Raw genomic sequence first — 112,843 nt, 5'->3', positions numbered from 1 at the left:
CACGGCTCGATCGGCATCTCCAACGAGATGCCGTTCTCTCGCATGTTGGTCGACGCCGAGACCATGGCGTTGGCGGACGGCCCGACGGAGGTGCACAAGCAGGTACTGGCCCGGCAGGTGCTGCGCCACTACACACCGAGCACCACACTGTTCCCGGCCTACCACCTGCCTTCCCGTGAGGCGGCAGCACGTAGACACCTCGACGGCCTTCTCGAGCATGTCGTTGCCCAGTACTGAACGGAGCTGGGGGGCTGCGGGATGATGCCCGGGTGAGCAGCTCGACGACCGCGGACCGTCTGGTCGCAACGGCCACCCGGTTGTTCGCCGCACGCGGCGTGGAAGGTGTGAGCCTACGCGAGATCAACCGGGAAGCAGGAGCGACGAACGCAGCCGCCGTTCAGTACCACTTCCGCGGGCGCGACGGCTTGCTGCGAGCCATCCTGGACACTCACCTCGCCTCGGTCGAGGCGCGGCGGCACGTGATGCTGGACGGCTACGAGGCAGCAGGCGTTGACGATCTCCGTGCGCTGACGGCCGCACTCGTACGTCCGTATGCCGAGAAACTGACCCAACCGCCGCAGGGGTCGGCGTTCCTCCAGGTCTACGCCGAGCTCGTGAACGGGCCGAACCCGATGCTGGAGCCTGGCACGCTCGACGACCCGGGAAACAGTCTGTACCGGTGGCGGCGGGCCATCGAGCCGCTCCTGGAACCGATGGCCGTCCAGCTCCACCTGCGCTACACGGCCATCTGCCACACCCTGACCGAACTCGGCCGGCGCGCCCGCGCCGACCGCGGCGGCGACCACCGATTGTTCGTCAGCCATCTCGTGGACACCACTGCAGCGATACTGGCGTCAACGCCGTCGGACGAGACCCTCACACTCCTTCGCGACCACGAGCCGCGCGCGAGAAGGAGCGCGTCGCCCCCTTGAGTCCCCGCGGATGCGATCACGGTGCAAGCGCCGGCCCAGGCATCGGACTCGCGGAGGCGACCATAGGAACCTGCCGGCTCGGCGGAGGGGGTCGACCGGACCTGGCTCGGGTGGGACCCGCCGACGCGGTGAACCACACGGGCCGGCCTCCACCGCCCCTCCCGGCCGCGCCGGCGTGTCCGGGCGCATTGCGGCGGGGAGGCGCCTCGGAGGGCCGGGTCGCGGCCATCCCGAGGCGGACCGGTGCCGACGTCGGTCGGCGGAGGCTGGTCGCACGGGCCCGGCCGTTGTGGGCGTCGGGTCGGTGGGCCGGCCGTCCGTGTCACCCGGAGGTTCGCCAGGCTCGGGGTCGCCGAGCGGCGGACACGGTCAGAAAATGGCCGGCCACGTCACGGAGAATGCTTTGGCCTCCCCGTCGGACAGGTTGCGGTACCGATGGACGCCTCGTCCGTCGAAGTAGGCGACATCACCCGGGTTCAGCGTCACCACCTCACCCTCGTATTCGAGCTCGATCTCGCCTTCCAGGACGTAGACGACTTCCTCGGACTCGAATGCAGCAGCTTCCGACATTCCGCCGCCCGGCTCGTAGACGGTCAGTGCGGGCATGAACTTCGAATGCCCGCGAGCCGACATGACCCGCACCTCCATCTGTTCCGACGGCGAGGTCAGGCGCCGCTCCATGCCGGCGCGGACCACGGTCAGCCCCCTCTCCCCCGCCTGGTCGCCGGGGAGCAGGTCGGCCACACTGACGCCGAACGCCTCGACGAGCCGCATGAGCCGGGTCACGGTGATGTCGTTCTTGCCGTTCTCGACCTGTGAGAGAAAGGCGCTGGAAATGCCTGTCATCTCCGAGACCTGCGCGATCGACAGACCGCGCTGCTTTCGAAGCGCTCTCAGCTTGTCGTGCAAGGTCGTGTCGCTCGCACCCGGCACCGCCCGGGCCGAGAGGCCGGTTCCGTCGCCGTCTTCTGGTTGCACACTGCCGCCTTCACGGTTGCATCAACAAGACGCTGCGTCACCTGCGGCGTCCTGTCACGAGCCAGGTCCGCCGCCGCCCCGAGAGCCGGCGGCGGACCATCGTTCACGGAGTCGTCCACCGGCAAAGTCTGCCCGACGACCGACACATTGCGATCACACGCCGACGTCCACCGACCTGTCGACGCGCTCGAGGAAGTCGACCATGATCCGAACCGACTCGTCCGGCGACTCCAGCATGTTCGCGTGACCGACGCCCTCCATCACCGCGAGCTCGGCACCGGGAATGCGCTGCGAGATCTCACGGTTGCCGATACCGCTCGGGCCCGGGTCGAGCCCGCCCAGCAGGTCGACGTCACCACAGACGACCAGCGTCGGCGCGGTGATGCGGTCGAGGTCGGCGCTCAGGTCCATCGCGACGATCGCGTCGACGGCGGCGCGGAACACCGACAGCGAGCAGTTGCGCTCGAGCACCTCGCGGATGGTGGTGGCAGTGGCCGCGCCGTCCGGGGTGTCGAGGAACGCCGCGGAGAGCGCGCCTGCCGACATCGCGAGTGCGAGTGGCTCGCTGCCCATGCCGTAGGCCTCCGCGAGCGCCTTCTGGACCAGCAGGTTCGACGCGAACATCCGGTCGCAGCGCGCCGCGGTGCAGCTGAGGATGAGGCCGCGCAGCTTCTGGGGGTACTTGGCCGCGAGCTTCATCGCCACCATGCCGCCCATCGAGGTTCCGTGCACATGCACCGCATCGAACCCGAGGGCGTCGATGAGCGCGGCGCAGTCGTCGGCCCACACCTCCATGTCGTAGTGCTGCTCGGGACGATCCGAGCCGCCGTACCCACGCAGGTCGAAGTCGATGACCTGGAAATGCTCGGCCATCCTGCCCGACACCGGGGCGAAGTTCTCGTGCGCGAAACCGGATCCGCCGATCTGCAACAGCGGCGTACCGCTGCCAGTGATCTCGTACCAGATGTTGCAGTCGTTCACACGTGCGTGGGACATGTACTCACTACCTTCAGCGCGATTGTCGCGATTCGATCGGGTGGTCGGGTCGGGCGCCGCTCAGAAGCGGTACACCCGCTCCGCGTTGCCGCGCAGGACGAGCTGCTCGGTCTCGTCTCCGAACTTCAGGTCCGCGATTCCGGAAAGAGCATCCGCGAAATCAAGAATCGGGTAGTTCGTCGCGAACATCACCTTTGTGGCACCGTCTCCGCGGATGAAGTCCGTGACGTCACTGGACCACGAGCTCGGGTGATGCGTGTCGAGGGCGATGTAGACGTTGGGGTGCTTCCACGACACCGCGACCATCTCCCGCTCCCACGGGTAGCCGACGTGCAGGCCGATGATCGGCAGCTCCGGGAAGTCGACAGCGATACGGTCGATCGTGCTGGGGTGGCCCACGTTGTACAGATTGTTCTGGAATGCCTGCCCCACCTGGATTTGGATGGGAACGCCCAGCTCCTGGCACTTCGCGTAGAACGGGTAGTAGACGCGGTCGTCGGGGGCGAGCCGCCACCAGTGCGGGTAGCTGTGCGCGCCGACGAATCCGGGGGCCTTGCTGGCCTCCTCCAGACTGCGCAGGCCCCGCGAGATGTTGCTGGGGTTGACGCTCTGGACCGCGTACAGCCGACCCGGGTGCTTCAGCGCCATCTCCGCGGGAATCTCCCACGGAATGTCCCATTCGTTGCCCGCCTGCGCGGGAACGATGAGCTTGTCCACTCCGGCAGCGTCCATCGCCTGCACGAGGTCGTCGGCGGTCGAGGGCTTGTCCCAGATCCCGAGCCGCTGCAGGACGGACTTCTGGCCGGGGTGTTGGTAGGCGCCTTCCTTCGTGGTCGGGGTGAACGGAAGGCAGGTGAGGTCGATCGCGCCTGTAGTGCTCACTTCTGATGACACCTTTCTGCGTGGAATCGGCGAGCCGGTCGAGCGGGTCGGGTCCGGCGCTAGCCGGCTGCGCCGGCGGCTACGGCCCGGTGTGTGCGTAGTGACTGCTCGCTCAGGCGCCCAGCGGTGAGCTCGGCGCCGGCGATCTCGGCGGTGACGACGCCGTCGCAGAACACGAGAACGCGGTCGCACAGCGCGGCCAGGTCCTCGTGCTCCCCGCTGGCGATGACGATCGAGGTCCCGTCGACGGCAGCCGCCCGGATGTGCTCGAAGATCTGGGTCCGGGCCCCGATGTCGACGCCCTGGGTGGGCTCGTGCAGGAGCAGGACGTCCGGGTCGCTGCGGAACCATTTGGCCAGCAGCACCTTCTGCTGGTTACCGCCGCTGAGCGTGCCCATCCCCGCGTGCGGATCGCGCGGGCGGACATCGAACACGTCCAGCTGCTCACGAACGTCGCTGAGCTGGCGCCTCTTCTGCAGGAAGCCACCGGCGAAGTACTTCCGCAGCGTCGTCAACGTCAGGTTCTCGATCACGGTCGCGCCGGCGACCGCCCCGTCGACGGGACGGTTCGACGGGATCAGCGCCACCCCGGCACGGATGGCCGCACCGGGGGTCAATGTGCCGGGGGCGAACGCCTGTTCGTTGATCGTCAGTTCGCCTGCGGAACTGGGCGTTGCCCCGAACAGCAGGTACGGGATCTGCTCCCAGCCCGATCCGAGCAGGCCAGTCAGTCCGACGACCTCGCCGCGCCGAAGGTCCATCGAGAAGGGCGCCGTGACGTTCGACGTCAGCCCGCGCGCCCGCATCAGGACGTCGCCGGCCGACTCGGCCTTGTCGGGGTAGAGGTTGTCCAGACTGAACCCGACGATCAGCTCGATCAGCCGGTCCTCGGTCAGCTGTGCCGTGCTCGCGGTGTCGACCAGCGCGCCGTCTCGCAGGACCGTCACGCGATCGGTCAGCGAGAGGATCTCCGACAGACTGTGGGTCACCAGCAACACACCCGCGCCCTTGGCGGCGATCTCGCGGACCCGGGTGAGCAGCACCTCCGCCGCCTCCCGCGACAGGTGCGGCGTGGGCTCGTCGAGGACGAGGATCGCGTTCTCCACATGGTCGACCTGGTCGAGCGCCCTGGCGATCGCCAGCAGCGCTCGCTCGGCCTGGGAGAGGCTGCGGACCGGGGTGTCCGGCGAGACACTCATCCCGAAGCTCTCCAGCAGCGTGCGGACACGCGCCCGCTCTTGCGCCCACGAGACCCGCCACAGCGGACCCGTCTCGAACTGGCCCACCCGCATGTTCTCCAGCACCGTGGCCGATTCGATCAAACCGAGGTCCTGGTGCACGAATGCGATGCCGAGCTCGTGCGGGCGCCCGGGGTGCAGCGGCAGGTCCACGTCGTCACCGCGCACCTGCAGGCGCGCACCGTCATCCGGGTTGTGGAAGCCGGAGAGAATCTTGATGAAGGTGGACTTGCCCGACCCGTTCTGCCCGACGAGCCCGTGGATCTCGCCCCGCTTGATCGTCAGCGCGACGTCGGAGAGCACCCGACGGGGCCCGAAGGTCTTCGACCAGCCGGAGGCGACGAGCAGTTCGTCGGTCTGTCCACCGCTGTCACTCATCTCCGCCTCCTCCCGGTCGTGGGCCGGACCCGCTGATCACTGGGTGATCCCCCAGACCCGCCCGTACTCGGCGGCGAGGTCGACCGGACCGAAGAAGTTCGGCATCCTCGGGTCGTCGAAGTTCAGCTCGCCGACGTTGGCCTTGTCGAACAGGCGGATCGGCATCTGCGGGTCGTGCAGGATGGGGGAGCCCTTGGGCTGCCCCACGATCAGGCGCAGCGCCTGGTCGACGGTGGACCACCCGTGCCACTCGGTCGACGGGCCGACGTCGGCGACGAAGACGTCACCGCTCTCGATGAACTTCACGATCGACGGCGACGCAGTGATGCTGAGGATCTTCACCCTGTCGGTCGCGTTGGCGGCGTGCACCGCGGGGATCATGGCCGGGACGGCGCCGTCGGCCAGCGGAATCAGGTAGTTGATGGTGCGGTCGGCACTGATCCCGGACTGCACCACCGTGGGCAGGCGGGTGTCCCATTCGCCGACAGGGACATCGGAGGACTTCAGCGAGCACGTGGCCGGACAAAGACGCGCGAACTCGGCCTCGATCGCCGCGTGCAGCGGCGGCGACAGCGCCACCTCCGGCGCTCCGTAGTAGACGGCGTTCACCCGGCCGTTGGAGTCGGCGATGGCGTAGTCCGCAAGCAGCTTGCCCATCTCGGCGATCGCGAAGTTGTTCGCCGCGGACACCCCGGGAGTGGGGGGTTGCGAGGAGTCGTTGCTGGAGGTCTCGATGACCGGGATGCCGGCCCGGTTGGCGGCCTCGATGGACGCGCTCAGAATCTTGGGGTCGATCGACTGGATGAGCAGAGCGTCGACGCCCTTGGCGATGAGGGAGTCGGCACAGCGGACCCACTCCGACGGTCGCCCCTTGCCGTCGCAGTAGTCGATGCTGAGCCCCGACAGCTGCGCGGCCTCGCGGGCGCCCTCGAGCATGATCTGCGAGAACGGGTTCGACGCGGTGATCGCGACCCAGCCGAGCGTCTTACCGCGGGCAGCCGATGCGTCGAACGCAGGCGGGCCGGGCTGCGGCCAGGCCACCTGCTGCTGCGCCGTGGCGACCAGGCTCTTGGCCTCCTCGACACTGGCGCTGTCGACTGCCGCCCCCGGCGACGCCGAGTCTCCCGCCCCAGCACCTCCGCAGGCGGCCAGCAGCGTCATGGCACCCACCGCGGCCAGCGCGACGAGCCCTCCCCTGATCCCTCTGAATGGCATTGAATCGCGCATGTCAACGACCTTCCTTCGATGCTCGGTTGCATGGTGCGCCGTGCGACTGCTGACCCGTGAAGGTTCTTCGGGGATGTGCATGCCGAGGCCTGGCGGCTCGGCGGACTGAGAGTTCGGGCCTGCCGCTAGTCGCGCGACGACTTCGCGCCGGCGATGCGCGACAGCGTTACCGCCACGGCCAGAGACGCGCCGTAGAAGACCTGTGAGACCCAGTCGACGAGGCCCATCATCTGTAGCCCGGTGATACCGGTGATGAGGAAGTAGACGGCGATGAACGTGCCCCAAGGGTTGAACCTGCCCGGGGTGATGGTGGTGGCGCCCAGGAAGACTGCCGCGAACGCCGGCAGCAGATAGTCCTGAGCGACGGTGGGCGAGGAGGACCCGAGCTGGCCCGCGAGGAAGACGCCTGCGATCGCACTCAGCGACGAGCACGCGATGAGCGCACCAGCCCGGATTGCATTCACTCGGATGCCGGAGAGCCGAGCGACCGAGCGGTTCTCACCGACGAAGAACATGTACGTGCCGAGGGGTGTGCGGCTGAAAACGTAGGCCAGTAGCAGGACGATCGCCAGCCCGTAGAAGAAGACGAGCGGGAGGCCCACGACCTGGGTGCGCATTGCCGCCGACAACGAGCCGGAGGTCCCGACCACGGTTGCCGGGGTGACGGCGTACCCCACGCCGACCAGCATGAACCCGATCCCCAGGGTGACCACCAGAGACTCGACGCCGACCGCCACGATGAGCAGGGCGTTGATGACGCCGATCGCGACACCGGACACGAGCGCGGTGACCACCGCCGCCCACAACGGCCACCCGGCTTCCGCGGTCAGGAAATGGGTGAGGATGAGGGAGAGGCCGAGAACTCCCGCCACCGACAGGTCGTACTCCCCCACCGCGAGCGGCAGCAGCAGGGCGAGTGCGAGCACCGCCAGGACGGCCTGCGAACCAAAGATCGTGCTGAAGTTCGCGCCGGTCAGGAAGGAGTCGGGCCGCAGCACCCCGAAGACGATGATGACGAGTGCCCACACTCCCACGAGGGCGTACTTCTGGGCGTGTCGCATCACTGACGGCTTGGCGGCCGACGTGGTCGCCGACCGTGCCGTGGCTAGCTCTGTGGTCACCGGAGTATCCACCTTCGTCTCTGGCTGGGCCCAGCGAAGCGCTGGGTCAGTGATGTGGGGATGACGAGCCCGACGATGCTCCGGTGCTCGAGAAGAGCCCGGGGTGCACGACCGCGCGTCCAGGGAGGACACATCGCTGGGCGCCGCGGTCCGGAATTCGCTAAACCGAAGAAATCTTCCGTATAGCGATGTGCGTCACCGTAAAGGGGCACCCAGACGCCTGTCAAGGGGCTGCCACCACGCTCGTGTAAACGGTGCGTGAACGGGGCCCAGGCCGCCGCGCCCTCCGCCACTACCATCGAAAAAGCCTGGTCAGGGCGTTAGAGCTGCCCTGCCCGCCGACGTGTCGCGGACGCCTCGGCTGCTGGGCGGCACGAGACACCCGCGACGGAACGCCCACTGATCAGACGCTCGACAGCCGCTTCGCGAACTACGCAAACCGCTCGCTCGGACACGTCCTGGCCCCGCGGAGTCCTGAGCGGGCTGGTGGTTCGCTTCCACGGCCCCGTGGTCCCCACGACATCACGGCAGAGCGCCGAAAGGCGGCCGCCACCTCGACCGACCTCAGGTGGCGATCACGGCACCGGGGTCGCACTCCGCCCTCGCCTCGGAAACGGGACCGGTAGCGGCATGGCCACGCGACAGTCCGCCGGCATCGATCCGAGCCGCCTCATGCCGGGTCGTCGTCGCTCCTCGAGAGTTGCCGAGATCGCCCGAGAAGTCGCAACTGGAGCTGCAGGACCAAGCGCTGCGTCGGATCGTTGAGGTCGATGTTCGTGAGTTCAGCGAGCTGCGCGAGTCGATAGCGCAACGTGTTCGGATGGATGTGCAGAAGTTCGGCCGCTTTCCGGGTTTCGCCCCAGTTCTCGAGGGACGCGGCGAGCGTCTTGACATATTCGGTCCGCCCCGTCGTGTCCGATTCCACGAGCTGATCGAGGGCGCCACCGTACTGTTCGAGGGGTGCGCTCAACAGCGGAAGGCACTCGTCGAGCGCGGCATGGGACCAGACCTCGCGCAGAGATGCGACACGTCGGCCGGTGCGGTGATCGGCAAGTGTGGCGCCCGCCCGTAGTGAATCCCGAGCCGACTTCCAGGCGGATGTCAAGGTCGAGCAGTGAGTCCCGATCCCGGCAACGATATGGCGCCCGCCGTCACCGAGCTCGGTGAGCACCCGGCTCGCGAAGTGGCTCGGGTGGGTGTCGTCGCAGGGCCCGTCCTGGGCCGGGCACCCGGTGAGAAGTACAGCGAGTGATCGGTCGCGCGGTACGGAGAACGCCCGGGTGCTGCCGGACCGGGCCACCGTCTCCACCGCCGTCCGGAGCGCGGTCCGGCCGTCGACCCCGGGTTCCGGCACTGGTGGGGCGGTGAAGGTCAGGACATGGAGCTGCGACTGGAGAGGAAGACCGGCGATCGTGGCGAAAGTGATGGCCGCGCTGGCGGGTGCGTTCTCGCGCAGCACCGCGAGCAGGCTCTGGTTCCGCGCTTCCAGCAGGTCGTCGCGGGTGCGTCGAATCTGCCGCAGGAGTGGCCCCAGCTGTGCTGCTGCTGCCCTGAGCGTCTCATTGTCCGTGCGTGTGAAGGGGCGAGCGTCGCGTGCCAGCCAAATGCTCCCGAGAAGTTCGCCGTCGCATCTCACGCCCGCAACGAGCCTGGGTCCGAGTCCGATCTCGGGAACCGCATCGACATGCAGAACCCCATGGCCGCCGGCAAGTTGTGCCAGCACACCTTGGGCATTGAAAGCCTCTTGGTAGGCCTCCGGTAGACGCCGCTGCAGGATCGCCACACGGCGGGCATCATCGAGTTCCTCCATTGCCCGGGAGTACGCGAGTATCTCGAAACTGTCGTCCTCGATGATGATGCTGCCCCGCATCGCGGCGCCCAGCTCGTCGGCCGCGGCGGTGATGGCGCCGAGGGTCGCTCTGTGATCGTCTGGAGCGGCTCGTCCGGCAGCGCTGAAGATGCCGTCGAGAGAACCACACACATCGGACCACGTGACGTGCTCATGAACAACGATCATCGCCGCGTGGAGCGGCCGTCGTTGCTCGTTCGACGCGGTCAGGCTGTGGCGGGCAGGGTCCTTCACGAGGACCCCGGTGATGTTGGCATCGGCGCAGTACCGCTGCAGTTCCATGATTGCGTCTTCGCTCGTCACCGGTTCCTGCACGACCAGTACTGCCCGGTCAGCCTGCTGGGGCCGACCGTGTGCGCAGACGCCGCTCACGTCGGAGTCGAGCAGCGCGGTGCCGGTGACGAAGTCGACCCGGGAACCGAGCCCTCGCACGATCTCCGCCAGCTTCACCAGGCCCTCCTGTTCGTAGCGGCTGAGGTGTCCTGCTGCGAAACCCGCGCCTACTGCCGCGCGGACCGCGACCGAGGTCCGAGGTGGGTGGCGATGGTGGGAGGTCAACATCCTTACGGCCGCGTAGGCGCTGTGCAAGCCCCGCCGGGTGCGACGGGCCCGACCGGCGCGCCCCTGGACGAGGTCGGCGCCGCCGCCGTGTCGGGCGTGCGCCTCTCGTTCGCCGTCCCGGACTCGCCTCCGCACTCGCGAACCGGTGGGGTCAGCGGGTTGCGCGGTGCAGGAACTGCCCGCGGCCGGCACGACCGACATAGCGCCCGTGCTGGGCGACGAGCTCACCTCGGGAGTACACGGCGTCGAAACTGCCGGGCAACGACCAGCCCTCATACGGTGTGTAGTCGACGGCCTGGTTCTGGGTCGCAGCCGTGATCGTCGTGCTGCCGCGCGGATCGAGCAAGACCAGGTCTGCGTCCGCGCCCGGTGCGATGTGTCCCTTGCGGGGGTAGAGCCCGAACTGCTGCGCCGGAATCGTCGAGGTCAGTGCGACGAACTTCTCCAGCGTGATGCGACCCTGCGCCACACCCTTCCCGTACACGACAGACATACGGTGCTCGACGCCCGGCCCGCCGTTCGGAATGGACCGGAAGTCGGCCCCCGCCAGCCGTTCCTTGTCCGCGAAGCAGAAGGGACAGTGGTCGGAGCTCACCACACTCAACGTCCCGGCGCTGAGGCCGGACCACAGAGCATCACGGTGCTCCTTGGTCCGCAGCGGCGGCGTCAGGACGACCTTGGCCGACTCGAAGCCCGGCTGGTCGTAGAGCTCGCGGTCGAGTGTCAGGTAGTGGGTGCACGTCTCGGCCGCGACAGGCCAGTCCTTGCCCTGAGCGTTGGCCACGGCCTCGACCGCACCGGCCGTGGACAGGTGAACGAAGTACAGGGGCGCGTCTGCCATTCGCCCGATCCGGATGGCGCGTTCGACAGCTTCCACCTCAGTGGCCGGGGGGCGCGCGATCTCATGGGTTCCCGGGCCCGTCTTGCCGGCCGCGACGAGGTCGGCCGCGATGCGGTCGATCACGTCGCCGTTCTCGGCATGCACACAGACCTGGCTACCGACGCCACTCGCTGCGCGGAGCACGTCGTAGAGCTGCCCGTCGTGCAGCATCAGCGTTCCGCGGTAGGCCATGAAGACCTTGAAGCTGCTCACCCCGGCTTGCGCGATCTCGTCGAACTCCTGGGTCGCACCGTCATAGAGGTCGGTGATGCACATGTGCATCCCGTAGTCGATGACCGCTTTTCCCTTCGCCTTGGCGAGGTGAGTGTCCAGCGCGTCGGTGAGGCGGACACCGGTCGGCTGCATGGCGAAGTCGACGATCGTCGTCGTCCCGCCACACGCCGCGGCGATCGTTCCGGATTCGAAGTCGTCCGCCGTCGTCGTGCCCATCAGAGGTGAGTCGAGATGTGTGTGGACGTCTACGCCACCGGGCAGCACATACTTCCCCGTGCATTCCACCAGCTCGATCGACTCGGTGTTGAGTTGCGGGAACGAGCCGACCGCGACGACGGTTCCGTTCTCGACCAGAATATCCGCATCGAACTGTCCGCTACTGGTGACGATGCGGCCACCTGTGAAACACGTGAATGACATGGCTCGCTCCTCTTTCCTGCCGAGTTCGTGCTGGTGTGAAGGTCAGTCCAGTGCGCCCTCGGGGAGCGGAATCGGTTCACCACGGCCGGTCCGCTCGACGAGGATGTTGTAGTGCTCGGGGCGGCGATGGGCGGCGAAGTCGAAGACGCTCTCGCGGAACGGCCGCGCCATGTCGAGATCGATCTGTGCCACGACCACCTCGTCGCCGTCGGTCATGGCCTTGGCGACGATCTCTCCGGTGGGTGCGACGATCGCGGACCCGCCGATCATGTAGACGCCGTCCTCGAAGCCCGACTTGGCCGCGGCTGCGACCCACACGGAGTTCTGGTAGGCGCCCGCCTGCAGCGACAGCAGATGGGTGGCCATCTTGGCGTGCGGTTCCTCTTGCCAACCGGGGACGTCCATCGGGGTGTTGTATCCGAGGACGACCAGGTCGGCGCCCTGCAGGCTCAACGCCCGGTACACCTCGGGCCAGCGCCGGTCATTGCACAGAGCCATACCGATGTTGAGTCCGTCGGTCGGAAACACTCCGAACCCGAGGTCGCCGACCTCGAAGTACTTCTTCTCGAGGTGCTGGCTGCGCAGAGCGGCACGGTTGTCGTCGTGGCCGGGCAGGTGGATCTTCCGATACTTGCCGGTGATCGCTCCGCCCTTGTCCACCGTGACGCTCGAGTTGTAGCGGTGGCCGGTGGGGGTCAGCTCGGCATAGCCCAGATAGAAGCCGACCCCCAGGTCGTGGCCGGCGGTGAACAGCGGAGCGACTTCGTCGTTCGGCATGGACGTCTCGTAGTGGGCATCCATGTCGCTGTTGTCGTCGACCCAGTATCGCGGGAAAAATGTCGTCAAGGTCAGCTCTGGGAACACGACGAAATCTGCGCCCTGCGCGGCGGCGTCACGCAGAAGGCGAGTCAGTCGTTCGACGACCTCCGCCTTTGATTCGGAAGGCTGGATTCCGCCTACCTGTGCAACGGCCAGGCCGAACTTTCCGTTGTCATCTGCATGGTTGTCGACCATGACGGCGGGCTCCCTATCGATCGCTGCGCAGATTTCAAATGTCCGCGCAGGAGCCTAACCAGTCCGAGGTCCCCGTTGTTGTGGCTCTCGCACAGACTGTCCGGAACACTGTTGTGCCACCGTCCAATGGAGCGCGGCGCGCCTCCACGTCATCTGCGGCGACGCCTGGACGGGTCGCCGGGCGGACCGAGACCGTCAGGTCCGGGCGACTCGGCCGCCTGCCGCGCGGGGCGATCGGGTTCGGGACGCGATGGCAGGTGCGCGACCGCCGACCGGCCCCGCTCCGGCGGGCGGGTGCGCCCGACGGTTCGCACGGACAGGCGGCGGTCGCCGACGTGTGCGGGCCCGCCGCGCTGCGCCGGCGTCGGGCGCGTCGACGATGCCGGCCCGGCCGGGCGTGCTGCGCGGGTTTGGCCGATGTACCAACGGAGCAGATCGGGCGTCGCGGGTTTCGCCAATGACGCCCACGAATGTGACGGGCAATACTTCCGAGACGCCCGAGGGCGGCCACCGCCTGCCGGGCGGGGCAGGGGCCTCATCCATCAGACGCCTGAGGACGTCGATCCGTGCCCCCTGCTCGGCACTGCCCCCGGCATCGGCTCGGCGGACCAGACCGTGGTCCACCGGTTGGCCACCGTGGGGTGGTCGCGCGGCTGTCACCGCCGAGCGCGTCAGGCCGCTTCGGTGCGGCTGTCCATTGCGGATCGCATCGATGGTGCGATCCGCCGTTCCTCAACGAGGAGGTCCGAGCTGTGCCGAAGGAGAACACCGGCGATGTCGTCGCCCGGGGACTGGGCGTGAACGACGAAGAAGAGCGCGATCCGGCCCCGCCGACATCACGTACCGAGGTCGGTTCGGCCCGGTCCGGGTCGTTGCGGGGACTCTCGCGCACAACCTGGAAGGTCACCCTGCTGTCGCTCGGTGGATGGGCGCTGGTCAACGCCGACAGCAGCTTGTTCAACCTCAACTATCCCCTGATTGCACGTGATCTCGGGATCACCGACAAACAGATCGGTGTGATCTACGCGCTGATCTACGCCGTCGGCGCCGCGTCGACATTCCTCGCCGGCCCGATCATGGATCGTGTCGGGCGCAAGCCTGTCTTCCAGGCGTGTCTGTTCGCCGCGGTCCTCGGCAGCGTGTTGACCGCCGGGGCCCCCGGAGTACTCGTTCTCGTCGTGGCCCGCGGTCTCACCCAGGCCGGCGCGAGCACCGAGTGGATGGCCGGACAGGTGATGGTGGCCGAAGAGGCGCCCGCCGCCGTGCGCGGGCGCCTCATCGGCATCGCCCAGGTCGGCTATCCCCTCGGCTTCTTCCTCGGCTCGCTGCTGTCGTGGGCGATCGTTCCGCTGCTGGGCTGGCGGTGGCTGTTCGTGTTCGGCATCCTGCCGGTGGTCGTCATGATCTGGGCGCGCCGGGCGGTGAACGAGTCGCACCGGTTCCGGGCCAGCCGAGCCCAGGAGCCTGGCGTCCACAGCGGTCACCTCCGCCAGATCTTCGCCGCAGACCTGCGCCGCTCCTCGATCCTGGTATCGATCTGGCACGTCGTCTACGCATTCGGCTTCGCCGGCATCGCGAGCTATCTCCCCACCGTGTACGGGGCCTACGGGATCAGCCTGGACCACACCTACCTGTCCTCGGCCATCGCGACGGCTGTCGCAGGCGTCGGCTACCTGCTGTCCTCGGCCGTGGGTGAACGGATCGGCAGGCGCGAGGCCTCGATGCTCTGGCTGACGCTGGGTGCGGGCGCCGGCCTGTACATGGCCTTCGCCGGGACGACCCTGGTCTCGCTCACCGTCGGGTACTCGCTCATCTACTTCTTCCTCGCCGGTCACATCACCGCGGCGGTCGGTTACGCAGCGGAGGTCTTTCCGACCCGGGTACGAGGTACGGGTGCCAACCTGGTCGCGGGGATGGAATGGATCGGCTTCTTCTGCGCGGCACTGTTCGGCCCGTACCTGTTCGACGCCATCGGGGTGCCCACCACGCTGTTGATCTGGCTCACGATCTGCCCGCTCGTGGCTGTTGGTTGTGCGGCCGGGATGCGGCGGATCCGGCCCGGGACCGTCCTCGAGGACATTGCCCGCTAGCGCCGGGGCTGTCCCGCGGCTTCGTGCGTCCGCACCAACGGTGCGGTTCGCGATGTGACCTCACGACGAAGACGGGGGTCCTCGCCGCGACGAGGATCGGCCTGGACCTGCCCTCACGAGGCTGTCCGTCGGGTCCGGTGCACCACAGGGTGTTACCCGGACCCGACGGACGGTCGGGCGACCGCGTCACCACACCACGGACCCAGCCCACGAAGGAGAACGGCACCCACGATGTCCGCTTCGACACTCACCGCACCCGCCGGCCTCGAGAGCGTCCAGATGCAGCTTCCGGGCATCGACGGTCCGGTCACCGTGCACCGCTCGGGTTCCGTCGACGACACCCCGGTCGTGTTCCTCCACGGCGCCGCACCCGGCGCCAGCGGGCTGTCGAACTGGCGCCTCGCGCTGACCGAACTCGGGAGCGACCATTTCTGCCTGGCGCCGGACTTCGTCGGGTTCGCCGACAGCTGGCACCCCGCCGAGCCGCCGCGCGACATGCGGCTGTGGAACCGGCTGCGCGTCGATCAGACGCTGGCCGTCCTCGACCAGCTCCGGATCGAGCGTGCTCACGTGGTCGGGAGCTCGATGGGGGCCTCCGTCGCCCTGCAGCTGCTGGTCGAGGCGCCGGAGCGCTTCGACAGAGCAGTCCTGCTCGCCACGGCGGGCACCCCCCTGCCCATCACGGCGGAGCTCGAGCGGGTCATGTCGTTCTACGTGGATCCGAGTCCGTCGGCGTTGGCGCGGCTGTACAGCTGGTTCGTCCACGACCCCGCCGCGATGCCGGTGGACCTGCAGGCGCTCGCGGAGCGGAACTACGTCGTCGCGTCCCGGCCGGACGTGCGGCGCTCTTTCGAGGCCCAGTTCGCCTCGGGACCACCCGTGGGCGTCCCCGAGGCCGCCCTCCGCCGAATCACCCAGCCCACACTCGTGGTGCACGGGTTGCAGGACTCGGTGGTGCCGGTGGAGGCGGCCTACTACCTCGCCCGGCACATTCCTGACGTCCGGATTCACGTCTTCGGCCGTTGCGGGCACTGGATACCTTCGGAGTACCCGGAACAGACCCACCACCTGATTCGCACGTTCCTCGCGGGAAGCCTGTGACCTGCAGGTTCTCGGTCGCGGGCGAAACGCGGCGATCACGCGACAAGCCTCAGGTTCGCCTGGTCCGGGCGCGCACCCGGGGCCGCCCCCACCGAGGGTGTCGTCAGCGCGATCGTCTCGCGCTGACGACACGTCGGTGGACGGGCAGCTCAGGTCCGGGCGTACACCGCCGCGGTCCCGATCGGCAGCCCCGCCTCGAACAGTGAGACACCGAACGTCGTGTTCAGCGCAGCCGCCGCCTGCGAGGTCAGCGTCGCCCGCACACCGGTGACGACGAGCCACCCCTTCGAACCGGAGATCGCCGCCGAGGACGTGTCGAGCTTCAGCAGCGGAATCCGGGTCGAGGTGCCGGCGACGCGAGCCGTCAGCACCCCGGACCTCGTGTCGATCGTGAAGTCCTTCACCACGACCGACTTCATCCCGGCCGCGATCTTCAACCCGCCGCTGTGGGTGATCGTCCCGGCGGCGGTCCTCGGGTCGACCGAGCCACCGGTGATCGGGAACCGGAACGTCGGGGCCTTGCCGCCGGCGCCGTACACCGCCCTGACGGTGACCTTGTTCTCGGCGAGCACCGCCGCCGTCGCCTTGTCGACGGTCAGCGACGTCGACCCGCCCTTCACCTTCACCTTCGCGGGCGAGTGCGGATGCCAGTCGTGGCTCTGGTGGCCCGCCGGCGCGGGCGTGCCCGCGTTCGCCGGTGCGGCGAGCGCGACGCCGCCGACCGCAAGGGCGAGCAGCAGCAGGGGAAGCCGGAACAGACGGATGAACCGCATCGGGTGTTCCTTCCGGTCGTGGGCCACCGATGCGGCCCTGCATCCGAGCCTGGACCCGGTCACCGAACTCGGCGAGTCGATCTCCACGCCGCTGAGCAGGACGTATGCGATCAGTCACGGCGGGTCCTCCGCGGCGACCTGCGACGCCCGGCGATGATCGCTACTGCCTCGACCCGTGACCCGTGCACACTGTGCGCGTGACCGACGCAGAGCCCTCCGCCGTCGCGGAGGCGGGGGCACCCGGGCCCGTCGAACCGCCACCGTCCGCACCGCGGCCGGCCGTCGGGAACCCCGACCATCCGGCAGCGCACGGCGGCGGCCTCGCCGGCCTCGCGCTCGGGGCGCTGGGGATCGTCTTCGGCGACATCGGCACCAGCCCGCTGTATGCGATGCAGACGGTCTTCTCGATCGACGACGGCGCCGTCAAACCGACGCCGTCGGACGTCTACGGCATCGTGTCGCTGATCTTCTGGTCGGTGACGATCGTCGTGACGATCAAGTACGTGTCGTTCATCCTGCGTGCCGACAACGACGGCGAGGGCGGGATCATGGCGCTCGCCGCGCTGGTGCGCGAGGTGACGAAGGCCAATCCGCGGCGGGCGGCCCTGGCGTTGCTGCTCGGGGTGCTGGGGGCGTCGCTGTTCTACGGCGACTCGTTGATCACCCCCGCCATCTCGGTGCTGTCGGCCGTCGAGGGCCTCGAGGTCGCCGAACCGGGGCTCGCGGACCTGGTGCTGCCCATCGGGATCGGCATCCTGGCGCTGCTGTTCCTGGCGCAGCGTTTCGGCACGCACCGCGTCGGACGGCTGTTCGGGCCGGTCATGGTGCTGTGGTTCGTCACGCTGGCGGTACTGGGTGTCCCGCACATCATCACGCACCCGGCGGTGCTCGCGGGCCTCTCCCCGACCTACATCGTCTCGTTCGTCGTCGACCACCCGTTCACGGCGTTCATCGCGATGGGCGCGGTCGTCCTGTCGATCACCGGTGCCGAGGCGCTGTACGCCGACATGGGGCACTTCGGGAAGCGGCCGATCCGGGTCTCGTGGTTCGCCGTGGTGTGGCCGGCGTTGATCCTCAACTACCTGGGCCAGGCGGCGCTGATCCTCGACGACCCGAAGGCCGTCGACAACCCGTTCTACCTGCTCGCCCCGGACTGGGCGCGCTGGCCGCTGGTCGTCCTGGCCACGTTCGCGACGGTCATCGCCTCGCAGGCCGTCATCTCGGGCGCGTTCTCGGTGTCGCGGCAGGCCGTGCGGCTGGGCTATCTGCCGACGCTCACCGTCAAGCACACCTCGACGCAGGAGAGCGGCCAGATCTACGTGCCCGCGGTGAACTGGCTGCTGTTCGCCGGGGTGCTGGTACTGATGGTGACGTTCGAGTCGTCGGACCGGCTCGCCACCGCCTACGGCCTCGCGGTCACCGGCACCCTGATGCTGACGACGACGCTGTTCCTCATGTACGCCGCGACGCGCTGGCACTGGCCGATGTGGCAGCTCGTGCTCACCGGCGTCGTGTTCGGCGGGCTGGAGCTGCTGTACTTCGCCGCCAACGTCACCAAGATCCCGCACGGCGGCTGGCTGCCGCTGCTGATCGCGGCGGTGGTCGTCACCGTCATGACGACGTGGCAGCGCGGCCGCCAGATCGTCACCGGCAGACGGATCGAGCTCGAGGGCCCGCTGCCCGACTTCGTCCAGGAGCTGCACGACAGCGGCGTCGCCCGCGTCCCCGGTATCGCCGTGTTCCCGCACCCCACCAACCAGACGGCACCGCTCGCGTTGCGCGCCAACGTCGAGTTCAACAGGGTGCTGCACGAGCGCGTGGTGATCGTGTCGGTGCAGTCGCTGAACGTGCCGTACGTACCGCTGGCGGACCGGCTCACCGTCGACGACCTGGGCGACACCGGGGATGGCATCGTGCACGTCACCGCGCGCTTCGGGTTCCAGGACGCGCCTGACATCCCGCAGCTGCTGCGGGACTGCCGTTCGCTGGCCGCGGAGCTCGACTTCGACTCCGACACGGCGTCGTACTTCCTGTCCCGCCTGACGATCGAGCGCGGCGGGTCCGGGGAGATGGCGTCGTGGCGGACGCGATTGTTCATCGGGTTGTCGCACAACGCGGCGACACCCGCGGCGTTCTTCAGGCTGCCGCTGGAGCGGACCGTGGTGATGGGCTCGCGGATCGAGATCTAGCGGGCCCCGCACGGGCCCGGGTCACGGCGGGGGCAACGTCACGCCGAAACCGGCGACCGCGAGCCGGAGCAGCACCTGGCCCGGCGCGAGGAGGTCCGCGATCTTCGCCGCGGCGAGGACCTCCAGCTCGGCGAGCCGGGCGGCGTGGTCGGCGGGGCCCGCCATGCGTGCCTTCTGCAGCTCGATCGCGTTGTGCCACACCTTCTGCCGGGACTCGCGCAGGAACCGTCGCGACGCCCGGCGGTTCAGCGGGGTCAGCGCGCGGTCGAGCAGCCGCCGCGCCGAGCGGGCGGCCAGCTCGCCGTCCTCGGCCGCCACCCGCGCGGAGAGGATGCCGTCGATGCGCTCGTGGTCGCGGCGGCGCAGGTCGAGCAGCGCGGTGTCGGCGAACCCCGCGTCGGGGATCACGGCGAGCAGCGCCTGCGGCAGGTCGTAGTTGACGTGCGCGTTCACACCCAGCAGCACGTGCAGCAGCGAGGGCAGCGACTCCGGTGCCCCGAACGCCAGCCGCCACGGCCGCGGCGGCGACCCGCCGGCGAGGTCGGCGTCGAGTGCGGCGAGGTAGAACCCCGCGAACGCGACGTCCCACTCGTCCACCCACGCCGGGTCCTCGAACACGCCGTGGTCGACGGCGTCGCCCACCGCGAGCGTCGTGCGCCGGTAGGTGCCGAGGAAGTCCCGCTGCGCGGCCCGGGTCGGCGGCATCGCGTCGAGCCGGTCCTGCATCGTCGCGGCGACGGCCTCGATCGCGCTGCTCACCCGGGCATGGTCCTCCGAGGTGGTCCCGGGAGCCAGGCCTCAGCGGTGATCGGCGACGACCGCGTCGGCACCCCACGGCGTCACGGCGACGTCGCGGGCGTGGAAGCGCTCGGGCAGGTCGTCGACGATGTCCCAGGTGGCCGAGAGCCGTCCGAAGCCGACGAACACGGCGATCTGCATGCCCAGCTCGACGATCTCCGGCTCGGTGAAGTACTGCCGCAGGTCGTCGAAGACGGCCTCGTCGGCGGCGAGGTGGTCGGTGGCGAACAGGTCGGCGTAGCGCAGTGCCGCCTTCTCGGCGTCGGTCAGGTCCGGCGCCTCCTGCGGCTTCTCCAGCGAGCACACGAGGCCCTCGGTGACGCCGTCCGCCGCGCCGGTCGCGGTGCGCAGCGCCATGCAGCTGCGGCACTGGTTGTGGAACGCGATACGCAGCCGCGTCAGCTCGACGAGCCGCGGCGAGAGCGTCGACGTGGCGGCCATGGCGCTGCGGAAGGTCAGGAACGCCTGCGCGACGTCGGGGCGCTGGGCGAGGACCCGGAGCAGGCCGAGTCCTTGGGGGTCGTCGAGCGCGGGGCCGAGGGTCGACCTCAATGTGGGGTCGAACTCCTGGGGCGCGACGGCATGCAGGCGGGCCACGGCACTTCTCCTCGCTGAGCGGCGACGGCGGGCGGTCGTGATCGGCGATGGTCGCCATGGCGAACTATCGCCATTCACGGGGGCGTCGTCAAGGTTCTAACTACGGGAACGCCGGGGGTTCTCCCCACCCCGCCCGGGGGTCGGCACGGTCGAGACCGGGCTGCGGACTCGGCACGATTCTCCTCATGCGGGAGCCCCCCGCCCCCATGAAGGAGACTCCCGATGGCCCCCTACGGCAACGGCCCCGCCCAGTACGGTCAGCAGCCCGGCTACGGCTACCCGCCTCCGCCGCCCCGCCCGCCGATGCCCGGCGCCCGCAGCTACGGCGAGGCTCCCGGCTACTACCCGCCGCAGGGTTACGCGCCGCCCCAGGCCCCGTCCCGCGGCGGTGACACCCGGATCTCCCGGCCGCGTTCCGGCGGGTCGGGCAGGTCGATCGCGACGATCGTCGTCGTCGTGCTGGCCGTGCTCGTCGTCGGTGGCGGCGCCGCGTACTGGGCCCTCGGCGGCTCGCTGCCGTTCGGCTCGGGCGCGGCCGAGCCCGCCGCGGTGTCGACGGACGCGCCCGTCGCCGGTGGGGGCGCCGACACCGGTTCCGACGACACCGTCGTCGCCGGTGGCGCCGGCAGCATCGCGCCGGCCTGCCCGTTCACGGCCGCGCAGATCAGCTCGCTCGTCGGCCAGCAGATGAAGGACGACGGCAGCTGCCTGTTCGGCGACGGCAAGGGCGTCGCCCAGCTGAGCATCACGACGTCGAGCGCCTCGACCGGCGAGATCATGCTCGACACCCTGCGCGAGCAGGCGAGCGGCCAGTACGACGAGGTGTCGGACCTGGCCGGCGGCAAGGGGTACGTCGCCACCAAGGAGCTCGGTGGCGAGGCCGTCGCCGTGACCGGTCAGGGCGGCTACACGATCACGATGAGCAGCTTCGAGCGGTTCTCGAAGGCCGGCTACGGCCCGGTGCTGAACACGATCGCCGCCGCCCTGCCTGCCTGATCCGCACTCCCGACGACCATGCGCCGGGCGGTCCCCCGACCGCCCGGCGCCTTCTCGTCGCAGCCAGCCGTCCGGCGGCACCCGCCACCCCGACGGCGGCCCCTGACCGGGTCGCGACGCGGCGTCCGGGGCCGTGAGTGGCCATAGTCGCGGTAGCGCCCATTGCCACTGACAGGGAGGACCCGCGATGCCGGACACCGTCGAGGCCGTCGTGCTCACCGAGGCGCGGACGTTCGAGACCCGGACGTTCCCCCGGCCCCCGGTCGGCCCCGACGACGGGCTGCTGCGCGTCGAGCTCGCCGGCATCTGCCACACCGACGTCGACATCGTCACCGGCGGCTACCCGACCCCGTTGCCGCTGATCATGGGCCACGAGATCGTCGGCCGGATCGAGGAGGTCGGGGCCCGCGCGGCCCAGAGGTGGGGCGTGGCGGCCGGGGACCGGGTCGTCGTCGAACCGATGGTCGCGTGCGGCGCCTGTCCCTACTGCACGGCCGGGGACAGCCGGTTCTGCGACAACGCCGACGGCTACGGCACCGTCACCTCCTCCGACGTCGCCCCGCACCTGTGGGGCGCCTACTCGCCGTTGATGCACCTCGCGCCCGGGTCCGTGGTGCACCGCGTCCCCGACGGGACGAGCGCCGAGGTGGGGATGCTGTGCACGGTCGCGATCGCCAACGCCGTGCAGTGGACGCTCGCCCGGGGCGGGGTCGGCCAGGGTCACGACGTGGTCGTGCAGGGCGTCGGGCCGATCGGGCTGTGCTGCGTCGCCGCCGCCCGGGCCGCGGGCGCCCGCACGGTGATCGCCACCGGCCTGCCCCGCGACGTCCTGGGCCGGGAGCTGGCGCCGGAGTTCGGCGCCGACGTCGTCGTCACCGCCGGGGAGCAGGACGTCGTCGCCGCGGTGCGGGACGCGACGGGCGGGCGGCTCGCGGACGTCGTCGTCGACACCACCGGCAGCCCCCAGGCGCTGCGCACCTCACTCGACCTCGTCCGCAAGACCGGGACCGTCGTCAGCGGCGGCGTCACCGGCAAGGACGTGCTGACGCCGCTGCCGATGGACGTCGTGACGCTCAAGGAGATCCGGCTGCAGGGGGTGTTCAGCTTCGACAGCTCGTCGGTCCGGCGGGCGATGACACTCGCCGCGACGGGCCGGTTCCCCTTCGAGAAGCTCGTGACGCACCGCTTCGACCTGCACGACGCGGAGGCCGCGATCGCGGCGGTGTCGAACCACGACCTGACCGACCGCCTGAAGGTCGTGCTCGTCCCCTGACCCCCTCAGCCACGCACAGGTCAGGGGCCGCGCAGCAGGTCGCCGAAGGTGCGGACCGGGACCTGGGCGTCGCCCGGCGGCGGGCTCGGGGACAGCGCCGGGACCAGGACGACGCTGCGACCGGGGAGCAGGGCGGCGCGCTGCTGCTGGCGGCGCACGAGGTCGGAGCCCGCGTCGGCGAACACCGGTACGTACCGCAGCCGCCCGCCCGCGCCGGTGACCACGAGGTCGTCGCCCGCCGCGTCGTCGCGCCGGACCCGCTCGACCCCACCCGCCTGCTGCGCCAGTAGCTGCGCGGCGCGCGCCTGGAACACCGCGGCGCGGAACGTCGCGACGAACCTGCCGCCGTCGCGCAGCAGCGCCGAACGCTGGGTGTCGGCGTAGGCGGCGAACTCGTGTTCGCTGGTCGTGAGGATCGTGTCGGCGACGGTCGCCTCCGCGGGGCCGAGCAGCCGGTCGCGGACGAGCCCGCCGATCGTCACGTGCGTCGGCACGACGATGCCGCCGACGACCTCGGACAGCACGCCGCGGGCCAGGTCGGCGAGCTTGCGTTCGAGCCGGAACCGCAGCTCGACGATCGAGGTCGGGTCGCCGTCGGGGTCGTCCTCGGACCCCGTCGGCGCCGCGGCGGCAGCCTTCGCGCCGGCCGCGGCCAGCTCGATGCTGACCCCACCCGCCGACACCTGCTGCACCCGGCCCAGGAGGGCGCGCACGTCGGCGGGCCGGACGACGAGCACCAGCAGCGCGAGCAGGACGATCACGAGCGCGGTCAGCAGCTGCGGGACGCTCACGACGCCGGTGAGGTACAGCACCAGCGCCGCCGTGAGCACGGCCAGCGCGACGGCGCGCCCGACGAGCAGCGGCGCCGGGCGGGACCGCGGCGGGGTACCGGGCGGGACGGTCGTCACGTCGCTGACGTCGCGCACCGCGCAGACACCGTTACCGCGCTGCCCGGCGCTGCTCCCCGGAGCGACGTCGCGGCTACTTCGCGGCGCTGCCCGCCTGCCACTGCGCCCAGGACAGCTCCCAGTCGCCGTAGGTGTCGCCCAGCGGCAGCGCGGGGCCGCCCGAGTTGGTGATCTCCACGACGTCGCCGATGCCGAAGTGGTCGAAGAACCACTGCGCGTTGGCGGGGCTGAGGTTGACGCAGCCGTGGGAGACGTTCGCCCCGCCCTGCGAGCCCACCGACCAGGGCGCCGAGTGCACGAACTCGCCGTCGTCGGAGATTCGCAGGTCGAGGTCGACCTTCTCCTTGTAGTAGCCGGGCTGGCCCGCGCAGACGCCGTAGGTGCAGGAGTCCATGGTGATGCTCGGCTGTTTGTCGGAGATGACGTGCGGGCCGGTGTGGGAGGGGAAGCCGGGCGAGCCGAGGCTGATCGGCATGGTGTCGACGAGCGCGCCGTCGTGGAAGATCTGCATCTGCTCGGTCTTGCCGTCGGCCTTGGCGACCCAGGAGTCGTGGACGTGGATCGTCTCGGTGCGGGAGGTCTGGCCGTAGGTGCCGTTGCCGAGATCGACGCCGAAGATGTCGGCCTTGAGGGTGATCGTGCTGCCGGCCCGCCAGTAGACCTCGGGCCGGTAGTGGACCTCGGTGTCGGACAGCCAGTACCAGCTGCCCTCCTGCGGCGGGTTCGAGGTGACGGTGAGTGCCTTCTCCGCGGTGGCGTGGTCCTTGACCGCGTGGTCGAAGCGCACGACGAGGGGCTGCCCGACACCGACGGTGGTCGCCGAGGGCGGCGGGACGAACGACGGGTACGCGGTCCGCGTGGGCGAGAGCGTGCTGACGGTCTTGTCGTCGTGGTGACGGCTGCCGTCGGGGCCGACGGTGTCGATGCCGAGGGTGTAGGTCGAGCCGTAGCCGAGGTCGCCGGTGGAGGTCCACTCGGTCCCGGTCTGCGCGAGGTCGCCGGTGACGGCCTTGCCGTTGGCCTTGTCGGTCATGGCGAGGGCCGCGATGGTGCCGCCGGTGACGGTGACGTGCAGCGGGTCGCCGGGGTTGACGGGGCCGGCGTCGGCGTTGGTGGCGAGGACCGGTGCGGCGGGCGCGGCCGGTCCCGCGGCGCCGCCGGTGATGCCGGACGAGAGCGCCTCGGCCTGGCGTGGCGACACGATGACCAATGCGGACAGCACGATGCACGCGAGCACCGCCACGCCCAGCGACAGCGTCAGCCCGGTCCGGACCCGGCCCGTCGGAGCTCTCACGACAGCCCTCACCCCACCCCTCCGGCCTCCGTCACGAAGACCCCCGAGGTACAGACTGCCACCGTGGAACGGGTGCCCGTCCGTGAGGCTGATCCCTTGCGGCACAACGAGAATGAACGACGTGAACCGCCGAAACCGGGTTCTCGTGACAACCTGGGGCGCGGCAGGACGAAGGGGAGAAGATCATGACGGTGTCAGCGCGGGTGGCTGCGTTCTGCGAACGGTTCGGCACGACGGTGCCGGTCCTGGAGGCCCCGATGGCGGGCGCGTGCCCACCGGCACTCGCGGCGGCCGTCGCGAACGCGGGCGGCATGGGCGCCAACGGCGTCGTGCTCGACGGGCCGGAGAAGATCGGCGACTGGGTCGCCCGGTTCCGCGCGGCGTCCGACGGCGCGGTGCAGCTCAACATCTGGCTGCCCGACGAGCCCGTCGACGCCCCGGACCGCGTCGCGGCAGCGGCGGCGTTCCTGCAGACGTACGGAACGCCGGGCGCCGACGCCGAGGGCCCCGACTTCGACGCGCAGTGCGAGGCGATGCTCCAGGCGGCGCCGACCGTCGTCTCCTCGATCATGGGCCTGTTCGCGCCCGGCTACGTCGCGCGGCTGCACGAGCGCGGCATCGCCTGGTTCGCGTGCGCGACCACCCTCGACGACGCCCTCGCCGCGCAGGAGGCGGGCGCCGACGCGGTCGTCGCGCAAGGCATGGAGGCGGGTGGGCACCGGGGCACGTTCGACCCGGCCGCGGCCGAGGCGACGACGGTCGGGCTCATGGCGCTGGTCCCCCGGTTCGCCGACGCCCTCGACGTGCCCGTGGTGGCAGCGGGCGGGATCGCGGACGGCCGGGGCGTCGCGGCGGCGCTGGCGCTGGGGGCGAGCGCGGTGCAGGTCGGGACGGCGCTGCTGCGCTCACCCGAGGCGGGGATCGACGCCGGGTGGGCGAAGACCCTCGACGGCCTCGCCCCGGAACGCACGACCCCGACGCGCGCCTACTCCGGGCGGCTGGGCCGGGCGGTCGCGACACCGTTCGTGCAGGCCTGGGCGGCCGACGACGGCCCCCGGCCCGCGCCCTACCCGCAGCAGCGCCGGCTGGTCGGCAGGTTCCGCCGGGGCGACGCGCCGGGCGTCGACAGGGTGAACATGTGGGCGGGCCAGTCGGCCGCCCTGGCCCGTGCGGAACCGGCCGGGGAGATCGTCACGCGCATGTGGGCGGACGCCCGCGCCCTCCTGTCCCTGTGAGCGGCAGTACCTGCGCGTGGCGGCGCACGGGTCAGGCGAGCAGCGCGTCCCCCTGCGCGACGGCCGCCGACAGCCCACGGTCGAAGCCGATCGAGAGCAGCAGCTCCATGTCGGCGTCGGCGGCGAACCACACCACGATCGTCACGCGGGTCCCGCCGGGCCGGTCGGCGACGGTGATGCGGGCGCTGGTCGGCGGCACGCCGGGGCTGTCGAGCCCGAACTCGACCCGGCGCGGCTCGTCGACGTGCCGCACGTCCCAGCTGCCCGAGCGCGGGCCGTCGGGGGTCTCGCAGTCGTAGGTGACGCGCCCGCCGGGCGTCAGGTCGTGCTCGTGCACGGTCGCGGTGACGCCCGGCGGGAACCACCAGCGTTCGAGCGTGCGCGGGTCGGCCCACAGCCGCCACACGCGTTCGGCGGGGGCGCCGAACTCGGCGGTGATCGTCAGCGTGCGCGCCACCGGGTCCTTCTCGACCGACACGACCGTCACGAGCCCTCCTCGTCCAGCAGCGCGCCCATCCGCTCGGCGCGCCCCACCCACTCCGATTCCAGCGCGTCGAGCACGGCACCGGCGCGCCGCAGCGCCTCGACGTCGCCGGACACGAGCTGTTCGCGCCCCTGCCTGCGCTTGGCGACCAGCCCCGCCTCGTGCAGGACGGCCACGTGTTTCTGCACGGCGGCGAAGCTCATCGGGTAGAGCCTGGCCAGCGCGGAGACGGAGTGTTCGCCCTGCAGGGTGCGGACGACGATGTCGCGGCGGGTGCCGTCGGACAGGGCGTGGAAGAGCCGGTCGACGGCTCGACGCTCCCCCATATCTACAACCATGTGGTAGTACGTTACGCCATGAAGCTCACCGTGATGCAGTTCGTGTCGCTCGACGGCGTCTGCCAGGGCCCCGGCGCCCCCGACGAGGACACCACCGACGGGTTCACCCGCGGCGGCTGGCTCGTCCCGTTCCTCGACGACCGGTTCCTCGAGATCGTCACCGCCTGGACCTGCGAGGCGCAGGCGTTCCTGTTCGGACGCCGCACCTACGAGGCGTTCGCCCGCGACTGGCCGAAGGCCACCGACGCCGACGACCCCGTCGCGAGCAGGCTCAACGGCCTGCCCAAGTACGTGGCGTCGACGACGCTGCGGCAGGCCCGCTGGGCGCCGTCGACGATCCTGTCCGGCGACGTCGCGGCCCAGGTCGCGGGGCTGAAGGCACAGCCGGGCGGGGAGCTGCAGGTGCACGGCAGCGCCCGGCTCGGCGCCTGGCTGCTCGCCGAGGGCCTGGTCGACGAGCTGCGGCTGACGGTCGCGCCGGTCGTCGTCGGCGAGGGAAGGCGGTTCTTCCGGCCCGGCGACGAGCCCGTCGCGCTGCGGGCGACCCACCAGGAGACGACACCCGGCGGGATCACCGTCCTCACCTACGAGCCGGCGGGCCCGGCGCGCTTCGGGAGTCACGAGGTGTCCTGACGCGGCACACGTCCCCGTGCACCCCACCGCATCGCGCCGCGTGGCCGCGCCCCGGGCGCTCGACGGCGGCGCGATCAGGTGCCGGCCCGCCCGAAGGCTCGCAGGAACAGCGCCTCCGCCAGGGCCATGTCCCGGATCTCGCGGGGATCGACGCTCTCGTTCGGGGCGTCGACCAGTGCCTGCGGCTCCTCCACGCCGATCCGCAGGATCTCCGCCCCGGGAAAGGTGACGGCGAAGGCGCTGCACGGCGGGGCGGAGGGCCCCTGAACCAGCTCCCGCGGTGCGCGGCCGTATGCCTCACGCATCGCGGCGATCATGGCCCGGCGGGCCGGACGGTCCGTTCCCTGCGTGCCCGGTTCGACCGGCGCCTCGATCTCGATCTCGACGTGCAGGTGCCACGGGGCTGCCCGGTCGAGGTGCGCCACGAGCGCCCGCTGCGCCTGGACGGGTGTGGCGCCCGGCGGGATGCGCAGGTGCAGCAGGGCGCGGGCCCTCGGCACGACGGCGGCGGCCGACCCCAGGACGGACGGGAGATCGATCCCGAGCACGGTGACGACGGGGCGGGCCCAGCCCGTCCCGGCCTCGGCGACCGACGACACCGGCGTGGGAACCGGGGCCGCCTCCGGCCCCATCACCCCGACGGCCTGCGACGCCGGCGCACCCGGCCGGGACCGCTGCGACCGGTGGGGGGCGCCGGCCGGCCCGTGGCCGTCCGGTGGACCCGGCCGGTCGGGGGTGGCGCGCTCGCCGGACAGCGCGGCCAGCATGGCGACGAGGGCGGCGAGGGCGTTGGGGGCGGCGCCACCGGGGGTGGCGGTGCCCGGCCGCGGCTGCGGTGCCTCGACGGTCAGCACGGCGTTCACCGTCTCGTCCGCGGCGACGACGACCGCGGGCCGCCCGACAGCGAGGTTGCCGGTGTCGCAGACCAGGATCGCGGCGGCCCGCAGCAGGTCGGCGTGGTCGGCGAGCACGGCCCGGAGGCCGCCGGTGCCCTGGTGCTCCGATCCCTCGACGATCAGGGCGAGGTTGACGGGCAGGTCGTCGCCCAGGGCGCGCAGCGCCGTGAGGTGCATGAGGACGTTGCCCTTGCAGTCGGCGGCGCCCCGGCCGTACCAGCGGCCGTCGACCTCCGTCAGCGTGAAGGGCAGCGTCCGCCACGCGGTGTCGTCCAGCGGCGGCCGGACGTCGTAGTGCGCGTGGAGCAGGACCGTCGGCGCCCGCGGGTCGGTGCAGGTTCGCGAGCCGACGACCGCGCCGCCGCCCTCCACGGTCGGGACCAGCCGGGCGTCGGCGAAACCCTCGCCACGGAACGCCTCGGCGACCCATTCCCCCGCGTGCACGCACTCCTCCACGGGCCACTGCCGGGCGTCCGCGACCGACCGGAACGCGACGAGCTGGCCCAGCTCGGCCCACACCCGCGGCATCGACGCCGCCACCCGCTGCCTGAGGTCCGTCATCGTCGGTCGACGATCGCCAGCTCGTGCCCGGCGGTGTTGTTGCGTCGCGCCCCGTCCGCGGTCACGGTCACGGTGTCCTCGATCCGGACACCGAACTCGCCGGGCAGGTAGATCCCCGGTTCGATCGCGACGCACATCCCGGCCATCAGCGGGTGCCGCTCGCTGCGGACCAGGTAGGGCGGCTCGCGCGTGGTCACCCCCACGCCGTGCCCGGTACCGTGGACGAACAGGTCGCCGAAGCCGGCCTCGGTGATCACGGCACGGGCGATCTCGTCGACGTCCCCGCACGGCACCCCGGGGCGCACCGCGGCGAACGCCTCCTGCTGCGCCTGCGCCACGATCGCGTGGACCTCGACGGCGTCTTCGGAGGGCTCTCCCACGCACACCGTCCGGGTGACGTCGGAGGCGTAGCCGTTGCACAGTCCACCGAAGTCGAGCACGACGACGTCGCCGGGCACGATCACCCGGTCTCCGGCGCGATGGCGGGCGTGCGCCCCGTTGGGCCCGGAGCCGACGCGCACCTCGGCCTCCTCGTGGCCGCACGCGACGAGCAGGTCGGCGAGCTCGGCGGCGACGGCGCGCTCGGTCCGGCCGCTGAACCGTCCGTGCCGGACCAGCTCGTAGGCACGGTCCGCGGCAGCGCCCGCCGCGGCGATCCGGTCGAGCTCGGCGGCGTCCTTCACCGCCCGCAGCATCGGCAGGCAGTCACCGAGCGCGACGTAGGAGGCGCCGGGAAGCTCCCGCTGCAGGCCGAGCAGGTGCGCCGCCCAGGCCGAGTCGGAGAGGCCGTAGCAGCCGCGGGGCGACAGCAGGGCCGCGGCGACGCCGTAGGGGTCGGTGCCGTCGCGCCAGTCGCAGAGCGTGAGGGTGGAGATTCCGGCGGCGGCCTCGGCGTCGGGGCGGTCGAGGCTCGGCACGAGCAGCACCGACGCGCCGTCCGGTGTCACCACGAGCAGGGTGAGCCGCCCCCCGGCGGCCGGCGGCCGGTACCCGGTGAGCCACGTCAGGTCGGGGCCTGGGGTGACGAGCAGCCCCGCGAGCCCCGCGGCGCGTGCCGCGGCGCCGGCGCGGTCGATCCGCCGCGCGTGGTCCTCACCGGCGAACGCGGCGCGACCGGCACCCGGAGCCTCACCCATGAGCCCTCCTCGTCGGTACCGCACGATACGCCGCAGGGGTTCTCCGGGACGCCGTCCGAAGGCGGCGAGCGTCACTCGTGACCTCGGGAGTGCCTCATGAGCAACCGGCCCGCCCACACCGAGAGCGTCAGGAACACCACCCCGGTCAGCGCCAGCTCGGGGGCGGCGGCCACGATCCCGATGACGAGGACGACGAGGCCGGTCAGCATGCCCAGCCACACCAGGCGTGGTGCGCCGGCGGTCCGGACCGACGGGAAGCGACCGGCGCGACGCACCGCAGCCGCCCGGCGCCGCACGCGGCGCACGAACTCGGGGTCCTGCGCGATCAGCTGCCGCTCGATGGCGTCCAGCCTGCGTCGGTCCTCACGGCTCAGCATCGCGCCGGCCTCCCCCTCGCTCAGGTGGCCCTCCGGACCGACACGACCTGGAGTCCGAGCGACTGCATGAGCGAGAGCACGTCCTGCACGCCGCCGTCGTCGGCGACGTCGCCGGAGATGATCGTCTCGGCGGGCACCTCGCGGACGTCCATCCCCGGGAACGCGGCCCGGGCCCGGTCCGAGAGCCGCCCGATGATCCGGAACTCGTAGTGACGTTCCGGCGGGTCGGCTGTCCCGGACTCCATCGATCGGCCTCCCTGCATCGCTGCTCGATCCGTCCCCAACCCTGGCGCGGCGGGTCTGCCGAGACGTCACCCACAGGAGGTGAACAGGGCTCGGAGCGGGACTCAGGACAGCAGGTCGAGCTCGCGGGCACGCAGGACCGCGTCGCGGCGGTTCCCCACGGCGAGCTTCGCGTAGATCGACCGGACGTGGGTCTTGACGGTGTTGACCGAGACCGTCAGCTCGTCGGCGATCTCGGCGGCGCTGAGCAGCGACGCGAGCAGCTCGAGCACGGCGACCTCGCGGTCGCTCAGCCCGGCCCGGTGACGCCCGTGGACGATCTCGCGCGCGGTCATGAGGCGTCCGTGCCACCGCGGGTCCGAGAGCCCGGCGCTCATGGTTTCGAGGAGGTCCCCGACCGGTCCGGAGGCGAGCGCGGGCGGACCGACGACGTCGAGCCGCGCGGCGCCCTCGAGCGCGGCCACGACTTCGGCCCGGCCCCGGTCGGGCTCGCCGCCGCGCAGCGCGCAGTCGGCGAGCAGCAGATGCGCCTCGACGGGCGTGTGTGCGAGGAGGGCGGGGGCGGCCTCGGCGACGACGGCCTCGGCCGCGGAGCGCGCCTCGTCGTGGAGTCCGGCGGCCCAGTGGGCCCTGGCGTCCATCAGGAGGACCTCGGCGACCTCACCGGTCCGGTCCCGGAGCCATTCGGTGGTCCCGGCCGCGCTCGCCACCCCCGCATGGGAGAGCTCGACCCGGTGCTCGGGGACCGCGAGGGCGGCGAGCACGACCGCGGGTGCCGAGAGCTCGAACAGGGCGGACCGGCACCGCGGCAGGCCGATCCCCGTCTCACCGAGGTCGCTGCGGGCGACGGTGTGCAGCACGCGCAGCGTCCGCTCGGGCTCACCGCTGGGCTCCTCGGCGAGGGCCGCGGCGGCCCGGTCGCGTGCCGCAGGCAGGTTCCCGGCGAGCAGGTCGGCGTACGCGATCGTCGCGATCGACGCGGCGAGCGAACCGATCGGTCGCCCCTGCATGACGGCGACGGCGACGGCCGAGTGGGCCGCGCCCGTCATGGCCCGGTAGCGCCCCGCGGCGAGCTCGACGACCCCCAGCAGGTTCCACGCCCACTCCTCGAACCAGCCGAAGCCGTGCTCCCGTGCGTCGAGGACCAGGAGCTCGAGGCCCGGCCTGGCGTCGCGGGGGTCCGTCGCGGGGTCGATGATCTCCACGGTGGCGCGGCACAGCTTGTCCAGCATCACCTGTTCGGCCGTTTCGATGACCGGCCGGCGCGGCGGGCCCGCCGTGGCGCGGCCGGTGAGGAGCAGCTCGACGGACCCCCGAAGCTGTGCCAGCGGTGGCTGCGGGACCGCGGGCCAGGCCCGGCCGGCCTGTTCCAGGGCCGCGAGGGCGGCGCGGTCCGTGCCCGCCCCGAGCTGGAACTCGAGGTAGGCCTCCAGCAGCAGCACCCACAGGGCATCGGGCCCGTCGGTCCCGCGCGCGGCGTCGAGCAGCCGGCGGAGGGCGGCGAACCCGCCGGTCGCGACCAGCCTGAGCCCGATGGCGGGCAGCATGCTGCGCAACAGGTCCGGGTCCTCGGTGCGTTCGGCGTGGCTCAGTGCGTGGACCGGGTCGCCCGCGGCGAGCCACCACCAGGCCGCCGTCACGTGCGAGCGTCGGTAGCGTCCGGGCAGGTGCCGTTCCAGCTCGGCGCCCAGGTAGGTCCGCAGGAGCGGTTGGATGCGGTAGGTCGTGGCGTCGAGTCGTTCGACGAGACCGGTGACCTCCACCAGCTCGGCCAGCGCCTGCTCGGCGTCGGGCCGTCCCGACAGCGCCAGCGCGAGCCCCGCCGGCAGCAGCTCGCACACCGACTCGAGCTGCAGCAGGTCGCGCGACCACAGCGGGAGACTCGCCATCACCTCGTCGGCCAGGTAGTCCGCCATCGAGTGCTCGCTGCCGGACAGCTGGTCGATGAAGCGCTCCCGGTCGTCGGTGGCCAGCAGGGCGACGGCGGCGAAGCGCAGTCCCGCGGCCCATCCACCGGTGCGCGATCGCAGTGTCGCGAGCTGGCGCGGCGTCAGCTCCAGGCCCGACAGCTGCATCAGCGTCGCCGTCTCGGCGAGGCTGAACCGCAGGTGCTCGGCCCGCAGCTCGTGAGTCCGGTCCTGCGTCCGCAGCCCCGGCACCAGCAGCGGGAGGTCCTGCCTGCTGGCGAGCACCAGCTGCAGTCCCCGCGCGCCGCTGCGGACGAGCCTGTGCAGCTCACGCAGCGCATCCGGGTCGGTCAGCTCGTGCACGTCGTCGAGCACCACGCGGACCGGCGGCCGGACCTCGTCGAGCGCAGCCAGCAGTTCGTCGACGACGTCGGCGCCGGGGCGGCCTGCGGCCACGCCGGTGGGACGGCGCAGGGGGCTGTCGGGGCGCAGCCCCGGCACCCCGGACAGCGCCGCGGTCAGCGCCGATCGGAAGCGGACCGCGTCGAAGGTCCGGTCGAGGGACACCCAGGCCACCCGAGGTGTGCGCATCGCCCGCACCCACTGGGTCAGCGCGACGGTCTTGCCGTAGCCGGGCGGCGCGACCACCGTCACCAGCTGCCCCGGCCCGGCACGGTCGAGCAGCTCGATCAGGTGTGGTCGCGGCGCCGCCGCCGCGGGCAGCTCCGGAAGGGCGATCAGGCTTCCCGGGATCTCCATCGCACCGCCCCCCACCGCACTCGGAGGATCGTCCAGCAGGTCCGGGTGGGCTTCATCCGCGGCGGGTGAGGCGCTGTTCCCGCACGCCGCGCGTGCGCACCGGGGACGACCGGCGCAGGAACCCCCGCTCGTGCGCGGCCAGCACCGCCCGCCGACGCGAGCAGGCCCCCAGCTTGTCGTAGATCGACCTGACGTGGCTCTTGACGGTGTTGACCGACACCGAGAGCTCCGCCGCGATCTCGTCGAGGTTGAGCAACGACGGCAGCAGCACGAGGACGTCCTGCTCACGGGCCGTGAGCGTCGCGGCGACGGGCCTGCGGCCACCACCGTTGCGGGGCACGGCCAGCACGCGGGCGGTGAACCTGGCCCGCACCCCCTCCCCCATCAGCTCGTCGACGAGCAGGGCGCGCACCGCCGACGGCATCGTGACGAACGGCCGCACCAGGTCCATGGTCGCTGCGCGGTCCAGCGCGTCGCGCACCGCCGACCGGGCGGCCGGGCGGTCGCCGCGGCGCAGTGCGAGATCGGCGAGCACCAGCCAGGCCTCGACGAGGGTGGCGGGCCGCGCCGACGGGACGCCGGGGTCGAGCACTGCCTCGGCGTAGCGGTGCGCGACCCGGTACGACCCCGCGGCGGCCTCCGCCCACGCCCGCATCAGCAGGCGCTCGCCGTGCGCGCCCACCAGCCCGTCGATCCTGCTCTCGGCCGTGGCCGCCGCACGCGTGTAGCCCAGCCGGACCGAGATGCGGTTCTCGATGAGCGCCGCCGCGGTGGCGAGCGCGGCCGGAATCTCCTGCCCCGCACCGTCGGAGCGGGCCCGCTGCAGTTGGAGCAGGCCCGCGGGCCCCTCCCCGGAGTCGTGGAGTGCCGCGCCGTGGGCGACGCCGAGCGCGAGGCGCAGCACCGGGTCGACCTCGCTTTCCCCGGCGGCCGACACGTCCTCGAGAAGGGTGAGGGCGGTGTCGGGGCGCCCCCGCTCCACCGCGGTCAGTGCGGCCACCGCCGTCGCGCCCCCGGCGAGACCGGAGGCGGGCCACCCGCCGTCGGCGACGGCGCGCAGCGTGTCGTCGGACCTCGCGGCGGCCTCGCGCAGGTCGCCGACCGCCCATGCGGCCCCGCTGAGCAGCAGGAGGCACTGGGCCTCCAGCAGCGGCAGGTGCCAGCGGCGGGCGGCGTCCAGCCCGATGCCCAGGTCCGAGCGGGCCTCGGCGAACGTGCCGGCGAGGCACTCGGCCGCGCCGCGCCCGGTGACCTCCAGGGCGGCGAGGAACGGGTCGTCGGCGAGCGGCTGCGGCACGGTCGGTACCGAACGGGTCACGCCCGCCAGCCGGGCGGTCGCGGTGAGGAGCACCGCGAGCTCGGAGCCGGCGGCGGGACGGCCTTCCCGGCGGGCCCGTGTGACGTCGGCGGCCACGGCCTCCCGGTCCCCGCGCACGAGGTTGTCCTGGGCCGAGAGCGCGGCCGTCCACGCCCGCGCCTCGGTCGTCGCCCCCGACAGCCTGAGGGCCTCGCGCAGTGCCACCCGGTCCCCGATCGCGACCAGCCGGGCGCCGCGGCGAGCGACCATCTCGGCGGCGAACACCGGATCGCCGGTCCGTCCGACGTGCCTCATCGCCTCCGCGGTCCGGCCCCGTCCGTCCCACCACAATGCCGCGCGGCGGTGGAGCGCGGCAGCCGGTCCGCCGGGCCGCCGTTGCAGGGCCGCTTCCAGGTGGGACCGCAGCAGCTCCTGCACGCGATAGCCGGCCCGGTCGGACGCGATGCTGATCAGACCGGTCTCGTGGGCCAGCTCGTCCAGGACGTCCGGGGCGTCCTCGCGGCCGCAGAGCTCGACGGCGAGCGCCGCCGGGACCGGGTCGGCGATGCTGACCCGGCGCAGCACCTCGCGACGATCCTCGCCGATGCCGGCGAGCACCTCCCCCACCAGGTAGTCGGCAACCGAGTGGTCGTCTCCGGAGAAGTCGGCCAGGAACCGGTCGGGGTCGCGGACCTGGCGCAGCGAGCATGCGGCCAGCCGGAGACCGGCGGCCCAGCCACCGGTGCGCTCGTGCAACGTCGCCACCTGGTGATCGGTCGGTCTGATGCCGGTCCGGCGCAGCAACTGCCGGGTCTCGCGCTCGGTGAAGCACAGCCGGTCGGTCCGCAGCTCGCAGAGCTCGCCCGCCAACCGCATCCGGGCCAGCGGCAGCGGCGGATCGATCCGGCTCACCAGCACCAGCTGGACCGACGGTCCGTGATCGCGCACGAGCAGCCGCAGGTGCTCGGCGATCTGTCGGCCACGCAGGTGGTGGGCGTCGTCGAGGACCAGCCTGATCGGCCCGGGCAGGGCGGCGAGCTCGGCGAGCACGTACGCCGGCAGACCGGGTCCGGCCGCGGGCAGGTACGGCCCCGACATGCGGCTCAGCCCCGCCGCTGCAACGGCGTGGGAGGCCCGGAGCCCGGCGAGCACCACCGCCCAGAACGCCGCCGGGTCGTCGTGCGCCGCGGTCAACGACACCCAGGCGAACGGGGTCGGACCGCATCGCCTGACCCAGTCGGCCACCGCGACGGTCTTGCCGAAACCGGGAGGCGCGCAGACCAGGGTGAGAGCGCCGCCCGCCCCGCTGTCGAGCTCGGCACGCAGGTCCGGCCTCGGCACGAGGTCGCGTGGCAGCGCCGGTGGAGACGTCGTGAACGGATACGCGTCGCGCACGGCTCACCCCCTCAGCAGCAGAGAATCGTCCCAAATCCATGTATCGCGCGGAACCGCCTCTTGGCCCCTCTCGGGTCATCCCCTTCGGGGGAGGCCCGGCCGGGTGGGCTGCGGATGATGTCGGGCACCGGTACGGGCCGGGCAGGCGCAGCAGGAGGTGTGATGACACCGAGGATGTACGAGTTCCGGGTGGACGGACGGGTGTCCGAGCCGTCGCTGGACGTGTTCGGCGAGCTCGATGTCGAGGAGGTGCCGCCGGGGCTGATCCTGCGGGGTGAGGTCATCGACGAGTCGCACCTGCACGCGATCATGGCGTTGTTCCGCACCCTCGGTCTGCAGCTGGTCTGGGCGGAGCCGCTCGACCGCCTGGAGGCCGCGGGCAGCCGTCCGGTGTGGCCGCGACCGGGTCCGTGACCTGCAGCCGCGGCCGACGGCGCTGGACGGGATCGGGCGCGCCGCCCGGCCGGCCCCCGGGCCGGCCGGGTCACGCCTCGACCACGTCGTCGCTCTTGGCCCTGCGCCTGCGGCGCCACCGGGCGCTCGCACCGGCGCTGCCCCCGTTGTGGTCGGGATCGGGGTCCGGTTCGGGATCGGGGGCCTGCTGACTGAGCAAGGCGTCCGCCCACTGCGCCCGCGGGTCGATGTCGACCAGCAGCGCCTTGGCCAGCAGCGTCAGCGGGATGGCCAGCACCGCGCCCAGCGGGCCGAGCAGCCACGCCCAGAACACCAGGGACAGGAACGTGACGGTGACCGAGAGACCGACCGCGTCGCCCACGAACCGTGGCTGGATCAGGGACTGGACCACGAAGTTGAGCACGCAGTACACCCCGATGACGATCAGCATCAGTGTCGGTCCACCGGTGAGCAGCGCCAGCAGCGCGGGTGGGACCACCCCGATGAGGAAACCGACGTTCGGGATGTAGTTGGTGACGAACGCCAGCACACCCCAGGTGACCGCCAGCGGCACACCCAACGCCAACAGCGCGATGGTGTCCAACGCGGCGACGATCAGGCCGAACACCGTCGAGACCAGCAGGTACTGCCGGGTGTTGCGGGCGAACCCGAGCAGCGCCCCGGCCACCTCGGGCCGGTCGGCCGCGATCCGGCCGACGCGTTTGCCGACGGTGACCGTCTCGACGCTCAGGAACAGCAGCAGTGTGAGCAGGAAGATCAGGTTGCTCGCCAGCCCGGCGACGTCGGCGAGAACCGTCCCGACGACCTGCACCAGCTTGCCGAGGTCCAGCGACTGCGCCACCTGACGCAGCTCCTCGGGGCCGACGCCGAACCGGGTGAGGACCGAGGACAACGATGCCACGAGCTCGCGGCTCTGGGCGGCGTACTGCGGCAGCGTCGTGGCCAGCTGCGCGACGGACACGATGACGCAGAGCGCGATGGACAGGACCGCGGCGTAGACGGCCGCGGCGAGCGCCAGTGTGGCCGCCCACCCCGGCCAGCCGCGGCCCCGCAGCCGGCTGTGCACCGGCGCGAGCGCGATGACCAGGACCAGCGCCAGGAACACCGGCCCGATGAACCATGCCATCGAGCGAACGCCGGCGGCGGCGACGACCGTCGCCGCCATCCCCAGCAGCACCACCAACCCACGGGGCAGCGACAGCTGAGGGCCCGACGGCCGTCCGTTGCGGTCGGCCGCGTGGCTCGGTGGTGAGTCTGAGGTGGTCACAGGGAAACGCTGACACCGGCCCCGGCCGTGCACGTCACCCGGACGGGGTGAGCGCCTGCTCAGCGCCGTGGTGGGTGCCCGGCCAGGACGCGGAACAGCCCCGCCACGGCCTCGGCGGGCCCGGCCGGGCCCAGCGCTGCGGGCGCCGCCGTCGCGGTCGTGGGCAGCCGGACCCGCAGTGCGCGCGGGAGTGCCCGGAACCGCAGCGGCACGGGGAGGCGCAGCGCCTCGCCGTCGACGCCGACCTCCAGCAGCTCCTCGTCGGAGTCGACCACCAGCTCCTCGGTGCTCCACTGCCGGTAGCCGTGGAACCGGTGCAGCATCCCGGACGCGCCGGCGGCCAGCATCCGGGTGGCGTCGAGCGCCGAGTCGACGCTCACCGTCACCACCCCCAGGGCGCCCCCGTCGAGCCGGGGCCGCGTGCCGGCCCCCGTGAGGCCCTGCATGCGGTAGGCCCCGTTGGAGACCAGCATGACGTCGACCGGCGCGGCCTGTTCACCGTCGGCGCCGCGGAAGCGCATGCCGACGCGCTGCCGTCCGGACCCCAGCAGGTCCGGCGCCAGGTGTGCCGCCGTCGCGACCTTGGCCTCGCGGTACCCCGCCGACTGCACGATCGAGGCGTAGACGCCCAGCGACGCGTTGTTGACGAACAGCCGGTCGCCGAGCATCGCGACGTCGACGCGGCGTTCCACAGCGGGCCCGAACGCCGCGAGCGCAGCCGGGACGTCGTCGCGGTCGAGCCCGAGGTCGAGCGCGAAGTGGTTGCGGGTCCCGGCCGGTACGACCACGAATGGCACGTCGTGACGACGGGCCACGTCCGCGACCAGCGCCTGCGACCCGTCGCCGCCGGCCATCCCGATGACGTCCGCGCCGTCGGCCAGCGCCCGCTCGGCGAGGTCGCGCACGTCCGAGCCGGGCGACATGACGATCGCCCTGACCCCGCAGGTCGTGGCGTGTCGCTCGAGGTCGCACCGCGCGGCCTTGCCGTCCCCGGAGCGGGGGTTGATGATCAGGACGCCGCATCTGGCGGCCGCGACTCGGTGCAGGTCGCCCGGCACCTCGGCGAGGTCGTTGCCGACCGCCACCTTGGTCGCGGCGAGCGCCAGCAGCACCAGGACGGCGAGCACGGCCGTGCGCAGCGGCGCCCCGAGGCCGAACAGCAGCACGATGCCGGCGACGGCGGCGAGCGTGAGCACGGTCGCGACGACGCGGACGACGCCGCGATGGACCAGCGCCGCCCAGCCGACGGCCACGGCGACGCCGATGAGCACGACGGTCGCGACCAGCCGCAGCGGGTCGCTGAGCAGCCCGGCGACCGCGACGACGATCGCCGCGGCCACCGCGAGCAGCGCGGCCGCCGCGGCGAGCCGCCGGGTCACCGACGGCGGTGCCGACCGGCCGGGCACCGTGACCGGGCCCTGCGGAACGTCTGTCGTCACGGTGATCAGCCGTTGCGCAGACGGGCGGTGAGGGCGTAGATGATCGCCACGTCGACCGCGATGATCAGGATCGACCACAGGGGGTAGTGCGGCAGGAACAGGAAGTTCGCCACCAGGCTCAGCACGGCGACCCCGATCCCGACCATCGCACCCCAGGCGACCCCCTGCACGACCGCGATGCCGACGACGATGAGGACCGCGCCGAGGATCAGGTGGGTCCATCCCCACGCCGTCAGGTCGAACTCGAAGGTGTACTGCGGTGTGGTGAGGTAGACCTGGTCGCGCAGGACGGCAGCCACGCCGCTGAGCGCGTGGTACACCCCGCAGACGATCATCATGAGGCCGGCGAACAGCACGAGGCCCTTCTGTGCGGAGCTCTCGGTCTGCCTTGCTGCGTACGTGTCGTCGGTCCGGGTGGTCATCGTGGTTCCTCCTCGACTCGCGTGCCGCGACGATGGCCGGGTTCGGCACCGCCCGGGCCACCCCCAGGGGGTGATACGTAGGCGTCGGCGAGGTCCGGGTCGTAGACGACGACGGTGCCGGTGAGCAGGTCCTGCAGTGATCGGCGACGCCTGCCCAGGACGGCCCAGAGCAGCCCCAGCGGGAACACCACGCACAGCACGGCCCGTAGGCCGGCCCGCAGCCAGCCCAGGTGCGCGCCGGTCACCGGCCGAATCCGGAGCCCGAGCAGCGCGGCGCCGCAGCTGCGTCCGGACGTCGACCAGGCCACGGTGAGGTACGCGGTGGCGAGCAGCCCGCCGACGACCAGCGACTGCGGCCAGGTGGGGCTGGGCCAGCGGAACCCGGGCGGTGAGGCGAGGAACCGCACGCCGGCGACGACGACCAGCGTGAGGCCCATCAGCACCACGACGACGACCAGGTCGGCGACCGCCGCCAGGGTGCGGGTCACGATCCCGGCGGTCGCCGTCGTCGGGACGTCGGACCCGTCACCGCCGCTCACGGAGAACCCGGGGGCCGGGCGGCTCCTCCGCGGTGCAGGAGCCGGTCGACCGCCCCGGACACGGCGCCGTCGGCGGCCATCGCCTCGGAGCGGACGGCGCGTACGGTGTCGGAGGTCAGTGCACCGGTGGAGGTCCGGATGATCTCCGGTAGGTCCAGCTCGTCGAGGACGCCGCGGGCGATGCCGACCAGGTCGAGCCGGGCGATCACCGCGTCCAGGTCGATCCTGGCCGCGACCCCGTCGACGTCCAGCTCGGCCAGCACCGGTTCGATGTCGACGCGCCGCACCACCGCGTCGAGGTCGACCCGCTGGACCGCGCGGTCGAGATCGACGCCGGCGACCACCCGGTCGAGGTCCACCCGCCCCACCAGCGCGTCGAGATCGAGGCGGCGCACCACGGCGTCCAGGTCGACCCGGGCCACGACGGCGTCGACATCGAGGCCCGCGGCGAGCGCGTCGATCTCCACGTGCTCGCGGACCAGCGCGGTCAGGTCGATCGTCTGCACCAGTGCGTCGACGACCCTGCCGACGACCTCACGCACCAGCTCGTTCCACCGGCGTGCCAGCAGGACCCGTTCCCGCCTGCCGCGGCGCACCAGCGCGGTGGTGCTCCGGGGAGCGACGAGGGTGAGGACCGAGACCCCGCCGCGCAGCAGGACCGACGTCGCCCTGCGCGCGGGCCGACCCGCCCGCCACACCAGCCTGGCCGCACCACCGCCGGCTCCGAGCAGCAGCCTCTCGGTCGTCGGGTCCACGGTCGCCTCCCTCGTCGGGTCGAGCCCCCAGGCTGCCCGTGCGGCGCCGGGCCGACCTCATCCCTGGCAGGTGAGGCGCACCGCGGACCGACCGCCGACGCTCGCCGCCGGACGATCGGTCACGGGCGCGGTCGACGAGGAGGAGACGAACATGACCGACGAGCGCACCCGCCTCCCGGCCCCCGCCCTGCTGCCGCGCCGGGAGCTCGGCACGGCACCGGCGCGACGCACGGTCCGCGTCCGGTGAAGCGGCCGCAGCCGGCGCGGCGCAGGGTCGCCGCCGTCGCACCCGGCCTCGCGGGCCTGCTCGGGTACCGCGCGCGCTGGCTCGGCCGCGACGTCACCGCGGGGCTGGTGCTGACCGCGCTGCTGGTACCGCAGGGAATGGCCTACGCCGAGCTGGCCGGCCTGCCCGCCATCACCGGCCTGTACACCTCGATCCTGTGCCTGGTCGGCTACGCGATCTTCGGCCCGTCGCGGGTCCTCGTGCTGGGCCCGGACTCCTCGCTCGGCCCGCTGATCGCGGCGACGATCCTGCCGCTGGCCGTCGCGGACGGGGACCCGGCGCGGGCGATCGCGCTGGCGTCGGCGCTGGCCCTGCTGACCGGGGCGGTCATGATCGTCGCGGGGGTCACCGGACTCGGCTTCGTCGCCGACCTCATCTCCCGGCCCGCGATGATCGGCTACCTCAACGGCCTCGCGCTCACCATCCTCGTCGGCCAGCTACCCAAGCTGTTCGGCTTCTCCGTGGACGCCGACGGGTTCCTCGCCGAGGTCGGCGGCTTCCTCTCCGGGGTGGCGGGCGGGGCCACGATCCCCGCTGCGCTCGCCGTGGGCGGCGCCGGGCTGGTGCTGATCCTCGTGCTGCAGCGGACCCTGCCGCGGGTGCCCGCCGTCCTGGTGGTGGTCGTGCTGTCGATCGGGGCGACGATCCTGCTGGGTCTCGCCGCGCGGGGGGTCGACGTCGTCGGCCCGCTCCCGCAGGGCTTCCCGCCGCTGAGCCTGCCCGACGTCCGCCTGTCCGACCTCGCGATCCTGGTCCCTGGCGCACTCGGCATCGCGGTCGTCGCGCTCACCGACACGATCTCGACGTCCTCGTCGTTCGCCGCCCGGGAGGGGCGCACCATCGACGGCGGCCGGGAGATGACGGCCATCGGCGCGTCCAACGTGGCCGCGGGCCTGTTCGGCGGGTTCCCGGTGAGCACGAGCGGCTCACGCACCGCGGTCGCCGCCCAGGCCGGGGCCCGGACCCAGCTGACCGGGCTCGTCGGCGCCGCGGCGATCACGCTGATCCTGCTGTTCGCCCCCGGGCTGCTGCGCGACCTCCCGCAGCCGACGCTGGCCGCGGTCGTGATCGCCGCGTCGCTGTCGCTCACCGACCTGCCCGCCACGCGCAGGCTGTGGCGGGTGCGCCGCGCCGAGTTCGTGCTGTCGGCCACGGCGGCGCTGGGTGTGGTGGTGCTCGGGGTGCTGCCCGGGATGGCCGTGACGGTCGCGTTGTCCGCGGCGAACGTGTTCCGCCGGGCCTGGTGGCCCTACCGGGCGGTGCTCGGCCGGGTCCCCGGACTCGCGGGGTTCCACGACGTGAACACCCACCCCGACGCCGAGCAGCTGCCGGGATGTCTGCTCGTACGCTTCGACGCGCCCCTGTTCTTCGCCAATGCCCGGACGTTCCGGGAGTGGGTCGACGGGCTCGTCATCGCCGACCCCGGCGTGCGCTGGGTCGTGGTCGCGGCGGAGCCCGTCACCGACGTCGACACGACCGCGGTGGAAGTCCTGCGCGACCTGGCCGGGGCACTGCAGCGACACGACCGGCGGCTGGTGTTCGCCGAGCTCAAGGACCCGGTGCGGCGCACCGTCGAGCGAGCGGGCCTCACCGACGTGATCGACGCGGCGGACCTGTTCCCGACGATCGATACCGCCGTCGCCGCGTTCCGCGAGCGGACGGGTGCGCAGTGGCGGACGGCACGGCGCGGCGTCGACGGCTGAGCCGGGACCGGGCCGGGGCCGGGGCCGGTCCCGGCACCGGCGGAGCCGGCCCGGGACCGTCGTCCCGCAACCGGCTCCGCACCCGGCACCCCCCGGGGTTCACGCCCGGGTCGCGGTCTCCCTGCTCGCGTCCTCGGCCGGTTCCTCGAAGACGTCGCGGAGGGTGGCCTCCTGCTCCGCGGACAGGTTCGTCGACACCAGGTGCGCCCCGGTGCCGCGGAACTCGCCGAGCACCTTGTCGGGGACGACCTTCGCGGACATGACGAACAGCGCCGACGACCCCTCGGTGACCTCGTCGCGCACCTTCTTGATGAAGCCGTCGTCGATCCCGACGTCGGCCAGTGACCCGCTCAGCGCGCCCATGGCGGCACCGATCGCCATGCCCAGCAACGGGACGAAGAACAGCAGCCCGAACAGCAGCCCCCAGAAGCTGCCGCCGAGGGCCCCGGCGCCGGTCAGGCCGTGCAGCTGCTCGGTCTTCGGCTTGCGCTTGCCCTCCGGCCAGGTCACGACGGCCGCGTCCACGATCTGGATCAGCTCTTCCTTCTGCAGCCGCTTCAGGACGTCGAGCGCATCGCGGGCGCCGTCTGCCGTGTCGAACTTCCACACCGTCAATGTCGCCATGTCGGCTCCTGTCGTGTCGTCGGTACCCGAACGGTGCGACGTGCGGGCGGCGGTGGCATCACCCGTTCCGGACGACCGGTCCGCCCGATCGCCCGAGGCGGGTGAGCACAACGGGCCGCACCCGCACCACCCTGCGGTTCGCACCACCGGGGAGGGGCGACGATGGACGTCGAACGCACGAGAGCGCTGAACCGGCGGCTCCTCGTCGTCGCCGGGGTCCGCTCCGTCGTCACCGCGGCGCTGCTGCTGCTCGTGTACTACCGGGCCCCGCTCGACGGCAGGCTCGACGCGGAGGTCCTCGTCTGGCTCGGCATCGGACTCTGCGGCCTCGTCCTGGCCCTCACCTGGCAGGTGCGCATGATCATGGCCTCGGACACCCCGCGGCTGCGGGCGGCGGAGACGGTGGCGGTGGGGCTGCCGATCCTGCTGGTGCTCTACGCCTCGACCTACGCGGTGCTGTCGCAGGACGTCCCGGCGAGCTTCTCGCAGCCACTGGACCGCACGGGGGCGCTCTACTACACGATGACGGTGTTCACGACGGTCGGCTTCGGGGACATCGCCCCCACCAGTGCGCTCACCCGAATCCTCACGATGACCCAGATGGTCGTCGGCCTGCTGGCCGTCGGGGTCGTCGCGAAGCTGCTGCTCGGCGCGGTCGACGTCGCCGTGCGCCGCCGGTCCGGCACCGGCACCGACCGCTGACGCCCGGGCAGCTCCCCCGAGCAGCCGCTCCTCCACCCGCTCCAGCGTCACGACCATCACCATCACCAGGACCGGCACCAGCACCGGCAGCAGCACCGCGACCAGCAGCATCAGGCCCTCCGTCCACCACGATTCGTCCCCGACCGCGGGGACGCCCCCGCGGCCGTCACGCTGGCGGGGACCCCACGGGCACACCTCACCCCGACCGGGTGGTGCAGGCCGCGACCGTCGGCCGGAGTGTGGCGCTGGGCGCCGGGCCGGCGCGCCGGCACGACGACGTGCCCCTTGTCGGAGAGGGAGTCCCATGTCCGGTCGAGCTCCGTCGAAACCCACGACACTGCGCCACCCCGCCGAGGTCCCGTTCTACGTCGCCATGGTCGTCCTCAACGTGGTGATCGTGGTGGCGATCGTGCGCGTCGCGATCGTCGTGCCGTTCCTGCCCGACGCGCTGCAGAGCTCCGCGCTGGCCGACTCGGTCCGCGGCGCGGCCGTCGCACTGCTGCTGCTGGTTCCCGGCCTGATCGTCGTCCGCGAGCTGCAACGGGCCACCGTCCGCGGGACCACGGTGCAGCTGTCCGAGCGCCAGTTCCCCGAGCTGTTCGGGACGGCCGCGGACTTCGCGAGGACGCTCGGGCTGTCCCGTCGCCCCGACATCTACCTGGCCAACGGCAACGGCGCCCTCAACGCCTTCGCCGCCCAGGCCGCCGGCCACGACCTCGTCGTGGTGTCCAACGAGCTGTTCACCAACCTGCACGCGGACAACCGTGACGGCCTGCGGTTCATCCTCGGCCACGAGATGGGCCACATCCGACTGCACCACGTCGCCCTCTGGTACGAGCTCAGCCTCGCCTACTCCCAGCGCATCCCGCTGCTCGGCCCCACCATGTCGCGGCTGCGCGAGTACTCCTGCGACCTGCACGGCGCCCACCTGTCCCCGCACGGGGCCACCGGGCTCGTCCTGCTCGCGTCCGGCCGGCACACCGAGACCGACGTCGACGTGGACCAGCTGCTCGAGCAGGGCCGGGCGCTGCACGGGTTCTGGGTGGGTCTCGCCCAGCTCCCGCGCTCGCACCCCTTCACGGTCCGCAGGCTGGAGCGGCTCTGTCGCCTGGGACGGCTGCGGCGGCCCACCTCCTCGGAACCGCCGACCCTCTCCGCTGCCGCCCCGCCCGCGACGTCGCCGGCCACGCCGTGACCGCGGCAGCCCTGTTCAGCCCTTTCGGCGGCGCATCAGCCGCCGCGCGACCCTGCGCCCTGCACGCCGCCCACCGCGCCGTCCGATCCTGCGCTGACGTCCCAGCATCGTCCCTCTCCTGTCCTCGACGATCCTCGGCCCGACGCTCGTCAGACCGCGTCCTGGGACCGGGCGGCGAGCGCCTCGGCCTCCTGCGCGGCGACCAGACCGACCTCCACCAGGTCCAACGGACTCACGAACTCCGACGCCAGCCGCACGCCCCCGGCGTCGGCGAGCGCCTCCCGCAGCGGGATCGCCCACCGGTGCTCGATCAGCACCAGGGCCGCGGCGGACCCCTCCGGGATGTCCGCGACCACGTCCCAGGCTCCCTCGTCGGCGATGTCGTCCTCCTCGGTCATCACCTCGACCCCGATCTCGGCGCCCGCCTCGGCGCCGATGCCGGCACCGATCCCGACCAGGGCCCCGACCACCGCGCCGAACTCGATGCGCTCGGCGTCGTCGAGCTGGCTCTCCTTGAGCACCGACACCTCACCACCGACCGCCTTGTACACGCCCAGGAAGTCGATCACCCGGATCATGTCGTCGTCGCGGAGCCGCTCCAGCTCGCCGCGGAGGCGCCCCTGGAAGTTGGGGTGGTCGAAGCCGAGCACGAGCATCTGGACCGGACCGATCGTCATCGTCGTCCTCCTTCGTCGCGCGGGCCCACCGATCGCGGACCCACCGGCCGACTGTGCGACGCATCCGGTCCGGCCACCTCGCCCTCACGAGGTGATGCCGGACGTGGCCGCACGGCGGAGGGTCGCCGGTACCCGTCGTCCGGGAGGAGCAGCCACGATGCCCGTCGTCGACAGCCCTGACAGCCGCAGCGCGCCCGTCGCCCTGAGCCACGACGAACGCGCCGAGCTCGAACGGTTGCGCACCGAGCTCGCCACCCTGCGGTCCACACCACCGCCGGAGGCGCCCCCACGGGCCCGGATCCGCTGGCCGTCGATCGCCTCGGCGGTCCTGCTCGTCCTCGGCCTGCTGCTGGTCCCGGTGTCCGTGCTCTCGGTCTGGACGCACAACCAGCTCTCCGACACCGAACGTTTCGTGGCCACCGCCGGCCCGGTCCTCGACGATCCCGCCGTCCAGTCCGCGGTGGCCGACCGCGTCACGGCGGAGATCTTCGCGCAGGTCGACGTGCAGGCGCTCGCGACCCAGGCCGTCGACGCCCTGGCCGCCCAGGGCGTGCCGGCGCCCGTCGCCGATCGGCTGCGCGGGCTCACCGGCCCGCTGGCCGCGGGCACCCGCACCTTCGTCGACGACAAGGTGCACGAGCTCGTCGCCAGCCCCGCGTTCGTCGCCGCCGGTCAGCGGGCGCTCACGGTCTCCCACCAGCAGATCGCGGCCGCGCTCGCCGGCGAGTCGTCCGCGGTCGTCGTCCAGGGCGGCGACACCGTCCTCGACCTGTACCCCTTCATCGAAGCGGCGAAGCAGCAGCTGGTGGCCTCGGGGTTCGAGCTCGCGGCGCGGATCCCCGAGATCCATCCGACGATCGCGCTGTTCCCGGCGAGCACGCTCGTCCGGGCCCAGTCGCTCTACACGGTGCTCGACGTCGCAGCGACCTGGCTGCCATGGGTGACGCTCGCGCTGCTGGTCGGCGGCGTCCTGCTCGCGAAGCGGCGGCGCCGCGCGACGATGGTCGTCGGTCTCGCGGTGATGGCGACGATGCTCGTGCTGGCCGCCACCCTGCTCGCGGTCCGCGGGATCGTCGTGGGGGCGGCGGCCCCGCAGTCCGCCGCCGCGGCCGCGGCGACGTTCGACATCGTGGTGCGGTTCGTCCGGGCGGCCCTGCGGACGCTGTTCGTCGTCGGGCTCGTCATCGCCCTCGCGGCGTGGGTCACCGGCCCGGCCGCGACAGCCGTCCGGCTGCGCGGCGCGCTCGGGCGCGGCATCGGGAGCCTGCGCCGGGGCGGGCTCGCCCGCAGGCTGGCCACGGGGCCGGTCGGGCCGTGGGTGCACGAGCACCGCGTCGCACTCCGGACGGGGCTCGTCGTCCTCGCGGCACTCGTCGTGGTGCTGTGGGACCGGCCTTCGGGCTGGACGGTCCTCGTCGTCACCCTGTTGCTCCTGGTGCTGCTCGGGGTCGTCGAACTGCTCGACCAGCCCCGCTCCACCGACGCGACGCCCACCGCCGCCACCGCCGGTACCACCGTCGGTTCCGGCGACGGGGCGTCATCCGGCGTCGAGGGTGGGCCGAGCTGATGGGCCCCGGTGCGGGGCCCGCGGAGGCCGCGGCCCGGGCAGCGCTGGAGCTGCCACTGCCCCGGCGCTGGTCGCACACGCGCGGCGTCGCCGGGCGTGCCCGCACGCTCGCCGCCGGGTTGCCGCCCGGCGACGCGTGCGTCCTGGTCCCCGCCGCGTGGCTGCACGACATCGGGTACGGCCCCGCGATCGTCCGGACCGGCTTCCATCCTCTCGACGGCGCCCGCCACGTCCGCGCGCTCGGCTTCCCCGACCGGGTCGCACACCTGGTGGCCTTCCACTCTGCCGCCGCGGTCAAGGCCGACCTGCTCGGTCTCGCCGACCAGATGGCCGAGTTCCGCGACGAGCGCTCCCTCGTCCGCGACCTGCTCTGGTACGCCGACATGAGCACCGACCCGGGCGGCAGCCCGGTGTCACTGGACGACCGCATGGCCGAGGTCCGGCGGCGACGGGCGGACGACCCCGTCGCGATCGCCGCCCTCAATCTCGGCATGGGTGCCCGGCGGGCCGCCTGGCTGCATGCCGAGCGGTGGCTGCGCGACGAGCAGGAGCTGGGCGCGGAGCGGTGGCTGGGCACCGACCGGTGGCTGGGCGCCGCGCAGTAGCTCGGCGTCGCGCAGTGGCTGGGCGCCGGGACCGGGCATGAACTCACCTGCCGGGGATGAGGCGCCGACCGTGATGACGGCGCACGGTTCCGGCATGGACGATTCCGCATCGAGCAGGCCGGACTCGCAGGCGCACGGCCGGGCGCTACGCCGGCAGGTCCCACGGTCGGCACATGCGGTGCTGGACCTCGGCCCCGACCGGGCCGACCCCCTCGTCCGGCTGCACGCCGACGACGCCGACCGCGTGCGCGAGCTGCTGCCGCTGCGGTACTCGCGGATGGCGGCGAGCCCGTTCGCGTTCCTCCGCGGCTCCGCCGGGCCGATGGCCGCCGACCTGGCCCGCACCCCGTCCACGGGGCTGCGGGCGCAACTCTGCGGTGACGCCCACCTCGCCAACTTCGGCCTCTTCGCCTCCCCGGAACGCCGGCTGGTGTTCGACCTCAACGACTTCGACGAGACCGCTCCCGGACCGTGGGAGTGGGACGTCAAGCGGCTGGCGGCCAGCGTCGAGGTGGCGGCCAGGAACAACGACTTCCCGGGCCGCCGCCGCCGCGCCATCGTGCGGTCGACCGTCGCGCGGTACCGCGAGGCGATGCGCGAGTTCGCGCGGATGACGACCCTCGACGTCTGGTACGCCCACATCGACACCGCGGGCCTGGCAGCGGATCTGGACTCCAGGATCCGCCGGTCCGGCAAGCGGGAGGTCGACCGCTTCCTGTCGAAGGCCCGGCGGCGGGACAACCTCGGCGCGCTCGCCCGGTTCGCACACACCGACGACACCGGGACCCACATCGTGGGCGACCCTCCCCTCGTCGTACCCGTCGGCGACCTCGTCGACGACGACATCGGGATCGAGCAGCGGCTCACCGACCTGCTGGCCGACTACGCCGAGTCGCTCGCCCCCGACCGGCGGGTCCTGCTCGACGCCTACCGGCCCGTCGACTTCGCACGCAAGGTCGTGGGCATCGGCAGCGTCGGGACCCGGTGCTGGATGATCCTGCTCCTCGGCCGCGGCGACCCCACCGATCCGCTGTTCCTGCAGGTCAAGGAGGCCGGACCGGCGGTACTGGAGGAGCATGCCGGTTCGGCGCCGGTGGACCACCACGGCAGGCGCGTGGTCGAGGGGCAGCGTCTGATGCAGGCGGTCAGCGACGTCCTGCTCGGCTGGATGCAGGCCCGCGGCCTCGACGGGCGGGTACGCGACTACTACGTCCGTCAGCTGCGGGACATGAAGGGCTCCCTCGACCTCGACCGGGTCCGACCCGAAGGGCTGCTCGCCTACGCCGAGCTGTGCGCGTGGACGCTGGCCCGGGCGCACGCCCGCTCCGGCGACCGGATCGCGATCGCGGCGTACCTGGGCTCGGGCACCGCGTTCGACAACGCCGTCGCCGAGTTCGCGACGGCGTACGCCGACCAGACCGAGCGCGACCACAGCGCTCTCGTCCACGAGGTGAGCCTCGGCGGGCCCGGCGACAGCGACGTCCCGCGGGACCCGCTCGCACCCGTCGCGACGCGAGGCGGCGGGGCCCGGCGGGCACCGGCACGTCCGGCCCGGCGGTCGGCCGTCTGAGGCGACGTCGGCGTGCCGCCCGGACCTCGTCCGGGCGGCGTGACCGTGCGGCCGGGACCGGTGACGGTGGTGTCTCCGCCGGTCGGGCGCTGTCCCGCCGATCGGGTGCTGTCCCGCCGATCGGGTGCTGTCCCGCCGGTCGGGCTGCTCCGTCGGGCGGAGACAGCACCGTCGGTCGGGGCGTCCCCGTCGGTGGGCCCGGGTCGGAGGCGCGCCCACGGAGCCGGCCGGTCGGCGTCGCCGCCGGGCCGGCGTGGTCGCTACCCGGGTCCGGGACCGGCGCTCACCCGGCGGTGCGGCGGTAGGACGCGAGACCCCAGATGATCGTGACGTCGACCGCTATGACGATCACCGACCACACCGGGTAGTGCGGCACGAACATGAACTGCACGATCATGCTCAGCCCGGCGGTTCCGATCCCGGCGACCCGCGCCCATGTCAGGCCGCGCAGCGCCCCGTAGCCGGCGGCGATGGACAGGATCGCCGTGGCGAACAGCAGCCAGCCCCAGAGGGTGAGGTCGAACGCGAACAGGTACCCCGGCGTGCCCTCGTAGATTCTGTCGTGTGCCAGCGCCATGATCGCGGTGAAGATCTGGAACACACCGGTGATCACCAGCATCCCGCCGGAGTACAGGATGGGACCGTTCGCCCACCGCACCGCACCCGGCTCGGCCACCACGTCAGCACTCGCCGCCATCCCCATGCGGCACAAGGTAGGTGCCTGTCCCGGCGGCGGCATCGCCCGAACCGGGTGGTCGTCAGCCCAACGTCGTCTCCGCCGCACCCGACGGTTCCGGGTCGGTGAGCCGGCGCATGCGCAGCGAGTTGGCGAGCCCGAGTGCGGCGGCGAGCAGCGGGACGAGCAGCCCGATCTGCAGCGCGAACGGGCGGGACTCGGTGTTGATCCGGACGACCTCCTGGCGGATCGCCTCGGGCTGACCGGCGAGCAGCTCGGTGAGCTTGGTGTTGCTCATCAGCTCGGCGTCGTCCTGCAGGACCTGCGCGATCTGCTGCTTCTCGGCCGGGGGGAGGACGGTGCTGGCCTCGGTCTGCGACGTGAACGTCCCTGCCAGGGTGGCCAGCATGATCGCGCCCGCGAACGCGAGACCGAAGGACAGCCCGAACGACCCGGCCGCGGAGTTCACCCCGGCCGCCTCGCTGACCCGCTCCTCGGGGACCGGGGAGAGGGTGTAGTCGTTCAGCTGGGAGACGAGCAGTCCCAGCCCGGCGCCGGCGACGATGAGTGGCGCCACGAGGACCCACCCGCTCCCGGCCCGCGGCACCAGAGGGAGCAGGACGGCGATCCCCAGCACGATGAGGCCGAACCCGAGGGCGACCACGGTGCTCGGTCGGCGCCGTCCGCTGCGCCTGCCGGCCAGCAGCGCGAGCGCGAACATGCTCAGCGACAACGGCGCGATCGCCAGTCCGGCCTGCATGGCGTTGTACTCGAGAACCATCTGCAGGAAGATCGGCAGCACGATCATGGTGCCGCCCAGGGCTATCTGCTGCAGCATCTGCTGTGAGACGCCCACCCGGAAGTGCGCCGAGGAGAACAGCGCCGGGTCGAGCAGCGCGGGCTCGGCGCGCCGGGCCCGCCGGCGCAGCCAGAACGTCAGTCCCACGATCCCCGCGACGCCGATCGCCATGACGAGGCCGACCCGGTCGCCGCCCTCCTGCCAGACCAGGATCGCGAGCACCAGCCCGCCCATCCCGGCGACCGACAGCGCCGCGCCCACGACATCGACACCCCGCGGGCCGGTGTAGGGCACGTCCCGTACGAGCCTCGCGCCCGACAGCACCACGATGATCACGACGACCTCGAGGGCGAACCCGACCCGCCAGGACAGGTACGTCGTGATGAAGCCGCCGAGCAGGGGTCCCACCGCGGCCGCGATCGCCGCTGCGGCACCGACGAGGGCGTAGACCTTCCGGCGCGCCGCCCCTTCGAAGTTGCCGTGGATGAGCGACTGCATCGCCGGCAGCAGCAACGAGGCGCCGAGCCCGCCGATCACGGCCCAGAACACGACGACCGCGGTGAGCCCCTGCGCCATCGTCATCGCGGTCGCGCCCACGGCGTAGCCGAGCAACCCGAGGATGTACGCGCGTTTGCGCCCGACGAGGTCGCCGACCTTGCCGCCGATCAGGATGAACGCGGCGGACACCAGTGCCTCGAGTGCGATCGCCGACTGCACGCCACTGACCGTCGTGTCCAGATCGCGGACCACCGCGGAGATCGACACGTTCATCAGCGAGGTGTCGACGACCAGTACGAACATCGCCATGGCGAGCAGCAGGCCCAACAGCCTGCCGCGCCCGCCCGTCGCCTGGGCGGCGGTGCCGCCGTCGGCGCTCACGACGTGCACCACGCCGGTGCGGCGCGAGGCGGCAGCACCGCGAGCGCACGGGGCCGGCGTCCCGCAGGGTGCCGGCGCCGGTCCGGCACGGGTGTGGTCGGGGCCGTGGTCATGACACCTCCGGTTGTGGCGCCGCTCAGTGAGCGGGCTCGCCGAGCGACCGGCCGAGGGCCGCGGCCTTCAGCGACTCGTACTCGTCGTGGGTGATGGCACCCTCGTCGAGCAGGCGCTTCGCCTCGACGATTCGGGTCGTCGGATCTCCGCCGCTCCCGTTCGTCTCGGCGATCCGCCGGACGTCGCGTTCGTAGGCGGTGCGGGCGGCGCTGACCTCGGCCCAGCGACGATCGCCCATTTCCCGCCCGTGCGCCACCAGGTACACCAGCGACCCGAGGATCGGCAGGAGGACGACCAGGACCGTCCACAACGCCTTCGACCAGCCGCCGATGTCGTCGCGACCGAACACGTCGGTGAGGATCTGGAACATCAGCCAGAACCACATGACGCACCCGAAGAACACGAGCATCGTCCAGAACACGTCCAGCAACGGGTAGCCGGACTGCGCGAGCAGCATCTCGATCCCCTCTCCAGGGTGTGCCGGTCAGGGGCCGGTTCCGGTCCGGCCGACGATCGGTCGCCTCAGGCGTTCTCACCGCGGTACACGGCGAGCGCCCAGATGACGAGCACGTCGAGCACGATGATCACGATCGACCAGATCGGGAAGTACGGCAGGAACGCGAAGTGGGCGATGAGGTTGATCCCCGCTGCCACCATGCCGACGACGCGTGCCCAGGTCCGGCCCCGGATCACCCCGATACCCGCGGCACCGAGCAGCACCGCCAGCGCCAGCTGGACCCATCCCCACGTCGTCACGTCGAAACCGAACACGTAGTTCGGCGTCCGGACGTAGATCTCGTCGCGCAGGATCGCCGCGATACCGGTCAGCACCCCGAGCGCGCCGCCGAGCATCATCAGGATCGCGGCGAACACGGCGAGGGTCGTGCTCATCCCGCTGTCCGCCGCAGTGTCCGCGCGGACGGCGGGGTCGTCCCGGTGCGGCGTGGCGTGCGTACTCATCCCGGCTCCTCTCGGACGTTCCCGGTGTCGTGGCGATGATCGACCGCCCGTGCCACGCGCATCCCACCCGCGGCGGGTGAATCCGGGCCGGATCCGGCCGACGACCACGTGGGGTCAGCGTCCGTCGACCGCCTGGTCGACGACGATCGCGAGGCGCGCCAGCACCTCCTGTCCCTCTCCCCGGGTGAGGACTCCGCGGGCGACGGCGGCCTCGACCTCGGTCTCGAGACAGGAGAGCAGCGCTCCTGCCCGGTCGCCGACCAGCGCGGGCGCGGCCTGTTCGGTTCGCGGACGGGCGGCCCGGACCACGGGTCGCAGGATCATCGGGCCGGGCTCACCAGCGGGCTGTGCCATTCGCGCCTCCTCGGCTCGCGGTGCGGCACGCCGCCCGCCAGGTGCCGTCGAGTGTCGGCGCAGGAACGAAGAGGAAGGTCACCCCCGACGGGTGGTCGTGGTGGTCGGGGAACCCTCCCCCGTAGTGTCGCCGCCGGGCGGTGCGCATCCGATGCGGGCGGGTGGTCCCGGCGCTCGCGGGTCCTTCGGCCCTGCCCGCCGGCGCGGTGTCCGGCGCATCATCACGAGCGCCGGACAGCGTGACCACACCGCGCCGGCTCTGCCCGTCGCTGGGGAGCGGACGGGTGAGTCGACCGGGGTGGGCGCCCGGGTGGATCGCCCACCCCGGTCGAACGGGCCGCGCGCGCCGCCCTCGTGAGCGGCGAGCCGGGTTCAGTCGCGGTCGCCACGCATCGTGAGGACGACCCTGAGGACGTGGTCGACGGCCGCGGCGAACGGGGGGCCGCGCAGCTCGTCACGGACGGCGAGGGTGCGCGACGCGAACTGCAGCATCACGTCCTCGCCGAGGCGCCCGACGACGAGCGCCGCCACCTCCTCCAGGTCCAGACCCGGGTTGTCCAGCCGCACGAGCGCGAACGCGACCATCAGCTCCTCGTCGGTCACCGCTCACCTCCCCGGCGCATCATCCCGGATCGGGGCGCGCCCCCGACAGGGTCCGCGCCTGGATCGCGCCCAGTACGGCGACCATGTCCGCTGCCCCGTGCCCGGCCGCGACGGTCTCCTCGAACAGTGCCCGTGCGACGTCGACCATCGGGGACGCGATCCCCGCGGCGCGGGCGGCGTCGACGACGAGCCGGGCGTTGTAGGCGACGTCGGTGGCGGCGGCCTGGGCGGTGACGTCGCCGGCGACGAGCTTGGCGGCCTTGACCCGGGAGACGTCGCTGGCCATGGGGCCGGCGTCGAGCACGGCGCGGACGACGTCGAGGTCGAGACCGTGCCGGTCGGCGAAGTGGAAGGCCTCGGCCAGCCCGGCGACCATCGTGACCAGGTAGAGGTTGACCGCCAGCTTGGTCAGGAGCGCTCCCGGGACGGCGCCGCAGAGGACGGTCGAGCGGCACATCGGGGCGAGCAGGGGGCGCACGGTGGCGATCGCGTCGTCGTCACCGGCGAGCATGGCGACGAGCGCGCCCTGCTCGGCGGGGACCCGCGACCCGGACACGGGCGACTCGACGTAGCGCCCGCCCGCGGCGCGGACGGCGTCGGCGAGGCCGCGGGAGAACCCGGGCGCGGTCGTGCCCATGTGGACGACGGTGCGGTTGCGGACGAGGTCGGCGAAGGCGGGCGTTCCGCGGTGCAGGACGGCGTCGATCGCGTCCGCGTTCGCGAGCATCATCAGGACGACGTCGGCGCGGGCGAAGACCTCCGCGGGATCGGCGGCGACGGCCGCACCCGCGTCGCGGAGCGGTGTGCACGACGCGGGCCTGCGGCTCCAGACGACGAGTGGTGTCCCTGCCCGGGCGAGCCGCAGCGCCATCGGGGTGCCCATCAGGCCGAGTCCGAGGAACCCCACGGTCGGGGTCACGGGACCGCGATCTCGTAGGTGAGCTGGCCGGGGTCGAGGCGGGCCAGGCGGGTGGGGCCGAGGCGCCGGCCACGCAGCAGGCCGATGGCGGCGCGGTTGTCGGCGCGGACGGTGGCGCGCACCGTCCACCCGGCGCGCGCCGGGGCGCCCAGGGTGTGCCGGAGCAGACCGGTGGCGACGCCGCGGCGCTGGGCGTCGTCGGCGACGAGCAGGGCGAGGTCGGTGGTGCGCGGCCGGGCGGGGTCGTCGACGAGGTTGAGCAGCCCGACCGGCCACCCGCCCACCCGGGCGACGACCGCCTCGCCCGCCAGGAGCCAGGGCCGGTACCGGGTGAGGACGGCCTCGGGGGTGAGCCGGTGGGCGGCGGCGAACCGTTCGGAGAGCGACCGTACGGAGCAGGCGCGGACCAGCGCCTCGACGGCGTCGTCGGTGGCAGGCTCCCACCGGGTCACGATCCGTTCTATGACAGTCGTCATAGAACGTGTTTGTACGCGATCCGGCGGGCGTCAGGCATCATGACGCTCGTCATAGTCTCGACGGAACGACGACGACCCGGAGGACGGATGGGCAGCACCGCGCGCCACCTGTGGACCCGCTTCGAGCCGGTCCACGACGTCACCTACTTCGCCCCCGAGGCCCTCGCCGCCGCCGATGCGATCGGCATGCGCGGCTTCTGGATGGGCTATGTCGCACTGCGCGCCGCGCCGCTCGGAGCGGTCGGCCCCGCCGTCGCGACGGCCGCGTTCCACGGCTTCCACGCGAGCCGGCTCGAACGTGCCCTCCCGTCGGCATGGGACGTCGCCGACCCGGCACGCGTCCTCGCGGCCCGCCTCGACGGCGTCGACGCCGCGCTGCGCGCCGTCTGGGGCGCCGACGTCGTCGCCTCCCCGCAGGTCCGCGAGGCCGCCGACCTCGCCTGGGCAGCCGCCACGGCCGCCGACACCGCGGGCCGCGTACTCGCCGCCGCCAACCAGGCGCTCCCCCGCCCCGCCGCCCCGCACCTGGCGCTCTGGCAGGCGACGACGACGCTGCGCGAGCACCGCGGCGACGGGCACATCGCGGTCCTGGTCTCCCGCGGCATCTCCCCGCTCGCCTCACACCTGCTCAAGGTCGCCGCCGGCGAGTCCGACCCCACCGCACTGCAGTTGGGCCGCCGCTTCACCGACGAGGCCTGGCGAGCGGGTCTCGACGAGCTGCGCGCCGCGGGCGTCGTCGACACGGACGCGTCGCTCACCGCCGCCGGCCGGACCCTGCACGACGACGTCGAGGCCGCGACGGACGCGGCCGCCGAGGCGCCGTGGCACGCCCTCGGCCCGGACGCCACGGCCCGGCTGGCCGAGCTGCTGACGCCGCTGGCCTCCGCGGTCGTGCGCACCGGGATGATTCCCGACCCGAACCCGGTCGGGATCGTCGGACTGCCCTAACCGGCCGCGAGGAGCAGGTCGAGCTCGGCCTGCACGGCGTCGAGCGCCGACTCGTCGCGCCGCGCCCGGCTGATGACGAGCGCCCCCTCGACGGCGCTGATCACCATCAGCGCCAGGCGGTCGGCCCGATCGGGGTCGATCCCGCCGCGGCGCAACGCGAGCGCGAGGGGGCCGAGCCAGCGCGAGAAGGCGTCCCGCGCGGCCGTCGCGACGGTGTCGCCGTCCCACGCCGCGTCGGCGACCCCGGCGACGATCGGGCAGCCGCCGGTGAAGTCGGTGAGCGCCAGCACCTCGCGGAACCGGTCGACGACCCCGCGGACGACCTCGGCGGGCGTGGGCGGCGGGTCGGCGTCGAGGCTCGCGCGCAGCGGGCGGGCGGCACGCTCGGCCATCCAGGCCATCGCCTCGGCGACCAGCTCCTGCTTGCCGCCCGGGAAGTAGTGCTGCAGCGACCCGCGGGGTGCCTGGGCGTGGGCGACGATCTCGCGCATCCCGGTGGCACCGACGCCACGTTCACGGAACAGCAGTGCGGCGCTGCGCACGATGCGCTCGCGAGGACCCCGGTCGACCATGACGACCGTCATGATAGGTCGTCGCGCAGCGAGATGACGCCCAGCCCGGGCGGCACTGCCGCGGGCACGCAGACGTCCTGGTTCCACCACCCCTCACGGAGCGGGCCGGGCGCGGGCGACGATCGCCGCGATCCGGCGCTGCCTGGTGTCCGGGCGCTTCGCCCGCACCAGGTGCTCGAGCGCGGCGCGGCGCACGGAGTGCGACCAGCCGTCGAACACCGTCGACACGGCGGCGGCGTCGAGGGCGGCGCGCAGGTCGTCGGGCACGACGCCGCGCTGCGCGTCGACCAGCAGCGACCACATGCCCGTGCGCATCGCGTCGTCGACGGCTGCCCGACCGCGTGGCGTCATCAGGCCGCGCTCGGTGAGCGAGGCGACGATCTCGTGGTTGACCAGGCTCCACGCGCTGGTGGCCGCGCGGGGCGTGAACCGCAGGACCCACGACTCGTCGTCACGGCGGCGCGCCAGCGAGTCGATCCATCCCGCGGCGAGCGCCTCCTCGATCGACTCCCGGTGCGTGACGCGCGGCGTCGTCGACCCGCCCCTGCCGAGAACGAGCCACGCCTCGTCCGCGGAGTCGCCGTGCGCGGCGAGCCACGCCCGCCACTGCGCACGGTCCGCGGCGGCAACGGTGTTCATGACGCGTGCAGCGCCGCGAAGTGCGGGTTCGTCATGACCCCGAGGACGTTGCCGAAGGGGTCGACGACCGAGGCCGTCACGAACCCGGAGTCGCCGCGCGGGGTGATCGGCTCGAACTCGGTCGCACCCAGCTCCAGCAGCCGGGCGACCGTGGCCTCCAGGTCGTCGACGTGCCAGAACACGATCGCCCCGCCGGGCGTCCCCGGCGCGCCGGGCGGCGCCCAGCGGCGGTCGATGACGCCGAGCTCGTCCTCGTCGTCACCGATGCGGAACTCGATGTATGCGGGTGGCTGCGGAGCGGGCGGGAACGCGTAGTAGGGGTCGACGCCGAGCAGCCGCGCGTACCAGTCGCGGGCGGCGGCGAGATCGTCGGCGTAGAAGCTGACAGTGGTGAGTCCTCGAAGCATGCGACCACCATGGCGGGGTGAAGTGCTCACCGAGTGAGCACTTTTCCGGGCAGAATCCGACGCATGCGCGCCGATCGCCTCGTGGCCACCCTCCTGCTCATGCAGGTGCGGGGCCGGGTGACCGCCGCGCAGGTCGCCCAGGAGCTGGAGGTCTCGGTGGCGACGGCGCGCCGCGACCTGGAGGCGCTGTCGACGGCGGGGGTGCCGGTGTACCCGCAGCCGGGCCGCGGCGGCGGCTGGTCGCTCGTCGGCGGCGCCCGCACCGACCTCAGCGGGCTCACCGCCGGGGAGGCGACCGCCCTGTTCGCGCTGGCCGGACCGGGTGCGGCCGTCGCGCCGGCCGCACGCTCGGCACTGCGCAAGCTCGTCGCCGCCCTGCCCGACACCTTCCGTGCCGACGCCGAGGCCGCCGCCGGCTCGGTCGTCGTCGACCCGGCCCGCTGGGGTCGCGACGACCGCCACCGCCCGGCGATGGTCGACGCCCTCCAGGACGCCGTCGTGCGCCGCCGCCGCGCCCGGCTGACCTACGAGGATGCGAAACGACGCAGGTCGGAGCGGCTCGTCGACCCGTGGGGTCTCGTCGACAAGGACGGCGACTGGTACCTCGTCGCCGGGACCGACGAGGGGCGCCGCACGTTCCGCGTCGACCGCATCGTCGACGCCGAGACCACCGACGAGCCCGCCGCACGCCCCGCCGACCTCGACCTCTCCCGCGAGTGGGAGCAGGTCGTCGGTGAGATGGAGCGGCGCCGGTCGCTGGGCGAGGCGGTCGTGCTGATCCCGCAACGGCACGTGCACGTGTTGCGCCACCAGTTCGGGCGCCACTGCGAGACGCTCGGCGTCGAGGACGACGGCAGGGTCCGGCTGAAGGTCGCGGCGCCGATGGCGTTGTCGATCGCGGAGAACCTGGCGGGCTGGGGCGCCGGCGTCGAGGTGCTCGGACCCGACTCGGTGAAGGCCGAGCTGGCCCGGATCGGCGCGGAGCTCGCCGCCGCGTACGGGCCGGGTCCCTCACGCGGCGCCGCAGCGCCGCACCCCCCGCCGAGATGCACATGAGCGCGGTTCGACCGGCATCGAACCGCGCTGAGGTGCATCTCGGCAGGTCGAGTCTCGTGCAGCGTTGACCTTCGAGGCGGTGCAGCGGCTGGTCGGCGCCGTGTACGACGCCGTCTAGGACACGACCCGGCCGCCCTGCAGCACCATGACCCGCGCGGCGTCGTCGGACACGGCGGTGACGTCGGCCAGCGGGTCACGGCGCAGGACCAGCACGTCGGCCACCTTCCCGGGCGCGAGGGTGCCCACCTCGTCGTCGATCCGCAGCAGCCGCGCGATGTTCACGGTGATCGACTGCAACGCGGCGCGCGGCGTCATCCCGACGAGCTCCACGTAGGTCGAGGGCTCGACGGCGCAGCTGCCCTGCACGAAGTGGGTCAGCCCGGCGTCGCCGCCCGCGACGATCGGCACGCCCGCCGCCACGGCCTTCGCGATGCTCGCGACGTGGTGCTCGTGGGTGCGCTTGTGCTGGTCGACGATCACCTGCGGGATGCCCATCCGCAGGCCCTGCTCGGCGAAGGCCCTGTACATCGACAGCGTCGGGGAGATCGTGAGGCCGTGCTCGACGACCGCCTCCAGCGCGTCGTCGGCCAGGAAGAGCGCGTGCTCGATGCTCGCGACACCGGCGCGGGCGGCGGTGCGCACCGAGTCCTCGGACTCGGCGTGGGCGACGACCGGCACGCCCTGGCGGGCGGCCTCGTCGACGAGCGCGTGGAACTCGACGTCGGTCAGGCCGCTGCGCTCGGCGGGACACAGCGGGTTGAAGCCGGTGCCGCTGACGCCGACCTTGATCCAGTCGACACCGTCCTTGAGCTGGGTGCGGACGACGGTCGCGGCCTCGTAGGGCCCGACCACCTGCACCGCCAGGCTGTGCGGGTACGGCGCGTGTTCGAACAGGTGGGACGGTTGGAAGTCGCCGAGCCCGCCGGGTGCGGACACGATGCGGCCCGCCGCGAGGACCCGCGGGCCGGGGACGTCGCCGCGACGGATCGCGTCGCGGACCTCGACGCCGATGTTGGCGCGGCTGCCGACGTCGCGGACCGTCGTGAAGCCCTTACGCAGCAGCACCCCGGCGTTGTGGACGGCGTCGACCGTGGCCTGCGGGACGGACTTGCGCAGCTCGATGTCGTAGGGGTCGGCGACGTCGCGGTAGATCAGGTGGCAGTGCGCGTCCATGAGCCCGGGCATCGCGACACCACCGTCGAGGTCGACGACGTCGTCACCGGGGCGGGCCGTGACGTCGGTTCCCCACGACTCGATGCGGCCGTCGACGATCGCGAGCGCGCCGGTGACGGGCGTCAGATCATCGCCGGTGAGGAAGGTGCCGTTGACCAGAACCGTGCGTTGCATGCAGCTCTCTCCTCGTGAATCGACGAAACAGCCACATCGTCTGCCAAGTCGGGCTGTTTGTATACAAGCATGGCCGCCGATCGGCCCTTGTCCGGCCGTGACGGCATGACCACACTCGACGGTGTGGGCCCGGGGGAGCCGTTCGTGGGGCGGACGGATGAACTCGCCACGCTGACCGGGGAGCTCGACCGGGCGCGCGGAGGCGACCCGTCCGTCGTCGTCGTGTCCGGAGCCGCCGGGATCGGGAAGACGACGCTGCTGCGCCGGCTCGCCACATCCGGCCCACCGGCCACGGTGCTGCGCGCGACCGGCGCCCCCGAGGAGGTCGCGCTGCCCTTCGGGATCGTCGGCCAGCTCGCCGCCGACCTCCCCAACGACGTCCGCGGGCCCCTGCTCACGACGGCACCGCCCGCGACCGCCGACCCGCTCGCCGTCGGCGCGCAGCTGCTCGCCGCCCTCGGCGAACTGCAGGCCACCGACCCCGTCCTGGTCGTCGTCGACGACGCACAGTGGACCGACGACGCGTCCGCCCGCGCGCTGGCGTTCACCGTGCGCCGGCTGCGCCGCGACCACGTGCTCGTCGTGCTCGGCATACGCGACCCCGACCCGGGTCCGGCCTGGTGGGAACGCGGCACCGTCGGCGCGCAGCCGGCACGCAGGATCACCCTCGCCGGGCTGCACGCCGACGACCTCGTCGAGCTGGGCCGCACCCTCGACCGCGAGCTGACCCCGGCGGCCGCCGACCGGCTGCGCGAGCACACCGACGGCCACCCGCTGCACGCCGCGGCGCTGCTGCGGGAGCTGCCCGCCGACGTCCTGCTCGACACCTCGGCCGCGCTGCCCGCCCCCCGCTCCTTCGCGACGTTGGTGCTGGTCAGAGTGGCCGAACTCGCCCCGGCAGCGCGTGCGCTCGTGCTCGCCGCGGCCGTGCTCGGCGACCGGTGTCCGCTCACCGACGCCGTCACCGCGTCCGGTGTGGACGACCCGGTCGTCGCACTCGACGAGGCTGTCCGCGCGGGGCTGCTCGTCGAGTCCGGTCGCGACGTCGCCTTCCCGCACCAGCTCGTGCGCGCCGCCGTGTACGGCGACCTGCCCCCGGCGCGCCGGCACGCACTGCACCGGGCGGCGGCGGAGCTCGTCGACGGGACCGCGGCGACGGCCCACCGCGTCGCCGCGGCCGTCGGCGCCGACCCGGCACTGGCGGCCGAGCTGGAGTCGCAGGCCCGCACCGACGCGGCCGCCCGCAGGTGGCGCGCCGCCGCCGACCATCTGCTGTCGGCCGCCGACCTCAGCCCCGACCCGACGGCGCGGGCGGCGCGGCTCGTCGGGGGCGTCGACGCGATGCTCGCCGGCGGTGACCTCGGCCGGGCGCTGCGCAGCGAACCCGACGTCCGCGCGCTGCCGCCGAGCGCGGCGCGCAGCCGCGTCGTCGGCAGGCTGGAGGCGATGACGGGCAGGTTCCAGGACGCGCGCGTCTCCCTCGCCGACGCGCTCGACGCCGCGGGCGACGACGACACCCGCCGGGCGGCCGCGGCGGCCCACCTGGCGTTGCTCTCGCTCATCGAGGGTGACGCCGATGCCGCCGCCGAACTGGCCGGCCGGGCCCTGACCTGGGGTCCGGCGGCCGAGGACGAACCGACGGCCCGGTTCGTCCGCGCCGTCGGCCTGTTCGCGAGCGGTGACCACGCCCGCGCCGACGCCGAGCTCGACCGCGACGGCGACACCGCGGAGGTCGCGGCGCTGCGCGGCGTCGTCGCGCTGTGGCGGGAGGACGCGGGTGCCGCCGCCGACGCGCTGGCCGCGGTCCTGCGCGACGACGCCACCGGCATGTCGATGCAGGCCCGTGTGCTCGCCCTGGCCCACCTGTCCGAGGCGACGTACCGCATCGGCGACTGGGACGGCTCGGCCGCACACGGCTCGCTGGCGCTGTCGCTGGCCCGTGACGCCGGCGTCCTGCTCGGGGCGGGCATCACCAATGCCCTGACCAGCTACGTCGCCGCCGGCCGCGGTGAGTGGGACGTGGCACGGACGCGCGTCGACACCGCGCTCGGTGCGACCCGGCTGCTGCCCTGGTGGGGCGGGGTCGCCTACTCCTCGACGGCGGCGGCCGTCCTCGCCCAGGCCCGGGGGGATCCTGCGGGCATGCGTGCCGCGCTCGCCCCGCGGATCGCCGACGCGGCCGTGGACGGTCCCGTCGACCGGGTCGGGGTGCTGCCGTGGCGGGCACTGCTCGTCGAGGCCCTGCTCGGGACCGGTGAGCGCGTCGCCGCCGCCACCGAGCTCGACGCCCTCGCCCTCCGCGTCGCCGACCGTCCCGGCTGGACCGCGGTCGAGGCGGCCCGGCTGCGCGCGGAGCTGACCGACCTGCGGTCGGACTACGAACAGGCCGTGGACCTCGCCGGGCGGACCCGCGCCGAGCTTCCCCGTGCCCGGCTGGAGACCGCGTTCGGGCGCCACCTGATCGTCGCGGGCGAGCGCCGCCCCGGCGTCGACCTGCTGCGCAGCGCCCACGAGCGGCTCACCCGCCTCGGCGCCGCGCCCTTCGCCGCCCGTAGTGACGACGCGCTGCGCGCCGCCGGCCTGCATCCGCCGGCAGCGGGTGGCCCGCTGTCACTGACCTCGCAGGAGCTGGCCGTCGCCCGGCTCGTCGCGCAGGGCCGGACCAACCGCGAGGTGGGCGCGACGCTGTTCGTCACGGGCCGCACCGTCGCGTTCCACCTGTCGAACATCTACGCGAAGCTGGGCATCTCCTCCCGCCGCGACCTGGCGTCCCACCTCTGAGCGGCACTCCGGTGCGCGGCCACGGCCGCCGGGCGGCACTGGAAGGTCCGCTGGAAGGTCCTGACAGCCCGCTGCCCACCTCTGCGGGCCGATGCTCGACGGCGCACGCCACCTCGGGCCGGCCCGGCCCGGAGGAGGGAGGGGCCATGCGCATCCAGCTGGACCTCTTCCGGAGCGGGGAGGGTCGCCTCGAAGGGACCGTCCGCGCCCCGGGTGGTGGCGGCTGCCCGTTCACCGGGGTGCTCGACCTGCTCCGGGTGCTCGAGGCGATCGACCTGCCGGCGCTCGACGACGACCCGGCAGCCACGCGTGACCGGGGGAACGACGATGGCTGACCTGCGCGAAGCCGGTACCCGACCCGCCGTGTCGGCCGAGGCCGCCACGTACGCGCGGCTCTCGGGGGTGCTGGCCGTCGTGTTCGCGGTGCTGGTGGCGCTCGCGCTGGTGTTCGTGAACCGGTCCCCCGGGTTCGCCGCCAGCGACCAGAGCTACGACGCCTTCTACGCCCAGGGCGGCAAGACGGTCCTCATCACCGTCGGGCTCTACCTCGTCCCGTTCGCGGGCATCGCGTTCCTCTGGCACATGATCACGATCCGGCTGCTCGTCCGCGAGCTCGCCCCCGACGTCCCGAAGATGCCGATGTCGCTGCAGGTCCTCGCCGGTGGGCTGTTCGTCGCGCTGCTCTGGGTCGGCACGGCGGCGGCGGGGGCGGTGGCACTCGTCGTCGACATCGGGACCGGACCCGTGCCGGGCCCCGACGTCGGCCGGGCGCTCTCGGGCATCGGGTACGCGGTGGTCTTCGTGTACGCGGTCCGCGCCGCCGGCATGTACGTCATGACCACGACGTCGCTGCTCATGAAGGCCGGCCTGCTGCCGCGCTGGCTCGGGCTCCTCAGCTACGTGCTCGCCCTGGCGATGTTGATCGCCACCACGTTCAACCCCGCCGTCCTGCTGGTGCTGCCCGGGTGGGCCGTGCTCGTCGGCGTCATCGTCCTCGTCCGCGCCGGACGTCCCGGCGCCCGCGCGATTCCGGAGGCTGCCTCATGACCACGACACCGATCGGGACCCGCGACGCGAGCGAGATCCCCGGACCGCCGGCCAAGCCGATCATCGGCAACGCCCTCGACATCCCGGGCGACCGCATGATCCAGGCGCTGATGGACCTGACCCGCACCTACGGGCCCATCATGCGGTTGCGCACCCCGATGGGCGACCGGTACGTCGTCTCGGGTCTGGACATGGTCGACGACCTGTGCGACGACTCGAAGTACGACAAGCTCGTCGGGACGGCGCAGAAGGAGCTGCGCAAGATGCGCCCGAGCGACGGCCTGTTCACCGCCGACACCGACGACCCGATGTGGTCACGGGCGCACAACATCCTGCTGCCCAACTTCAGCATGCAGGCGATGCAGGGCTACCTGCCGATGATGGTCGACATCGCGCTGCAGCTCATGCAGAAGTGGGAGCGGCTCAACCCCGGCGAGGACGTCGACGTCACCGGCGACATGACGCGCCTGACGCTCGACACGATCGCGTTGTGCGGCTTCGGGTACCGGTTCAACTCGTTCTACCGCAACACCCAGCACCCGTTCGTCGACGCGATGATGCGCACGCTGACGGAGACCCAGAAGCGGGCCCGGCTGGTCCCGGCGCTGATCCGGCTGCGCCGCAAGGCGCAGCGTCAGCTCGTAGCGGACAACGCCTTCATGGAGCGGGAGGTACAGCACATCCTCGACGAGCGGCGCCGGTCCGGGAACGCCGAGGAGCACGACGACCTGCTGAGCTGCATGCTCACCGGCGTCGACAAGAAGACCGGCCTGACGCTGCCCGACGAGAACATCGTCGGCCAGTGCCTGACGTTCCTCGTCGCAGGCCACGAGACGACCAGCGGGCTGCTGTCGTTCACGATCGCCTACCTGCTCAAGGACCGCGACGTCGTCGCGAGGGCGCAGGCCGAGGTCGACCGCGTCCTCGGGACCGACCCGGGCGTCATGCCCAGCTTCCAGCAGGTCCAGGGCCTCACGTACGTCACCCAGATCCTCAACGAGGTCCTGCGGCTCTGGCCCACCGCGCCCGGGTTCACCCGCTACCCCTACGACGACGTGGTCCTCGGTGGCTACCGCATCCCCAAGGGCACGTCGCTGACCGCGCTGACCCCGATGCTGCACCGCATCCCCGAGATCTGGGGCCCCGACGCCGACGAGTTCAACCCCGACCACTTCCGCCCCGAGTTCCGCGCGACCTTGCCGCCCAACGCCTTCAAACCGTTCGGCTCGGGACAGCGGGCCTGCATCGGACGGCAGTTCGCGATGCAGGAGGCCGTGCTCGTGCTCGGCATGCTGCTGCAGCGCTTCGACTTCGTCGACGAGCACCAGTACCAGCTGAAGATCAAGGAGGCGCTGACGCTCAAGCCCGACGGGCTCTACATCCGGCTGCGGCCGCGACCCGACCGGACCACCGGCACGGTCGTCGTCCCCGCGCGGGCGGCCCAGGCGCCCGCGGCGAAGCCGAAGCTGCGGCTCGCCCCCGTCGGCGACCGGCACGGCACCCCGCTCACCGTGCTGTTCGGGTCGAACCTCGGCACCGCCGAGGGCATCGCGACGCGCATCGCCCAGGACGGCGCCGACCGCGGCTTCGCCGTCACCCTCGGCTCGCTCGACGACCACGTCGCCGACCTGCCGAAGGAGGGCGCGCTCGTCGTCGTGTGCGCGTCGTACAACGGGCTGCCACCCGACAACGCCGAGAGGTTCTGCGCCTGGATCCGCGACGCGGCGACGCCGTCGGACGCCGCCGCCGGCGCGGCGTTCGCGGTGTTCGGCTGCGGCAACATGGACTGGGCCTCGACCTACCAGGCGATCCCCACGATGCTCGACGAGCAGCTCGCGGCCCACGGTGGCAGGCGCGTCACCGACCGCGGCGAGGGCGACGCCCGCTCGGACTTCGACGGCCAGTACGAGTCCTGGTACGCGACGATGTGGCCCGCGATGACCGAGGCGCTCGGCCTGGACGAGGAGGCCGTCGCCACCACCGCCGCCGGCCCGCGGCTCACGCTGACGATGACCAACCGCCAGACCACCAACCCGGTCGTCGTGTCCTACCGGGCGCGGCCGTCGACGGTGCTGGTCAACCGCGAGCTCAACGCCGACGGCTCCGACCGCTCGACCCGCCACGTCGAGATCGCGCTCGCACCCGGCACCGAGTACGCCACCGGCGACCACCTCGGGGTCCTGCCGCGCAACAACGTCGACCTCATCCGCCGGGTCATCGCCCGGTTCAAGCTCGACGCCGGCACATACCTGACGATCACGCCCAACGGCGGGTCGTGGACGCACCTGCCCCTCGACGAGCCCGCGCCGCTGCTGGGCGTGCTGGGCAGCTGCGTCGAGCTGCAGGACGTCGCCGGGCGCTCCGACATCGCGACGCTCGCCTCGGTCGCGACCGACCCGGCCGAGCGCGACGCGCTGACGGCGCTGACCACGCTCGACGACGAGGGTCGCGCCCGGTACCGCAAGTCGATCGCGGAGCCGCGCGTGACGGTGCTCGACCTGCTCGACGCCTATCCGAGCTGCAACCTGGCGTTCGCGCAGTTCCTCGACATGCTGCCGCCGCTGCGGCCGCGCTACTACTCGATCTCGTCGTCGCCGACGGAGACCGACAGCTGCCACATCACGGTCGGCGTGCTCGACGTCCCCGCCCGCGGCCGCGACGGCCGGTTCGCCGGCGTGTGCTCCACGCACCTGCGGAGCAGCGACGTCGACGGGACGGTGTTCACGTTCGTCCGCAAGCCGACGATCCCGTTCACGCCGCCGGAGAACCCGCACACCCCGATGATCATGGTCGGGGCGGGGACGGGCATGGCGCCGTTCCGCGGGTTCCTGCAGGAACGGGCCGGGCTGAAGCGGCGCGGGGTGCCCGTCGGGGAGTCGTTGCTGTTCTTCGGGTGCCGCACCCCCGAGCAGGACTTCCTGTACGCCGACGAGCTGCGTGCCTTCGAGCGCGACGGGATCGTGAAGCTCTGCATGGCGTTCTCCCGGGTCGCGGACAACCGTCGCTACGTGCAGCAGGCGATCGTCGACGAGGGTGCCGAGGTCCGCAGGCTCCTGGACGAGGGTGGGCACGTCTACGTGTGCGGCAACGCCAACACGATGGCCCCGGCCGTCCGGGCCGCGCTGATGGAGGTGCACGGCGGGTCCTCCGGCAGCGCCGACGGGGAGGCCTGGCTGGCGTCGATGCGCGCCGAGCAGCGGTACCTGGAGGACATCTGGGGCGAGTCCGCCGTCGGCTGAGCCGGGCGGGCCGAGCTGCCGGGAGGGCGGCGTCCGGCCCGCCCCACGACCCGACCGCAACCTCACGGCTGTCCGGGCACGGTGCGACGACCGTGCGGTTGCGGCCGGGGCCGATGACGTGCCGGCCGGTGCTCCCCCGGCGCCGGCCGGCACACCTCGCCGTCCTCCCGACACCGGTGCGCGACCCGGCCGGCCGCAGGCCCCCGGTGCGTCGCCGGTCGCGCCGGTATCGGCTCCACCGGTCTCCCGTTAGGGTTTGAGGCAGCTGCATCGACGCAGTCGGACGGACGGGGGACCACGTGACGACGACCGCGGGCGGCCTGCGCCTGGAGCACCGCGACGAGTACCCGCACCCGCCCGACGACCTCGTGAACTTCAACGAGAGCGTCTACGCCAGCGGCTGGGACGCGCGGTCGGCGATGGGCGGCTGGATGCGGCTGGGCAACCGCGTCAACGAGGGCTACGCGGAGCTGTCGGTGTGCCTGTACCTGCCCGGCGGCCGCGTGGCCTGCGCGTTCGGGAAGCCCTCGATCTCGCGGAACGACGCGTTCGACGCCGGTGGCCTGCGCTACGAGGTCGGCGAGCCGTTCGCGGGTGTCACCATGACCTACGACGGCGAGGTGTTCGTCCTCGACGACCCGTCGATCCTGCGGGACCCGCGCCGGATGTTCGCGCAGGCGCCGCGGGCCCAGGCGTCGGTGCGGTTCGACGCGCGCGGGGTCTCCCCGATGCACGGCGGCGAGCCGACGGCGCCCGAGCACGAGACGCTCATGTACTACGGCGACCAGTTCTCCCGCGGCCACTTCAACCAGCACACGGCGGTGACCGGGCACATCACGGTCGGCGACGAGGACTTCCCGATCGACGGCCACGGCTGGCGCGACCACTCGTGGGGCCCGCGCTACTGGCAGGCGATCTGGGCCTACCGGCTGTTCATCGCCAACTTCGGCGAGGACCGCGCGTTCATGATCCTCAAGAACATCCGTGCCGACGGGACGTCGCGCCGGCGTGGGGTGCTACTCGTCGACGGGGAGTACCACGAGGTCACCGACCTCGACGTGTGGACGGAGTGGTCGGACGAGCGCGAGCCGGCGGCGGCGAGGCTCGGGGTGCGGACCGCGCAGGGCACGGCGGTCATCGAGGCCCGCACGCTGACGTTGGCGCCGCTGCGCAACCGGCGCCGCACCGAGGACGGGACGGAGCTGCGGTCGCGGGTCGCGGAGGCGTTCAGCGAGTACACCTGGGACGGTCGCACCGGCTACGGGATCATGGAGTACATCGAGCGGGTGGAGGACGGCGCGGCGGTCGGATATCCGCTGTGAGTTTCTGGTGGCCGGACGCTCCGGGGCCCGAGGAGACCGTTCCCGAGTTGCTCGCCTCGCGGGTCGGCCTCGTCGGGGACGCGACGGCGTTGATCGCGCCCAGCCTCGTCACCGGCGGCGAGGTCGCCTGGACCTACCGCGAGCTGGCCGACCGGGCCGCCGTCGCCGCCGCGGCGCTGGCCGCGGCCGGGGTCGGGCCGGGGGACCGGGTCGGCATCCTGGTCGACAACGACGGCGCCGCGGAGGCCCACGTCGCCTACCACGCGGTGCACCGCCTCGGTGCGATCTGCGTGCCGCTCAACACCCGCTACGTCGCGCGCGAACTGGCCTACGTGCTCGGGTTCGTGACGCCCGCGGCGATCGTGCACGGGCCGCGGTTCCTCCCGCTGCTGTCCTCCGTGGACGTCGGGCACGCGGTGCTGCTCGACGTCGCCACCGGGCTGCTGGAGGCGCCCCGCCCTGCCGTCGACCCGGTCCCCGTCACCGGCGACGACGACGCCGACTGGCTGTTCACCTCAGGCACCACCGGCCGTCCCAAGGCGGTGGCGCTGAGCCACCGCGGGTCGGTGGCGTGCGGCTACCAGGGCGTCGGCGCGTGGGGGGTGCGGCCGGGCAGCGTCTACCAGTCGTTCGCACCGTTCTTCACCAGCACCGGCAGCCACACCAACCTGCTCGGGACGCTCGCCGCGGGGTGCACCTACGTCGTCGAGCCGGAGTTCGACGTGCACGCCACCCTCGACAGGATGGCGCGCCACCGCACGACGTCGGTCTTCCTGATCTCGACGGTCCTCGCGCTGATCCTCGACCGCCGCAGCCCCGCCGAGCTCGACGCGTACGACTTCTCCGCGCTGGAGCGGGTCTGCTACGGCGGCCAGCCCAGCAGCCAGGCGTTCTACCGGCGCATCCGGGCCGAGATCGGCGAGCGCTGGGGGGTGGAGCTGGTCAACATCTACGGGCTCACCGAGGGCGGGACGTCGGGGATCATGCTCGTCGACGACGACCACCCGGAGGCCCTGGACCGTATGGGCGACAACGGGTTGTCGATCGGACGGACCGGGTTCCGGGAGTGGGTGGGCTTCGAGGTGCGCCGCGCCGGCTCCGAGGCGACGACAGAGCCGGGTGAGGTCGGTGAGCTGTGCCTGCGCGGGCCGTCGACGATGTCGCGCTACGTGTCCGACCCGGTCGCGACGGAACGTGCGCTGCCCGGCGAGGGCTGGCTGCGCACCGGCGACATGGCCACCACCGACGACGCCGGCTTCGTCTACTTCGTCGACCGCAACGCCGCGCTGATCCGCCGTGGCGGGCTCAACGTCAGCTCGGTCGAGGTGGAGGGCGTGCTGCTGGAGCACCCCGGCGTGGCGGAGGTGGCGGTGGTGCCGCTGCCCAACGAGGTGCTGGGCAGCGACGTCCGCGCCGTCGTCGTCGCTTCCGGCCCACCGCCCGCGGCCGACGAACTGATCGCCTGGTGCGCGCAGCGGCTCGCCGACTACAAGGTCCCGGTACGCGTCGACTTCGTGGACGCCTTGCCGCGCAACGGGATGAACCGCGTCGTGAAGGGTGCGCTGACGGGCGGGGCCGACACGCTCGGCTGACGTGACGTCGCGTACGACCTGCTGCTCGTCGAGGGTCTGCACCTCGCCGTTGCGGACGACCACCCGGCCGGCGAGTGACGAAGCCCGGCACGACGAGCATGCCGGAGGCGTCGATCACCTCGTCCGCGGCAGGTGGGTCGCCGTCCCCGAGCGCTGCGCTGAGGTCGTCCTCGGCGAGCAGCCAACCCCCGTGAACCGGGTCGGCATCCGCGACCCCGCTGAGGATCGTTCCGTTGCGTATCAGCGTCGTCGCCACCGCGCACTCCTCGGGCCACCGGGAACCGCCGGACCCGACGCTGTCATCGCCCGACGCCGGCGGCAATGCCCACGTCCGGCCCCACGGGACGGTGCTCCGTGCAGGCTTATCCGAGCTGCACGGTCATGTCGACCTCGACGGCGAAGCCCAGCGGGAGGTTCTGCACACCGATCGCGGTGCGCGCGTGCGGACCGCGCTCCCCGAACACGGCCAGGAACAGGTCCGATGCGCCGTTGACGACCTGCGGGATCTCGGTGAACTCCTCGGTGCAGGCGACGTAGCCGCGCACCTGGACGACCTGGCGGACAGCGCCGAGCCCGCCTGTGGCGTGCTCGATCTGGGCGAGCAGGTTCAGGCCACAGCTGCGCGCGGCCGCGTAACCCTCGTCGCGGGTCATCGTCGCGCCGACCCGGCCCGTGAACCCGTCCGCTCCTTGCCCGGACAGGAAGAGCAGGTCGCCGGCGCGGACCCAACCCATGTAGTTGCCCGCTTTCGCCCGCAGCGCCGGCAGCGCCAGACCCAGCGCGGCCAGCCGCTCGTGCTCGACGTTCGTCATCGGTTCCCCCGCGGTGTGGTGAACACGCGTCGGCCCACGGTGACCGGCGGCAGGCCGAGCGCCACCGCGATCCGGTCCATCGAGCCCGGCGCGTCGCGGACGTCGAACAGCTGGGTGTGCATTCCGACGGCCGCTGCCCCGCCGAGGTTGGCCGCGAGGTCGTCGACGAACAGGCACCGTCGCGGATCCTCCCCGAGCGCTGCGGCGGCGGCGTGGAAGGCCTCCGGGTCGGGCTTCATCACCCCGAGCACCGAGGCCTCCAGGATCATGTCGAACGCCCGCAGCACCGGGAACCGCGACGGCCAGTCCGTGCCGAACCAGTGCGCCATGTCGTTGGTGAACGCGGCGACCCGCACCCGGCCGCCGATGCGCTGCAGCAGGCCGGTCATCTCCTCCCGGACGACCGAGCAGTTGCGCCACAGCTCCCCGATGTCGAGCTCGGGGTGCCGGGCGGTCAGCTGCGCCCAGTAGTCACGCTCGGGAAGCTGCCCGTTCTCGACCTTCGCGTACTCGGCGTCCGGTCGCGCGGCGTCGGAGAACGGCCCGGCGGGGAACGACGGGACGCGGACCCGTTCGAACAGGGTCGGGATGACGACACCGCCCATGTCGAGCACCACCGTCGTCAGCGCGGGGCGGGTGCGCCGCAGGGCCTGCCGGCGTTGCACCCTGGCAGGTCCAGGGTCTGGTGGGGTCACGCCTCGCGTCTCCCCTCGGACGGTTCGGCCACCAGCGCGACGACCGCGGCGTCGACGGTGGCGTCGCCGGTGGCGGCGGCAGCGGCCTCGTCGGTCGCGACGAGGACCAGCACACCGGGGCCGGCGTCGACGAGGTCGACCGCCACCTCGTGGCGGTCGGAGTCGAGCTCCGCGACCAGCACCAGCCGGCGCCCGTCGAGGCTCGGGAGCTGGCGGTCCGACCAGACCCGGCGCACGACGGTGCCGAGCATCATGACGATCCGCCAGACTCCAACGCCGCGATCCCACTCTGCAGCCGGCTGCTGGTGCCGTTCTCCAGCAGCGCGCCGGCCTCGGCGTGCGGCTTGGGATAGACCTGCGCGGCACGCAGCTCGCCGTACTGGCGGACGGCCTGCGATCCGGCCTCGATCGCCGAGCGCACGGCGGCGAGGCTGCCCTGGACGGCGGCGGCGAGGTAGCCGCTGCTAACCCGCTCGATGGCGATCGTCCGAACGTCGGAGGTCTTCATCATCGCCTCGATACCGGCGGTCAGCGCGACGACGCCCCGCGTCTCGATGATGCCGATCGCCCGGTCCGTGGATGGCATGTCGTCCTCAGCTTCCGATGATGGTGATGTCGCCGGCAATCGCGAGGACCGGCTCGGCCGGACTCGCGAAGACGATCGACTTGACGTTGCGACCGGAGATGGCGCGAGCCGTCTCCTCGCCGATCTCGACGGCCTCCTCGACCGTCGCGAGCTCACCCGAGACGGCCACCGCGACCAGGCCACCGCCGAGCCGCACGGTGCCCCGGACGTCGACCTCGGTGGCCTTGGTCATCGCGTCGACCGCGTCGAAGATGGGAACGAAGCCCTCGGCCTCGATGAATCCCACGGCTGTACGAGCCACTGTCTCCTCCTGGGTCCGGTTGTGACTACTGCCAGTTGACGACTGCCGCGCCGGTGCCCCAGATCGGGCCGTACTCCAGCAGTTCACACGACTCCAAGCCCTCCACGCCGGCACCGACGAGGAACGGGTACACCCGCAGCCGGCTGTCGGCCTGGGCTGCCCGCGCGTACTCCTCGCGCAGGTCCAGGACGTCGCCGTGCTTGCGGTCGACGATGAGGTCCAGCATGCGCCGGTCCCATGTCTCGTGGCCGTCGGCGATCCGGTCCTCGGCGGGCGAGATCCATCGTTGGATCAGCCCCGACGACAACCCGCTGACGACGACGACCCCGATGCGCCTGCCGAGGTCGCCGGCTGCGGACAGGGCGGCCTCGCCGAGCACCCGCATCACGTCGGCGCCGGCGTAGAGATTGCACGACACGAGCGCGAGCCGTAGCCGGTGCTCGGGGTCGAGCAGGTTCATCGCGGTGATGGTGCCGTTGTCGACCGGGAAGCCGTCGTAGCGCGTGCGCCGCGCCTGCAGCCCACGGGCATCGATCGCATCGGTCCAGCGCAGGGTGAGCTCCGTGTCGACGGTGATGTCGTAGGACTGGCGACCGAAGTCGTAGCGGTACCAGTTCTCGTCGCAGTGCTCGCCGACCAGATGCGGGTCGGTCTGGACCTGGTGGCCGAGCACCGTGAACCACTGGGTGGAGACCATCACCACCGTCTGCACGCCCGCCGCGCGCAGCCGGTCACCGGTGCGGCGCACCGCGTCGCCGAGCCGGGCCCAGCTGGGCGCCGGCTCCGACGCGAGCACGTGCGGCATCCCGGGCACGAGGGCGGCCATCACGAGGTCAGCCACGACGGTCCGTCCATTCCACGAGGGCGTTGCCGGTGCCGATGACGGTGCCGAAGGCGAGGACCTCGCCGCCGACGTCCGGCCAGCCCATCGCCGACAGCAGCCAGGTGAGGCTGCCTGCCTTGGTCTCCGACGAGGTCTGCGCGATGTGCTCGGGGATCACCTCGCGCAGTCGTGACGTCGGGCCCTCACGGATCGCGGCGAGCAGCCGCATGTCCCACTCGTACTGGTGCTGGTCGTACGGGTGCTCACGGGCCATGTCCTCGGGCAGCTCCGGCTCGACGTCCCAGTGCAGGTGCGACAGCGAGTTCGACGCCAGCAGCACCGCTCGCCGGCCCGTCTTCTCGATGGCTCGCCGCGTCGCCTCGCCGAGCACCTCCATCTCGTCGAGGGCGGCGTCGGAGTAGAAGTACGGGTTGTTGTTCGCCGATATCGACACGACCGGCAGGTCCCAGGCCGGGTTGACCAGGTGCAGGGCGCCGATGGTCGCGTAGTCGACGCGGACGTCGGGCTCGCGCATCGCGCTCGTCACAAGACCGAGCCCGTCGGCCTCGGTCAGGATCGACTCGGCCAGCTCGACGTCGGTGCGGAAGTCGTAGTGGTACCGGAACAGGTTGGGGAAGATCGGCTCCACCGAGACGCCGCGCGGGTTCGGTACACAGTTGACGTGATGGCCGACCATCGTGATCCAGTGCGGCGCGTGGACGACGAGCACATCGGGCCGGTTCGGCCCGGTGAGCCGGCGGCGCAGCTCTTCGTAGCCCCAGCGCAGCACCTCCCAGCCGCCGCGCGAGCGCGGCTCGTTCTGCGGGGGGTTGTCGGCGTAGATCAGGTGCGGCGGGTGCGGCGCGAGGTAGCCGGCGACGATCCCGCCCGTCGCGGGGTCCCGGTCGGCGGGTGGTACGCCGCAGCCGGGCGGGGCGTCCGGCGCGGGCAGCCGCGGCGGCGGCCCCTCCCGGCGTGCCCGCGACACCGAGGTTCCTGCGCGGACGTGGAACACGCGGCTCATGGCGGTAATGGTGCGGGACCACAGGGCGGCGATCCACGGCCCTGTCCAACAGCATTGGACGGACCGGACGCACGGCGTGGCTCACGGCCGACAATCGGACAGACCGCCAGAAAGGGGTGCACCCCGTGAGCGCTTCCGTCGGCAAGGCCGCCGAGATCCAGCACGCGTTCCGTCCGACGGTGGAGGTGCTCTCGGTCCGCGGGCTCGCCGAGCGCACCGGTCTGCCCCGCCTGCACCGGGAGTCCGGGCCGACCAGGGTCCCCATGGTCAACCGGGTGGGCATGCGGGCACCGGCGTTCCTGTCGGGCTGCGGCAAGAGTGCGCTTGCCGCGCTCGACCCTGTCGACGCCGACCAGCCGGTGCGCCGGCTCTGCCGTGACGAGGAGCTGCCGCTATCGGACGCGGTCTCCGGCGCAGCGCGGGTGGCGAGCAGGAGGTTGCAGGTCGCCGGGGGCGGGCCGAGCGGCTCGCCCCCGGCGACGGTGCAGCACTCCAGGGTGCGTTCGCTACCGCTCTGAACCGCGGTCGTCCGCGCGGGCCTCGGCGATCGCGTCGAGAACTCGTTCGGGCGTGGCCGGCAGGTGCCGGACCTCGGCTCCGAGCGGGGCGAGCGCGTCGTTGACGGCGTTGAGGATCGCCGCCGGGACCGACACCATCGTCGACTCACCCATCCCCTTGGCCCCCGAGGGGGCTGCGCAGGTCGCGCAGCCACCACGAGTCGACCCGGGCGAGCCCGACGTCGAGGTCCTGCGCGACCCGATGGGCGCGGTCCCCGACGAGGTTCGGCAGCGCACGACGCTCAGTCACTCGTTCCCCTGGTCGAACGGCACGTGAGTCCGGCCGACGTGAACCGCGGCCGACCCACGAGTGAGAGACCTAACATCAGCAGTGTCCGCGATCACGGTCCAGAACCATGTCCGAGTGTGCTGGACACACGGCCCCGGTGACCACGGTTCGGACACCGGAGCGCGTCTGCGGCGCGCTCGAACCCCTGCCGGACCGGCGCGGTGCCCGGCGGGTGACATGACGATGCGCGCCCGGGCGGCCCACGCCCGAACGCGCATCGCGTCCCACACCATCCCCGGTGACCGCCACCCCCCACGGATGCCGGTCACCGCCCACGCTCAGCTGCTGTAGGACCAGTCGTCGCACTTGCCGTACTTGTCGCCGTCGTAGTCGTCGCACTTGCCGTACTTGTCGCTGTCGCAGTCGTCGTACTTGCCGTACTTGTCGTCGCAGTCGTTCCACTTGTCCTTACCGCCGCCGTAGCCACCCCACTTGTCGTTCTCCCACTTGTCGTTGTCCCACTTGTCGTTCTTGCCGCCGTAACCGCCGTCCCACTTGTCGTTGTCGTAGGACTTCGAGGGGCAGGTGCTCTTGAACATCGGGGGCTCCGCATTTTCTCGGTTTCGGTGCGGAGTAACCGTTTTCGGCGACCCCGTCTGCTGAGAAATACTTTGCCCGTTTCCTGCCCCGTTGGGGATCGGCTGCACCCCCGGACCAGCAGGGGCAAACCCGACTTCCCCACCGGGGGCCGGCTCGGTACGGGGCGGATCGCGGCCCGCGGTGGCGACGGGCCGAGGACCTCGACACACCGGGCGACGACGTCCGGACATGCGAAACGGCGCCCACCTCCCCCGAGGTGCAGGCGCCGTTTCGCCGCAGCGACGCGGATCGTCAGCCGACAGGCTGTTCCGCGTCGGAAGAGGTCGTCGGGGCGGGAGCCGTTCCACCGGACGCCAGGTGCGCCCACCGAGCCCCGTAGCCGGTCGCGGCGCGCGCGACATCGGCGCAGGACGGCGCCGGCGCACCGCCCCACGTGGTCGTGCCGTTGTTGCCCTCGCAGGTGTAGCCGGTCGCCGGACCCGCCTCGTCGGCGAGCGCGGCGCCCGCGCCGACGGTGGCAACGGCCGCCACGGTGAGCGTGGACACCGCGACGACACGGCGGATGAGGGACACGAGCGTGCCTCCTGGTGACGTCGGAGCCGATCGCACGCGACGCTAGCGAGATCCCTCGACCGTTCGGGGCCGTTCGGATCGTCGACCCCCGACCGAGGTCATCGGATCACCCGGAATCCCGAGGGGCCGCACGCTCTGTCACCCGCGACGGGCGGGGCGGACCGCTCGTCGACGTGCGGTGTGCGCCGGCCCGCATGCACCGCATCCGCCTGTCCAGGCGCCCGCACCGGGGCCGGGTCACCTCGACGGCGGACCCGCGCCGGTCAACCCAGCAGGTCGCGGATGTCACGGGCGAGGTCGACGGAGGCGTCGATCTCGAGCTTCCGGTTCGTGAGGCTCTCGACGTTGATGCCGAACGGCAGGCCGAGGCGGCGGCAGTACGCGATCAAGGCCCGGGCGTTGAGGAGGCACTGTTCGTACGAGGCGGCGAGCGGGTCGCCGCGGTCGATCTCGGCGCGGAGCCATCGCGGCACGTCGATGCCGAGCCAGGTCATGAACTCCAGCGTCTTCATCGACCCGCACGGGGCCAGGGTCAGCACCACCGGGCGCGGGTCCAGGCCTCGTTCACGGCAGGTGTGGGTGTAGTCCGAGAGCAGGTCGCGCGTGTGGTCGAGGTCGTAGCAGACCTGCGAGACGAAGAACTCGCAGCCGGCATCCTGTTTTCGCAGCATGCGCAGGTGCTCGGCGCCGGCCGCGGCATGACGCTCGGCGATGACCACCCCGCCCATCCGCGGCGGGAGCGGGAGGGCGGCATGTCGCCGGTGCGCCTCGGGCAAGCTCGTCCGGACCCGCTGGTGCCGGGAGGCCGCACCGACCAGCACGGTGAGCACCCGGTCGCGGTCGGCGCCCGACAGCCAGTGCTCCAGCTGCTCTCCGGTGTACTTGCCGACGGCGCGGTAGACGATCACCGGGCCGTCCCAGCAAGCGAGGTGGCGGTCGAGGAAGTCGGCCGGGTCCATCATCGGCATGAACGGGAACGGCCGTGGGGTCGCGGCCCGGTCCGCTTCGGCGTCCACGTCGTAGAGGATGAGCCCGTCGACCTGCACCGACCGGAGCCGCTTCAGCGCCGCGGCGGCGATGCCGTCGGCCTGGTCGGGGCTGCTGGTCTGCCGCGGCGGGGTCAGGCCGTGGAGCAGGACACCGCCGCGGGTGCGGGCCAGGAGCTCGGCGGCCGTTGCGGTCGGAGCGGAAGCCATCCGTCGATCATCCCAGGCGCCCGGGGCGGACCGGCGGACCGTGAGGCGTGACGACCGGGAACGCGGGCACGCCCGCGCGAGAGCCGGGACCGTCACGCGCACGTGTCGACGCGCGGGCGCCCGCCGCCGGGGCTCGCGACGACCCGCTGTCACCGGCCGGGCCGGCGTCCGCGGGTCCGGGCAGCGACGTCGGGGAGCTGCCGTCGTGCGGATGCGCGCGGTGGACACGGCCGGGCTTCCGATGGCCGCGCGGGCGACATAGCGTCGGGGACGACAGCGCCGACACCGACCGGAGGCCGATGACCACCGAGCTTCCCACGCGGTCGGCGACGCCGTGGCGGACCGTCGCGCTCGGTGCCTGCGCGCTCGCGACGGCGATGGGGATCGGCCGCTTCGTCTTCACCCCGATCCTGCCGTTGATGGAGGAGCAGGCCGGGCTGAGCGCGCAGGCGGCCGCGGCGCTCGCGACGGCCAACTACGTCGGCTACCTCGTCGGTGCCGTGATCGGGACGGTCACGCCCGCCGCGATGCGGTCCCGGACGGTCTACCGGCTGTCGCTGGTGCTGCTCGTCGCGTCGGTCGCGCTGATGCCCGTCACCACGAACCTGCTGGTCTGGGAGCTGCTGCGCGGCACCGCGGGGGTAGCGAGCGCCGTCGTGTTCGTCGCGACGTTCACGACGGTGCTCGTGGACCTGCGCGGACACCCCGAGCATCTCGTCGGCGCGACGATCGGCGGCGTCGGGGCGGGCATCGCGCTGTCGGGGCTGCTCGTCGCGGTGGTGCGGCCGATCGCGGACTGGACCGTCGCGTGGTGGGCGTCGGCGGCGCTGGCCGCGCTGCTCGCGGCGGTGGCGTGGTGGCTGCCCGTGGGCCGGGACGCGGCGCCCGGGGCCGCACCCGCGGGCCGTCCGCGGCGCCGGACGCGGCCGTGGTTCGTGGCGCTGTTCGTCAGCTACTCCCTCGAAGGCGTCGGCTACATCATCGCCGGGACGTTCCTGGTCGCGGCCGTGCAGCAGAACACCTCCGGCGCGGTCGGCGCCTGGACGTGGATCGTCGTCGGGCTGGCGGCCCTTCCGTCGTGCGCGTTGTGGATGATGCTGGTCCGCCGCTGGTCGCGGCCCACGCTGCTGCTCGCGGCGCTCGTCGTGCAGGCGGTCGGGATCGCGCTGCCCGCGCTGTTCGGCGGGACCGTCCCGGCGCTCGTCGCGGCGGTGCTGTTCGGAGCCACGTTCCTGGCGGTGGCGACGATCTCGCTGCCGATCGGCTCCCACCTGGGCTACGCCCGGTCGGTCGCGGTGCTGACCGTCGGCTACAGCGTGGGGCAGATCCTCGGCCCGGTCGTCGCAGCCCCCCTGCTCGACGGCGGCTACCGCGCCGCGCTGCTGCTCGCGGCGGTCGTCGTCGCGGCGTCGGCGGTCGCGGCGGCGGCACTGCGGTTCCGTTACCCGCACGAGCCCGCCGGCTGAACCGTCAGGCGTCGCGGCCGCCGCCCTGTTCGTCGAGGATCGTGACGAGCCGGTCCAGTGTGCGCATCGCCGCCTCGAACTCGGCCGGCCCGACGTGGTCGCCCCATTCCGTCTCGAGCTCGGCGACGCGGTGCCCGGCGAGGGCCAGGATCTCGCGGCCGCGCGACGTCGGGTAGATCAGTTTCGCGCGGCCGTCGGACGGGTCGCGGCGGCGTTCGAGGTAGCCCTTGGCCTGTAGGTCGTCGACGAGCTCGGCGCAGGCCGCGAGGCTGAGTTGGGCGCGCCGGGCGAGTGTGGTCAGCCGGACGCCGTCGACGCCGACGTTGCCGAAGACGTGCAGGTGTGCCTCGCGGATGTCGGTGACGCCGTGTTCGGCGGCGAGGGCGAAGACGTCGCGGCGGAACCGTTGCAGGAGCCGGACGAGGACCTGGCCGACGGCGAGCCGGTCGTCGGGCAGGGGACGGGTTGACGGGGTCACGATTCCGGAACATACTCTGGTTTCCGAAGCTTCGGTTTCCGAAGCATATCCGAGGAGGACCCCCGTGCAGATCGAGACCGGCATCGGCCCCGTCCACGTCGAGGTCGACGGAACGGGACCCCCCGCACTGCTGTGGCACAGCCTGTTCCTGGACATGCGGCAGTGGGACCGCGTCCGGGCGGAGCTCGCCGCGCACCGCACGCTGGTACTGCTCGACGGACCGGGCCACGGTCGCGCGGGCCGGCCGCCGCGACGGTTCGGCTTCGACGACTGCGCCGATGCCGCCGCTCAGGTCCTGCGTGCACTCGATCTCGGACCAGAGGTCGACTGGATCGGCAACGCCTGGGGTGGGCACGTCGGCTACGCATACGCAGCCCGGCACGCCACCCGCAGCCTGGTCACGATCGCGGCGCCGCCGACACCGCTACCGCCCGCGCAACGCCGCCGGATCGCCCTGCTGACCGCGGTGTTCCGCGCCACCGGAGCACGGCCACTCACCGGCCCCGTCCTCGCGGCACTGCTCTCCGACGCCGCCGATGCCGACACGATCGCCGTGGTCCGCCGCGCGTTCCACGGCGGGGACCGTGTCGGCATGCACCGCGTGATGCGGTCGATGATGCTCGACCGCCCGGACCTCACCGACCGGCTGCACCGCATTGCGGTCCCGACGCTCCTCGTCGCGGGCGCCGACGACCCGATGTGGACACCGCAGCGCGCCGAGCGCGCCGCGACCGCTCTCGTCGACGGCCGCGTGGCGACCATCGCGGGCGCCGGGCACATCCCGCCGCTGGAGCGTCCCGGCGAGACCGCCGCCGCCGTCCTGGAGCTCTGGAAGGTCTGACGGGCCGGGCGGCCGAGGACGGGGGTCCCGGCGCGCCGTCGGCGGCGGCGCGGGCGATCGTGTCGCCGCCCTCGTGTCGCCGCCCTCGTGACGCCGCCCTTGTGACGCCGCCCTCGTGACGCTACGACGGGCCGCGGCCCGCCCACGTCCAGGCGTAGGCGGGGTCCTCCGCGGCGAGCCCGCCCTCACCGAGGGCCAGCGGCCGGAAGGTGTCGACCATGACGGCCAGCTCGTCGAAGAACTCCGTCCCGAGGGACCGTTCGATCGCGCTGGGCTGCGGGCCGTGGCTGTGCCCTCCGGGGTGCAGCGACACCGAGCCCTGCGCGATCCCCGATCCCTTCCGCGCCTCGTAGCTGCCGCCGCAGTAGAACATCACCTCGTCGGAGGCGACGTTGGAGTGGTAGTACGGCACCGGCACCGACAACGGGTGGTAGTCGACCTTGCGGGGCACGAAATTGCAGATCACGAACCCGTCACCCTCGAACACCTGGTGCACGGGCGGCGGCTGGTGCACGCGACCGGTGATCGGTTCGAAGTCGGCGATGTCGAAGGTGTACGGGTAGAGGCAGCCGTCCCAACCGACGACGTCGAACGGGTGCGTCGCGTACACGTACCGGGTGCCGGTGATGCCGTCGACGCCGCGGTGGCGGACCAGCACCTCGACGTCCTCGCCGTCGGCCGGCACCGGCTCGCCGGGGCCGCGCAGGTCGCGCTCGCAGAAGGGGGCGTGCTCGAGGAACTGCCCGTAGCGCGACAGGTACCGCTTCGGCGGCGCGATGTGCGACGACGCCTCGATCATGTAGAGCCGCAACGGTTCCGAGCCGTCGGGGAGCCAACGGTGTGTCGTCGACCGCGGGATCACGACGTAGTGGCCCGCCGACGCGCGCAGCGTGCCGAACACGGTTTCGATCGTCGCCGACCCGGACTCGACGTAGACGCACTCGTCGCCGACGGCATCGCGGTAGAGCGGCGACGGCTGCCCGGCGACGACGTAGGAGATGCGGACGTCGGCGTTGCCCAGCACGAGCCGCCGCCCGGTGACGGCGTCGACGGCCTTCCAGTCGTCGCCGGCGAGGGCGTGCAGCTGCAGGTGCCGCGGCAGCAGCGGCCGGTTCTCCGTCAACGTCTGGTCGGGCGGGTCCCAGGGCGTGGCGTCGACGATCGCCGAGGGCACCCCGCGGTGGTAGAGCAGCGAGGAGTCCGACGAGAAGCCCCCCTCCCCCATCAGCTCCTCGTGGTGGAGGTCGCCGTCGCTGCTGCGGTGCTGGGTGTGCCGCTTCGGCGGGACGTGACCGGAACGCCGGTAGTACGCCATCGTGGGTCCTCCTCCCGGGCCGGACACCCATGATGGCCCGTCGGGGACGTTCGGCCGAGCCGTAGGACCGTGTCGACCTCGGCGGCGAGCCCGAGCGGCAGGATCTGCCACCCCGATCGCGGGAAGACCGGTTCGCCGGACACGCCGCGCGGGTGCGGGGCGTGTCCGTCCCATTCGGCTGGACACACGGCGGGTGCAGACAGCCCCGGCCGGGCGACACTCTCTGCGCACAGGCGAGAGGAGCCGCGGCATGAGCGCGTCCGTGGGCAAGGCCGCCGCGATCCTGCGGGCGTTCCGTCCGACGGTCGAGGTGCTCTCCGTCCGGGGTCTCGCCGAACGCACCGGGTTCCCCCGCTCGACCGTGCACCTGCTGTGCCGCTCGCTCTGCGACAACGGCCTCCTGGAGACCGTCCCCCGCGGCGGCTACCGGCTGGGACCGCTGCTGCTGGAGCTGGGCGGGCTCGTCATCGAACGGACCGGGCTCGTGGAGGCCGTCGAGGGATCGACCGCCGCGCTGCGCCGCGCCCCCGGGCAGGAGCTGCACGTCGGCCAGCTCGTCGAGGGCTGGGTCGTCTACCTGCACCGCGAGTCCGGGCCGAGACGCGTGACGATGACCAACCGGGTCGGGATGCGGGCGCCCGCCTTCCTGTCCGGGTGCGGCAAGAGCGCGTTGGCGGCGCTGGATCCCGTCGACGCCGACCAGCGCGTGCGACGGCTGTGCCACGACGAGGACCTGCCGCTGCCGGACATGGCCGCGCTCGACGACGAGTTCGCCGCCGCCCGCTCGGCCGGCTACCTCGTGTGCCGCTCGTTCCAGGCAGGCCGCACGTCGGTGGCTGCGCCGGTCGTCGGCCCCGACGGCCATCCCGCCGGCGCGCTGTCGGTGGCGGGCCCGCACTCGACGTTCCCGCCCGCACGCCTCGCCGACCTGGGCAGATGCGTCGGCGAGGCCGCGTCCGTCGCGAGCCGGCGGCTGAGCGGGCGCCTCCGGAGCTCGTGAGTGGCCGGTCAGCCCAGCTGCGGGAGGATGTCCGAGGCGACCCGCTCGAACAGGCGCCGGCCCTCGTCGGCGGTGCCGCGGATACCGGGGACGATCACCTCGTCGGCGCCCGCGTCGCTCCACCGCCCGATGGTGTCGACGATCTGCGCCACCGATCCCGACACGACCGCGCTGCCCGCGCCGGTGGTATCGCCGTCGATCTCCAGCATCGCCTGCGTGGACCGGCGGATCTCGCGTGGGTCGCGTCCGATGCGGTCGCAGTGCTCGTCGAGGACCCGCGACTTGTGCGCGAACAGCTCTGGCGTCGACCAGCAGTTCCACTCGTCGGCGTAGCGGGCGACGACGCCGAGCATCCGCTTCTCCCCGCTCGCCCCGATCAGGATCGGCATCCGGGCGGCACCGGGCCGGGTCACGACCGGTGCACCCGTCACCGTGTAGTGCTCGCCGGCGACGGTGGTGCTCGGTTCCCGGAGCAGCCCGGTCAGGACCTGCAGGCCCTCCTCGAAGCGGTCGATGCGCTCGCGGACCGGGCCGAGCGGCAGGCCGTAGGCGGCGTGCTCGTTGAGCTGCCAGCCCGCGCCGACGCCGAGGACGAGCCGCCCGCCGGCGATGCCGTCGACGGTCGCGGCGATGTTGGCCAGCACGGCCGGGTGCCGGAAGGTGATCGACGCGACGAGGCTGCCCAGGCGCACCCTCGGCACGGCCGCGCCGATGCCCGCGAGCATGCCGAAGCACTCCAGGTTGCCGCTGGAAGAGACCTCCTCGGTGCCGGTGTTGGCCATGAAGTGGTCGGCGAGCCACACCGAGTCGAAACCGGCGGCCTCGGTCTCCCCCGCCACTGCGAGCACCTCGTGCGGTGCCCACGTCGTACCCAGCCACGCTCCGATTGCCGGCTTCGCCACGCGCACTCCTTCGTCGATCTCCGGTCGCTCCGCCCATCCTGCGACGGGGCCCCGGACGGTGCTCGGGCGAGGGTGCACATCAGCGCGATGTCACTCGACGGTCTGGTACGCCCCGATGTCGGGCCGGTCCTGCGGCCGCGCGGTGCCCGCGATGTCGGCGGGCGGTGCGGCGTCGGGGGATCCCGACCCGGTACCCGGTGTCCCCGGCTTGAGGTGGAGGTCGCCGGCCTGCTGGTCGACGAACTCGGGCACGCCCGTCACCTGCTCGGTTCCGATGCCCTCGGCGGCGAACAGGTTGTGGTCGGCCGTGAACGCCGTCGAGCGGCCCTTGACGTCCTGCTCGTTGCCCGCGAACAGGTTGTTGCGCAGGATGTTCGTACCGCTGAGCTTCGTGTCGCCGACGACGAGGCCCGCGGTCTCGTTGCCGACGATCGTGTTGTTGATGATCCGGATGTCGGAGAAGGTCCCGTCGGACTCGGTGAAGAAGCCGATGCCGCCGCCGTTGTTGCCGGTCACGACGTTGTTGACGATGTCGATGTTGGCCAGGCGCCGGGTGTCGGAGTAGTCCTCGACGCCGAGCATGATGCCGGTCTTGCCCGGCCCGCTGGCGCCGGAGACCTTGTTGTCGGACACCACGATGTCGTGCGCGGAGTCGATGTAGATGTTGGGGCCGCGGTTGTCGGTCGCGGTGTTGCCGTGGATGCGGCCGTTGCGGGCCTCGTACTTCGCATCGATGCCCTCCTCGCCGTTGCCCGTCACCGTGCAGCCGACGATCTCGAAGCCGTCGATGTTGTCCATGCTGATGGCCTCCATCTCGGCGTCGGTGCCGAGGGAGTTGTTGCCGTGGACGTTGGCGTACTGGACGGTGATCTTCGAGCCGTTGAGGAAGACGACGCCGCCGTGGCGGGAGTCGGCCACCTCGACCTTGTCGAGCACGATGTTGGAGGTGTCCTCGGCGTAGATCCCGAAGCGGTTCGCCTTCTGCACCGACAGTCCGGCGACCCGGATGTAGGAGCGGTCGGACAGGTCGATCCGGCCCTTGTCACTGCCGTCGCCGCCGTCGATCTGGACGGTGCCGCCCGGCGCCGCCTCGTAGGTGATCCACTGGCCGTCGGTGCCGCTGGTCGGGGCGCGGAAGCCCTCGTAGGAGCCGGGCTGGATCAGCACGGTGTCGCCCGGCTGCGCCTGTGCGGCGGCGTCGGCGATGGTGCGGAACTGCTTCGAGCCGTCGGCGGCGACATCGAGTGTCTTCCCGGTCCCGGCGGGGGCCGGGCCGACGCCGGAGGGCACCGCCAGCGGTGCGTTGCCGGTGGGCTGCGACGGTGCGGACGGCGACAGCACCCACCACAGCACGCCCGCGACGAGCACGACGACGAGCCCGATCGCGGCGGGCACGAGGCGGCGCGGACGCCGCGGCGACGAGGCGGCGACGACCTGCGTGGTCTGCCCGGCGTCGGGTGGGCCGCCGGCCGCCGGCACCGCCCGGGTGGCCTGCGCCGGGGCGCCGGGCCCCGGGCGCGGTGGGGTCAGGGCCTGTGTGGCGTCGGGCGCGGGGCCGGGGGGAACGGCGGGGATCGGCTGGGTGTCGTCGACCTGCCGCCGCGGCGCCGGTGTCGGGGACGTCATCGGCGGGCCCTCGTCGTCATGTCGCCAGTCTTGCGGCCGAACGGTTAAGCGATGGCAAAAAGGCGTACCCGGTGCGGCCGGACGGTCTCCACGCGCGGTCAGCGTGCCTGCCGCCTCGCGGGCCCCGGCGCGGGCCGGTACCAGCGTTCGGACCTGCGGTTGCCCTGCTGCGGCGGGCGCGCGGGGCGGCTGCGGGGGCGTCGTGCCGGACCGGGATGTCACCCGTCGGTGTCGTCCCGATCCGCCCCGGACGAGCGGAAGATCACGATGTCGTCTGGGCCGAGCGTCCGGTCCGTCCGTGGTTGCGGTCACACTCGGGGGCTCGACCTACCCAGAGGTGTGGTTGGCCGCGCCGACCATGGTGATCGCCCCCTCGACGGCGGCCGGTACCCGGCCATCCCCGCCGCCGGCGGCTGGATCGGCCCGGTCGGAGTCCTGTAACGGAAGATCGTCTCTATCCTGGCGGTGTGTCCCTTCGTACCCCCACCCGGCGCGCCTCGCTCGGGCTCGCCACCGTCGCCCTCGCGCTGGCCCTCGCGGGCTGCGGGGGCTCGTCGAGTACCGACTGCGGCCTCGACGGCTGCACGATCGCGTTCCCCCGCAGCGGCGAGGCCGCGGTGTCGGTGCTCGGCATCCAGGCGAAGCTCGTCGGGGTGCGGAACGACGTCGCCGACATCGAGGTCGCCGGCCAACGGGTCCGGGTGCCGGTCGGTGCCGAGACCCAGGCGGCGGGCTTCACGGTCGGCGTCGAGAGCGTGACGGCGTCCGAGGTCGTCGTCCGCGTCCGCCCCTGACCGCCCGGTCGCCGGTCAGCGCCCCTGCCAGCGGGGTTCGCGCTTCTCCAGGAACGCCGCCACCCCCTCGGCCCTGTCCTGCGACCCGTCGACGACGACCCCGGCGACGGCGGTCGCGCGCCAGCCGCGCTCGTCGGGCTCGCTCACCACGGCGTCGACCGCGCGCAGGGTCGCGCGCACGGCCACCGGCGAGTTGGCGCACACCTGCCCGGCCAGCACGAGCGCCGCGGCCTCGGCCTCGCCGTCCTCGACCAGCTCACCGACCAGGCCCAGCTCGTGGGCACGCCGCGCGTCGAGCGGCTGCCCCGTCAGCAACATCTGCTTGGCGACGGCCAACGGCAGCGCGCGGTGCGTCCGGAACAGCGCCCCGCAGTTGGCGACGAGGCCGCGCGCGACCTCGGGCAGCGCGAACCGGGCCGACCGCGCGGCGACGACCATGTCGCAGGCCAGCACGATCTCGAAGCCGCCGCCGTAGGCCGCGCCCTCCACCGCCGCCACCAGGGGGGTCGACCGCACCCGGCGCACCACGCCGTAGTTGCCGCCGCGCGGCGTCGGCTCCCCGGCCCGGGTGGCCAGGTCCGTTCCCGCACAGAACGTCCCGGGGCCGCCCGACAGGACGCCGCACCAGAGCTCCGGATCGTCCTCGAGCTCGTTGAGCGCGGCGTCGAGCGCGGTGGTCATGGCGGCGTCGACGGCGTTGCGTTTGGCGGGGCGTTCCATCCGGATCAGCAGGACGTGCCCGCGGCGTTCGGTGGCGACACGGTGCTCGGTCGGCGTACTCACCCCGCCACCCTGACAGACGGGCGGCGGCGGGCGTGTCGCCGACGCCACCCGACTGGTGGCTACCGGCGCCGGCGTACGGGAACGAGTGTCTGTCCACACTGTCCGGAACGTGAAGGCCGTGCTCGGCGGAGCCCCGTCGGCCCGACGCACTGCGGACCCGACCGAGCCTGGAGCCCGCCCCATGCGTCCGACGAAGACCGCTGCGCTGGTCGCAGCCTGTGCGATCGCCGCGCTGACAGCGTGCACCGCCCCCGGCGAGGGGCCCTCGACACTGCCCCCGGACGCGGCCGTCCCGACGCTCGCGAAGCAGGCCGGGTACGCCGCGACGGTCCAGGACAAGGTCACGGAGGCGATGCGCGCGAACGTCATCCCGGGCGCCATCGTGAAGATCTCGTCGCCGGCCCAGGGCGACTGGTCGGGCACCTTCGGCACGGCCACGATCGGCCGCGACGACCCGATGACGCTGGACGACCACGTCCGCATCGGCAGCATCACCAAGACCATGACCTCGACGGTCGTCCTGCAGCTGGTCCAGGAGGGCAAGCTCGCGCTCGACGACCCGATCTCGAAGTACCGCCCGGACGTCCCCGGCGGCGACAGGATCACGATCGCCGACCTGGCCGAGATGCGCAGCGGGCTCTACAGCTACACCTTCGACCGGGGCTTCAACGAGACCCTCGACCGCGACCCCGGCAAGGCCTGGACACCCGACGAGCTGCTGACGATCGCCTTCTCGCACCCGGTCAACGCACCGCCGGACACGACGTTCGAGTACTCCAACACCAACATCGTCCTGCTCGGGGTGGTCATCGAACAGCTGACCGGCACGCCCCTGGAGCAGGCGTTCGAGCAACGCATCATCACACCGCTGGGCCTGACGCAGACCGAGCTGCCGGTGCGTACCGACGCGCGCATCCCCGACCCGCACCCGCAGGGCTACTCCTTCGGCACCAACGTCTCCCAGATCGAGACGTACGCGCTGCCCGCGGCCCAGCAGGCCGAGGCGCTCGCCGGCCGCCTGCAGCCCTCGGACGTGACGGACGCGAACCCGTCGTGGGCGTGGGCCGCGGGTGGCGCGATCTCCACGGTGCCGGACCTGTTCACCTACGCGAAGGCCCTCGTCAGCGGCCAGGGACTGCTCGACGCCGCGACCCAGAAGATCCGGATGGACAGCATCCGGCCGACCGACCCGGCCCAGCCGGAGGCCGCGGGCTACGGCATCGGCATCGCCAAGCTCGGCCCCCTCGTCGGGCACGACGGCCAGATCCCCGGGTTCATGACGTTCACCGGCCAGGACCCGAAGACGGGGCTCGTGGTCACCATCGCCACGAACCTGGCGACGGTGCCCTCCGGTGAGGGTTCAGCACTGACCGTGCTCAAGGCGATCCTGCCGATCTTCTACCCGGACATCCAGACACCCGGCAACCCCGCGGCGGTGCCGACCACGCGCTGAGGGCTCGCGCCGGTCAGCTGTCCGGCGCGACCGTCGCCGCGAGCGTCGCACCCAGCTCCTGGCAGGCGTCGAGCGCCGCCCTGTCCGGCGCACCGGTGACCTCGACGGTCGCGGCCGCCCGCGTCCAGCCGAGTCCGCCGGTGATCGTGTCCACGGCGGCCACCGCCCCCTCGACGCCGAGGTTGCCGTGCACGTAGAGGCCGAAGGGCAGGCCGCGGGTGTCGTCGGCGGCGACGTAGTAGACGGTGTCGAAGAAGTGCTTGAGCGCGCCCGACATGTAGCCGATGTTCGCGGGCGTCCCGAGCACGATCCCGTCGGCGGCGAGCAGGTCGGAGGCGGTGGCGCGCAGCGCCGCGCGACGGACGACCTCGACGCCGGTGATCGCGGGGTCGGCCGCGCCGCGGGCCACGGCGTCGAGCAGCTCCGCGGTCGCCGGCGAGGGCGTGTGGTGGACGATCAGCAGCCGCGCCATGTCCCGGATCGTGCCAGTCCTGCCGACCCGTCCACCCCGTCGGTGCCGGCCCGCCCGGGTCGACGGCACCGCCCGCGGTGGACCGGGCGGGCGGGGCGGGCACGCCGGACCGTGCGCCGCAGCGGATCGGCCCGGCGGTCGGCCTCGGGTCCGCAGCTGCCCGGTTATCCTCGCCCGATGCCGGCGCCGGGGACGAAGCTGCGGGTCCCGGCGCCGCGCCGGCGCCTCGTGGCCCGGCCGCGGGTGCTCGAGGGTGTGCGGCGGGACGCGCCGCGGCTGGTGCTGGTGTCGGCGCCCGCCGGCTTCGGCAAGACGACGGTACTGGCGCAGTGGCTGGCCTCGACGCCGGCGACCAGGGCGGCGTGGTTGTCGCTCGACCCGGCCGACGACGACCCGCGACGCTTCCTCACCCAGGTCGTCGCGGCACTGCGGACCGTCGCCGCGGACGTCGGTGCCACGACGCTGGCGCAGCTCGACGGGGACCGGCTCCCGCCCGTCGAGACGCTGGTGGCCCCGCTGGTCGACGACGTCGACCGGCTGCCGGGCACGACCGTGCTGGCGCTGGACGACTACCACGTCGTCGACGACCCCGCGGTACACGCGTGTGTGAGCTACCTGCTCGACCACCTGCCTGCCGGGGTGACCCTGGCCGTCGCGACCCGGGCCGACCCGCCGCTGCCGTTGCCGCGGCTGCGGGTGCGCGACGAGCTGGTCGAGCTGCGCGCCGCGGACCTGCGCTTCACCCCCGCCGAGGCCTCCGAGTTCCTCACCGGCGTGATGGGCCTCGACCTCACCGACGCCCACGTCGCCGCCCTCGGCGCCCGCACCGAGGGCTGGGCCGCGGGACTCCAGCTCGCGGCGCTGACGTTGCGCGGCCAGGACGACGTCGAGGGTTTCGTCGCCGACTTCACCGGCAGCCACCGGTTCGTCCTCGACTACCTCGTCGAGGAGGTGCTGCGCCGGCGCACCGCCGAGGTCCGCGACTTCCTGCTGGCGACGTCGGTGCTGGGGCAGCTCACCGGCCCGCTGTGCGACGCGCTGACCGGCCGCGGGGACGGCGCCGGGATGCTCGCGACGCTGGAGCGGGAGAACGTGTTCGTCGTGCCGCTCGACGGCCGCCGCACCTGGTACCGCTACCACCACCTGTTCGGGGAGGCCCTGCGCGCGCGGCTGACCGCAGCGGCGCCGGAACGGGTCGCGACGCTGCACCGCGCGGCCGCCCGCTGGTACGCCGGCCACGGCGACCTCGCCGACGCCGTCGGCCACGCCGTCACCGGGGCGGACACCGCGTTCGCCGCCGACCTGGTCGAGCTCGGGCTGCCGGGACTGCGCCGTCGCCGCGAGGACCGCACGTTGCGGGCCTGGCTGCGCGCCCTGCCCGAGGACGAGGTCCGCGGTCGGGCGCTGCTCGCCGCGGCGGCGGCGTGGACCCGGCTGTCGGTGGGCGACCTCGACGGCGTCGACACCTGGCTCGACGCCGCGGAGGCCGCACCCGCCCGCCCGGCCGCGGCCGTCCCGGGTGATCGCGCCCGCGTCGCCGACCGCGACGACGAGCTCCGCGCGCTGCCCGCGACCGTCGCGATCTACCGGGCGTCGGTCGCCCAGGCGCGCGGCGACACCGCGGGCACGGTCGCGCACGCCCGCCGCGCCCTCACCCTCGCCGGCCCGCGCGACCACCTCGCCCGCGGTGGGGCCGCCGGGTTCCTCGGGCTGGCCGCGTGGGCCGCCGGCGACGTGGTGACGGCCGTCGACACCTTCACCGGTGCCGTCGCGAGCCTCGCCGCGGCCGGGAACGTCGCCGACGAGCTGGGCGCGACCGTCGTGCTCGCCGAGATGTGGCGGGCCCGCGGCCGACCGCGGCAGGCCCGGCGGCTGCTGGAACGCGCACTGGACACCGCCCACGCCCACGGCGCCCCGCTGACGACGACGGGCGACCTGCACGTCGCCCTCGCCGACGTGCTCCGCGAGCACGACGAGCTCGACGCCGCCGACGCGCACCTGCGCGCCGCCCGCGAGCTGGGCGAGGGCGCGTCGCTGCTGGAGAACCGGTACCGCTGGTTCACGACGGCGGCCGGGCTGGCGCGGGCCCGCGGCGACCTCGACGGGGCGTTGGCGCTGCTCGACGAGGCCGCACCGCTGCACCTGCCCGGGTTCTTCCCCGACGTGCGGCCGATCCCGGCGGTGCGGGCCAGGGTGCTCATCGCCGCGGGCCGCCGCGACGAGGCCGCGGAGTCACTCGCGGAACGCGGCGTCACCCTCGACGGCCCGGCGTCGTACCTGGCCGAGTTCGACCGGCTGACGCTCGTCCGGCTCCGCCTCGACGGCGGCACCCCCGTCGCAGGCGCCCTCGACCGCATCGAGGACGACGCCCGCCGCGGACGCCGCGACGGCAGCGTCGTCGAGGTGCGGATGCTGCGGGCCCTGCTCCACCAGGCCGACGGCCGCATCGACGACGCCGTCGCCGAGCTCTCCGCCGCCCTCGACACGGGTGTCCCCGCCGGGTTCGCGAGGCTGTTCCTCGACGAGGGCCCGACCGTGGCCGCGCTGCTCGACCGGATCCCGAACCCGTTGGGCCGCAACGTCACCCCGCGCGGAGACCTGCTCAGTGCGCGCGAGCTCGACGTCCTGCGGCTGCTCGCCACCGACCTCACCGGACCCGAGATCGCCCGCAGCCTGTTCGTCACCGTCAACACGCTGCGCACCCACACCAAGGCGATCTTCACCAAGCTCGACGTGAACACCCGGCGGGCCGCGGTCCGGCGCGCGGGTGAGCGCGGCCTGCTCTGACCCACGGCCCGGGTCACATCGTCATGTGATGTGCGCTCACCACGTCGGTTCATAGCGTCTGCGACACACCGACACCCGCCGCCAGGGAGCAGACCATGACCGTCACCGTCACCGGCCTCACGAGGACCGCGGGCATCGCCACCGCCGCGTCCGGCCTGTTGTTCGGGCTCGTGCAGTTCATCCACCCCGTCGAGACGGTCGCCGCCGTCACGACCACCGGGTGGGCCGTCACCCACTACCTCACGTTGCTGATGGCCGTCCTCGGCCTCGCCGGGATCGCCGGGGTCTACCTCAGCCAGGTGCGGCGGGTCGGCGTGGTCGGGCTGGTCGGCTGGCTGGCGTTCAGCGGCTTCTTCCTGGTGACGGTCGCCTACACGTTCGTCGAGGCCTTCGTCCTGCCCGAGCTGGCCGGCTCCGCGCCACGCGTCGTCGACGAGCTGCTCGCCATCCCCGGGGGCGGCGACACCGGCGGCCTCGGTGCGATCGCCGCGTTCGGGACCGTGTCGTTCGCGCTGTACCTGGTCGGCGGCGTCCTGCTGGGCATCGCGCTGGTCCGTGCCCGGGTCCTCGCCCGCTGGGCGTCGGCGCTCCTGGCGGTCGGCCCCGTGCTCACCCTCGCCGCGCCGCTGGTCCCGCACTCGCTGCTGCGCCTCGCCGCGCTCCCGGTCGCCGTCGCGCTCCTGGGGCTCGGTGTCTCCCTCTGGCAGCGCCGCCCCGAGACCGCACCGCTGGTCGACGCGCCCGCGGTCCGATGAGAACCGCGTGGCCGATCCCCGTCGCGCTCGTCGCGCTGGGTGCGATCCCCCTGGTCGTCGGCGGGCTGCGGCTGCTGCAGCTCGCCGGCGGGCCCGCGGTCGTCCCCGCCGACCCCCGGTTCGACGCCGGCCCGTGGCCCGTCGTGGCGCACGTCGTCGGTGCGGCGGTGTTCGTGGTCGTGGGCGCCGCCCAGTTCGTGCCGCGGCTGCGCCGCAGCGGCCCACACCGGCGGGCCGGGCGGGTCGTCGTCGCGGCGGGGCTGGTCGTCGCCGGGTCGGCGCTGTGGCTGACCCTGTTCACACCGGCGAAGCCCGGCACCGGCGACCTGCTGTTCCTGCTGCGGCTGGTCTTCGCCTCGGCGCAGGCCGCGTGCCTGGTGCTGGGCGTCACCGCCGTCCGGCGTCGCGACCTCGCCGCCCACCGGGCGTGGATGATCCGCGCCTACGCCATCGCCCTCGCCGCCGGCACCCAGCTGCTGACGATCGGCCTGGGCACCGCCGTCTTCGGCACCGGTGTGCTGGTCACCGACCTGTCGAACGGTGCGGGCTGGCTCGTGAACCTCGCGGTCGCGGAGTGGATCGTCCGCCGCCCGGCGCGGGTCGCGCGATGAGCCCCACCTACGAGCTGCGCGTCGCCGGTCATCTCGACGACCACTGGTCGCCCCTGCTCGGTGACCTCGTCGTCGTCCGCCACCCGGACGGCACGTCGACCCTGACCGGGCCGATGCCCGACCAGGCCCGGCTGCACGGTGTCCTGGCCGCCGTCCGCGACATCGGCGCGCCGCTGCTGTCGGTGCGGGTCGTGGGGTGATCGTGACCCTGCGCGGTCAGGCGGCAACCGACCGGGCGCGACGGGTCGCGAGCAGCATCCGCGCGAGGTACCGCGGCCCGGGTGGGGTCCAGCCCAGCTGCTTGCCCATCCCGAGGTCGTCGCGGTTGGCCCAGTGCTCGATCACCTTTCCGTCGACGACGCGGAACCAGTGCGTCTGGAACACCGCGAACCGTCGCCCCGTCGGGGGGAAGACCGTCTCCGGGAGCGCGTCCGCGCCGTAGGCGACGAACGGGCCGGTCTGGCGTCCGCTCATGGTCACGTGCGCCACGACGAGCTCGCCTGCCTCGACGACGTCGTGCACGTCCCAGCTCAGGTCCGAGAACGCGGTGGTCAGCCACCTGCCGGTGGCCATGAACGCCCCCGGTCCGGCGCCGCGGCAGTCGGCGGGCTCGTCGACGGCCTCGCGGTTGGTCGCGTCGGGGTGGAACATCGCGTCGAACGCGGCCGCGTCGTCGGTCGCCATCACGTTCAGAACCCTGTCGCAGAACTCCACGAGCGCGGTGCCGGTCATCGGGCCCCCCTTTTGAATGGACACTGTCTATCGAATAGCTGGCAGTATCCTCGACCCATGGGCGACGTCAAGACCCCGCGGCGCGGCTACCACTCCCCCGTGCGTGCCGACGCCGCCCTCCGCACCCGACGCGCCATCGTCGCCGCGGCCCGGGAGCTGTTCCTCGAACACGGCTACACCGCCGCGTCCCTGCGCGCCGTCGCCGACCTCGCCGGCGTCGCGCGCCCCACGGTGACCGCGGCCTTCGGCTCGAAGCCCGCGCTCCTGCGCCAGATCCTCGACGAGGCCCTCGCCGGCGACGACGAGCCCGTGCCGGTCGCCCAGCGCCCCTGGTTCGCCCCCGTACTGGAGGCGACCGACCCCGCGGCCGTGCTCGACGCCTACGCCGGCGTCTGCACGCTGATCGGCAGCCGGGCGGCCCGCATGTTCGAGGTCGTCCACCGGGCCGCCGGCGACTCCCCCGAGCTGACCGAGCTGTGGGCGACGCTGGGACGCAACCGGCGGTCCGGCGCCGAGATGGTCGTCCGCCGGGCCGTCGAGACCGGCGCGGTCCGCGACGACATCCCCGCCGACCACGTCGTCGACAGCCTCTGGATGTTCAACGACCCCGCCCTGTACACCGCGCTCGTCGTCGAGCGGGGCTGGCCGGAGTCCGGGTTCACCGCGTGGCTCGCCGGCCAGATGCGCGCGGCGGTGCTGGGCCGCGTGGCCTGAGGCTCCGCGTCCGGCGACCCGGACATGACGACGGGGCGGGCCGCCCGTCGGACGATCCGCCCCCGCCGCCGCGCCGCTCCCGTGACGAGAGCGGCCCTGCCCGGCACCCGCCCCTGCGGGGGACGTGGTGTCAGGCCAGACCCAGCCGCGTCCAGTACTCACCGAAGCTCGGCGGGCACATGTCGGCGCCGCGGACGACCTTGCCGTCGACGAACTGGTGGACCATGACCATCGTGAAGTCCAGGACGTCGTCGCCCTTGCGGCGGTAGGCGCGGATCCACGCGACCACGAGGCCCTCGGGCGTCGTGTCGGTGCGGACGACCTCGTTCTTCGCCTCGTCGAGGTGGGCGAGGATGCCGAAGCCCTCCAGGAACGAGCCCTTGGTGTAGACGGTCTGGGTGCCGTCGGGCGTGAACCCGGCCCAGGTCATGTCGTCGGCGTAGAGGCCGACCAGCAGGCTCGCGTCGCCCTTGTCGGCGGCGGCGAAGGCCTCGGTGAGGTTGTCGGCGTCGGACATCAGGCGTTCTCCTTCTCCAGGTAGCCGGCGATGATCGGGGCCGAGGCCTCGACCAGCGTCATCGGCTCGACGAGCATGTGCTGGGCGCCCACGGAGATGTCGCGCAGGCAGCGGCCCAGCACGCTGGGGTTGCGGATCGAGGCGGAGCCGCCCCAGTTGTAGGCCCAGGTCACGACGTCCTGGGCGACCTTCTGCACCCAGGTCGCGGCCTGGCGCAGGCGGGCTCGGTGCTCGTCGGTGATCGTGCCGGCGGCCGCGGCGGCCTCGGCCTCGGCGTGCACGTCGTAGACGTAGAGCCGGGCGGCCTGCAGCAGTGCGTCGTGCTCGACGAAGCCGCGGCGGAACATCTCCGAGTCCCCGACGACCGTCGGGTAGCCGGGGCGCTTCTTCTCCAGCGTGATCCGGGCGATCTCCTCCAGCGCGCGCTGAGCGATGCCGAGCGCGACGGGCGCGTGCCCGCCGACACCGATGCCGAGCATGCCCAGCTTGTAGACGGCCTCGGGGCGCACCGGGTCGGTGGAGAACGTGTCCATGGTGTGGGCCTCGGGCACGAACAGGGCATCGACCTTGTAGTTGTCGCTGCCGGTCGCGGCCATGCCCATGACGTCCCAGCCGCCGAGGAACTCGACCTTCTCGCGTGGGACGAAGGCGATGCGGCAGACCGGCATCTCACCGTTCATCTCGGGGTTGCCGTCGTCGCCGAGGACGACGAACCCGGCCCCGATCCACGACGCGTGGTGGGAGCCGCTGCCGAAGCCGTAGGTGCCGGTGACCTCGTAGCCGCCCTCGACGCGCTTGCCGGTGCCGGTCGGCAGGATCATGCCCGCGGTGACGGCCTTCTCGGTGCCGGCGAACATCTCGCGCGCGCCGTCCTCGGGGAAGAACCCGACCGCGACACCGGTGGAGAACGCGTTGGCCATGAAGGCCCAGCCGACGGAGCCGTCGGCACGGGCGAGCTCCTCGACGACCTTCAGCGAGGTGACGATGCCCTGGCCGCCGCCGCCGTACTCGCGCGGGACGAGCAGCCAGAACAGCTCGTTCGCGGCGAGCGCGTCGACGACGGGCTTCGTGATGGTGACGCCGGCCTCCATGGCGTCGGCCTCGGCGTCGATGATCGGTTTGATGCTGCGGGCGCGGGCCACGTAGTCCACGCTCGTCCCGGCGGTCGGCGCCGGGCGGGTGAGTGTCTCCGTCATGGTGTCGGCCTCCATTGGTCGAACATGTGCTCGCACGTCGTTGACGTGCTCACGATGCCGATCAGCGGGCGGCGGGGGACCCGGGTGACCACGTGGTCCGCCACGTGGTCGGCGTCACGATCGGGCGCGGGTCAGCCGGTGGACGACGCCAGGGCGGCCGCGACCTGGCTGCGGTTGTCCAGGCGCAGCTTCTGCAGGATGTGCTCGACGTGCCCCTCGACGGTGCGGTGCGACAGCACGAGTGCCGCGGCGATCTGCCGGTTGGTACGGCCGGCGGCGAGGTGCCGGGCGACCTCGCGTTCGCGGCGCGACAGCACGGCCAGCACCCCGGCGTCGACCGGCTCGGGGTGGGCACCGTCGCTGAGGGCGAAGTCGAGCAGCTCGGGCACCCCCATGGCGGCGCCGCGGCGCATCGCCGCCTCGAAGGCACTGTTGCCCAGGCCGGAGCGGGCGCGCGTCGCGAAACGTTCGCGGCGGGCCATCCACTGCGCCGAGCCGTAGAGCTGCTGACCGAAGGCCCGCCACAGCACCGACGACGCCCCGATGAGCACGGCGAACCGCTCCGCCGAGCCCGCCCCGGCCTCGGCCCAGCCCAGCAGCTCGACGGCCAGCGGCGTCCCGACGGAGTCCTCGAAGTGCCGCTTGAGCCCGAGGCTCTCGCGGGCGAGCGCGATCGCGTCGGCGTACCGCTCCTCGGTGACCGCGACCAGCCCCTGCCCGAACACGGCGTAGGACAGCATCCACCGCTCGCCGACCCGTTCGCAGCGGGCACGGACGTCGTCGAAGAACTCCTGGGCCTGCGCGGTGCGCCCGTCGAAGCAGCACAGCATCCCGAGGTGCACCCGGACCGCGCACGGCAGGTCCTCCCGGATGCCGGGGACGGACTCGTAGCGGGCCAGCGACTCGGTCAGCAACCGCTCGGCCCCGGCGTGGTCGCCGCAGAAGAAGGCGCCGAGGCCCTGGGCGTCGAGCGCGAAGGCGACGGCGACCGGGTCGTCGGGGTCGAGCGCGAGCGCTTCGGCCACGATCGGGTCGGCCGCCTCCTGGTAGCCCTGCATGGTGCGGACCAGCCCGAGCGCGCCGAGCACCGCGGCCCGGCGTTCGGGGCCCAGGTCCGGGGTCTCCAGCACCCGCCCCAGCCACATCGCGTGCTCACGTGCCGAGAGCCCGCACGCCCACAGGAACCAGGGCGCCGACACCAGCTCGGCCGCCGTGTCCGCGGAGCCGTCCAGCGCGGTCTCCAGCGCGGTGCGGACGTTGGCGAGGTTGGCGCGCAGGCGTTCGGAGATGGCGAACTGGTCGTCGGAGAACCAGCGCCGGACGGACTCGGTGACCAGGCCCGCACACCATTCGAGGTGGCGGCGGTGCAGCCGCTCGCTCTCGGCGGGTGAGAGCATCGCCTGCCCGAACTCGCGGATCGTCTCCAGCACCCGGAACCGGACGCGCCCGCGCGACTCCTCGCGGTGCAGGATCGACTTGCCGACGAGGTCGTAGAGGCAGTCGAGCACCTCTGCGACGGGCAGCTCCTCGTCGGCGCAGACGGCCTCGGCCGCGCGGGTGTCGAACCCGCCGGCGAAGACCGACACCCGCGCCCACAGCAGCTGCTGCTCGCGCGTGCAGAGCTCGTGGCTCCAGGCCATGGCGGCCTGCAGGTTCCGGTGCCGCTCGGGGCCCGCGCGCACGCGCGTGGAGAGCAGGTCGATGCCGTCGGAGAGCCGGTCGGCCAGCTCGTGCACCGACAGCACGCGCAACCGCGCGCAGGCCAGCTCGATGGCGAGCGGCAGCCCGTCGAGGCGCTCGCAGACCCGGTGCACCGCAGCGCGGTTCGAGTCGTCGACGGTGAACCCGGGGACGACGTCGCGCGCCCGGCTCTCGAACAGGTCGGTCGCGGGACCGCGCGTCGACAGCGGGTGCAGCACGGTGATGCGCTCGCCCGGCAGGTTGAGCACCTCCCGGCTCGTGGCGAGGAAGTGCACCCGCGAGGTGGCGTGCAGGACGTCGTCGACGAACCGGGCGGCCGCCTCCAGGACGTGCTCGCAGTTGTCCAGCACGATCAGCAGGTGGCGGGTGCGCACGTACTCGACGAGGGCGTCGACGGCCGAGCGGTCGGGCTGGTCACGGTGCCCGAGCCCGAGCCCGTCCAGCACCGCCTGCGGCAGCAGCGCCGGGTTGCGCAGCGCCGCGAGCTCGACGACCCGCACGCCGTCGGCGAACCCGCGACGCAGCTCGACGGCCGCCTGGACCGCGAGCCGCGTCTTGCCGACGCCGCCCACCCCGATCACGGTGACGACGCGGTGGCTGCCCAGCAGGTCACGCAGCTCGCGCAGCTCCTCGCGGCGGCCGACGAACTCGGTGACGAACTCGGGTACGGCACCACCGACGACGGGCGGCGGGCCGAGTCCTCCGGCGAGGAGTCGCCGCTCCTTGTTGACGCGCGTCGCCAGCGTCGTGCGGGACCGGTTCCAGCCGATCCGCTCCCCGATCTGGCCGATCGTGAGGCCGGGCTCCTCCGACAGCAGGACCCGGATGCGGTCGGCGTAGGCGTCGGCGGCCGAGCCGCGGCGCGCCCGGTGGTCGGGAGGGGGCGCGTCGAAGGTGAGGGCGCGGCGGACCGTGTTGCGCGACATGCCGAGGTGCGCGGCGAGGCCCTTGACCGACATCCCGTCGGCGTGGAGCCGGTGGATCTCGCTCCACTCGTCGGCGTTCAACTGTCCCTCCGGCACTCCGCGTCGAGGCTGGTCCCAGGTTCACGACGCCCGTCGGGAGGTGTCAAGCGGGACCGGTCGATCCACGTGCGGATCGGGGCCCAGGGGGGTCAACATGTGTCATGGTCGACGGATGCTGACCCGGCCGGGGCCCACCGGCCGCCGACGCGCCGCAGGTCCCGGCGCCGGTGCCGGAGCCCGCCTCCACCGGGCGGCCGACGGTGACGCGGCCGCCACCCGTCCCCGCCCCCCCGGAACTGCTGGGGCGCAACGAGGGTTCGACAGGTCGCGGGCGGCGTTACGCTTTCCGCCCGGAACGCCGGACGACGCGAGGGAGGCGACGATGAGCGACGGCCCGGGCCGCCGGGACGCGGCGACCGACATCGGCGTCCTCGCCGGCCGGCTGCTGTTCTCGGTGCAGGGCGAGCTCCACGCGCGGCTGCGCCGGGCCGGCTTCGACGACATCGCACCGCGGCACGGTGCGGTCCTCGCCTACCTGGAGGTCGGCGGCATCCGCGCGACCGACCTCGCCCGGCTGTCCGGGCAGCACAAGCAGGTCATCGGCAAGAGCGTCGACGAGCTCGAGGAGCTGGGATACGTCGAACGCAGGCCCGACCCGGCCGACCGGAGGGCCAAGCTCGTGGGGCCCACCGCGCGCGGGCGCGACCAGATGCGCGCAGCCGACGCGATCATGGCCGAGATCGCCGACCGGCACCGGCAGGCGATCGGCGCGCAGGCCTACGACCGGTTCATGGCCGACCTGGGTGCCGTCGTCGACCGACAGCGGGCGGCGCTGCGGGAGATCGTCGCCGATCCGGGCCAGGACTGACGTCCTCGCCCGGGACGCCCGCCGCGCAGCCGCCCGGGGGACCGGCCCGTCGGGGCGCCGGCCGTGTCCGGCCGCGGGTGGGTGGCGCTCCTGGCCGGTCGTCGCTACCGGCCCAGGAAGAACCGGGAGTAGAGGCGGTGGGCCGCGACGATCGCCCCGGGCAGCTGCTTCGCGGTGTCGGCGAGCAGGTCGGCCCGCTCCCCGCCGGCCTCGGACAGCAGTGCCAGCCGGCGGTCGCTGTCCATCCACTGGACGAGCTGGGTCTCGGTGACCTCGGGGTGGAACTGCACCCCGAGGTGCCCGTCCTGGTGGAACGCCTGGACGCAGCTGCCCCGGGCGAGGACCGTCGCCGAGCCGGGCGCGGTGATCTCGTCGCCGTGCCACTCGAACCACGTGTGGTCGACGAGCCCGGCGTAGCCGACGTCGGACGCCGCGGCCGTCGGCGCGATCGGGACCCAGCCGCGCTCGATGGTCGCGGCCTTCTGCACGGTCCCGCCGAGCAGCAGCGCCAGCAGCTGGGCGCCGAAGCAGATGCCGAACGTCGGCGTCCCCAGGGCCGTCGTCGCGCGGACGAAGTCCTTCTCGGGCCCGAGCCACGCGACGTCGTCGTCGTAGGCGGCCTCCCGGCTGCCGAGGACGACGAGGGCACGCAACCGCGCGGGCTCGGGGAGGGTGTCGACCGATGCGTCGACGAGCTCCCACCGGAGCCCGCTGTCGGTCAGCCACTCCCCCAGGTTGCCGGGGCCGGCGTCGTCCTGGTGCTGCACGACCAGGATCGTGTCCCGGGCCGCCCGCGCGCCGGGGGCCGTTCGGTCGTCGGTCACTGCGCTTCCTCGGGGTTGCTCGAATCGGTGAACGCCACCGCTTCCCGGCGGGTGCGGTCGACGGTGACGCCGAAGACGTCGGGCCGGCTGTAGTGCCCGGTCGGGTCGAAGGTCAGTCGTGCCTGCGCGACGAGACGCAGGTCGAGGTCCGCAACGATCAGCCCCTCCTCCCCACTGACGGGCTCGACGAGCCACGTCCCGTCCGGCGCCGCGACGCCGGAGCCGCCGTCGAACGGCATCGCCGCCGAGTTCGCGTGCAGCTCGTCGTGCAGCGGGAAGTCGTCCGGGACGTCGTCGACGGTGAGGATGCCCGACGCGGAGATCGCGAAGACGCGGCCCTCCTGCGCGGTGAAGCGGGTGATGTCGGCGTTGATCGAGCTCGCGCCCGGCCACGTGCTGAAATGCACCTGCTCGCCGTCGGCGTAGAGGGCGTGCCGCGCCTGCGGCATCCAGTTCTCCCAGCAGTTCAGCCCACCGACGCGGGCCGCGCCGACCACGTGGGTCCGCAGCCCTGCGCCGTCGCCCGGCGCCCACACGAGACGCTCGTCGTAGGTGGGGACGAGCTTGCGGTGGTGGCCGACGAGCCCGTCACCGGGCGTGATCGCCAGCAGCGTGCAGTAGGTCGAGCCGCTGGCCACACCTCGCCCACGTTCGGTCACGCCGACGTAGAGGGTCAGGCCGAGGTCGGTCGCGAGAGCCTCGAGCTCACGCTGTTCCGGTCCGCCGACCTCGATCGCGGAGTCGAGGTAGTAGGCGTAGCACTCCCGCTGCGCGGCGTCCTCGAAGTTGGCGCCGTGCGTGCGGGTGAGCCAGAAGGGATAGCCGGACAGGTAGGTCTCGGGGAAGGCGAGCACGTGAGCTCCCGCGGAGGCGGCCACGTGGGCCGCCTCCGCGAGACGTTTCATGCGCGCGCCGACGTCGAGCCACCGTCCGCCGAGCTGGGCGGCCGCGACCGTGAGGGTCGACCGCGGGTCCGGGTCCGGGAGACGGGAGGCGGCCAGGACCCGGAGTCCCGGCACCCCCGCGCCGGCGTCGTCGATCACGTCAGTAGACCTCGAAGTACTCGCGCTGCTCCCAGTCGGTCACTGCCGAGTTGAAGCGCTTGACCTCGTGTCCCTTGACCGTCGACAGGTACTCGACGAACGGGTCGCCCAGCTCGGAGCGGAGCAGGCTGCTCCGTTCGAAGAGCGAGACGGCCTCCTGCAGGGAAGCCGGCAGGCGCTCGGCCTCGGCCTGGTACGGCTCGTCGGCCGAGGGGCCCGGGTCGAGCTTGTTGCGCAGGCCGTCGCGGCCGGAGACGACCTGGGAGGCCAGGTACAGGTACGGGTTCGCGGCGGGCTCGCCGACGCGGTTCTCCAGGTGGGTGTTGGAGTCGCCGCGGCCACCGGCGACGCGGATGAGCGCGCCGCGGTTCTCCTCGGCCCACGCGATGCGGTCCGGGGCGAACGAGTCCGGCAGGTACCGCTTGTAGCCGTTGACGGTCGGGGTGGTGAGCAGCGAGCAGGACCGGGCGTGTTCGAGCAGGCCCGCCATCCAGTGGCGGCCGGTGTCGGAGAGGACGTCGTCGTCGCCGCCCGGGAACGCGTTGCCGGTCTCGGCGTTGCCCAGCGACTGGTGCAGGTGCCAGCCGCTCGAGAACGCGTTCGGCAGGGCCGGGCGGGACATGAAGGTGGCGTGGTAGCCGTTGCGGCGGCAGAGCTGCTTGATGGCGCTGCGCAGCAGGATCGCCGAGTCGGCGGCCTCCAGGCCGTCCATCACGTCGAACGTGAACTCGGTCTGGCCGGGGCCCCACTCGTCCTCGATGGTGGCGAGCGGCAGGCCGAGGGCCACCACGTTGTCGCGCAGGATGTCGAGGATCGACGTGATCTCGTCGCCGCGGTTCTCGGTCAGGTACTGGAAGCCGTGGGCGACGGCGCTGACCCGGGGCGGGTCGGGCGGGTAGCCGCTCTGGCCGAACGACAGGCACGGGTCCTCGAGCTTGGTGATGTAGAACTCGAGCTCGATGCCGGCGAGGAAGTTCCAGCCCTCGTCCTTCAGCTGGGCGAGCTGCGACTGCAGGATGCCGCGGGTGTCGAAGGGGACGACCTCCCCCGAGCGGTAGTGCAGGTTGCACAGGACCCAGCCGGTCCTGTCGAGCCACGGCAGGATGCGGAAGGTGCCGGGGTCGGGGACGAGGACGCCGTCGGGCAGGCCGGTCATGCGCGGGTCGCCGAAGCCGTCGGCCGCGAACGGTGGGACGGCCGGGTTGTTGGTGGTGTCGAAGATCAGCGTGGCGGTCTGGAAGTCCTTGCCGTTGCGCAGGACCGACAGGAAGTGGCCTGCCTCGAGGGTCTTGCCGCGCAGGATGCCGTGCTGGTCGCCCCAGGCGACCCGGACCTGACGCAGGCCCTGCTCCGTGACCCGGGCTGCGATCTCGTCAGCCTGGTCCTGCTGCTCAGCGCTCCACAGGTGGTGGTGCTGGATGAAGGTGGAACCCATCAATGACTCCTCATAGGTCAGATGGTAAGACCAATTTTGGCACAGCAGATCAGGCGCGAGCGGCGGCGGCGTCCTCCTTCCGGCCGACGCCGCTGATCAGGCCCGCGGACCACTCGGAGATGAAGCCGAGGACGAGGCCGATCACGATGCAGATGACGGTGGACGTGACGTCGACCGACGTGCCGAACAGACACGCGGCCCCCATGAAGGTGCCCGGGACGAACGACAGGGGCGACCAGCCGGCCTGCACGCACATGACGAAGGCCGCGATCGCGACCATGACGGGCAGGGCACCCGCCCAGCCGCCGAAGAGGCCGGCCGCCGTCACGGCGAGCCAGGCCCACAGCACACCGGACAGGCTCGCGGCACCCATCTTGAGGACACCGCCGACCTTTCCGCCGGCGGCGAAGAAGCCGGCCCAGATGATGACGGCCACCCACGGGGGCAGGCCGACCGAGCCACTGACGTAGACCCACGCACCGACCAGGACACCGATCGTCAGACCGAGGGCCGCAAGAGCACGCACGTCGTTCTCCTCGCTGTCAGGTCTTGCAGAGGGGGGATTCTCCACCACCGCAGCACTGGCGCGGTCATCTGGTGGTCAGACCAGTTTGGGGACGAGGGACCCGGGTGTCAACCGGTCCGTCGCGGCGCGACCTGCTCGGCACCAGCACGATCCCGAGGACGGCGCGCCGCCGCCGGCCGTCGGACCCCGAGGAAGCCGTTGCGTCCCAACGGCATCGACGACCGGGGCGACCGGCAGCCACCGCCGGGTCGGCCACGGCAACCCCGCCGGCCCCGGGCCCCGCCCGGCACAGCGCCGCCCCGCCCGTGCCGCGGCGGCCGGGCGGGCCGTCACGGCGCGGTAGCATCGTGTCAGCAGATCACCTGGTGATCGCGCGAGCGTCGCCGTCGTGGGGGTGTCATGGGTCAGGACCGGCAGGCGATCGCCCCCATCCGGCCGGTGCACCGCAGACCGCTCTACGAACAGGTCAGCGACCGGCTGCGCGAGTTCATCGACGTCAACCAGCTCCAGCCGGGCGACCGCCTGATGACCGAACGCGACCTCGCGCGACAGCTCTCGGTCGGACGCTCGTCGATCCGCGAGGCCATCACCGCACTGCGGGCCCGTGGCGAGGTCGAGGTCCGCCACGGCGACGGGATCTACCTCGTCCGCCGCCCCGAGGACCTCATCCCCTCGCTCGCCGCCGAGCTCGTCGAGACCCACATCGACCACCCGGCCATCTGGGAGACGCGCCAGGCACTGGAGACGCAGTGCGCGCGCCTCGCCGCGCACCGGGCCACCGAGGCCGACCTGACGAATCTCGCCACCGCGCTCGACGACATGCAACGTGAGATCGACGCGGGCGAGGCAGGGCTCGTCGGCGACCGGCGCTTCCACATCGGGGTCGCGACGGCATCGCACAACCCCATCCTGATCAACCTGCTCGACAGCATGCGCCAGGCGCTCGACCGGACCTCCGCGACGTCGCTGACGCGCAGCGGCCAGCCGGCCACCTCGCTCGCCGACCACCGCCGCATCCACGACGCGATCCGCTCGGGCGACGCCCCCGCGGCAGCCGACGCGATGCTCTCGCACCTGGTGAGCACGACCGACTCGCTGGTCATGGAAGGTGCCGTGAAGGAGATCGACCCCGGCCGCTGACCGGCCGGGACCTGTCGTGCCCGACTCAGCACTCGACGACGTTCACCGGGATGGTGAGGGCCAGGCCGCCGCGGGACGTCTCCTTGTACTTGTCGCTCATGTCCCGGCCGGTCTCGCGCATCGTCGTGATGACCTGGTCGAGCGAGACGCGGTGCCTGCCGTCGCCCCGCAGCGCGATCCGCGCCGCATTGACCGCCTTGCCCGCCGAGATGGCGTTCCGCTCGATGCACGGGATCTGCACGAGACCGCCCACCGGGTCGCAGGTGAGCCCCAGACTGTGCTCCATCGCGATCTCCGCCGCGTTCTCGACCTGCGCGGGCGTGCCGCCGAGAACCTCGGCCAGACCGGCCGCCGCCATCGACGCGGCCGATCCGACCTCACCCTGACAGCCCACCTCCGCGCCCGAGATGGAGGCCAGCTCCTTGTAGAGCGACCCGATCGCACCGGCCGTCAACAGGAACCGCACCGCCGCCTCGTCCGGGTCGTAGCGGCCCAACGGGGTGTAGTGCGTCGCGTAGTGCAGCACCGCCGGGACGATCCCCGCCGCTCCGTTGGTCGGTGCGGTGACGATGCGACCCCCCGCGGCGTTCTCCTCGTTCACCGCCATCGCGACCAGGTTGACCCAGTCGAGTGCGAAACCGGGGTCGCGCTGCGGGTCCTCGACCCGCAACCGCTCGTACCAGCTGCGCGCCCGGCGTTTCACGTGCAGGCCGCCCGGTAGTTCGCCGCCCTCGGTGATCCCGCGACCCACGCAGTCCCACATGACGCCGCGAATCTCGAGCAGGCCCTTGCGGACCTCCTCCTCCGGTCGAGTCGAGCGCTCGAAGCAGAGCATGACCTCGCTGATCGACGAACCCGACTCGACGCAGCACTGCAGCAGTTCCACCGCCGTCCCGAACGGGCCCGCCGGACCGCCCTCGCCACCGGGTCGGACCTCGCCCTTCTCGTGGACGAAACCGCCGCCGACCGAGAAGTAGGTCTTCTCGCGCAGGGTCTCCCCCGCGCTGTCGCGGACCGTGAGGGTCAGCCCGTTGGGGTGTTCGGGAAGGACGGTGCGCGGCCGCAGCACGATGTCGTCGATCCGCTGCGGCACCTCCCGGACGCCGCCGAGCCGGACCCGGCCCCTGCCGGCGATCTCGGCGGTACGGGTCCGCACCGTCTCCCCCGTCACGACGTCGGGGCGCCACCCCTCCAGGCCGAGCAGGACGGCGGGGAGCGTGCCGTGCCCGGCGCCGGTCGCGGCGAGGGACCCGTAGAGGATCACCTCGAGCGCCGCGACCTCGGCGAGCACACCGTCGGCAGCCAGCTCCTCGGCGAAGCGGGCACCGGCCCGCATCGGGCCCACCGTGTGCGAGCTCGACGGGCCGACGCCGATCGAGAACAGGTCGAACACGCTCACCGTCATCGGGTCACCCCAGACCGGGGTAGAGCGGATGGCTGTGGGCCAGCGCCCGCACCTCGGCCCGCAGCCCGGCGATCACCGGGTCGTCCGCGGGCAGGTCGGCGGGCAGCAGCAGGGCCCGCGCGATCACGTCGGCGACCGCGGCGAACGCCTCGGCGCCGAACCCGCGGGTGGCCAGCGCGGCCGTGCCGATGCGCAGCCCGGACGTCACCATCGGCGGGCGCGGGTCGAACGGGACGGCGTTGCGGTTCACCGTGATGTCGACGGCCGCGAGCCGGTCCTCGGCCTGCCGGCCGTCCATGCCGTCGGCACCCAGGTTCACCAGCACGAGGTGGACGTCGGTACCGCCGGAGACGACGCTGATCCCGGCCTCGGCCACGTCACCGCCTCCGAGCCGGTCGGCCAGGATGCGGGCGCCCTCGAGGGTGCGCCGCTGGCGGTCGGCGAACTCCGGCTGGGCCGCCATCCTGAACGCGGCGGCCTTGCCCGCGATGACGTGCTCCAGCGGACCACCCTGCTGGCCGGGGAAGACCGCGGAGTTGATCTTCTTGGCGAGCGCGGCGTCGTCGGTGAGGATGATGCCGCCACGCGGGCCGCCCAGTGTCTTGTGCGTCGTCGACGTCGTGACGTGCGCGTGCGGCACCGGCGACGGGTGCAGCCCGGCGGCCACCAGCCCGGCGAAGTGCGCCATGTCGACCATCAGGTACGCGCCGACCTCGTCGGCGATCTGCCGGAAGCGCGCGAAGTCGAGGTGGCGCGGGTAGGCCGACCAGCCGGCGATGATCAGCTGGGGCTGGTGCTCCTTGGCCAGGCGCGCGACCTCGTCCATGTCGATGCGCGAGTCGTCGGGCGAGACCTCGTAGGCGGCGACCTTGTAGAGCAGGCCGGAGAAGTTGATCCGCATGCCGTGCGTCAGGTGCCCGCCGTGGGCCAGCGAGAGGCCCAGGATCGTGTCGCCCGGCTTGATCAGGGCCTGCATCGCCGCGGCATTGGCCTGCGCACCCGAGTGGGGCTGCACGTTGGCGAACCCGGCGCCGAAGAGCGCCTTGATGCGGTCGATCGCGAGCGTCTCGATCTCGTCGACGAACTCGCAGCCGCCGTAGTAGCGACGGCCCGGATAGCCCTCGGCGTACTTGTTGGTGAGGACCGATCCCTGCGCCTGCATGACCGACAGCGGCGCATGGTTCTCCGACGCGATCATCTCCAGCCCGTCCTGCTGGCGGGAGAGCTCGCGGCCGATCAGCGCGGCGACCTCGGGATCGAACTCGGCGAGGGACTGGTCGAGGACACCCTCGGACACGTCGGTCACCCCTCGTTCTCGGCGCGGTACGCGGCCGCGTCGAGGACCTTGCCCAGCGAGGCGACCTCGACGGTGAACAGCCAGCCGTCGCCGTAGGGGTCCTCGCCGACGAGCGCGGGATTGTCGGCGAGCGCCTCGTTGATCGAGACGACGGTGCCGCTCGCGGGGCTGACCAGCTCGGACACGGACTTGGTCGACTCGATCTCGCCGCAGGCGTCGCCCGCGGTCAGGGCCGTGCCGACGGCGGGCAGGTCGACGAACACGATCTCGCCGAGGGCCTCGGTCGCCACGGACGACAGGCCGACGCGGACCTCGCCCGCGGGAGCGGCGGCACCCGGCTCGACGGCGATCCACTCGTGGTCGGAGGTGTAGCTCAGGTTCTCGGGGATGTCGCTCGACGTCATCGATGGTCCTCTCGCGCAGCTCGGCTGCAGGTCAGGCGCGCTTGTAGAAGGGCAGGGAGGTGACGGTGTAGTCCTGGGCGCGGCCGCGGACGTCGACCCGGATCGCGGTTCCCACCTCGGACAGCTCGCGGTCGACGTAGGCCAGCGCGATCGGCACGCCCAGTGTCGGGGACAGCACGCCGGAGGTGACGGTGCCGACGACCGAGTCGTCCGGACCGAGCACCGGGGCCTCGGCGCGGCCGGCGCGGCGGCCGGCGCCGCTGAGGCCGACGAGGATCCGGGCCGGCTCGTTCTCGGCGAGCGCGGCGAGGGCGTCGCGGCCCACGAACTCCTTGTCCAGGGCGACGACGCGGCCCAGACCGGCGGCGAAGGGGTTGGTCTGCGAGGTCAGCTCGTGGCCGTAGAGGGCCATCCCGGCCTCCAGCCGCAGCGTGTCGCGGCAGGCGAGGCCGGCGGGGCGCAGGTCGTGCTGCTCCCCCGCGGCGAGCAGGACGTTCCACAGCTGCGCGGCCTGCGCGTTGGGGACGTACAGCTCGAAGCCGTCCTCACCGGTGTAGCCGGTGCGGGCCAGCAGGACGTCGATGCCGGCGATCGTCGCGGGTTCCGAGGCGTAGTAGCGCAGGCCCTCCAGGATCGACGCGACGCCGGGATCGGCGCTGCGCAGCACGTCGGGCGAGCGCGGCCCCTGCACGGCGATCAGGGCGGTGTCGGCGGAGCGGTCGGTGACCGCGACGTCGAAACCCTGCGCGCGGGCGATCAGCTCGGCCGCGTCCTGGGCCGCGTTGGAGGCGTTGACGACGACGAGGAACCGGTCGTCGGCCAGGCGGTACACGACGAGGTCGTCGAGCACGCCACCGTCGGGCGCGCAGAGCAGCGAGTACTTGGCGCGACCGACCTTCACCTTGGACAGGGCCCCGGCCAACGCGCGGTCGAGGGCCTCGGCGGCCTGCGGGCCGGTGAACTCCACCTCGCCCATGTGCGACAGGTCGAACAGGCCCGCGGAGTTGCGGACCGCGTGGTGCTCGGCGAGGTCGCTCTCGTAGCGGACGGGCATGCGCCAGCCGGCGAAGTCGGTGAAGGTCGCCCCGAGACGCTCGTGTTCGGCGTCGAGCGGGGTGCGGACGAGCGCGTCGGCCGTGGTCATGACGTCTCCTGGAGGGCCGGGGTGGCGAACGCTTCGGGCGGCGGGCAGGAGCAGACCAGGTTGCGGTCGCCGCGGGCACCGTCGATGCGGCCGATCGGCGGCCAGTACTTCGCCCGGCGCAGCTCCGGCACCGGGAAGGCGGCCTGCTCGCGGGTGTAGGGACGCGTCCACTTGTCGGTGAGCAGCACGTCGGCGGTGTGCGGGGCGTTGCGCAGCGGGCTGTCCTCCAGCGGCCACGTGCCGTCGCCCACCCGGTCGATCTCGGCCTTGATGGCGATCATCGCGTCGATGAAGCGGTCGATCTCGGCGAGCGACTCCGACTCCGTCGGCTCGACCATCAGCGTGCCCGCGACGGGGAACGACAGCGTCGGGGCGTGGAAGCCGTAGTCGATGAGGCGCTTGGCGACGTCCTCGGCGGTGACGCCCGTCCGCTTGGTGATCGGGCGGAGGTCGAGGATGCACTCGTGCGCGACCAGCCCACCCGGGCCCGTGTAGAGGACCGGGTAGTGCTCGTCGAGGCGGCGCGCGAGGTAGTTCGCCGACAGGACGGCGGACGCGGTGGCCTTCGTCAGACCGTCCGGGCCCATCATCGCGATGTAGGCGTAGGTGATCGGCAGGATGCCCGCAGAGCCGTACGCGGCCGCGGAGACGGCGCCGCCCTCGGGGTCGAGCGGGTCGCCGGGCAGGAACGGCGCCAGGTGCGCGCGGACCGCGACCGGGCCGACACCGGGCCCGCCACCACCGTGCGGGATGCAGAACGTCTTGTGCAGGTTCAGGTGCGACACGTCGCCGCCGAACTCGCCCGGCTTGGCCAGCCCCACCAGCGCGTTGAGGTTGGCGCCGTCGATGTAGACCTGGCCGCCGGCCTCGTGGACCAGGTCGCAGACCGTGCGGACCTCCGTCTCGTAGACACCGTGGGTCGACGGGTAGGTCAGCATGATCGCCGCGACGTGGCCGCTGTTCGCCTCGAGCTTGGCGCGCAGGTCGTCGAGCTCGACGCTGCCGTCGGGCGCGGTGGCCACGACGACGACGCTCATCCCGGCGAGGACGGCCGAGGCCGCGTTGGTGCCGTGCGCCGACGACGGGATGACGCACACGGTGCGCTGCTCGTCGCCGCGGCTGCGGTGGTAGTCGCGGATGGCGAGCAGGCCGGCCAGCTCACCCTGCGAACCGGCGTTGGGTTGCAACGACACCTTGTCGTAGCCGGTGATCTCGGCGAGCCACGTCTCGAGGGTCGCGGTGAGCTCGGCGTAGCCGCGGGTCTGGTCGGCGGGCGCGTACGGGTGCAGGGAGGCGAAGCCCGGCTTGCTGATCGGCTCCATCTCGGCGGTGGCGTTCAGCTTCATCGTGCAGGAGCCGAGCGGGATCATGGTGCGGTCGAGCGCGAGGTCGCGGTCGGACAGCAGCCGCAGGTAGCGCAGCATCGACGTCTCGGAGCGGTGCGCCGAGAAGACCGGATGTGTCAGGTAGGGGCTGGTGCGCTGCAGGTCGGCGGGCAGGGCGCCGGCGGGGGTGCCGCCGGCCGGGGCGGCGCCGAACGCGGCGAGCACGCGGGCGACGACGGCCTCGGTGGTGACCTCGTCGCAGGCGACCGCGACGTGGTCGGCGTCGACCAGGCGAAGGTTGATGCCGTCGTCGGCGGCGGCGCGGACCACCTCGGCGGCGCTGCCGGGGACGCGGGCGAGGACGGTGTCGAAGAACTCGCCGTGCACGACGTCGACGCCCGCCGCGCGCACACCGGCGGCGACACCGGTCGCGTGGGCGTGGACGCGCTCGGCGATCTCCCGCAGGCCCTCCGGGCCGTGGTGGACGGCGTACATGGAGGCGACGTTGGCGAGCAGGGCCTGGGCCGTGCAGATGTTGCTCGTCGCCTTCTCGCGACGGATGTGCTGCTCACGGGTCTGCAGCGCGAGGCGGTAGCCCGGACGGCCCGCGGCGTCCTGCGAGACGCCGACCAGGCGGCCCGGGAGCATCCGTTCGAGTCCGCCGCGGACGGACATGTAGCCGGCGTGCGGTCCGCCGAAGAACAGCGGGACGCCGAAGCGCTGCGTCGAGCCCACCGCGACGTCGGCACCGAGCTCGCCGGGCGGGGTGAGCAGCGTGAGCGAGAGCAGGTCGGCCGCGACGGTGACGAGAGCGCCCCGCGCCCGGGCCGCCGCGATGACCGGCCGCAGGTCGCGGACGACGCCCGAGGCCCCCGGCGCCTGCAGGACGATGCCGAACAGGTCACCGTCGTCCAGCGACGCCACCGCACCGGGCGCGGAGAGGTCGACGACGTCGACCGGCAGGCCCAGCGGCTCGGCGCGGCGGCGCAGGACGGCGAGGGTCTGCGGCAGCGTCTCGGAGTCGACGACGACGCGCGCCCCCGCCTTGGCGGCCTTGTTCGCGCGGGCCATGAGCAGGACGGCCTCGACGACGGCGGTGGCCTCGTCGAGCAGCGACGCACCGGCGACCGGCAGCGCCGTGAGGTCCTCGATCATCGTCTGGAAGTTCAGCAGCGCCTCGAGGCGTCCCTGCGAGATCTCCGGCTGGTACGGCGTGTACGCCGTGTACCAGGCCGGCGACTCCAACATGTTGCGGCGCAACACCGGCGGCGTGATCGTGTCGGAGTAGCCCAGACCGATCATCTGCACCATCGTCCGGTTGCGGCCGGCGATGGCGTCGAGTGCGGCGAGCGCGTCCTGCTCGCTCAGGGCGGCCGGCAGGTCGAGCGGCGCGGCGGCGCGGATGCCCTGCGGCACGGCGGCATCGACCAGCGAAGCCAGGTCGGCGTGGCCGACGACCTCGAGCATCTTCTGCTCGGCGTCGGAATCGGGACCGATGTGACGGTCGGCGAAGATCGACATACGCTCACTCCGAGGTCATGGGGACAGATGGCACCTGTCGTGCACCGTCTCCCCGCTCTGTCTGCGGACCTGAGAGATTTCGCGGAGTGACCTCCGCTTGCCCCGTCGGTGGTTCGGCCCGGACATCCGGGGAACGCTTTCCAGAGTTGCCTCGTCACAGCGGTACGGCAGCCTGAGAGATTTCCGGGGAGGATTGCTCCTACGGCTCTGGAATGAACCAGATCTCCCGCTGAGATTCGAGCAGCGTATGCAGTTGTGTGGCGCACACTATACGCACACCGGGCCGGACGGCGGCAAGGGTCCACCGGCCCCCCGGCCGCCCCCGGAGGTCTCCGCAGGTCGGCGTCATGAGCAGGGCCGCGGTGGTCACATCCGGGGCCTCGCGAGCGACGGTCGGGGCCCGTCGGGCGTGCTACCGTCGCCGTGCACGTCACGCATCGGGTGATACGTCGCGGACCTTTCCGGCGGAGCACCGAGAATGTCAGGGGAATGGCACCTCCCCGGTCGACGTGCACATTTCGGGTACCCGGCACCGGGGTACCGCGCCTTGCCGTGGGTTCGTACCCGCGCAGCGTCCCCGCGTTCCCGGCCACCTTCTCCTCGACGCCGGACTCGCGAACCCGAACCGTCCTGGAGACCGTCGTGACGATCGCACCCGAAGGCCGCAAGCTGCTCCGCCTGGAGGTCCGCAACAGCGAGACCCCGATCGAGCGCAAGCCGTCGTGGATCCGCACCAAGGCCCGCACCGGACCGCAGTACACCGAACTGAAGTCCCTCGTGCGCTCCGGCGGGCTGCACACCGTCTGCGAAGAAGCCGGCTGCCCCAACATCTACGAATGCTGGGAAGACCGCGAAGCCACCTTCCTCATCGGCGGCGAACAATGCACCCGCCGCTGCGACTTCTGCCAGATCGACACCGGCA

110 protein-coding genes, 1 pseudogene and 1 riboswitch (1 of these 112 cut by a window edge) are annotated in these 112,843 nt (G+C 72.8%); of the genes and pseudogenes, 39 read left to right on the top strand and 72 right to left on the bottom strand.

The features are described 5' to 3' along the window. Positions 1–237, top strand: partial view of an acyl-CoA dehydrogenase family protein gene (locus AB7F12_RS14025; protein ID WP_428496782.1) — the final stretch only. 1,062 nt of this gene lie to the left of the window's left edge; only the last 237 of its 1,299 coding nucleotides appear in the window; the start codon falls outside the window, past its left edge; the stop codon is at positions 235–237. Between the two features lie 32 nt (positions 238–269). Beyond that, positions 270–932 (top strand): TetR/AcrR family transcriptional regulator, encoded by a 663-nt coding sequence (locus AB7F12_RS14020; RefSeq protein ID WP_428496781.1) that lies wholly within the window; start codon positions 270–272, stop codon positions 930–932. A gap of 369 nt (positions 933–1,301) precedes the next feature. Here AB7F12_RS14020 and AB7F12_RS14015 read toward each other — a convergent pair whose 3' ends face one another. From AB7F12_RS14015 to AB7F12_RS13975, 9 genes are all read right to left on the bottom strand, one after another. Continuing rightward, positions 1,302–1,910, bottom strand: a complete 609-nt coding sequence (locus AB7F12_RS14015) for a helix-turn-helix domain-containing protein (protein WP_428496780.1) — start codon at positions 1,908–1,910, stop codon at positions 1,302–1,304. A gap of 153 nt (positions 1,911–2,063) precedes the next feature. Further along, complete coding sequence (locus AB7F12_RS14010; protein WP_428496779.1) at positions 2,064–2,906, bottom strand: alpha/beta fold hydrolase; 843 nt, start codon at positions 2,904–2,906, stop codon at positions 2,064–2,066. A 60-nt stretch (positions 2,907–2,966) separates the two neighbouring features. Further along, complete coding sequence (locus tag AB7F12_RS14005; protein ID WP_428496778.1) at positions 2,967–3,788, bottom strand: amidohydrolase family protein; 822 nt, start codon at positions 3,786–3,788, stop codon at positions 2,967–2,969. A gap of 59 nt (positions 3,789–3,847) precedes the next feature. Further along, positions 3,848–5,404, bottom strand: coding sequence for a sugar ABC transporter ATP-binding protein (locus AB7F12_RS14000; protein WP_428496777.1), 1,557 nt, complete (start codon positions 5,402–5,404; stop codon positions 3,848–3,850). Between the two features lie 36 nt (positions 5,405–5,440). After that, complete coding sequence (locus AB7F12_RS13995; protein WP_428496776.1) at positions 5,441–6,619, bottom strand: sugar ABC transporter substrate-binding protein; 1,179 nt, start codon at positions 6,617–6,619, stop codon at positions 5,441–5,443. Positions 6,620–6,756: 137 nt separating this feature from the next. Continuing rightward, a complete protein-coding gene (locus AB7F12_RS13990; RefSeq protein ID WP_428517944.1) occupies positions 6,757–7,659 on the bottom strand; it encodes an ABC transporter permease in 903 nt (300 codons plus the stop codon). Positions 7,660–8,422: 763 nt separating this feature from the next. Further along, on the bottom strand, positions 8,423–10,051 hold the full coding sequence (locus AB7F12_RS13985; RefSeq protein ID WP_428496774.1) for a helix-turn-helix domain-containing protein: 1,629 nt from the start codon (positions 10,049–10,051) through the stop codon (positions 8,423–8,425). 262 nt (positions 10,052–10,313) lie between these two features. Continuing rightward, positions 10,314–11,696 (bottom strand): dihydropyrimidinase, encoded by a 1,383-nt coding sequence (hydA, locus tag AB7F12_RS13980; protein ID WP_428496773.1) that lies wholly within the window; start codon positions 11,694–11,696, stop codon positions 10,314–10,316. A gap of 42 nt (positions 11,697–11,738) precedes the next feature. Continuing rightward, entirely contained in the window at positions 11,739–12,710 is a 972-nt protein-coding gene (locus tag AB7F12_RS13975) for an N-carbamoyl-D-amino-acid hydrolase (RefSeq protein WP_428496772.1), read from the bottom strand. 797 nt (positions 12,711–13,507) lie between these two features. Between AB7F12_RS13975 and AB7F12_RS13970 the strand changes: the two genes are divergently transcribed. Beyond that, complete coding sequence (locus AB7F12_RS13970; protein WP_428496771.1) at positions 13,508–14,800, top strand: MFS transporter; 1,293 nt, start codon at positions 13,508–13,510, stop codon at positions 14,798–14,800. A 231-nt stretch (positions 14,801–15,031) separates the two neighbouring features. After that, entirely contained in the window at positions 15,032–15,901 is an 870-nt protein-coding gene (locus AB7F12_RS13965) for an alpha/beta fold hydrolase (RefSeq protein WP_428496770.1), read from the top strand. A gap of 149 nt (positions 15,902–16,050) precedes the next feature. On the opposite strand, the gene AB7F12_RS13960 is transcribed toward AB7F12_RS13965, so the two are convergent. Beyond that, a complete protein-coding gene (locus AB7F12_RS13960) occupies positions 16,051–16,674 on the bottom strand; it encodes an HtaA domain-containing protein (RefSeq protein ID WP_428496769.1) in 624 nt (207 codons plus the stop codon). Positions 16,675–16,871: 197 nt separating this feature from the next. On the opposite strand from AB7F12_RS13960, the gene AB7F12_RS13955 reads away from it, so the two are divergent. Further along, complete coding sequence (locus AB7F12_RS13955; protein WP_428496768.1) at positions 16,872–18,863, top strand: potassium transporter Kup; 1,992 nt, start codon at positions 16,872–16,874, stop codon at positions 18,861–18,863. 21 nt (positions 18,864–18,884) lie between these two features. On the opposite strand, the gene AB7F12_RS13950 is transcribed toward AB7F12_RS13955, so the two are convergent. Both AB7F12_RS13950 and AB7F12_RS13945 read right to left on the bottom strand, forming a co-directional pair. After that, a complete protein-coding gene (locus tag AB7F12_RS13950) occupies positions 18,885–19,622 on the bottom strand; it encodes a DUF5995 family protein (protein ID WP_428496767.1) in 738 nt (245 codons plus the stop codon). A gap of 39 nt (positions 19,623–19,661) precedes the next feature. After that, a complete protein-coding gene (locus AB7F12_RS13945) occupies positions 19,662–20,258 on the bottom strand; it encodes a carboxymuconolactone decarboxylase family protein (protein ID WP_428496766.1) in 597 nt (198 codons plus the stop codon). 222 nt (positions 20,259–20,480) lie between these two features. Between AB7F12_RS13945 and AB7F12_RS13940 the strand changes: the two genes are divergently transcribed. Together AB7F12_RS13940 and AB7F12_RS13935 are read left to right on the top strand one after the other, a co-directional pair. Beyond that, positions 20,481–21,254 carry a hypothetical protein gene (locus AB7F12_RS13940; protein ID WP_428496765.1) on the top strand — a complete coding sequence of 258 codons (774 nt, stop codon included), beginning with the start codon at positions 20,481–20,483 and terminating at the stop codon, positions 21,252–21,254. Between the two features lie 187 nt (positions 21,255–21,441). Then, positions 21,442–22,527 carry a zinc-dependent alcohol dehydrogenase gene (locus AB7F12_RS13935; protein ID WP_428496764.1) on the top strand — a complete coding sequence of 362 codons (1,086 nt, stop codon included), beginning with the start codon at positions 21,442–21,444 and terminating at the stop codon, positions 22,525–22,527. A gap of 20 nt (positions 22,528–22,547) precedes the next feature. Here the strand turns inward: AB7F12_RS13935 and AB7F12_RS13930 are convergent, their stop codons facing one another. Both AB7F12_RS13930 and AB7F12_RS13925 read right to left on the bottom strand, forming a co-directional pair. After that, a complete protein-coding gene (locus AB7F12_RS13930) occupies positions 22,548–23,453 on the bottom strand; it encodes a hypothetical protein (RefSeq protein ID WP_428496763.1) in 906 nt (301 codons plus the stop codon). 55 nt (positions 23,454–23,508) lie between these two features. Next, positions 23,509–24,729, bottom strand: coding sequence for an Ig-like domain-containing protein (locus AB7F12_RS13925; protein WP_428496762.1), 1,221 nt, complete (start codon positions 24,727–24,729; stop codon positions 23,509–23,511). A gap of 185 nt (positions 24,730–24,914) precedes the next feature. Between AB7F12_RS13925 and AB7F12_RS13920 the strand changes: the two genes are divergently transcribed. Further along, positions 24,915–25,964, top strand: coding sequence for an NAD(P)H-dependent flavin oxidoreductase (locus AB7F12_RS13920; protein WP_428496761.1), 1,050 nt, complete (start codon positions 24,915–24,917; stop codon positions 25,962–25,964). A gap of 31 nt (positions 25,965–25,995) precedes the next feature. On the opposite strand, the gene AB7F12_RS13915 is transcribed toward AB7F12_RS13920, so the two are convergent. Continuing rightward, a complete protein-coding gene (locus tag AB7F12_RS13915; protein ID WP_428496760.1) occupies positions 25,996–26,451 on the bottom strand; it encodes an SRPBCC family protein in 456 nt (151 codons plus the stop codon). Next, entirely contained in the window at positions 26,448–26,786 is a 339-nt protein-coding gene (locus AB7F12_RS13910) for an ArsR/SmtB family transcription factor (RefSeq protein WP_428496759.1), read from the bottom strand. Before AB7F12_RS13910 ends, AB7F12_RS13915 begins: the two co-directional genes overlap by 4 nt. Before the next feature lie 18 nt (positions 26,787–26,804). On the opposite strand from AB7F12_RS13910, the gene AB7F12_RS13905 reads away from it, so the two are divergent. Next, positions 26,805–27,419 (top strand): dihydrofolate reductase family protein, encoded by a 615-nt coding sequence (locus AB7F12_RS13905; RefSeq protein ID WP_428496758.1) that lies wholly within the window; start codon positions 26,805–26,807, stop codon positions 27,417–27,419. A gap of 74 nt (positions 27,420–27,493) precedes the next feature. Here the strand turns inward: AB7F12_RS13905 and AB7F12_RS13900 are convergent, their stop codons facing one another. From AB7F12_RS13900 to AB7F12_RS13875, 6 genes are all read right to left on the bottom strand, one after another. Continuing rightward, positions 27,494–28,876, bottom strand: a complete 1,383-nt coding sequence (locus AB7F12_RS13900) for a M20/M25/M40 family metallo-hydrolase (RefSeq protein ID WP_428496757.1) — start codon at positions 28,874–28,876, stop codon at positions 27,494–27,496. After that, a complete protein-coding gene (locus AB7F12_RS13895; RefSeq protein WP_428496756.1) occupies positions 28,873–30,012 on the bottom strand; it encodes a M24 family metallopeptidase in 1,140 nt (379 codons plus the stop codon). Before AB7F12_RS13895 ends, AB7F12_RS13900 begins: the two co-directional genes overlap by 4 nt. Before the next feature lie 71 nt (positions 30,013–30,083). Beyond that, positions 30,084–30,389, bottom strand: a complete 306-nt coding sequence (locus AB7F12_RS13890; protein WP_428496755.1) for a DUF3040 domain-containing protein — start codon at positions 30,387–30,389, stop codon at positions 30,084–30,086. A gap of 20 nt (positions 30,390–30,409) precedes the next feature. Then, positions 30,410–30,634: a hypothetical protein gene (locus tag AB7F12_RS13885; RefSeq protein WP_428496754.1), complete on the bottom strand. Its 225-nt coding sequence runs from the start codon at positions 30,632–30,634 to the stop codon at positions 30,410–30,412. A 102-nt stretch (positions 30,635–30,736) separates the two neighbouring features. Continuing rightward, entirely contained in the window at positions 30,737–33,298 is a 2,562-nt protein-coding gene (locus tag AB7F12_RS13880; RefSeq protein ID WP_428496753.1) for a LuxR C-terminal-related transcriptional regulator, read from the bottom strand. Positions 33,299–33,350: 52 nt separating this feature from the next. After that, positions 33,351–35,990: a LuxR C-terminal-related transcriptional regulator gene (locus AB7F12_RS13875; protein ID WP_428496752.1), complete on the bottom strand. Its 2,640-nt coding sequence runs from the start codon at positions 35,988–35,990 to the stop codon at positions 33,351–33,353. A gap of 162 nt (positions 35,991–36,152) precedes the next feature. Here AB7F12_RS13875 and AB7F12_RS13870 point away from each other — a divergent pair, with 162 nt between their 5' ends. Beyond that, positions 36,153–36,404 carry a hypothetical protein gene (locus tag AB7F12_RS13870; protein ID WP_428496751.1) on the top strand — a complete coding sequence of 84 codons (252 nt, stop codon included), beginning with the start codon at positions 36,153–36,155 and terminating at the stop codon, positions 36,402–36,404. A gap of 70 nt (positions 36,405–36,474) precedes the next feature. Here the strand turns inward: AB7F12_RS13870 and AB7F12_RS13865 are convergent, their stop codons facing one another. Genes AB7F12_RS13865 through AB7F12_RS13845 form a run of 5 tightly spaced genes read right to left on the bottom strand, consistent with a single transcriptional unit; the run spans position 36,475 to position 40,826 of the window. After that, positions 36,475–37,671, bottom strand: a complete 1,197-nt coding sequence (locus tag AB7F12_RS13865) for an AI-2E family transporter (protein WP_428496750.1) — start codon at positions 37,669–37,671, stop codon at positions 36,475–36,477. 59 nt (positions 37,672–37,730) lie between these two features. Beyond that, positions 37,731–39,110 carry a diacylglycerol/lipid kinase family protein gene (locus tag AB7F12_RS13860; protein WP_428496749.1) on the bottom strand — a complete coding sequence of 460 codons (1,380 nt, stop codon included), beginning with the start codon at positions 39,108–39,110 and terminating at the stop codon, positions 37,731–37,733. Positions 39,111–39,115: 5 nt separating this feature from the next. Next, positions 39,116–39,532, bottom strand: a complete 417-nt coding sequence (locus tag AB7F12_RS13855; protein ID WP_428496748.1) for a DUF7144 family membrane protein — start codon at positions 39,530–39,532, stop codon at positions 39,116–39,118. Beyond that, positions 39,529–40,071, bottom strand: a complete 543-nt coding sequence (locus AB7F12_RS13850) for an RDD family protein (protein WP_428496747.1) — start codon at positions 40,069–40,071, stop codon at positions 39,529–39,531. The genes AB7F12_RS13855 and AB7F12_RS13850 overlap by 4 nt, the downstream gene beginning before the upstream one ends. Then, positions 40,068–40,826, bottom strand: a complete 759-nt coding sequence (locus tag AB7F12_RS13845) for a hypothetical protein (RefSeq protein WP_428496746.1) — start codon at positions 40,824–40,826, stop codon at positions 40,068–40,070. The genes AB7F12_RS13850 and AB7F12_RS13845 overlap by 4 nt, the downstream gene beginning before the upstream one ends. 70 nt (positions 40,827–40,896) lie before the next feature. Here AB7F12_RS13845 and AB7F12_RS13840 point away from each other — a divergent pair, with 70 nt between their 5' ends. Both AB7F12_RS13840 and AB7F12_RS13835 read left to right on the top strand, forming a co-directional pair. Continuing rightward, entirely contained in the window at positions 40,897–41,073 is a 177-nt protein-coding gene (locus AB7F12_RS13840) for a hypothetical protein (RefSeq protein ID WP_428496745.1), read from the top strand. Beyond that, positions 41,070–42,815: a SulP family inorganic anion transporter gene (locus AB7F12_RS13835; protein WP_428496744.1), complete on the top strand. Its 1,746-nt coding sequence runs from the start codon at positions 41,070–41,072 to the stop codon at positions 42,813–42,815. Before AB7F12_RS13840 ends, AB7F12_RS13835 begins: the two co-directional genes overlap by 4 nt. Positions 42,816–42,914: 99 nt before the next feature. On the opposite strand, the gene AB7F12_RS13830 is transcribed toward AB7F12_RS13835, so the two are convergent. Next, positions 42,915–43,439, bottom strand: a complete 525-nt coding sequence (locus tag AB7F12_RS13830; protein WP_428496743.1) for a DUF1269 domain-containing protein — start codon at positions 43,437–43,439, stop codon at positions 42,915–42,917. Between the two features lie 162 nt (positions 43,440–43,601). Here AB7F12_RS13830 and AB7F12_RS13825 point away from each other — a divergent pair, with 162 nt between their 5' ends. Continuing rightward, positions 43,602–44,141 carry a potassium channel family protein gene (locus tag AB7F12_RS13825; RefSeq protein WP_428496742.1) on the top strand — a complete coding sequence of 180 codons (540 nt, stop codon included), beginning with the start codon at positions 43,602–43,604 and terminating at the stop codon, positions 44,139–44,141. Between the two features lie 304 nt (positions 44,142–44,445). Beyond that, positions 44,446–45,336, top strand: coding sequence for a M48 family metallopeptidase (locus tag AB7F12_RS13820; RefSeq protein WP_428517006.1), 891 nt, complete (start codon positions 44,446–44,448; stop codon positions 45,334–45,336). A gap of 149 nt (positions 45,337–45,485) precedes the next feature. Here the strand turns inward: AB7F12_RS13820 and AB7F12_RS13815 are convergent, their stop codons facing one another. After that, a complete protein-coding gene (locus AB7F12_RS13815; protein ID WP_428496740.1) occupies positions 45,486–46,013 on the bottom strand; it encodes a hypothetical protein in 528 nt (175 codons plus the stop codon). A 157-nt stretch (positions 46,014–46,170) separates the two neighbouring features. On the opposite strand from AB7F12_RS13815, the gene AB7F12_RS13810 reads away from it, so the two are divergent. From AB7F12_RS13810 to AB7F12_RS13800, 3 genes are all read left to right on the top strand, one after another. Beyond that, positions 46,171–47,580: a hypothetical protein gene (locus tag AB7F12_RS13810; RefSeq protein ID WP_428496739.1), complete on the top strand. Its 1,410-nt coding sequence runs from the start codon at positions 46,171–46,173 to the stop codon at positions 47,578–47,580. Continuing rightward, on the top strand, positions 47,580–48,185 hold the full coding sequence (locus tag AB7F12_RS13805) for an HD domain-containing protein (protein ID WP_428496738.1): 606 nt from the start codon (positions 47,580–47,582) through the stop codon (positions 48,183–48,185). The genes AB7F12_RS13810 and AB7F12_RS13805 overlap by 1 nt, the downstream gene beginning before the upstream one ends. Before the next feature lie 94 nt (positions 48,186–48,279). Next, positions 48,280–49,755: a DUF2252 domain-containing protein gene (locus AB7F12_RS13800; protein WP_428496737.1), complete on the top strand. Its 1,476-nt coding sequence runs from the start codon at positions 48,280–48,282 to the stop codon at positions 49,753–49,755. Between the two features lie 283 nt (positions 49,756–50,038). Here AB7F12_RS13800 and AB7F12_RS13795 read toward each other — a convergent pair whose 3' ends face one another. The 8 genes from AB7F12_RS13795 to AB7F12_RS13760 all read right to left on the bottom strand — a co-directional run bounded on the left by AB7F12_RS13795 (position 50,039) and on the right by AB7F12_RS13760 (position 55,535). Further along, a complete protein-coding gene (locus AB7F12_RS13795) occupies positions 50,039–50,458 on the bottom strand; it encodes a DUF7144 family membrane protein (RefSeq protein WP_428496736.1) in 420 nt (139 codons plus the stop codon). Between the two features lie 55 nt (positions 50,459–50,513). Beyond that, positions 50,514–52,109: an MFS transporter gene (locus AB7F12_RS13790; RefSeq protein ID WP_428496735.1), complete on the bottom strand. Its 1,596-nt coding sequence runs from the start codon at positions 52,107–52,109 to the stop codon at positions 50,514–50,516. A gap of 136 nt (positions 52,110–52,245) precedes the next feature. After that, positions 52,246–52,680, bottom strand: a complete 435-nt coding sequence (locus tag AB7F12_RS13785) for an SHOCT domain-containing protein (RefSeq protein ID WP_428496734.1) — start codon at positions 52,678–52,680, stop codon at positions 52,246–52,248. 65 nt (positions 52,681–52,745) lie between these two features. After that, the gene (locus AB7F12_RS13780) at positions 52,746–53,183 is read right to left on the bottom strand and encodes a DUF7144 family membrane protein (protein WP_428496733.1); all 438 of its coding nucleotides are present in this window, start codon (positions 53,181–53,183) and stop codon (positions 52,746–52,748) included. Positions 53,184–53,297: 114 nt separating this feature from the next. Beyond that, complete coding sequence (locus tag AB7F12_RS13775; RefSeq protein WP_428496732.1) at positions 53,298–53,537, bottom strand: hypothetical protein; 240 nt, start codon at positions 53,535–53,537, stop codon at positions 53,298–53,300. 372 nt (positions 53,538–53,909) lie between these two features. After that, positions 53,910–54,140: a hypothetical protein gene (locus tag AB7F12_RS13770; protein ID WP_428517008.1), complete on the bottom strand. Its 231-nt coding sequence runs from the start codon at positions 54,138–54,140 to the stop codon at positions 53,910–53,912. A gap of 19 nt (positions 54,141–54,159) precedes the next feature. Next, positions 54,160–55,059, bottom strand: a complete 900-nt coding sequence (locus tag AB7F12_RS13765) for an NAD(P)-dependent oxidoreductase (protein WP_428496730.1) — start codon at positions 55,057–55,059, stop codon at positions 54,160–54,162. Beyond that, entirely contained in the window at positions 55,056–55,535 is a 480-nt protein-coding gene (locus AB7F12_RS13760) for an N-acetyltransferase family protein (RefSeq protein WP_428496729.1), read from the bottom strand. Before AB7F12_RS13760 ends, AB7F12_RS13765 begins: the two co-directional genes overlap by 4 nt. Positions 55,536–55,622: 87 nt before the next feature. Between AB7F12_RS13760 and AB7F12_RS13755 the strand changes: the two genes are divergently transcribed. Then, positions 55,623–56,483, top strand: coding sequence for an SCO6745 family protein (locus AB7F12_RS13755; protein WP_428496728.1), 861 nt, complete (start codon positions 55,623–55,625; stop codon positions 56,481–56,483). Here AB7F12_RS13755 and AB7F12_RS13750 read toward each other — a convergent pair. The 3 genes from AB7F12_RS13750 to AB7F12_RS13740 all read right to left on the bottom strand — a co-directional run bounded on the left by AB7F12_RS13750 (position 56,480) and on the right by AB7F12_RS13740 (position 58,101). After that, the gene (locus tag AB7F12_RS13750) at positions 56,480–57,067 is read right to left on the bottom strand and encodes a TetR/AcrR family transcriptional regulator (protein ID WP_428496727.1); all 588 of its coding nucleotides are present in this window, start codon (positions 57,065–57,067) and stop codon (positions 56,480–56,482) included. The two genes, AB7F12_RS13755 and AB7F12_RS13750, sit on opposite strands and share 4 nt — an antisense overlap. A gap of 81 nt (positions 57,068–57,148) precedes the next feature. Then, on the bottom strand, positions 57,149–57,694 hold the full coding sequence (locus AB7F12_RS13745) for a YdeI/OmpD-associated family protein (RefSeq protein ID WP_428496726.1): 546 nt from the start codon (positions 57,692–57,694) through the stop codon (positions 57,149–57,151). Beyond that, entirely contained in the window at positions 57,691–58,101 is a 411-nt protein-coding gene (locus AB7F12_RS13740; protein ID WP_428496725.1) for a VOC family protein, read from the bottom strand. Before AB7F12_RS13740 ends, AB7F12_RS13745 begins: the two co-directional genes overlap by 4 nt. Positions 58,102–58,164: 63 nt before the next feature. Here AB7F12_RS13740 and AB7F12_RS13735 point away from each other — a divergent pair, with 63 nt between their 5' ends. Beyond that, positions 58,165–59,157, top strand: coding sequence for a helix-turn-helix transcriptional regulator (locus AB7F12_RS13735; RefSeq protein ID WP_428496724.1), 993 nt, complete (start codon positions 58,165–58,167; stop codon positions 59,155–59,157). Positions 59,158–59,271: 114 nt separating this feature from the next. Here the strand turns inward: AB7F12_RS13735 and AB7F12_RS13730 are convergent, their stop codons facing one another. Further along, positions 59,272–60,504 carry an amidohydrolase family protein gene (locus AB7F12_RS13730; RefSeq protein WP_428496723.1) on the bottom strand — a complete coding sequence of 411 codons (1,233 nt, stop codon included), beginning with the start codon at positions 60,502–60,504 and terminating at the stop codon, positions 59,272–59,274. A 105-nt stretch (positions 60,505–60,609) separates the two neighbouring features. On the opposite strand from AB7F12_RS13730, the gene AB7F12_RS13725 reads away from it, so the two are divergent. The 6 genes from AB7F12_RS13725 to AB7F12_RS13700 all read left to right on the top strand — a co-directional run bounded on the left by AB7F12_RS13725 (position 60,610) and on the right by AB7F12_RS13700 (position 70,485). Further along, on the top strand, positions 60,610–63,285 hold the full coding sequence (locus tag AB7F12_RS13725) for a helix-turn-helix transcriptional regulator (protein ID WP_428496722.1): 2,676 nt from the start codon (positions 60,610–60,612) through the stop codon (positions 63,283–63,285). Between the two features lie 146 nt (positions 63,286–63,431). Then, a complete protein-coding gene (locus AB7F12_RS13720) occupies positions 63,432–63,620 on the top strand; it encodes a hypothetical protein (RefSeq protein WP_428496721.1) in 189 nt (62 codons plus the stop codon). Next, positions 63,613–64,332 (top strand): hypothetical protein, encoded by a 720-nt coding sequence (locus tag AB7F12_RS13715; RefSeq protein WP_428496720.1) that lies wholly within the window; start codon positions 63,613–63,615, stop codon positions 64,330–64,332. Before AB7F12_RS13720 ends, AB7F12_RS13715 begins: the two co-directional genes overlap by 8 nt. Further along, the gene (locus tag AB7F12_RS13710) at positions 64,329–67,571 is read left to right on the top strand and encodes a bifunctional cytochrome P450/NADPH--P450 reductase (RefSeq protein WP_428496719.1); all 3,243 of its coding nucleotides are present in this window, start codon (positions 64,329–64,331) and stop codon (positions 67,569–67,571) included. Before AB7F12_RS13715 ends, AB7F12_RS13710 begins: the two co-directional genes overlap by 4 nt. 299 nt (positions 67,572–67,870) lie before the next feature. Continuing rightward, complete coding sequence (locus AB7F12_RS13705) at positions 67,871–68,893, top strand: DUF7064 domain-containing protein (RefSeq protein WP_428496718.1); 1,023 nt, start codon at positions 67,871–67,873, stop codon at positions 68,891–68,893. Then, positions 68,890–70,485: a class I adenylate-forming enzyme family protein gene (locus AB7F12_RS13700; RefSeq protein ID WP_428496717.1), complete on the top strand. Its 1,596-nt coding sequence runs from the start codon at positions 68,890–68,892 to the stop codon at positions 70,483–70,485. The genes AB7F12_RS13705 and AB7F12_RS13700 overlap by 4 nt, the downstream gene beginning before the upstream one ends. A 362-nt stretch (positions 70,486–70,847) precedes the next feature. On the opposite strand, the gene AB7F12_RS13695 is transcribed toward AB7F12_RS13700, so the two are convergent. Genes AB7F12_RS13695 through AB7F12_RS13665 form a run of 7 tightly spaced genes read right to left on the bottom strand, consistent with a single transcriptional unit; the run spans position 70,848 to position 74,726 of the window. Further along, the gene (locus tag AB7F12_RS13695; RefSeq protein WP_428496716.1) at positions 70,848–71,297 is read right to left on the bottom strand and encodes a RidA family protein; all 450 of its coding nucleotides are present in this window, start codon (positions 71,295–71,297) and stop codon (positions 70,848–70,850) included. After that, on the bottom strand, positions 71,294–71,962 hold the full coding sequence (locus AB7F12_RS13690; RefSeq protein ID WP_428496715.1) for an HAD-IA family hydrolase: 669 nt from the start codon (positions 71,960–71,962) through the stop codon (positions 71,294–71,296). Before AB7F12_RS13690 ends, AB7F12_RS13695 begins: the two co-directional genes overlap by 4 nt. 26 nt (positions 71,963–71,988) lie before the next feature. Further along, positions 71,989–72,246 carry a EutN/CcmL family microcompartment protein gene (locus tag AB7F12_RS13685; protein WP_428496714.1) on the bottom strand — a complete coding sequence of 86 codons (258 nt, stop codon included), beginning with the start codon at positions 72,244–72,246 and terminating at the stop codon, positions 71,989–71,991. Continuing rightward, positions 72,243–72,578: a BMC domain-containing protein gene (locus AB7F12_RS13680; RefSeq protein WP_428496713.1), complete on the bottom strand. Its 336-nt coding sequence runs from the start codon at positions 72,576–72,578 to the stop codon at positions 72,243–72,245. The genes AB7F12_RS13685 and AB7F12_RS13680 overlap by 4 nt, the downstream gene beginning before the upstream one ends. A 7-nt stretch (positions 72,579–72,585) precedes the next feature. Then, on the bottom strand, positions 72,586–72,879 hold the full coding sequence (locus AB7F12_RS13675; RefSeq protein WP_428496712.1) for a BMC domain-containing protein: 294 nt from the start codon (positions 72,877–72,879) through the stop codon (positions 72,586–72,588). Positions 72,880–72,904: 25 nt separating this feature from the next. Continuing rightward, positions 72,905–73,720 carry a hypothetical protein gene (locus AB7F12_RS13670; protein ID WP_428496711.1) on the bottom strand — a complete coding sequence of 272 codons (816 nt, stop codon included), beginning with the start codon at positions 73,718–73,720 and terminating at the stop codon, positions 72,905–72,907. After that, complete coding sequence (locus tag AB7F12_RS13665; protein ID WP_428496710.1) at positions 73,713–74,726, bottom strand: hypothetical protein; 1,014 nt, start codon at positions 74,724–74,726, stop codon at positions 73,713–73,715. Before AB7F12_RS13665 ends, AB7F12_RS13670 begins: the two co-directional genes overlap by 8 nt. 125 nt (positions 74,727–74,851) lie before the next feature. Between AB7F12_RS13665 and AB7F12_RS13660 the strand changes: the two genes are divergently transcribed. Next, positions 74,852–75,244 (top strand): hypothetical protein, encoded by a 393-nt coding sequence (locus AB7F12_RS13660; RefSeq protein WP_428496709.1) that lies wholly within the window; start codon positions 74,852–74,854, stop codon positions 75,242–75,244. Here the strand turns inward: AB7F12_RS13660 and AB7F12_RS13655 are convergent. The 5 genes from AB7F12_RS13655 to AB7F12_RS13635 all read right to left on the bottom strand — a co-directional run bounded on the left by AB7F12_RS13655 (position 75,233) and on the right by AB7F12_RS13635 (position 77,881). Beyond that, positions 75,233–75,397: a hypothetical protein gene (locus AB7F12_RS13655; protein WP_428496708.1), complete on the bottom strand. Its 165-nt coding sequence runs from the start codon at positions 75,395–75,397 to the stop codon at positions 75,233–75,235. The genes AB7F12_RS13660 and AB7F12_RS13655 overlap by 12 nt on opposite strands. Next, positions 75,390–75,533 carry a hypothetical protein gene (locus AB7F12_RS13650; RefSeq protein WP_428496707.1) on the bottom strand — a complete coding sequence of 48 codons (144 nt, stop codon included), beginning with the start codon at positions 75,531–75,533 and terminating at the stop codon, positions 75,390–75,392. The genes AB7F12_RS13655 and AB7F12_RS13650 overlap by 8 nt, the downstream gene beginning before the upstream one ends. A gap of 317 nt (positions 75,534–75,850) precedes the next feature. After that, positions 75,851–76,111 (bottom strand): hypothetical protein, encoded by a 261-nt coding sequence (locus AB7F12_RS13645; RefSeq protein ID WP_428496706.1) that lies wholly within the window; start codon positions 76,109–76,111, stop codon positions 75,851–75,853. A gap of 292 nt (positions 76,112–76,403) precedes the next feature. Then, entirely contained in the window at positions 76,404–76,685 is a 282-nt protein-coding gene (locus tag AB7F12_RS13640; protein ID WP_428496705.1) for a hypothetical protein, read from the bottom strand. Between the two features lie 263 nt (positions 76,686–76,948). Then, complete coding sequence (locus tag AB7F12_RS13635; RefSeq protein WP_428496704.1) at positions 76,949–77,881, bottom strand: methylenetetrahydrofolate reductase; 933 nt, start codon at positions 77,879–77,881, stop codon at positions 76,949–76,951. Positions 77,882–78,180: 299 nt separating this feature from the next. On the opposite strand from AB7F12_RS13635, the gene AB7F12_RS13630 reads away from it, so the two are divergent. Then, positions 78,181–79,347 (top strand): YbfB/YjiJ family MFS transporter, encoded by a 1,167-nt coding sequence (locus AB7F12_RS13630; protein ID WP_428496703.1) that lies wholly within the window; start codon positions 78,181–78,183, stop codon positions 79,345–79,347. Positions 79,348–79,351: 4 nt separating this feature from the next. Here the strand turns inward: AB7F12_RS13630 and AB7F12_RS13625 are convergent, their stop codons facing one another. Then, positions 79,352–79,825, bottom strand: a complete 474-nt coding sequence (locus tag AB7F12_RS13625; protein ID WP_428496702.1) for a MarR family winged helix-turn-helix transcriptional regulator — start codon at positions 79,823–79,825, stop codon at positions 79,352–79,354. A 64-nt stretch (positions 79,826–79,889) separates the two neighbouring features. On the opposite strand from AB7F12_RS13625, the gene AB7F12_RS13620 reads away from it, so the two are divergent. Continuing rightward, positions 79,890–80,666, top strand: coding sequence for an alpha/beta fold hydrolase (locus AB7F12_RS13620; RefSeq protein WP_428496701.1), 777 nt, complete (start codon positions 79,890–79,892; stop codon positions 80,664–80,666). A 121-nt stretch (positions 80,667–80,787) separates the two neighbouring features. Here the strand turns inward: AB7F12_RS13620 and AB7F12_RS13615 are convergent, their stop codons facing one another. After that, positions 80,788–81,981, bottom strand: a complete 1,194-nt coding sequence (locus AB7F12_RS13615; RefSeq protein ID WP_428496700.1) for a homogentisate 1,2-dioxygenase — start codon at positions 81,979–81,981, stop codon at positions 80,788–80,790. Between the two features lie 250 nt (positions 81,982–82,231). On the opposite strand from AB7F12_RS13615, the gene AB7F12_RS13610 reads away from it, so the two are divergent. Beyond that, the gene (locus tag AB7F12_RS13610; RefSeq protein WP_428496699.1) at positions 82,232–82,981 is read left to right on the top strand and encodes an IclR family transcriptional regulator; all 750 of its coding nucleotides are present in this window, start codon (positions 82,232–82,234) and stop codon (positions 82,979–82,981) included. An 8-nt stretch (positions 82,982–82,989) separates the two neighbouring features. Here AB7F12_RS13610 and AB7F12_RS13605 read toward each other — a convergent pair whose 3' ends face one another. Both AB7F12_RS13605 and AB7F12_RS13600 read right to left on the bottom strand, forming a co-directional pair. Beyond that, on the bottom strand, positions 82,990–83,883 hold the full coding sequence (locus AB7F12_RS13605; protein WP_428496698.1) for an LLM class flavin-dependent oxidoreductase: 894 nt from the start codon (positions 83,881–83,883) through the stop codon (positions 82,990–82,992). 90 nt (positions 83,884–83,973) lie between these two features. Next, positions 83,974–85,509 (bottom strand): right-handed parallel beta-helix repeat-containing protein, encoded by a 1,536-nt coding sequence (locus AB7F12_RS13600; protein WP_428496697.1) that lies wholly within the window; start codon positions 85,507–85,509, stop codon positions 83,974–83,976. 467 nt (positions 85,510–85,976) lie between these two features. Here AB7F12_RS13600 and AB7F12_RS13595 point away from each other — a divergent pair, with 467 nt between their 5' ends. Further along, the gene (locus tag AB7F12_RS13595) at positions 85,977–86,303 is read left to right on the top strand and encodes a hypothetical protein (protein WP_428496696.1); all 327 of its coding nucleotides are present in this window, start codon (positions 85,977–85,979) and stop codon (positions 86,301–86,303) included. A 15-nt stretch (positions 86,304–86,318) separates the two neighbouring features. Here the strand turns inward: AB7F12_RS13595 and AB7F12_RS13590 are convergent, their stop codons facing one another. Further along, positions 86,319–87,086 carry an enoyl-CoA hydratase-related protein gene (locus AB7F12_RS13590; protein ID WP_428496695.1) on the bottom strand — a complete coding sequence of 256 codons (768 nt, stop codon included), beginning with the start codon at positions 87,084–87,086 and terminating at the stop codon, positions 86,319–86,321. A gap of 181 nt (positions 87,087–87,267) precedes the next feature. Between AB7F12_RS13590 and AB7F12_RS13585 the strand changes: the two genes are divergently transcribed. After that, complete coding sequence (locus AB7F12_RS13585) at positions 87,268–88,539, top strand: serine hydrolase domain-containing protein (RefSeq protein WP_428496694.1); 1,272 nt, start codon at positions 87,268–87,270, stop codon at positions 88,537–88,539. Between the two features lie 13 nt (positions 88,540–88,552). On the opposite strand, the gene AB7F12_RS13580 is transcribed toward AB7F12_RS13585, so the two are convergent. Then, positions 88,553–89,011: a flavodoxin family protein gene (locus tag AB7F12_RS13580; protein ID WP_428496693.1), complete on the bottom strand. Its 459-nt coding sequence runs from the start codon at positions 89,009–89,011 to the stop codon at positions 88,553–88,555. A gap of 177 nt (positions 89,012–89,188) precedes the next feature. On the opposite strand from AB7F12_RS13580, the gene AB7F12_RS13575 reads away from it, so the two are divergent. The 4 genes from AB7F12_RS13575 to AB7F12_RS13560 all read left to right on the top strand — a co-directional run bounded on the left by AB7F12_RS13575 (position 89,189) and on the right by AB7F12_RS13560 (position 93,364). Next, entirely contained in the window at positions 89,189–91,798 is a 2,610-nt protein-coding gene (locus AB7F12_RS13575; RefSeq protein WP_428517075.1) for a LuxR C-terminal-related transcriptional regulator, read from the top strand. A 95-nt stretch (positions 91,799–91,893) separates the two neighbouring features. After that, the gene (locus AB7F12_RS13570; RefSeq protein WP_428502793.1) at positions 91,894–92,553 is read left to right on the top strand and encodes a hypothetical protein; all 660 of its coding nucleotides are present in this window, start codon (positions 91,894–91,896) and stop codon (positions 92,551–92,553) included. Further along, positions 92,550–93,164: a DUF2306 domain-containing protein gene (locus AB7F12_RS13565; protein ID WP_428502792.1), complete on the top strand. Its 615-nt coding sequence runs from the start codon at positions 92,550–92,552 to the stop codon at positions 93,162–93,164. The genes AB7F12_RS13570 and AB7F12_RS13565 overlap by 4 nt, the downstream gene beginning before the upstream one ends. Continuing rightward, complete coding sequence (locus AB7F12_RS13560; protein ID WP_428502791.1) at positions 93,161–93,364, top strand: hypothetical protein; 204 nt, start codon at positions 93,161–93,163, stop codon at positions 93,362–93,364. The genes AB7F12_RS13565 and AB7F12_RS13560 overlap by 4 nt, the downstream gene beginning before the upstream one ends. A 16-nt stretch (positions 93,365–93,380) precedes the next feature. Here AB7F12_RS13560 and AB7F12_RS13555 read toward each other — a convergent pair whose 3' ends face one another. Further along, positions 93,381–93,896, bottom strand: coding sequence for an ester cyclase (locus AB7F12_RS13555; RefSeq protein ID WP_428502790.1), 516 nt, complete (start codon positions 93,894–93,896; stop codon positions 93,381–93,383). 57 nt (positions 93,897–93,953) lie between these two features. Between AB7F12_RS13555 and AB7F12_RS13550 the strand changes: the two genes are divergently transcribed. After that, on the top strand, positions 93,954–94,610 hold the full coding sequence (locus AB7F12_RS13550) for a TetR/AcrR family transcriptional regulator (RefSeq protein ID WP_428517077.1): 657 nt from the start codon (positions 93,954–93,956) through the stop codon (positions 94,608–94,610). 130 nt (positions 94,611–94,740) lie between these two features. Here the strand turns inward: AB7F12_RS13550 and AB7F12_RS13545 are convergent, their stop codons facing one another. The 3 genes from AB7F12_RS13545 to AB7F12_RS13535 form a co-directional block, all read right to left on the bottom strand. After that, a complete protein-coding gene (locus AB7F12_RS13545; RefSeq protein WP_428501656.1) occupies positions 94,741–95,127 on the bottom strand; it encodes a nuclear transport factor 2 family protein in 387 nt (128 codons plus the stop codon). Continuing rightward, positions 95,127–96,323 carry an acyl-CoA dehydrogenase family protein gene (locus tag AB7F12_RS13540; protein WP_428501655.1) on the bottom strand — a complete coding sequence of 399 codons (1,197 nt, stop codon included), beginning with the start codon at positions 96,321–96,323 and terminating at the stop codon, positions 95,127–95,129. Before AB7F12_RS13540 ends, AB7F12_RS13545 begins: the two co-directional genes overlap by 1 nt. A 131-nt stretch (positions 96,324–96,454) precedes the next feature. Then, complete coding sequence (locus tag AB7F12_RS13535) at positions 96,455–99,031, bottom strand: ATP-binding protein (RefSeq protein WP_428501654.1); 2,577 nt, start codon at positions 99,029–99,031, stop codon at positions 96,455–96,457. A 340-nt stretch (positions 99,032–99,371) separates the two neighbouring features. On the opposite strand from AB7F12_RS13535, the gene AB7F12_RS13530 reads away from it, so the two are divergent. Further along, positions 99,372–99,857: a MarR family winged helix-turn-helix transcriptional regulator gene (locus AB7F12_RS13530; RefSeq protein WP_428501653.1), complete on the top strand. Its 486-nt coding sequence runs from the start codon at positions 99,372–99,374 to the stop codon at positions 99,855–99,857. A gap of 104 nt (positions 99,858–99,961) precedes the next feature. Here the strand turns inward: AB7F12_RS13530 and AB7F12_RS13525 are convergent, their stop codons facing one another. From AB7F12_RS13525 to AB7F12_RS13510, 4 genes are read right to left on the bottom strand one after another with little or no spacing between them, the layout of a single operon-like run. Next, positions 99,962–100,681 carry a type 1 glutamine amidotransferase gene (locus AB7F12_RS13525; protein ID WP_428501652.1) on the bottom strand — a complete coding sequence of 240 codons (720 nt, stop codon included), beginning with the start codon at positions 100,679–100,681 and terminating at the stop codon, positions 99,962–99,964. After that, on the bottom strand, positions 100,678–101,724 hold the full coding sequence (locus AB7F12_RS13520) for a carbon-nitrogen hydrolase family protein (protein ID WP_428501651.1): 1,047 nt from the start codon (positions 101,722–101,724) through the stop codon (positions 100,678–100,680). Before AB7F12_RS13520 ends, AB7F12_RS13525 begins: the two co-directional genes overlap by 4 nt. Before the next feature lies 1 nt (position 101,725). Beyond that, on the bottom strand, positions 101,726–103,159 hold the full coding sequence (locus AB7F12_RS13515) for a glutamine synthetase family protein (RefSeq protein WP_428501650.1): 1,434 nt from the start codon (positions 103,157–103,159) through the stop codon (positions 101,726–101,728). 49 nt (positions 103,160–103,208) lie between these two features. Continuing rightward, positions 103,209–103,685, bottom strand: coding sequence for a DUF1097 domain-containing protein (locus tag AB7F12_RS13510; protein ID WP_428501649.1), 477 nt, complete (start codon positions 103,683–103,685; stop codon positions 103,209–103,211). Positions 103,686–104,084: 399 nt separating this feature from the next. On the opposite strand from AB7F12_RS13510, the gene AB7F12_RS13505 reads away from it, so the two are divergent. Continuing rightward, positions 104,085–104,825, top strand: coding sequence for a FadR/GntR family transcriptional regulator (locus AB7F12_RS13505; protein ID WP_428501648.1), 741 nt, complete (start codon positions 104,085–104,087; stop codon positions 104,823–104,825). Between the two features lie 25 nt (positions 104,826–104,850). On the opposite strand, the gene AB7F12_RS13500 is transcribed toward AB7F12_RS13505, so the two are convergent. Genes AB7F12_RS13500 through gcvP form a run of 5 tightly spaced genes read right to left on the bottom strand, consistent with a single transcriptional unit; the run spans position 104,851 to position 111,921 of the window. Beyond that, entirely contained in the window at positions 104,851–106,230 is a 1,380-nt protein-coding gene (locus AB7F12_RS13500) for an L-serine ammonia-lyase (RefSeq protein ID WP_428501647.1), read from the bottom strand. Between the two features lie 4 nt (positions 106,231–106,234). Continuing rightward, positions 106,235–107,527, bottom strand: a complete 1,293-nt coding sequence (glyA, locus tag AB7F12_RS13495; RefSeq protein WP_428501657.1) for a serine hydroxymethyltransferase — start codon at positions 107,525–107,527, stop codon at positions 106,235–106,237. A 5-nt stretch (positions 107,528–107,532) separates the two neighbouring features. Then, a complete protein-coding gene (gcvH, locus tag AB7F12_RS13490) occupies positions 107,533–107,931 on the bottom strand; it encodes a glycine cleavage system protein GcvH (protein ID WP_428501646.1) in 399 nt (132 codons plus the stop codon). A 31-nt stretch (positions 107,932–107,962) separates the two neighbouring features. After that, the gene (gene gcvT, locus AB7F12_RS13485; RefSeq protein WP_428501645.1) at positions 107,963–109,075 is read right to left on the bottom strand and encodes a glycine cleavage system aminomethyltransferase GcvT; all 1,113 of its coding nucleotides are present in this window, start codon (positions 109,073–109,075) and stop codon (positions 107,963–107,965) included. Beyond that, positions 109,072–111,921: an aminomethyl-transferring glycine dehydrogenase gene (gcvP, locus tag AB7F12_RS13480; RefSeq protein WP_428501644.1), complete on the bottom strand. Its 2,850-nt coding sequence runs from the start codon at positions 111,919–111,921 to the stop codon at positions 109,072–109,074. Before gcvP ends, gcvT begins: the two co-directional genes overlap by 4 nt. A 150-nt stretch (positions 111,922–112,071) precedes the next feature. After that, positions 112,072–112,160, bottom strand: a riboswitch (glycine riboswitch). A 403-nt stretch (positions 112,161–112,563) separates the two neighbouring features. Between gcvP and AB7F12_RS13475 the strand changes: the two are divergent. Continuing rightward, a pseudogene (locus AB7F12_RS13475) lies at positions 112,564–112,843 on the top strand (lipoyl synthase); the annotation flags it as partial.

It is taken from the genome of Pseudonocardia sp., from assembly GCF_050250275.1.
Lineage (GTDB): Bacteria > Actinomycetota > Actinomycetes > Mycobacteriales > Pseudonocardiaceae > Pseudonocardia.
This window is presented reverse-complemented; position numbering and strand designations above follow the sequence as displayed.

Bases quoted from the DNA above. Each gene is read 5' to 3' on its own strand.
- AB7F12_RS13645 (WP_428496706.1), bottom strand. From the start codon at position 76,111: ATGTTCAAGAGCACCTGCCCCTCGAAGTCCTACGACAACGACAAGTGG.
- AB7F12_RS13560 (WP_428502791.1), top strand. From the start codon at position 93,161: ATGAGCCCCACCTACGAGCTGCGCGTCGCCGGTCATCTCGACGACCAC.
- AB7F12_RS13890 (WP_428496755.1), bottom strand. From the start codon at position 30,389: ATGCTGAGCCGTGAGGACCGACGCAGGCTGGACGCCATCGAGCGGCAG.
- AB7F12_RS13745 (WP_428496726.1), bottom strand. From the start codon at position 57,694: ATGAACACCGTTGCCGCCGCGGACCGTGCGCAGTGGCGGGCGTGGCTC.
- AB7F12_RS13965 (WP_428496770.1), top strand. From the start codon at position 15,032: ATGTCCGCTTCGACACTCACCGCACCCGCCGGCCTCGAGAGCGTCCAG.
- AB7F12_RS13540 (WP_428501655.1), bottom strand. From the start codon at position 96,323: ATGACGGAGACACTCACCCGCCCGGCGCCGACCGCCGGGACGAGCGTG.
- AB7F12_RS13795 (WP_428496736.1), bottom strand. From the start codon at position 50,458: ATGGGGATGGCGGCGAGTGCTGACGTGGTGGCCGAGCCGGGTGCGGTG.
- AB7F12_RS13750 (WP_428496727.1), bottom strand. From the start codon at position 57,067: ATGACGGTCGTCATGGTCGACCGGGGTCCTCGCGAGCGCATCGTGCGC.
- AB7F12_RS13680 (WP_428496713.1), bottom strand. From the start codon at position 72,578: ATGCCATCCACGGACCGGGCGATCGGCATCATCGAGACGCGGGGCGTC.
- AB7F12_RS13740 (WP_428496725.1), bottom strand. From the start codon at position 58,101: ATGCTTCGAGGACTCACCACTGTCAGCTTCTACGCCGACGATCTCGCC.
- AB7F12_RS13735 (WP_428496724.1), top strand. From the start codon at position 58,165: ATGCGCGCCGATCGCCTCGTGGCCACCCTCCTGCTCATGCAGGTGCGG.
- AB7F12_RS13685 (WP_428496714.1), bottom strand. From the start codon at position 72,246: ATGATGCTCGGCACCGTCGTGCGCCGGGTCTGGTCGGACCGCCAGCTC.
- AB7F12_RS13975 (WP_428496772.1), bottom strand. From the start codon at position 12,710: ATGGTCGACAACCATGCAGATGACAACGGAAAGTTCGGCCTGGCCGTT.
- AB7F12_RS13810 (WP_428496739.1), top strand. From the start codon at position 46,171: ATGCCCGTCGTCGACAGCCCTGACAGCCGCAGCGCGCCCGTCGCCCTG.
- AB7F12_RS13655 (WP_428496708.1), bottom strand. From the start codon at position 75,397: ATGGGTGAGTCGACGATGGTGTCGGTCCCGGCGGCGATCCTCAACGCC.
- AB7F12_RS13635 (WP_428496704.1), bottom strand. From the start codon at position 77,881: ATGGCTTCCGCTCCGACCGCAACGGCCGCCGAGCTCCTGGCCCGCACC.
- AB7F12_RS13580 (WP_428496693.1), bottom strand. From the start codon at position 89,011: ATGGCGCGGCTGCTGATCGTCCACCACACGCCCTCGCCGGCGACCGCG.
- AB7F12_RS13885 (WP_428496754.1), bottom strand. From the start codon at position 30,634: ATGGAGTCCGGGACAGCCGACCCGCCGGAACGTCACTACGAGTTCCGG.
- AB7F12_RS13710 (WP_428496719.1), top strand. From the start codon at position 64,329: ATGACCACGACACCGATCGGGACCCGCGACGCGAGCGAGATCCCCGGA.
- AB7F12_RS14000 (WP_428496777.1), bottom strand. From the start codon at position 5,404: ATGAGTGACAGCGGTGGACAGACCGACGAACTGCTCGTCGCCTCCGGC.
- AB7F12_RS13555 (WP_428502790.1), bottom strand. From the start codon at position 93,896: ATGACCGGCACCGCGCTCGTGGAGTTCTGCGACAGGGTTCTGAACGTG.
- AB7F12_RS13910 (WP_428496759.1), bottom strand. From the start codon at position 26,786: ATGGTTGTAGATATGGGGGAGCGTCGAGCCGTCGACCGGCTCTTCCAC.
- AB7F12_RS13805 (WP_428496738.1), top strand. From the start codon at position 47,580: ATGGGCCCCGGTGCGGGGCCCGCGGAGGCCGCGGCCCGGGCAGCGCTG.
- AB7F12_RS13730 (WP_428496723.1), bottom strand. From the start codon at position 60,504: ATGCAACGCACGGTTCTGGTCAACGGCACCTTCCTCACCGGCGATGAT.
- AB7F12_RS13760 (WP_428496729.1), bottom strand. From the start codon at position 55,535: ATGACGACTGTCATAGAACGGATCGTGACCCGGTGGGAGCCTGCCACC.
- AB7F12_RS13630 (WP_428496703.1), top strand. From the start codon at position 78,181: ATGACCACCGAGCTTCCCACGCGGTCGGCGACGCCGTGGCGGACCGTC.
- AB7F12_RS13570 (WP_428502793.1), top strand. From the start codon at position 91,894: ATGACCGTCACCGTCACCGGCCTCACGAGGACCGCGGGCATCGCCACC.
- AB7F12_RS13870 (WP_428496751.1), top strand. From the start codon at position 36,153: ATGACACCGAGGATGTACGAGTTCCGGGTGGACGGACGGGTGTCCGAG.
- AB7F12_RS13940 (WP_428496765.1), top strand. From the start codon at position 20,481: ATGGCCCCCTACGGCAACGGCCCCGCCCAGTACGGTCAGCAGCCCGGC.
- AB7F12_RS13800 (WP_428496737.1), top strand. From the start codon at position 48,280: ATGGACGATTCCGCATCGAGCAGGCCGGACTCGCAGGCGCACGGCCGG.
- AB7F12_RS13720 (WP_428496721.1), top strand. From the start codon at position 63,432: ATGCGCATCCAGCTGGACCTCTTCCGGAGCGGGGAGGGTCGCCTCGAA.
- AB7F12_RS13780 (WP_428496733.1), bottom strand. From the start codon at position 53,183: ATGAGTACGCACGCCACGCCGCACCGGGACGACCCCGCCGTCCGCGCG.
- AB7F12_RS13505 (WP_428501648.1), top strand. From the start codon at position 104,085: ATGGGTCAGGACCGGCAGGCGATCGCCCCCATCCGGCCGGTGCACCGC.
- AB7F12_RS13895 (WP_428496756.1), bottom strand. From the start codon at position 30,012: ATGGGTGAGGCTCCGGGTGCCGGTCGCGCCGCGTTCGCCGGTGAGGAC.
- AB7F12_RS13815 (WP_428496740.1), bottom strand. From the start codon at position 46,013: ATGACGATCGGTCCGGTCCAGATGCTCGTGCTCGGCTTCGACCACCCC.
- AB7F12_RS13900 (WP_428496757.1), bottom strand. From the start codon at position 28,876: ATGACGGACCTCAGGCAGCGGGTGGCGGCGTCGATGCCGCGGGTGTGG.
- AB7F12_RS13715 (WP_428496720.1), top strand. From the start codon at position 63,613: ATGGCTGACCTGCGCGAAGCCGGTACCCGACCCGCCGTGTCGGCCGAG.
- AB7F12_RS13550 (WP_428517077.1), top strand. From the start codon at position 93,954: ATGGGCGACGTCAAGACCCCGCGGCGCGGCTACCACTCCCCCGTGCGT.
- gcvH (WP_428501646.1), bottom strand. From the start codon at position 107,931: ATGACGTCGAGCGACATCCCCGAGAACCTGAGCTACACCTCCGACCAC.
- AB7F12_RS13600 (WP_428496697.1), bottom strand. From the start codon at position 85,509: ATGACGTCCCCGACACCGGCGCCGCGGCGGCAGGTCGACGACACCCAG.
- AB7F12_RS13725 (WP_428496722.1), top strand. From the start codon at position 60,610: ATGACCACACTCGACGGTGTGGGCCCGGGGGAGCCGTTCGTGGGGCGG.
- AB7F12_RS13995 (WP_428496776.1), bottom strand. From the start codon at position 6,619: ATGCCATTCAGAGGGATCAGGGGAGGGCTCGTCGCGCTGGCCGCGGTG.
- AB7F12_RS13855 (WP_428496748.1), bottom strand. From the start codon at position 39,532: ATGACCACCCGGACCGACGACACGTACGCAGCAAGGCAGACCGAGAGC.
- AB7F12_RS13610 (WP_428496699.1), top strand. From the start codon at position 82,232: ATGAGCGCGTCCGTGGGCAAGGCCGCCGCGATCCTGCGGGCGTTCCGT.
- AB7F12_RS14010 (WP_428496779.1), bottom strand. From the start codon at position 2,906: ATGTCCCACGCACGTGTGAACGACTGCAACATCTGGTACGAGATCACT.
- AB7F12_RS13775 (WP_428496732.1), bottom strand. From the start codon at position 53,537: ATGGCACAGCCCGCTGGTGAGCCCGGCCCGATGATCCTGCGACCCGTG.
- AB7F12_RS13785 (WP_428496734.1), bottom strand. From the start codon at position 52,680: ATGCTGCTCGCGCAGTCCGGCTACCCGTTGCTGGACGTGTTCTGGACG.
- AB7F12_RS13500 (WP_428501647.1), bottom strand. From the start codon at position 106,230: ATGACGGTGAGCGTGTTCGACCTGTTCTCGATCGGCGTCGGCCCGTCG.
- gcvP (WP_428501644.1), bottom strand. From the start codon at position 111,921: ATGTCGATCTTCGCCGACCGTCACATCGGTCCCGATTCCGACGCCGAG.
- AB7F12_RS13615 (WP_428496700.1), bottom strand. From the start codon at position 81,981: ATGGCGTACTACCGGCGTTCCGGTCACGTCCCGCCGAAGCGGCACACC.
- AB7F12_RS13820 (WP_428517006.1), top strand. From the start codon at position 44,446: ATGTCCGGTCGAGCTCCGTCGAAACCCACGACACTGCGCCACCCCGCC.
- hydA (WP_428496773.1), bottom strand. From the start codon at position 11,696: ATGTCATTCACGTGTTTCACAGGTGGCCGCATCGTCACCAGTAGCGGA.
- AB7F12_RS13665 (WP_428496710.1), bottom strand. From the start codon at position 74,726: ATGAGCCGCGTGTTCCACGTCCGCGCAGGAACCTCGGTGTCGCGGGCA.
- AB7F12_RS13695 (WP_428496716.1), bottom strand. From the start codon at position 71,297: ATGACGAACGTCGAGCACGAGCGGCTGGCCGCGCTGGGTCTGGCGCTG.
- AB7F12_RS13515 (WP_428501650.1), bottom strand. From the start codon at position 103,159: ATGGGTTCCACCTTCATCCAGCACCACCACCTGTGGAGCGCTGAGCAG.
- AB7F12_RS13880 (WP_428496753.1), bottom strand. From the start codon at position 33,298: ATGGAGATCCCGGGAAGCCTGATCGCCCTTCCGGAGCTGCCCGCGGCG.
- gcvT (WP_428501645.1), bottom strand. From the start codon at position 109,075: ATGACCACGGCCGACGCGCTCGTCCGCACCCCGCTCGACGCCGAACAC.
- AB7F12_RS13960 (WP_428496769.1), bottom strand. From the start codon at position 16,674: ATGCGGTTCATCCGTCTGTTCCGGCTTCCCCTGCTGCTGCTCGCCCTT.
- AB7F12_RS13755 (WP_428496728.1), top strand. From the start codon at position 55,623: ATGGGCAGCACCGCGCGCCACCTGTGGACCCGCTTCGAGCCGGTCCAC.
- AB7F12_RS13830 (WP_428496743.1), bottom strand. From the start codon at position 43,439: ATGGCGACATTGACGGTGTGGAAGTTCGACACGGCAGACGGCGCCCGC.
- AB7F12_RS13905 (WP_428496758.1), top strand. From the start codon at position 26,805: ATGAAGCTCACCGTGATGCAGTTCGTGTCGCTCGACGGCGTCTGCCAG.
- AB7F12_RS13530 (WP_428501653.1), top strand. From the start codon at position 99,372: ATGAGCGACGGCCCGGGCCGCCGGGACGCGGCGACCGACATCGGCGTC.
- AB7F12_RS13545 (WP_428501656.1), bottom strand. From the start codon at position 95,127: ATGTCCGACGCCGACAACCTCACCGAGGCCTTCGCCGCCGCCGACAAG.
- AB7F12_RS13825 (WP_428496742.1), top strand. From the start codon at position 43,602: ATGGACGTCGAACGCACGAGAGCGCTGAACCGGCGGCTCCTCGTCGTC.
- AB7F12_RS13920 (WP_428496761.1), top strand. From the start codon at position 24,915: ATGACGGTGTCAGCGCGGGTGGCTGCGTTCTGCGAACGGTTCGGCACG.
- AB7F12_RS13585 (WP_428496694.1), top strand. From the start codon at position 87,268: ATGCGTCCGACGAAGACCGCTGCGCTGGTCGCAGCCTGTGCGATCGCC.
- AB7F12_RS13935 (WP_428496764.1), top strand. From the start codon at position 21,442: ATGCCGGACACCGTCGAGGCCGTCGTGCTCACCGAGGCGCGGACGTTC.
- AB7F12_RS13575 (WP_428517075.1), top strand. From the start codon at position 89,189: ATGCCGGCGCCGGGGACGAAGCTGCGGGTCCCGGCGCCGCGCCGGCGC.
- AB7F12_RS13565 (WP_428502792.1), top strand. From the start codon at position 92,550: ATGAGAACCGCGTGGCCGATCCCCGTCGCGCTCGTCGCGCTGGGTGCG.